Origin of the sequence: Streptomyces africanus (assembly GCF_030816955.1) — a bacterium.
In the GTDB taxonomy this organism is placed as follows: domain Bacteria; phylum Actinomycetota; class Actinomycetes; order Streptomycetales; family Streptomycetaceae; genus Streptomyces; species Streptomyces africanus.
The window spans coordinates 8651928-8762518 of record NZ_JAUSYP010000001.1 but is presented as its reverse complement, the minus strand read 5'-3'; the positions used below and the strand labels follow the sequence as shown (position 1 = coordinate 8762518).

Annotated in this window: 112 protein-coding genes and 3 pseudogenes (2 of these 115 cut by a window edge); 62 read left to right on the top strand and 53 right to left on the bottom strand. The window is 72.7% G+C overall.

All coding sequences use genetic code 11. The features are described 5' to 3' along the window. A protein-coding gene (locus QF034_RS39880; protein ID WP_307179522.1) for a glutamate--cysteine ligase 2 crosses the window boundary here: on the top strand, nt 1-21 show its 3' portion. It extends 1068 nt beyond the left edge of the window; 21 of the gene's 1089 nt are visible here — the last part of the coding sequence; its start codon lies off the left edge, out of view; it ends in the stop codon at nt 19-21. 30 nt (nt 22-51) lie between these two features. Here QF034_RS39880 and QF034_RS39875 read toward each other — a convergent pair whose 3' ends face one another. Continuing rightward, nucleotides 52-285 carry a DUF6480 family protein gene (locus QF034_RS39875; RefSeq protein WP_307179521.1) on the bottom strand — a complete coding sequence of 78 codons (234 nt, stop codon included), beginning with the start codon at nt 283-285 and terminating at the stop codon, nt 52-54. Nucleotides 286-434: 149 nt separating this feature from the next. Between QF034_RS39875 and QF034_RS39870 the strand changes: the two genes are divergently transcribed. Then, nucleotides 435-2333 (top strand): AMP-dependent synthetase/ligase, encoded by a 1899-nt coding sequence (locus QF034_RS39870; protein ID WP_307179520.1) that lies wholly within the window; start codon nt 435-437, stop codon nt 2331-2333. A 116-nt stretch (nt 2334-2449) separates the two neighbouring features. After that, nucleotides 2450-2884: an ATP-binding protein gene (locus QF034_RS39865; RefSeq protein WP_010033269.1), complete on the top strand. Its 435-nt coding sequence runs from the start codon at nt 2450-2452 to the stop codon at nt 2882-2884. Between the two features lie 47 nt (nt 2885-2931). Here QF034_RS39865 and QF034_RS39860 read toward each other — a convergent pair whose 3' ends face one another. Beyond that, nucleotides 2932-3303 carry a PRC-barrel domain containing protein gene (locus QF034_RS39860; RefSeq protein ID WP_307179519.1) on the bottom strand — a complete coding sequence of 124 codons (372 nt, stop codon included), beginning with the start codon at nt 3301-3303 and terminating at the stop codon, nt 2932-2934. A gap of 335 nt (nt 3304-3638) precedes the next feature. Between QF034_RS39860 and QF034_RS39855 the strand changes: the two genes are divergently transcribed. The 8 genes from QF034_RS39855 (at nt 3639) to QF034_RS39820 (ending at nt 13100) form a co-directional block, all read left to right on the top strand. Further along, complete coding sequence (locus QF034_RS39855) at nt 3639-4040, top strand: STAS domain-containing protein (protein ID WP_307179518.1); 402 nt, start codon at nt 3639-3641, stop codon at nt 4038-4040. A 266-nt stretch (nt 4041-4306) separates the two neighbouring features. Further along, entirely contained in the window at nt 4307-5194 is an 888-nt protein-coding gene (locus tag QF034_RS39850) for an STAS domain-containing protein (RefSeq protein WP_306959638.1), read from the top strand. Beyond that, on the top strand, nt 5191-5610 hold the full coding sequence (locus tag QF034_RS39845) for an STAS domain-containing protein (protein ID WP_086558899.1): 420 nt from the start codon (nt 5191-5193) through the stop codon (nt 5608-5610). Before QF034_RS39850 ends, QF034_RS39845 begins: the two co-directional genes overlap by 4 nt. Continuing rightward, on the top strand, nt 5610-6050 hold the full coding sequence (locus QF034_RS39840) for an anti-sigma regulatory factor (RefSeq protein WP_307180092.1): 441 nt from the start codon (nt 5610-5612) through the stop codon (nt 6048-6050). The genes QF034_RS39845 and QF034_RS39840 overlap by 1 nt, the downstream gene beginning before the upstream one ends. Beyond that, the gene (locus QF034_RS39835) at nt 6050-7453 is read left to right on the top strand and encodes an ATP-binding SpoIIE family protein phosphatase (protein WP_307179517.1); all 1404 of its coding nucleotides are present in this window, start codon (nt 6050-6052) and stop codon (nt 7451-7453) included. Before QF034_RS39840 ends, QF034_RS39835 begins: the two co-directional genes overlap by 1 nt. Beyond that, entirely contained in the window at nt 7450-9180 is a 1731-nt protein-coding gene (locus QF034_RS39830) for a PP2C family protein-serine/threonine phosphatase (protein ID WP_307179516.1), read from the top strand. The genes QF034_RS39835 and QF034_RS39830 overlap by 4 nt, the downstream gene beginning before the upstream one ends. Before the next feature lie 221 nt (nt 9181-9401). Further along, the gene (locus QF034_RS39825; RefSeq protein ID WP_307179515.1) at nt 9402-10772 is read left to right on the top strand and encodes an NAD(P)/FAD-dependent oxidoreductase; all 1371 of its coding nucleotides are present in this window, start codon (nt 9402-9404) and stop codon (nt 10770-10772) included. Between the two features lie 87 nt (nt 10773-10859). Continuing rightward, a complete protein-coding gene (locus QF034_RS39820; RefSeq protein WP_307179514.1) occupies nt 10860-13100 on the top strand; it encodes an FUSC family protein in 2241 nt (746 codons plus the stop codon). Between the two features lie 606 nt (nt 13101-13706). Here QF034_RS39820 and QF034_RS39815 read toward each other — a convergent pair. The 6 genes from QF034_RS39815 to QF034_RS39790 form a co-directional block, all read right to left on the bottom strand. Beyond that, entirely contained in the window at nt 13707-14141 is a 435-nt protein-coding gene (locus tag QF034_RS39815) for a hypothetical protein (protein WP_086565567.1), read from the bottom strand. A 28-nt stretch (nt 14142-14169) separates the two neighbouring features. Then, on the bottom strand, nt 14170-15009 hold the full coding sequence (locus QF034_RS39810; RefSeq protein WP_307179513.1) for a DUF1206 domain-containing protein: 840 nt from the start codon (nt 15007-15009) through the stop codon (nt 14170-14172). 103 nt (nt 15010-15112) lie between these two features. Continuing rightward, nucleotides 15113-15970, bottom strand: coding sequence for an ANTAR domain-containing protein (locus QF034_RS39805; RefSeq protein ID WP_307179512.1), 858 nt, complete (start codon nt 15968-15970; stop codon nt 15113-15115). 112 nt (nt 15971-16082) lie between these two features. Beyond that, nucleotides 16083-16343: a DUF5133 domain-containing protein gene (locus QF034_RS39800; RefSeq protein WP_307179511.1), complete on the bottom strand. Its 261-nt coding sequence runs from the start codon at nt 16341-16343 to the stop codon at nt 16083-16085. A gap of 29 nt (nt 16344-16372) precedes the next feature. After that, nucleotides 16373-17227 (bottom strand): SigB/SigF/SigG family RNA polymerase sigma factor, encoded by an 855-nt coding sequence (locus QF034_RS39795; RefSeq protein ID WP_307179510.1) that lies wholly within the window; start codon nt 17225-17227, stop codon nt 16373-16375. 207 nt (nt 17228-17434) lie between these two features. Continuing rightward, the gene (locus QF034_RS39790; RefSeq protein WP_307179509.1) at nt 17435-17869 is read right to left on the bottom strand and encodes an ATP-binding protein; all 435 of its coding nucleotides are present in this window, start codon (nt 17867-17869) and stop codon (nt 17435-17437) included. Nucleotides 17870-18174: 305 nt separating this feature from the next. Here QF034_RS39790 and QF034_RS39785 point away from each other — a divergent pair, with 305 nt between their 5' ends. The 3 genes from QF034_RS39785 (at nt 18175) to QF034_RS39775 (ending at nt 20661) form a co-directional block, all read left to right on the top strand. After that, complete coding sequence (locus QF034_RS39785) at nt 18175-18396, top strand: hypothetical protein (RefSeq protein ID WP_307179508.1); 222 nt, start codon at nt 18175-18177, stop codon at nt 18394-18396. Nucleotides 18397-18465: 69 nt separating this feature from the next. Next, the gene (locus QF034_RS39780) at nt 18466-19944 is read left to right on the top strand and encodes an aminotransferase class I/II-fold pyridoxal phosphate-dependent enzyme (protein WP_307179507.1); all 1479 of its coding nucleotides are present in this window, start codon (nt 18466-18468) and stop codon (nt 19942-19944) included. 261 nt (nt 19945-20205) lie between these two features. Then, on the top strand, nt 20206-20661 hold the full coding sequence (locus QF034_RS39775) for a cyclic nucleotide-binding domain-containing protein (protein ID WP_307179506.1): 456 nt from the start codon (nt 20206-20208) through the stop codon (nt 20659-20661). 4 nt (nt 20662-20665) lie between these two features. Here the strand turns inward: QF034_RS39775 and QF034_RS39770 are convergent, their stop codons facing one another. Then, nucleotides 20666-21958, bottom strand: coding sequence for an MFS transporter (locus QF034_RS39770; protein ID WP_307179505.1), 1293 nt, complete (start codon nt 21956-21958; stop codon nt 20666-20668). 83 nt (nt 21959-22041) lie between these two features. Then, nucleotides 22042-22659 carry a LysE/ArgO family amino acid transporter gene (locus QF034_RS39765; RefSeq protein WP_307179504.1) on the bottom strand — a complete coding sequence of 206 codons (618 nt, stop codon included), beginning with the start codon at nt 22657-22659 and terminating at the stop codon, nt 22042-22044. A 66-nt stretch (nt 22660-22725) separates the two neighbouring features. On the opposite strand from QF034_RS39765, the gene QF034_RS39760 reads away from it, so the two are divergent. The 3 genes from QF034_RS39760 (at nt 22726) to QF034_RS39750 (ending at nt 24104) form a co-directional block, all read left to right on the top strand. Continuing rightward, nucleotides 22726-23625: a LysR family transcriptional regulator ArgP gene (locus QF034_RS39760; protein WP_307179503.1), complete on the top strand. Its 900-nt coding sequence runs from the start codon at nt 22726-22728 to the stop codon at nt 23623-23625. Then, nucleotides 23622-23750, top strand: coding sequence for a hypothetical protein (locus tag QF034_RS39755; protein ID WP_307179502.1), 129 nt, complete (start codon nt 23622-23624; stop codon nt 23748-23750). Before QF034_RS39760 ends, QF034_RS39755 begins: the two co-directional genes overlap by 4 nt. Before the next feature lie 102 nt (nt 23751-23852). Further along, a complete protein-coding gene (locus QF034_RS39750) occupies nt 23853-24104 on the top strand; it encodes a WhiB family transcriptional regulator (protein ID WP_307179501.1) in 252 nt (83 codons plus the stop codon). A 26-nt stretch (nt 24105-24130) separates the two neighbouring features. Here QF034_RS39750 and QF034_RS39745 read toward each other — a convergent pair whose 3' ends face one another. After that, nucleotides 24131-24574, bottom strand: a complete 444-nt coding sequence (locus tag QF034_RS39745; RefSeq protein ID WP_307179500.1) for a DUF6098 family protein — start codon at nt 24572-24574, stop codon at nt 24131-24133. A gap of 164 nt (nt 24575-24738) precedes the next feature. Between QF034_RS39745 and QF034_RS39740 the strand changes: the two genes are divergently transcribed. Then, nucleotides 24739-25089: a DUF488 domain-containing protein gene (locus tag QF034_RS39740; protein ID WP_307179499.1), complete on the top strand. Its 351-nt coding sequence runs from the start codon at nt 24739-24741 to the stop codon at nt 25087-25089. Nucleotides 25090-25111: 22 nt separating this feature from the next. Here the strand turns inward: QF034_RS39740 and QF034_RS39735 are convergent, their stop codons facing one another. Then, nucleotides 25112-26785, bottom strand: coding sequence for an FAD-binding dehydrogenase (locus QF034_RS39735; RefSeq protein ID WP_307179498.1), 1674 nt, complete (start codon nt 26783-26785; stop codon nt 25112-25114). A 17-nt stretch (nt 26786-26802) separates the two neighbouring features. Next, nucleotides 26803-27441 (bottom strand): TetR/AcrR family transcriptional regulator, encoded by a 639-nt coding sequence (locus QF034_RS39730; RefSeq protein ID WP_307179497.1) that lies wholly within the window; start codon nt 27439-27441, stop codon nt 26803-26805. Nucleotides 27442-27552: 111 nt separating this feature from the next. Between QF034_RS39730 and QF034_RS39725 the strand changes: the two genes are divergently transcribed. From QF034_RS39725 to QF034_RS39715, 3 genes are all read left to right on the top strand, one after another. Beyond that, complete coding sequence (locus QF034_RS39725) at nt 27553-28176, top strand: alpha-ketoglutarate-dependent dioxygenase AlkB family protein (RefSeq protein ID WP_307179496.1); 624 nt, start codon at nt 27553-27555, stop codon at nt 28174-28176. Between the two features lie 116 nt (nt 28177-28292). After that, complete coding sequence (locus tag QF034_RS39720; protein WP_307179495.1) at nt 28293-29039, top strand: MBL fold metallo-hydrolase; 747 nt, start codon at nt 28293-28295, stop codon at nt 29037-29039. Between the two features lie 41 nt (nt 29040-29080). Further along, complete coding sequence (locus QF034_RS39715) at nt 29081-30313, top strand: DUF4032 domain-containing protein (RefSeq protein ID WP_307179494.1); 1233 nt, start codon at nt 29081-29083, stop codon at nt 30311-30313. 13 nt (nt 30314-30326) lie between these two features. Here QF034_RS39715 and QF034_RS39710 read toward each other — a convergent pair whose 3' ends face one another. Next, complete coding sequence (locus tag QF034_RS39710; protein ID WP_307179493.1) at nt 30327-31208, bottom strand: universal stress protein; 882 nt, start codon at nt 31206-31208, stop codon at nt 30327-30329. Between the two features lie 76 nt (nt 31209-31284). On the opposite strand from QF034_RS39710, the gene QF034_RS39705 reads away from it, so the two are divergent. The 5 genes from QF034_RS39705 to QF034_RS39685 all read left to right on the top strand — a co-directional run bounded on the left by QF034_RS39705 (nt 31285) and on the right by QF034_RS39685 (nt 38261). Then, entirely contained in the window at nt 31285-31638 is a 354-nt protein-coding gene (locus QF034_RS39705; RefSeq protein WP_307179492.1) for a VOC family protein, read from the top strand. Nucleotides 31639-31744: 106 nt separating this feature from the next. Next, nucleotides 31745-33421, top strand: a complete 1677-nt coding sequence (locus QF034_RS39700; RefSeq protein WP_307179491.1) for an NAD(P)/FAD-dependent oxidoreductase — start codon at nt 31745-31747, stop codon at nt 33419-33421. After that, on the top strand, nt 33418-34863 hold the full coding sequence (locus tag QF034_RS39695; RefSeq protein ID WP_307179490.1) for an ATP-binding protein: 1446 nt from the start codon (nt 33418-33420) through the stop codon (nt 34861-34863). The genes QF034_RS39700 and QF034_RS39695 overlap by 4 nt, the downstream gene beginning before the upstream one ends. After that, nucleotides 34860-35213, top strand: coding sequence for a UBP-type zinc finger domain-containing protein (locus QF034_RS39690; RefSeq protein ID WP_307179489.1), 354 nt, complete (start codon nt 34860-34862; stop codon nt 35211-35213). Before QF034_RS39695 ends, QF034_RS39690 begins: the two co-directional genes overlap by 4 nt. Before the next feature lie 111 nt (nt 35214-35324). Continuing rightward, complete coding sequence (locus QF034_RS39685; protein WP_307179488.1) at nt 35325-38261, top strand: helix-turn-helix transcriptional regulator; 2937 nt, start codon at nt 35325-35327, stop codon at nt 38259-38261. Nucleotides 38262-38304: 43 nt separating this feature from the next. On the opposite strand, the gene QF034_RS39680 is transcribed toward QF034_RS39685, so the two are convergent. Next, complete coding sequence (locus QF034_RS39680) at nt 38305-39549, bottom strand: SGNH/GDSL hydrolase family protein (protein ID WP_307179487.1); 1245 nt, start codon at nt 39547-39549, stop codon at nt 38305-38307. A gap of 327 nt (nt 39550-39876) precedes the next feature. On the opposite strand from QF034_RS39680, the gene QF034_RS39675 reads away from it, so the two are divergent. The 5 genes from QF034_RS39675 (at nt 39877) to QF034_RS39655 (ending at nt 46589) form a co-directional block, all read left to right on the top strand. Next, on the top strand, nt 39877-41301 hold the full coding sequence (locus tag QF034_RS39675) for a CAP domain-containing protein (RefSeq protein WP_307179486.1): 1425 nt from the start codon (nt 39877-39879) through the stop codon (nt 41299-41301). A 77-nt stretch (nt 41302-41378) separates the two neighbouring features. Further along, entirely contained in the window at nt 41379-42056 is a 678-nt protein-coding gene (locus tag QF034_RS39670; RefSeq protein WP_307179485.1) for an AIM24 family protein, read from the top strand. A 352-nt stretch (nt 42057-42408) separates the two neighbouring features. Continuing rightward, nucleotides 42409-43476: a tetratricopeptide repeat protein gene (locus QF034_RS39665; RefSeq protein ID WP_307179484.1), complete on the top strand. Its 1068-nt coding sequence runs from the start codon at nt 42409-42411 to the stop codon at nt 43474-43476. Beyond that, the gene (locus QF034_RS39660) at nt 43473-44564 is read left to right on the top strand and encodes a polyprenyl synthetase family protein (protein WP_307179483.1); all 1092 of its coding nucleotides are present in this window, start codon (nt 43473-43475) and stop codon (nt 44562-44564) included. Before QF034_RS39665 ends, QF034_RS39660 begins: the two co-directional genes overlap by 4 nt. Nucleotides 44565-44927: 363 nt before the next feature. Next, nucleotides 44928-46589: a serine/threonine protein kinase gene (locus QF034_RS39655; protein WP_307179482.1), complete on the top strand. Its 1662-nt coding sequence runs from the start codon at nt 44928-44930 to the stop codon at nt 46587-46589. Here the strand turns inward: QF034_RS39655 and QF034_RS39650 are convergent. Beyond that, complete coding sequence (locus QF034_RS39650; protein WP_307179481.1) at nt 46581-48014, bottom strand: serine hydrolase domain-containing protein; 1434 nt, start codon at nt 48012-48014, stop codon at nt 46581-46583. The two genes, QF034_RS39655 and QF034_RS39650, sit on opposite strands and share 9 nt — an antisense overlap. Nucleotides 48015-48086: 72 nt before the next feature. Here QF034_RS39650 and QF034_RS39645 point away from each other — a divergent pair, with 72 nt between their 5' ends. The 3 genes from QF034_RS39645 to QF034_RS39635 all read left to right on the top strand — a co-directional run bounded on the left by QF034_RS39645 (nt 48087) and on the right by QF034_RS39635 (nt 50683). Further along, nucleotides 48087-49058: an LLM class F420-dependent oxidoreductase gene (locus tag QF034_RS39645; RefSeq protein ID WP_307179480.1), complete on the top strand. Its 972-nt coding sequence runs from the start codon at nt 48087-48089 to the stop codon at nt 49056-49058. A gap of 95 nt (nt 49059-49153) precedes the next feature. After that, a complete protein-coding gene (locus QF034_RS39640; RefSeq protein WP_307179479.1) occupies nt 49154-50191 on the top strand; it encodes a hypothetical protein in 1038 nt (345 codons plus the stop codon). A gap of 66 nt (nt 50192-50257) precedes the next feature. Continuing rightward, nucleotides 50258-50683, top strand: a complete 426-nt coding sequence (locus tag QF034_RS39635) for an SsgA family sporulation/cell division regulator (protein WP_307179478.1) — start codon at nt 50258-50260, stop codon at nt 50681-50683. Between the two features lie 72 nt (nt 50684-50755). Here QF034_RS39635 and QF034_RS39630 read toward each other — a convergent pair whose 3' ends face one another. Then, nucleotides 50756-51181: a DUF6328 family protein gene (locus QF034_RS39630; protein WP_307180091.1), complete on the bottom strand. Its 426-nt coding sequence runs from the start codon at nt 51179-51181 to the stop codon at nt 50756-50758. Between the two features lie 219 nt (nt 51182-51400). On the opposite strand from QF034_RS39630, the gene QF034_RS39625 reads away from it, so the two are divergent. Next, on the top strand, nt 51401-51748 hold the full coding sequence (locus tag QF034_RS39625) for a hypothetical protein (RefSeq protein WP_307179477.1): 348 nt from the start codon (nt 51401-51403) through the stop codon (nt 51746-51748). A gap of 9 nt (nt 51749-51757) precedes the next feature. Here the strand turns inward: QF034_RS39625 and QF034_RS39620 are convergent, their stop codons facing one another. Then, entirely contained in the window at nt 51758-52741 is a 984-nt protein-coding gene (locus QF034_RS39620) for an aldo/keto reductase (RefSeq protein ID WP_307179476.1), read from the bottom strand. Between the two features lie 102 nt (nt 52742-52843). Here QF034_RS39620 and QF034_RS39615 point away from each other — a divergent pair, with 102 nt between their 5' ends. After that, the gene (locus QF034_RS39615; RefSeq protein ID WP_307179475.1) at nt 52844-54622 is read left to right on the top strand and encodes a cholesterol oxidase substrate-binding domain-containing protein; all 1779 of its coding nucleotides are present in this window, start codon (nt 52844-52846) and stop codon (nt 54620-54622) included. Here the strand turns inward: QF034_RS39615 and QF034_RS39610 are convergent. Both QF034_RS39610 and QF034_RS39605 read right to left on the bottom strand, forming a co-directional pair. Then, nucleotides 54612-55196, bottom strand: a complete 585-nt coding sequence (locus QF034_RS39610; RefSeq protein ID WP_307179474.1) for a TetR/AcrR family transcriptional regulator — start codon at nt 55194-55196, stop codon at nt 54612-54614. The genes QF034_RS39615 and QF034_RS39610 overlap by 11 nt on opposite strands. Next, the gene (locus tag QF034_RS39605) at nt 55193-56656 is read right to left on the bottom strand and encodes an MFS transporter (RefSeq protein WP_307179473.1); all 1464 of its coding nucleotides are present in this window, start codon (nt 56654-56656) and stop codon (nt 55193-55195) included. The genes QF034_RS39610 and QF034_RS39605 overlap by 4 nt, the downstream gene beginning before the upstream one ends. Before the next feature lie 397 nt (nt 56657-57053). Here QF034_RS39605 and melC1 point away from each other — a divergent pair, with 397 nt between their 5' ends. Together melC1 and melC2 are read left to right on the top strand one after the other, a co-directional pair. Continuing rightward, on the top strand, nt 57054-57422 hold the full coding sequence (gene melC1, locus QF034_RS39600) for an apotyrosinase chaperone MelC1 (protein WP_307179472.1): 369 nt from the start codon (nt 57054-57056) through the stop codon (nt 57420-57422). A 32-nt stretch (nt 57423-57454) separates the two neighbouring features. Next, complete coding sequence (gene melC2, locus QF034_RS39595; protein ID WP_307179471.1) at nt 57455-58276, top strand: tyrosinase MelC2; 822 nt, start codon at nt 57455-57457, stop codon at nt 58274-58276. On the opposite strand, the gene QF034_RS39590 is transcribed toward melC2, so the two are convergent. Further along, on the bottom strand, nt 58277-58990 hold the full coding sequence (locus QF034_RS39590) for a ribonuclease H family protein (RefSeq protein ID WP_307179470.1): 714 nt from the start codon (nt 58988-58990) through the stop codon (nt 58277-58279). 33 nt (nt 58991-59023) lie between these two features. Next, nucleotides 59024-59821, bottom strand: coding sequence for a VOC family protein (locus QF034_RS39585; protein ID WP_307179469.1), 798 nt, complete (start codon nt 59819-59821; stop codon nt 59024-59026). A 146-nt stretch (nt 59822-59967) separates the two neighbouring features. Between QF034_RS39585 and QF034_RS39580 the strand changes: the two genes are divergently transcribed. The 3 genes from QF034_RS39580 to QF034_RS39570 all read left to right on the top strand — a co-directional run bounded on the left by QF034_RS39580 (nt 59968) and on the right by QF034_RS39570 (nt 62858). Beyond that, nucleotides 59968-60975: a zinc-binding alcohol dehydrogenase family protein gene (locus tag QF034_RS39580; protein ID WP_307180090.1), complete on the top strand. Its 1008-nt coding sequence runs from the start codon at nt 59968-59970 to the stop codon at nt 60973-60975. Between the two features lie 73 nt (nt 60976-61048). Continuing rightward, nucleotides 61049-61951 (top strand): SGNH/GDSL hydrolase family protein, encoded by a 903-nt coding sequence (locus tag QF034_RS39575; protein ID WP_307179468.1) that lies wholly within the window; start codon nt 61049-61051, stop codon nt 61949-61951. Nucleotides 61952-61982: 31 nt separating this feature from the next. Beyond that, nucleotides 61983-62858, top strand: a complete 876-nt coding sequence (locus QF034_RS39570) for an aminoglycoside phosphotransferase family protein (protein WP_307179467.1) — start codon at nt 61983-61985, stop codon at nt 62856-62858. Nucleotides 62859-62890: 32 nt separating this feature from the next. Here the strand turns inward: QF034_RS39570 and QF034_RS39565 are convergent, their stop codons facing one another. Further along, nucleotides 62891-63373 carry a VOC family protein gene (locus tag QF034_RS39565; protein ID WP_307179466.1) on the bottom strand — a complete coding sequence of 161 codons (483 nt, stop codon included), beginning with the start codon at nt 63371-63373 and terminating at the stop codon, nt 62891-62893. Between the two features lie 319 nt (nt 63374-63692). Here QF034_RS39565 and QF034_RS39560 point away from each other — a divergent pair, with 319 nt between their 5' ends. Together QF034_RS39560 and QF034_RS39555 are read left to right on the top strand one after the other, a co-directional pair. After that, nucleotides 63693-64334 carry an ATP-dependent Clp protease proteolytic subunit gene (locus QF034_RS39560; RefSeq protein ID WP_307179465.1) on the top strand — a complete coding sequence of 214 codons (642 nt, stop codon included), beginning with the start codon at nt 63693-63695 and terminating at the stop codon, nt 64332-64334. Beyond that, nucleotides 64334-64936 (top strand): ClpP family protease, encoded by a 603-nt coding sequence (locus QF034_RS39555; RefSeq protein WP_307179464.1) that lies wholly within the window; start codon nt 64334-64336, stop codon nt 64934-64936. Before QF034_RS39560 ends, QF034_RS39555 begins: the two co-directional genes overlap by 1 nt. 22 nt (nt 64937-64958) lie before the next feature. Here QF034_RS39555 and QF034_RS39550 read toward each other — a convergent pair whose 3' ends face one another. After that, nucleotides 64959-65387: a helix-turn-helix domain-containing protein gene (locus QF034_RS39550; RefSeq protein ID WP_307179463.1), complete on the bottom strand. Its 429-nt coding sequence runs from the start codon at nt 65385-65387 to the stop codon at nt 64959-64961. Between the two features lie 261 nt (nt 65388-65648). Here QF034_RS39550 and QF034_RS39545 point away from each other — a divergent pair, with 261 nt between their 5' ends. Beyond that, entirely contained in the window at nt 65649-66536 is an 888-nt protein-coding gene (locus tag QF034_RS39545; RefSeq protein ID WP_307179462.1) for an RNA polymerase sigma factor SigF, read from the top strand. A gap of 111 nt (nt 66537-66647) precedes the next feature. Here the strand turns inward: QF034_RS39545 and QF034_RS39540 are convergent, their stop codons facing one another. After that, nucleotides 66648-67112, bottom strand: a complete 465-nt coding sequence (locus QF034_RS39540) for an ATP-binding protein (protein ID WP_307179461.1) — start codon at nt 67110-67112, stop codon at nt 66648-66650. Between the two features lie 217 nt (nt 67113-67329). On the opposite strand from QF034_RS39540, the gene QF034_RS39535 reads away from it, so the two are divergent. Together QF034_RS39535 and QF034_RS39530 are read left to right on the top strand one after the other, a co-directional pair. Next, nucleotides 67330-67923 (top strand): PRC-barrel domain-containing protein, encoded by a 594-nt coding sequence (locus tag QF034_RS39535; RefSeq protein ID WP_307179460.1) that lies wholly within the window; start codon nt 67330-67332, stop codon nt 67921-67923. Beyond that, entirely contained in the window at nt 67920-68336 is a 417-nt protein-coding gene (locus QF034_RS39530; RefSeq protein WP_307179459.1) for a PRC-barrel domain-containing protein, read from the top strand. The genes QF034_RS39535 and QF034_RS39530 overlap by 4 nt, the downstream gene beginning before the upstream one ends. Before the next feature lie 22 nt (nt 68337-68358). Here QF034_RS39530 and QF034_RS39525 read toward each other — a convergent pair whose 3' ends face one another. Further along, a complete protein-coding gene (locus tag QF034_RS39525; RefSeq protein ID WP_307179458.1) occupies nt 68359-69498 on the bottom strand; it encodes a DUF6777 domain-containing protein in 1140 nt (379 codons plus the stop codon). A gap of 176 nt (nt 69499-69674) precedes the next feature. Between QF034_RS39525 and QF034_RS39520 the strand changes: the two genes are divergently transcribed. Then, nucleotides 69675-70973: a streptophobe family protein gene (locus tag QF034_RS39520; protein WP_307179457.1), complete on the top strand. Its 1299-nt coding sequence runs from the start codon at nt 69675-69677 to the stop codon at nt 70971-70973. 34 nt (nt 70974-71007) lie between these two features. Here QF034_RS39520 and QF034_RS39515 read toward each other — a convergent pair whose 3' ends face one another. The 4 genes from QF034_RS39515 to QF034_RS39500 are packed head-to-tail and all read right to left on the bottom strand — an operon-like array spanning nt 71008 to nt 75840. Then, nucleotides 71008-71994: a serine/threonine-protein kinase gene (locus tag QF034_RS39515; protein ID WP_307179456.1), complete on the bottom strand. Its 987-nt coding sequence runs from the start codon at nt 71992-71994 to the stop codon at nt 71008-71010. Beyond that, nucleotides 71991-73043 (bottom strand): hypothetical protein, encoded by a 1053-nt coding sequence (locus QF034_RS41685; RefSeq protein WP_370880918.1) that lies wholly within the window; start codon nt 73041-73043, stop codon nt 71991-71993. The genes QF034_RS39515 and QF034_RS41685 overlap by 4 nt, the downstream gene beginning before the upstream one ends. A gap of 9 nt (nt 73044-73052) precedes the next feature. Then, nucleotides 73053-75383: an FHA domain-containing protein gene (locus tag QF034_RS39505; RefSeq protein ID WP_307179455.1), complete on the bottom strand. Its 2331-nt coding sequence runs from the start codon at nt 75381-75383 to the stop codon at nt 73053-73055. Between the two features lie 46 nt (nt 75384-75429). Beyond that, nucleotides 75430-75840: a hypothetical protein gene (locus QF034_RS39500; protein ID WP_307179454.1), complete on the bottom strand. Its 411-nt coding sequence runs from the start codon at nt 75838-75840 to the stop codon at nt 75430-75432. A 330-nt stretch (nt 75841-76170) separates the two neighbouring features. On the opposite strand from QF034_RS39500, the gene QF034_RS39495 reads away from it, so the two are divergent. Together QF034_RS39495 and QF034_RS39490 are read left to right on the top strand one after the other, a co-directional pair. After that, nucleotides 76171-76554 (top strand): nuclear transport factor 2 family protein, encoded by a 384-nt coding sequence (locus tag QF034_RS39495; protein WP_307179453.1) that lies wholly within the window; start codon nt 76171-76173, stop codon nt 76552-76554. Nucleotides 76555-76630: 76 nt separating this feature from the next. After that, a complete protein-coding gene (locus tag QF034_RS39490; RefSeq protein WP_307179452.1) occupies nt 76631-76918 on the top strand; it encodes a DUF1905 domain-containing protein in 288 nt (95 codons plus the stop codon). Nucleotides 76919-76970: 52 nt separating this feature from the next. Here QF034_RS39490 and mgrA read toward each other — a convergent pair whose 3' ends face one another. After that, the gene (mgrA, locus tag QF034_RS39485) at nt 76971-77963 is read right to left on the bottom strand and encodes an L-glyceraldehyde 3-phosphate reductase (protein ID WP_307179451.1); all 993 of its coding nucleotides are present in this window, start codon (nt 77961-77963) and stop codon (nt 76971-76973) included. 117 nt (nt 77964-78080) lie between these two features. Here mgrA and QF034_RS39480 point away from each other — a divergent pair. Together QF034_RS39480 and QF034_RS39475 are read left to right on the top strand one after the other, a co-directional pair. Continuing rightward, nucleotides 78081-78953: pseudogene (locus QF034_RS39480) on the top strand (LysR family transcriptional regulator); the annotation flags it as partial. Between the two features lie 286 nt (nt 78954-79239). After that, complete coding sequence (locus tag QF034_RS39475) at nt 79240-79755, top strand: mycothiol transferase (protein ID WP_307179450.1); 516 nt, start codon at nt 79240-79242, stop codon at nt 79753-79755. Here the strand turns inward: QF034_RS39475 and QF034_RS39470 are convergent. Further along, nucleotides 79737-80816, bottom strand: coding sequence for an adenosine deaminase (locus QF034_RS39470; protein WP_307179449.1), 1080 nt, complete (start codon nt 80814-80816; stop codon nt 79737-79739). The two genes, QF034_RS39475 and QF034_RS39470, sit on opposite strands and share 19 nt — an antisense overlap. 26 nt (nt 80817-80842) lie before the next feature. Continuing rightward, the gene (locus QF034_RS39465) at nt 80843-81250 is read right to left on the bottom strand and encodes a VOC family protein (protein ID WP_307179448.1); all 408 of its coding nucleotides are present in this window, start codon (nt 81248-81250) and stop codon (nt 80843-80845) included. Between the two features lie 136 nt (nt 81251-81386). Between QF034_RS39465 and QF034_RS39460 the strand changes: the two genes are divergently transcribed. Both QF034_RS39460 and QF034_RS39455 read left to right on the top strand, forming a co-directional pair. Continuing rightward, nucleotides 81387-81782: a tautomerase family protein gene (locus QF034_RS39460; protein WP_307180089.1), complete on the top strand. Its 396-nt coding sequence runs from the start codon at nt 81387-81389 to the stop codon at nt 81780-81782. A 117-nt stretch (nt 81783-81899) separates the two neighbouring features. Beyond that, nucleotides 81900-82358, top strand: a complete 459-nt coding sequence (locus QF034_RS39455) for a pyridoxamine 5'-phosphate oxidase family protein (protein ID WP_307179447.1) — start codon at nt 81900-81902, stop codon at nt 82356-82358. Nucleotides 82359-82362: 4 nt separating this feature from the next. Here the strand turns inward: QF034_RS39455 and QF034_RS39450 are convergent, their stop codons facing one another. The 3 genes from QF034_RS39450 to QF034_RS39440 all read right to left on the bottom strand — a co-directional run bounded on the left by QF034_RS39450 (nt 82363) and on the right by QF034_RS39440 (nt 84829). Beyond that, complete coding sequence (locus QF034_RS39450; protein ID WP_307179446.1) at nt 82363-83271, bottom strand: oxidoreductase; 909 nt, start codon at nt 83269-83271, stop codon at nt 82363-82365. A gap of 27 nt (nt 83272-83298) precedes the next feature. Beyond that, the gene (locus tag QF034_RS39445) at nt 83299-84189 is read right to left on the bottom strand and encodes a glycoside hydrolase family 19 protein (RefSeq protein WP_307179445.1); all 891 of its coding nucleotides are present in this window, start codon (nt 84187-84189) and stop codon (nt 83299-83301) included. Nucleotides 84190-84352: 163 nt separating this feature from the next. Beyond that, a complete protein-coding gene (locus QF034_RS39440; RefSeq protein ID WP_307179444.1) occupies nt 84353-84829 on the bottom strand; it encodes a MarR family winged helix-turn-helix transcriptional regulator in 477 nt (158 codons plus the stop codon). 81 nt (nt 84830-84910) lie between these two features. Between QF034_RS39440 and QF034_RS39435 the strand changes: the two genes are divergently transcribed. Together QF034_RS39435 and QF034_RS39430 are read left to right on the top strand one after the other, a co-directional pair. Then, complete coding sequence (locus tag QF034_RS39435; RefSeq protein ID WP_307179443.1) at nt 84911-86023, top strand: substrate-binding domain-containing protein; 1113 nt, start codon at nt 84911-84913, stop codon at nt 86021-86023. Nucleotides 86024-86091: 68 nt separating this feature from the next. Next, complete coding sequence (locus QF034_RS39430) at nt 86092-87156, top strand: acyl-CoA dehydrogenase family protein (protein WP_307179442.1); 1065 nt, start codon at nt 86092-86094, stop codon at nt 87154-87156. A 67-nt stretch (nt 87157-87223) separates the two neighbouring features. On the opposite strand, the gene QF034_RS39425 is transcribed toward QF034_RS39430, so the two are convergent. From QF034_RS39425 to QF034_RS39410, 5 genes and pseudogenes are all read right to left on the bottom strand, one after another. Further along, complete coding sequence (locus tag QF034_RS39425) at nt 87224-88426, bottom strand: serine hydrolase domain-containing protein (RefSeq protein ID WP_307179441.1); 1203 nt, start codon at nt 88424-88426, stop codon at nt 87224-87226. A gap of 268 nt (nt 88427-88694) precedes the next feature. Next, nucleotides 88695-89865: pseudogene (locus tag QF034_RS39420) on the bottom strand (LLM class flavin-dependent oxidoreductase). 51 nt (nt 89866-89916) lie between these two features. Then, entirely contained in the window at nt 89917-90471 is a 555-nt protein-coding gene (ssuE, locus tag QF034_RS39415; protein ID WP_307179440.1) for an NADPH-dependent FMN reductase, read from the bottom strand. A gap of 203 nt (nt 90472-90674) precedes the next feature. After that, the gene (locus QF034_RS41680) at nt 90675-90752 is read right to left on the bottom strand and encodes a putative leader peptide (protein ID WP_351405193.1); all 78 of its coding nucleotides are present in this window, start codon (nt 90750-90752) and stop codon (nt 90675-90677) included. A 107-nt stretch (nt 90753-90859) separates the two neighbouring features. Continuing rightward, nucleotides 90860-91024, bottom strand: coding sequence for a DUF8839 family protein (locus tag QF034_RS39410; protein ID WP_503167810.1), 165 nt, complete (start codon nt 91022-91024; stop codon nt 90860-90862). A 237-nt stretch (nt 91025-91261) separates the two neighbouring features. On the opposite strand from QF034_RS39410, the gene QF034_RS39405 reads away from it, so the two are divergent. Beyond that, nucleotides 91262-91702: an SPW repeat protein gene (locus tag QF034_RS39405; protein ID WP_307179439.1), complete on the top strand. Its 441-nt coding sequence runs from the start codon at nt 91262-91264 to the stop codon at nt 91700-91702. Nucleotides 91703-91807: 105 nt separating this feature from the next. Here QF034_RS39405 and QF034_RS39400 read toward each other — a convergent pair whose 3' ends face one another. Together QF034_RS39400 and QF034_RS39395 are read right to left on the bottom strand one after the other, a co-directional pair. Then, complete coding sequence (locus QF034_RS39400; protein WP_307179438.1) at nt 91808-92731, bottom strand: NAD-dependent epimerase/dehydratase family protein; 924 nt, start codon at nt 92729-92731, stop codon at nt 91808-91810. Nucleotides 92732-92805: 74 nt separating this feature from the next. Next, complete coding sequence (locus tag QF034_RS39395) at nt 92806-93591, bottom strand: GNAT family N-acetyltransferase (RefSeq protein ID WP_370880917.1); 786 nt, start codon at nt 93589-93591, stop codon at nt 92806-92808. A 117-nt stretch (nt 93592-93708) separates the two neighbouring features. Between QF034_RS39395 and QF034_RS39390 the strand changes: the two genes are divergently transcribed. Together QF034_RS39390 and QF034_RS39385 are read left to right on the top strand one after the other, a co-directional pair. Next, entirely contained in the window at nt 93709-94194 is a 486-nt protein-coding gene (locus QF034_RS39390) for a nucleoside deaminase (RefSeq protein ID WP_307179437.1), read from the top strand. A 541-nt stretch (nt 94195-94735) separates the two neighbouring features. After that, complete coding sequence (locus tag QF034_RS39385; RefSeq protein ID WP_307180087.1) at nt 94736-95470, top strand: class I SAM-dependent methyltransferase; 735 nt, start codon at nt 94736-94738, stop codon at nt 95468-95470. Here QF034_RS39385 and QF034_RS39380 read toward each other — a convergent pair. Beyond that, nucleotides 95419-96120, bottom strand: a complete 702-nt coding sequence (locus tag QF034_RS39380; RefSeq protein WP_307179436.1) for a chaplin — start codon at nt 96118-96120, stop codon at nt 95419-95421. The two genes, QF034_RS39385 and QF034_RS39380, sit on opposite strands and share 52 nt — an antisense overlap. Nucleotides 96121-96394: 274 nt before the next feature. Between QF034_RS39380 and QF034_RS39375 the strand changes: the two genes are divergently transcribed. Continuing rightward, entirely contained in the window at nt 96395-97966 is a 1572-nt protein-coding gene (locus QF034_RS39375; protein ID WP_307179435.1) for an alpha/beta hydrolase, read from the top strand. A gap of 25 nt (nt 97967-97991) precedes the next feature. On the opposite strand, the gene asnB is transcribed toward QF034_RS39375, so the two are convergent. Continuing rightward, nucleotides 97992-99833, bottom strand: coding sequence for an asparagine synthase (glutamine-hydrolyzing) (gene asnB, locus QF034_RS39370; protein ID WP_307179434.1), 1842 nt, complete (start codon nt 99831-99833; stop codon nt 97992-97994). Between the two features lie 284 nt (nt 99834-100117). On the opposite strand from asnB, the gene QF034_RS39365 reads away from it, so the two are divergent. After that, on the top strand, nt 100118-101212 hold the full coding sequence (locus tag QF034_RS39365) for a baeRF3 domain-containing protein (protein WP_307179433.1): 1095 nt from the start codon (nt 100118-100120) through the stop codon (nt 101210-101212). A gap of 272 nt (nt 101213-101484) precedes the next feature. Further along, nucleotides 101485-102891, top strand: coding sequence for a PP2C family protein-serine/threonine phosphatase (locus QF034_RS39360; RefSeq protein WP_307179432.1), 1407 nt, complete (start codon nt 101485-101487; stop codon nt 102889-102891). Between the two features lie 5 nt (nt 102892-102896). On the opposite strand, the gene QF034_RS39355 is transcribed toward QF034_RS39360, so the two are convergent. Beyond that, complete coding sequence (locus tag QF034_RS39355; RefSeq protein WP_307179431.1) at nt 102897-104390, bottom strand: DNA-binding protein NsdB; 1494 nt, start codon at nt 104388-104390, stop codon at nt 102897-102899. A gap of 234 nt (nt 104391-104624) precedes the next feature. On the opposite strand from QF034_RS39355, the gene QF034_RS39350 reads away from it, so the two are divergent. Continuing rightward, nucleotides 104625-105764: an aminoglycoside phosphotransferase family protein gene (locus QF034_RS39350; protein ID WP_307179430.1), complete on the top strand. Its 1140-nt coding sequence runs from the start codon at nt 104625-104627 to the stop codon at nt 105762-105764. A gap of 78 nt (nt 105765-105842) precedes the next feature. On the opposite strand, the gene QF034_RS39345 is transcribed toward QF034_RS39350, so the two are convergent. The 7 genes and pseudogenes from QF034_RS39345 to QF034_RS39315 form a co-directional block, all read right to left on the bottom strand. After that, a complete protein-coding gene (locus QF034_RS39345) occupies nt 105843-106340 on the bottom strand; it encodes a glycosyltransferase family protein (protein WP_086562455.1) in 498 nt (165 codons plus the stop codon). A 69-nt stretch (nt 106341-106409) separates the two neighbouring features. Beyond that, nucleotides 106410-106691, bottom strand: a pseudogene (locus QF034_RS39340) (CGNR zinc finger domain-containing protein); the annotation flags it as partial. 55 nt (nt 106692-106746) lie between these two features. Next, entirely contained in the window at nt 106747-107649 is a 903-nt protein-coding gene (locus tag QF034_RS39335; RefSeq protein ID WP_307179429.1) for a universal stress protein, read from the bottom strand. Nucleotides 107650-107836: 187 nt separating this feature from the next. Then, complete coding sequence (locus QF034_RS39330) at nt 107837-108079, bottom strand: DUF397 domain-containing protein (RefSeq protein WP_010033039.1); 243 nt, start codon at nt 108077-108079, stop codon at nt 107837-107839. Between the two features lie 82 nt (nt 108080-108161). Beyond that, entirely contained in the window at nt 108162-109328 is a 1167-nt protein-coding gene (locus QF034_RS39325) for a thiolase family protein (protein ID WP_307179428.1), read from the bottom strand. Beyond that, on the bottom strand, nt 109325-110389 hold the full coding sequence (locus QF034_RS39320; RefSeq protein WP_307179427.1) for a thiolase family protein: 1065 nt from the start codon (nt 110387-110389) through the stop codon (nt 109325-109327). The genes QF034_RS39325 and QF034_RS39320 overlap by 4 nt, the downstream gene beginning before the upstream one ends. Further along, on the bottom strand, nt 110386-110591 hold the 3' end of the coding sequence (locus QF034_RS39315; protein ID WP_307179426.1) for a Zn-ribbon domain-containing OB-fold protein. Its footprint extends 745 nt past the window's final position; only the last 206 of its 951 coding nucleotides appear in the window; its start codon lies off the right edge, out of view; it ends in the stop codon at nt 110386-110388. The genes QF034_RS39320 and QF034_RS39315 overlap by 4 nt, the downstream gene beginning before the upstream one ends.

Sequence of the window (110591 nt, the reverse complement as noted above, 5' to 3'; positions counted from 1 at the left end):
GTCCGGCACACCCAGGCCTGAGGCGTCCCGCCTCCTTCCGTCCCGCCGCACTCAGAGGATCAGAGCGAGGGCGTAGGCCAGGAAGAACGCCGCGATCAGCACCACGAGGACGATGATCACCGCCATCGGGGCCTTGGACCAGCCCTTGGGCGGGTTGTGTGTCTCCCGGGGCCCCGCCTCGGGCAGGCTGCTCTCCGCGGGCGGGGTCTCGCCCGGCGGTACGCCGCCGCCCGGTTCCAGGCCGGAGCTGCGTTCGGGTTCGGGATCGGGACTGATGTGACTCATGCCCTCCGGGTCCCCCGATCACGCCGAGATCATCAGCGGGACGACTTCCGTATTTCCCGACCCCTGAGGGCCCCGGCTCGACTACATTCGAGCCCCGCCGATGACGCTACCCGTCGGCAATGTCACACCCCGTACCCGTCAGGAGCCGCATGCGCGACCTCGCCCTCGCTCCACCGGCCGTCTCGCCCCTGACCGGCGGGCTCGCCGACAGCGTCTTCGAGACCGCGGACCGCGAACCCACCCGGCCGGTGCTCGCCCGCCGCGCCGACCCGGCCGCCACCTCCTGGGAGGAGGTGACGGCGATCGAACTGCGCGACCAGGTGGTGGACATCGCCAAGGGGCTGATCGCCTCCGGGACAGCGCCGGGACACCGCGTGGCGATCATGGCGCGCACGCGGTACGAGTGGACGGTCCTGTGCTACGCGCTGTGGGCCGTGGGTGCCGAGGTCGTCCCGGTCTACCCGACATCGTCGCGCGACCAGGTCGAGTGGATCCTGCGGGACGCCGGCTGTGTGGCCGTGGTGGTGGAGGACGAGCAGGGCGTCATGACCGTCGGCTCGGTGTGCGCGTCACTGCCGCTGCTGCGCCACGTCTGGCAGCTGGACGCGGGCGCGCTGGAGGACCTGGCCGCGCGTGGGGAGTCCGTCCCGCTCGCCACGGTCGACTCCATGCGCCGCATCGTGCTGCCGGACTCCACCGCCGTGATCGCCTACACCTCCGGCACCTCCGGCCACGCCATGGGCTGCGCCCTCAGCCACCGCAACCTGGCCGCCCCCTGCGACACGCTGCTCACGGGCTGGGGCCACACGGCGGCACCGCGCGGCGAGCAGGGCTCCGTGCTGGCGTTCCTGCCCTTCTCCCATGTGTACGGGCTGATGATCCAGGGCCTGTGCCTGCGCGGCGGTCTGCTCATGGGCCACCAGGCCGAGCTGGGCGGGGAGGCGCTGTCGTCGGCGCTGCGCTCCTTCAGGCCCACGTACTTCTACGCGGTCCCGTCGGTCTTCGAGAAGATCTACAAGAACTTCCTGCGCACGGCCCAGCAGGGCGGCCACGGTGGTCTGTTCGAGCGGGCCGCCGAGACGGCTCGGGAGTTCGCCGCGGCCCTGGAGCGCCAGCGGCTGGGCCGGGGCCGCGGGCCGGGCTTCGATCTGCGGCTCCAGCACGCCCTGTACGAGCGCACGGTGTACCGCAGGCTGCGGGCCGCGCTGGGCGGCCGGGTGCGGCGGGCGACCTCGGGCGGCTCTCCCCTCAGCCGCGATCTGTCGCTCTTCTACGAAGGCATCGGCATCTACGTGCACGACGGGTACGGCCTGACGGAGACCGGCGGCGGGGTGACGATGCAGCCGCTGGGCCGGGAGAAGTCCGGGACCGTCGGGCAGGCCCTGCCGGGCACGGAGATCCGGCTGGCGGAGGACGGGGAGATCCTGGTGCGCGGCCCGTCGGTGTTCCAGGGGTACGTGGGCGACCAGGCCCACACCCGGGCCGCGCTGCGCGGCGGCTGGCTGGCCACCGGGGACCTCGGGCAGCTGGACTCCGAGGGCTATCTGACGATCACCGGCCGCAAGAAGGACATCATCGTCACCAGCAGTGGCAAGAGCGTCGCCCCGGCCGCCCTGGAGCAGCGGCTGCGGATGCACCCGCTCGTCCACCAGGCGGTGGTCGTGGGCGACAACCAGCCCTGTGTCGGCGCCCTGATCACGCTGGACCCGGAGTTCCTGGCGCACTGGCGGGCGGCGCTGGCGCTGCAGGGCGAGATGCGGGAGGCGCGGGAGGAGAACGCGTTGCGGGAGGAGGTGGCGCGGGCCGTGGCCGCGGCCAACAGCTCCGTGTCGCGGTCGGAGTCGATCCGGGTGTTCCGGGTCCTGCCGGAGCCGTTCGACGTGACCAACGGGCTGCTGACGCCCTCGATGAAGCTGCGCCGGGACGAGATCGTGCGGCACTACGCGTCCGAGATCGACGCGATGTACCAGTCACGCAGGCGGCCCGGGCGGCCGAGCCCCCGGGACGAGCCGTCCCACTGGGACGACTCGGACAGCGTGTTCCGTTGAGCACGGAGCCGGACGCGTAGGCCTCGCCCCCTCGGGAACACGCAACAGTGGCGACGCAAGAGAAAGGACGACAGCCCTGACGACAGCCCTTGCTGACGCCGGGCCGGAAAGGCGATATGTCAACCGAGCCGCGTGGGGATGACGCACTGACCTCCGAGGAGATTCCGAGCCGCACGAACAGCTTCGTGGGCGAGCCGCACGACGTGACGGGAGCGCGGCTGGCCGCGGAGGAGTTCCTGCGGGATCTGTCACGCTCCTCGCCGCCCTCTGCCCCCGAGTACTGGGACGACATCCTGTTGGTGGTGACGGAACTGGCCGCCAACGCGGTGCAGTACGCCCCGGGTCCGTTCGCGCTGCGGATGCGCCGGACCTTCGACGGGGTGCATGTGGTGCTGCACGACACCAGTTCCACGGAACCGGCCCCGCGCCCCTTCGATCCGCGCAGCGGGGGCGGCGGCATCGGCTGGCATCTGATCCACACCTTGTGCGACCAGGTCAGCGTGGTGAGCGACGAGCGCGGCAAGGACGTGCACGTCTTCCTGCCCTGGTGAGCCGGGAGCGTCACGGGCGCGGCGCGCGCCCGTGACCGGCTCGGGGTTCAGGCCGAGGCCTTCGTGCGCGGCGGCAGCCTGTGGTAGTAGTCGCCCACGGCCGTGAGGTACTCCCGGTCCCGGGTCTCGCTGTCGGTCTGGAAGCGGGGCGCCGCCTTGGCGTCTCCCCTGGTGCAGGCCAGTGTGATCTTCCGGCCCTGCGTGTCTATGCCGGTGACGACTCCGGCCGGCACCAGGACGCTGCGGCCGAACACCCAGACGCCGGTGTCGACGACCAGGTGCCGCATGCCGTGCGGGGCGGCCTCGCGGTCCACGTGCCCGATCGTGCCGTCGGTCGCGGCGACGGTGAAACCGCTGAGGTCCAGCCCCTCGATGTGACCGCTGTCCGGCGCGTACGACCAGATTCTGTCGATGGCCACGCTGCTCCATCCTCCCTGACGGTGTGCGGGTCGCGGAGTCCGGCGGACGGTCCCCCGCCCACCCGCTCCACTGCAGCAATTACCCTCCTGCCGCAAGCGCATTCGGCGCACGCACCTTCGACCGTCGTCGGCGGCGGGCTTCGGCAGGGTTCGTCCCCTCAGGCATGGGGGACGGTTTCCGGGGTAATCGCGGGGCGCGGTGGAAACGGAGCCCGGTGGCGAAGGGAGGCAGATGAGAAACGGAAGCAGAGCCCGCACCAGAACCGGCATCGCCCCGCACCGCGGTCATCCGCAGAGGTGACCCGCCCAGGCCGTAGCACTTGTTGGAGGTACCTGTGCCCCTCGCCCAGAACCCGCTGTCCGTGGAGGTCGAACTGCCCCGGGAGGACGTGGCCCTGATCACGGTCGACGGCTACCTGGATGTCGACACCGCGACCGAGTTCCAGGCCCATCTGGCCAACCAACTGCACCACGGCCGACGCCACTTCCTGCTCGACCTGTCGTCCGTACCGTTCATGGACTCGTCCGGGATGAACATCATCCTGCGGGTGTACCAGGAGACCCGGAAGACCGCAGGCAGCGTGCACGTCATCAACCCGACGCCGGCCGTGCGACGCGTCCTCGACCTGACCGGCGTCAGCATCACGGTGCCGATATCGGAGAGCGTCGACGAGGCCCTGGCCCGCGCCGACGAGGTGCCGGCCACCCCCGAGGAGCCGGGAGCGCAGACCGCCTGACGGGCCGGGTGGCCCCGCGGGCACACCGTCGGCGGGACCGGCGGCCCGGTGCCCTCGCTCCGCCCTGCCCGGACGGCCGTCCATCCTGCGCGCGCCGGATGACGGCGATGGCCAATTACCGTTCCCCCGGACCGGATCGGTTGCACCGGATCCGGTGTCGTACGAGGTCGGCGCATGGTTAGAGTTGTCGCCCGGCAAGTGTCACAGCACCGTCCCGTTGCCTTTGGCGGGCTCGGTCGACGCAACGCGGATGAGGAGAGAACCAGGTGCCGGAGCACGAAGCGGACGGACAGCTCGCCACGCCGACACACGAGGTCAGGGACTTCCTGCACCGCAGGCGTGAGCAGATCGCCCAGCGGTGGGCGGACGAGCCCTTGTTCCGCACCGTGTTCACCGTCTCGCGTGACGAGGCGGTGGAGGCGAGCAAGGTCGTCGTGGACGCGCTGGCCCAGGTGGCCGACTCGGATCAGGTGGAGGACCCGGACGCCGCGGGATTCAGCGGGGTGCGCGAGCAGCTGGCCCGTATGGGAGCGGCCCGCTCGCGTGCCGGGCTGTCGAACACCCAGGTCGCCAGCGAGCTGGCCGCCCTGCGGCCGCCCGTGGAGAACCTGCTGGCCGCCGATCTGGAGGAGGCGCCGCCCGAGCATCTGCGGGCGTGTTCGACGGCGCTGACGGTGCTGATGGGCACCCTGCGGCTGGTCGCCATGCAGACGGCGCTGAGCGAGTGGCAGGCTCTCAGCGACCGGCAGCGGCTGCAGCTGATGGAGGTGGCGACGCCCGTCATCCGGCTGTGGGACGGCGTCGTGGCCGTGCCGCTGATCGGGACGCTGGACAGCGCCCGCAGCCAGGTGGTGATGGAGACGCTGCTGAACGCCGTCGTCGACCAGCACGCCCGGTTCGCGATCCTCGACATCACCGGGGTGCCGACGGTGGACTCGCTGGTGGCGCAGCACCTGATGAAGACGGTCGCGGCGGCGCGGCTGATGGGCGCCCAGTGCATCGTCTCGGGCATCCGCCCCGCCATCGCGCAGACCATCGTCCACCTCGGTCTGGACCTGGACGTGATCACCCGCGCGAGTCTCTCCGACGCGCTGCGGTACGCGCTGCACGAACTCGGCGCCGACATCGTGAACCCGGGTGCGGGTCAGCGGTGAGCGACGCCTACTCCCGTCCCGTCCCGGGCCACGTGCCGGTTCTCCGGCTCGGTGACGTCCTGCTGGTCACGCTCCAGGGGGACCTGCACGACAGCACGGCACAGCAGCTCCAGCAGGATCTCGCGGAGACCATCTCCCGTACCGGGGTGCGTGGTGTCCTCATCGACATCTCCGGTGTGGAGATCGTCGACTCCTTCCTCGGCCGGGTGCTGGCCGAGATCGCCGCGCAGGCCAAGCTGCTGGCCGCGCGGACCGTGGTGGCCGGCATGCGCCCGGCGGTCGCCATCACCCTGGCGGAACTGGGCCTGACGCTGCCCGGGCTGAGCACGGCGCTCAGCACCGAGGCGGGCATGGAGCTCCTCACGCAGCAGACCCCGGCGTATCGTCCGGGCGGCCCGCGTCAGGAGAGTCCGTGATGCACACTGCCGCGGGCGTGGAGGCCTGCTTGCCCATCCGGTCGGACATGGACCTGGTGTGGGTGCGACAGCATGTGCGGCAGGCCGCGGCCCAACTGGGTTTCGGCCTGGTGGACCAGACCAAGCTGGTCACGGCGGCCAGTGAGCTGGCCCGCAACACCCTCGTGCACGGTGGTGGCGGACAGATGGAGGCGACGCACCTCAGCAGCGGCGGTGTGCAGGGGCTCCGGCTGGCCTTCACCGACGAGGGGCCGGGCATCGCCGACCTGGACCAGGCGCTCAGCGACGGCTACACCTCCGGCGACGGGCTGGGGATGGGGCTGAGCGGCGCGCGGCGCCTCGTGCACGACTTCGAGATCGACAGCACGCCGGGCGACGGCACCACCGTGCGGGTGACCTGCTGGGCGGCCCGGCCGCCGCGTCCGCGCGAGGAGGCCTGATGCCGCGCGTGTGGGACGTCCCGGTGCGCGACTCGACGCGGGTGCGCGACGCGCGGGTCGCCGCGGAGAGCGCGGCCGCGCTGGCCGGTCTCGACGAGCGGCGCACGGCGGCCGCCGCGCTGGTCGCGACCGAGCTCGCCACGAATCTGCTCAAGCACGCCGAGGGCGGCCAGGTGCTCATCGAGGTCGTGGCCCCGCCCGCGCCGCGGGAAGGCGGAGCGGAGTCCCGGGTCATGCAGATCGCCGCGATCGACCACGGCCCGGGCATCGCGGACCTGCCCGCGGCCCTGCGCGACGGTTTCTCCACGACCGGTTCGCTCGGCGCGGGCCTCGGCACGTGTCAGCGGCTCGCCGACGACTTCGCCCTGCACAGCACGCCCGGCCGCGGCACGGTCGCGGTGGCCCGCGTGGGCACCACGTCCCGCGGCGGCGGTCCGGCCGTACCGGCGGGGGCCGACGTGGTGTCGGACGGCCGGGGTCCGGCGGACGGTGTTCCCGGCGCCCCGGCGTGGTCCGGGGGCGGGGCCTTCGCCGACGGCTGGTGGCCGGGCGGTGCCGCCGAGGCCGGCGACGCGCCGGCGGGAGCCGTGGCGTGCGGCACCCTGACGGGGCACGCGACGGTGCCGGGCAGCGCGTCGGGCTTCTCCGTGCGGGCCGGCAGCGCGCTCGGGGACAGCGGTGTGCCCGGGGACAGCGGCGGCCTCGGGGATGGCCCCGGCCCCCAGCAGGTCTCCGGCGCACCGGGCCGGGCAGCGCGGCCCGGCCCGTCGGGTGACCGGCCCGCGCCCGTCCTCGGCGTGCGCGCCGGAGGCGTGAACATCCCCTACGGCGGAGCCGAGTACTCCGGTGACGCCTGGGCGTGGGTGCGTTCCGGGGACCGGCTGACACTGATGCTGGCGGACGGTCTGGGGCACGGCCCGGAGGCGGCCCGGGCCTCGTCCGCCGCGGTCACGGCGCTGCACCGCTGGGCCCACCTCTCCCCCGCCGAGTCGCTGCGGCGGCTCCACGACGCACTGAAGGGCACCCGGGGCGCGGCCGTCGCCCTGGCCCAGCTCGACGTGCGGGCCGGGCGGCTGCGGTTCGCCGGCATCGGGAACGTGGGGGCGCGGCTGCGCACGGACGGCACCTGGCGTCCGCTGCTGTCGCGGCCCGGCATCGTCGGCGTGCACCGGCCCGCCACCCTCCGCGAGGAGGAGGCCGACTGGGCCGCCGACCGGCTGCTGGTCCTGCACACCGACGGTCTGCCCAGCCGCTGGACGCCGCCGTCCGACACCGGTCTGCCCGCGGCCGACCCGGCCGTGACGGCCGCCGTGGCGATACGTGACGCGAGCAGTCCCGCCCGACCGGTGCGGGACGACACCGCCGTGGCCGTGCTGACTCCGACCCCGCCGGAACACCCATGATGCGCACTTGGCAGATCACCACCGTCACCGATGCGGCCCGCGCCCGCATCGCCCTGGCGCGCCTGGCCGCCGCGTACGGTGTGCCCACCGTCGAACGGACCAGGCTGGCCGCCGCCCTCAGCGCCCATCTGCGGCAGTGCCTCACCAAGGGCGGCACCTGGCTGCTCACCCTGGACATGGCCGGGTCCCCCGCCGAGGAGGGGCTGCTGCACGCCGTGGTGACGCCGTCGCCGGACGCGTCGGCCGCCGCCGGGGAGCCGCCGTGGGAGGTCACGGTCCCCTGCCCCGAGGCGGCCGGGGCCACGGAGGCCGGCGCCGTCGAGGACGATCCCGCCGCCCTCGCGCAGGCGCTGCTCGGCGCCGACGAGGACACGGCCGTGGTGCTGGACAAGCTCAGCGAGCAGGAGGACCTGGTCGCCTTCCACCGCGAGGAGCTGCACCAGACGAACCAGGGCGTCCTAGCACTGCACGCCGAGCTGGACGCGGCCGGCCGGGCCCAGCGCGAGGCCTTCGCCGCCGAGCGCCGGGCACGCAACGAGGCGGAGAGCGCCCGCCGCAGACTGACGTTCCTCGCGGACGCGAGCGCCGTGCTGACGGCCTCGCTCAACCACGAGGAGATCGTGCGCCGGCTGCCGGACCTGCTGGTGCCGGAGTACGCCCGCAGTGTCGACGTCTGGCTGTTCGACCACGAGGACGACAAGCACCGGTCGGCGCCGCATCCGGCCGCCGCCGTGGTCGCGGCCCGGACCGGGCGGCCGCAGTACGCGGCCGACCATCCCGGCGGTCTGCCCGGCGTCGACGACCAGCCGCCGTCCGCGCTGGATCCCGCCCGGCCGCTGCTGTGCGTTCCGCTGCCGACGCGCCGGGCCCCGCTGGGCGTGCTGACCCTGTCGCCGCCCGGTGCGCGCTGGGACCCGGACGATGCGGTGATGCTGATCGAGCTCACCCGGCGGGCCAGCATCGCGATCGACAACGCCCGGCGCTTCGAGCACAACCGGGACATCGCCGAGACGCTGCAACGCGCCCTGCTCACGGATCTGCCGGCCACCCCGGGCCTCAGACTGGCCGCGCGCTATCTGCCCGCCACCCACGGGCTGAACATCGGCGGTGACTGGTACGACGCGTTCCCCCAGCGGGACGGCGGTCTCATCACCGTCGTCGGCGACGTGACCGGGCACGGTCTGCACGCGGCCGTCATGATGAGCCAGCTGCGCACGGCGCTGCGGGCGTACGCCGTCGACGGCGACAGCCCGGGCCGGCTGCTGACCCGGCTGCACCGGTTCCTGCACCATCTCCAGCCGGACCTGTACGCCACGGCCGTCATCGCCCGGTTCCACCCGGACGAGCCCACCCTGACCTGGGCCGCCGCGGGCCATCCGCCGCCGGTGCTGCGGCTGCCCGACGGAACCGTGCGCACCCTCGACGCCAAACCCGGCGCCATGCTGGGCATTCCCCTCACCCAGGAGATCGGCGACCACACGGTGCGCCTGTCGCCGGGCTCGACGCTCGCGCTGTACACGGACGGGCTGGTGGAACGGCGTGCGCAGGGCATAGACCCGGGCATCGAGCGGCTGGCCTCGGCGCTCGGCGGGTTCCGTTCGGCCGAGCTGGACGCCGATCTGGAGGGCTCGGCGGACCGGATCCTGCATCCGCTGCTGAGCGATTCCGAGCGCGACGACGACGTGTGTCTGCTGCTGTGCCATCTCCAAGGGGACATGGCGGGCTGACGTACGGTCCGGCCGTCCGGCCGGGTGTGCACGCCTTCTTCACGCCGGCCTGGTGCTTTTCGGCCACGGGGCGGGCATGGTGGTGATCGACGCGTTCGTCTGCCCGCCGCGTCCGACTGGCGTGCCGGTCGAAGACGCGGTGGGATCAATGGGGTGCGAACCAGCGATCCAGGGGCAGTCGATAGGCGTTCGAGGCAGACCGCCTGGAGCCGCAGAAAGGGATGAACACCGTGACACGACCCAGGATCCTGGTGGTTGGCGCAGGCTTCGCCGGCGTGGAGTGCGTCCGCCGTCTGGAACGGAAACTCTCCCCGGACGAGGCCGACGTCACTCTGGTGACGCCGTTCGCCTACCAGCTCTACCTGCCGCTGCTCCCCCAGGTCGCCTCCGGGGTGCTGACGCCGCAGTCGATCGCCGTCTCGCTGCGCCGCAGCAAGAAGTACCGCACGCGGATCATTCCGGGCGGGGCCATCGGAGTCGATCTGAAGTCCAAGGTCTGCGTCATCCGCACGATCACGGACCAGATCGTCAACGAGCGGTACGACTACATCGTGCTGGCGCCCGGCAGCATCACCCGCACCTTCGACATCCCGGGGCTGACGGACCACGCGTTCGGGATGAAGACGCTCGCCGAGGCCGCGTACGTCCGTGACCACGTCATCTCGCAGCTGGACCTGGCCGACGCGAGCCAGGACCCCGAGGAGCGGGCCTCGCGGCTGCAGTTCGTGGTGGTCGGCGGCGGCTACGCGGGCACCGAGACCGCGGCGTGCCTGCAGCGGCTGACGCACGCCGCCGTCAAGCGGTACCCGCGGCTGGACCCGGGCCTGATCAAGTGGCATCTGATCGACATCGCGCCGAAGCTGATGCCGGAACTCGGCGACAAGCTCGGCAGCAGCGCGCAGGAGATCCTGCGCCGGCGGGGCATCGAGATCTCCCTCGGCGTCTCCATCGCGAAGGCGGGCCCGGAGGAGGTCACCTTCACCGACGGGCGGGTGATCCCGACCCGCACGCTCATCTGGACGGCCGGGGTCGTCGCCAGTCCCCTCATCGCGACGCTGGACGCCGAGACGGTCAAGGGGCGGCTCGCGGTCGCCCCCGAGATGAACCTGCCGGGCGACGACGGGGTGTTCGCGCTGGGCGACTCGGCCGCCGTGCCCGACCTGGCCAAGGGGGACGGGGCCATGTGCCCGCCCACGGCGCAGCACGCCATGCGCCAGGGCAGGCATGTCGCCGACAACGTCATCGCGTCGCTGCGGGGCGGGGCGATGCGGCCGTACGTCCACAAGGACCTGGGGCTCGTCGTCGACCTCGGCGGCACCGACGCGGTCTCCAAGCCGCTCGGCATCGAGCTGCGCGGCCTGCCCGCCCAGGCCGTGGCACGCGGCTACCACTGGTCGGCGCTGCGCACCAACGTCGCCAAGACCCGGGTGATGACCAACTGGCTCCTCAACGCGGTCGCCGGCGACGACTTCGTCCGGACCGGGTTCCAGGCACGCAAGGCCGCGCGGCTGAAGGACTTCGAGTACACCGACGCCTATCTGACGCCGGAACAGGTACGGGCACACGCCGAGGGCACCGCCCGGCTGGAGTAGGGCCGGGCCGGAGAGGGCCTTCCGCTCGTGGCATGTCATGCTGAGGTGCGGATCTTGGTGTGGTGAGTCGGGAGAGAGTGCGGCGGCGTGAGGGCAGCGGGACGGTCGGTGCGGGCACGACTGCGGGACCGGGTCGCCGCGTCCGACCCGGGGCTGCTGCGCCTGACGGCGGGGCTGCGGACGGTCGGCGCCATCGCCCTCACGCTGGCCGTGCTCGCCCTGCTGCGGGCCGATGTGCATCTGCTGGTGGCGGCGGCCATGGCGGCGATGGTCGCCACCTTCGCCATCCGGGAGAAGCAGCTCGGCGCGCAGGCCGTGACACTGGCGCTGGGCCTGCCGGTGGCGCTGGCCTCCGTGTCGCTGGGCGCGGTGCTCAACGCGCGGCTCTACGCCGGTGACGTCTTCTTCGTCGTCCTGATCTTCTGCGCGGTCTACGGCCGCCGGTTCGGCGACCGGGGCACGGCGCTCGGGCTGATCGGCTTCCAGGTCTACTTCCTGTCCCTGTTCGTGGGCGCCGAGGTCTCCTCACTGCCCACGCTGTGCGGTGCCATCACCCTGGCGTTCTGCTCCAGTGCCCTGCTGCGCTTCGCGGTCGTGCCCGCGACCCCGGCGGGTGTCCTGCTGCGGCTGAGGCTGGCCTTCCGCGCCCGGCTCGCCCAGCTGGTGTCCGCGCAGCTCGACCTCCTCGACGCCGGCGCGGACGAGATGGACAAGGCCCTGGACGCCGTGCGCGAGGGCACCGCGGCGCTGCACGAGACGGCGATGATGATCCAGGCGCGGCTGGAGGAGGGCACCCCCGACGAGTCGGCGGCGCGGCTCGTGCAGCGCCGTATCGCGGACGCCGAGATCGCCGCTGAGCGGCTCGGACTGCTGCTGCTGACCGCCCGCAGCGCCGAACGGGCCGACACGCTCACCCTGCACCTGCCGGGCGCGCCCGCGCCGTCGGTGGGTCAGCTGGCCGTGCCGGACGAGGCCACCGCCACGCTCCGCCGCGACCTTCAGGCGCTGCGCACCCTTGTGCTGCGGGCCGGAAGCGGCGACACGGGGACCGCTCTGGCGCATGTGCGCAACCGGCTCCTCGGCTACCGGGACGAGGAGAACCTGCCGCCCGCGCCCGCCGCCGTCCAGGACGTGTTCCGGGGCATCGGCGAGGCGGCCCGCTCGGTGCTGGGGCTGCGGATCGCGCTGGACGGCCCGCAGGACGAGTCCGACGACACCCCCGCGACGGCCCGCTCCCGCGAGGAGCTGGACGCGGAGGACGCCGCGATCGACAGCGCCGAGGAGCCGTCGGAGGAGGAAGAGACGGGGCTGCGGCGGCCCACCACGCGCGCGGCCGTGCAGGTCGCCGTCGGCTCGGCGCTGGCCATCGTGGGCGGCGAGCTGCTGTCCACGCAGCGCTGGTACTGGGCGGTGCTGACGTGCTGGATCGTCTTCCTGAACACCGCCTCGACGGGCGAGATCCTGGTCAAGGGCTACCGTCGGCTGCTGGGCACGGTGTTCGGCGTGGTGGCGGGCATCCTCCTGGCGGGTCTGGTCGGAAAGCACACCGTGACGGCGTTCGCGCTGGTCCTGGTGCTGATCTTCGCGATGTTCTACGTGGCGCCGCTGTCGTACACGCTGATGTCGTTCTTCGTGACCGCGATGCTGGGGCTGCTGTACACGCTGCTGCACACCTACAGCCTCGACGTGCTCGTGCTGCGGGTGGAGGAGACGGCGCTGGGTGCGGCCTGCGGAGTGGTCGCGGCGGCGCTGGTGCTGCCGGTGCGGACCGACCGCCGGACGAACGAGCTGCTCGAAACCGTTCTGGAGCGGCTTGCCGAGGTCACCGAGGCCGCCGTCGGCCAGCTGAGCGGCGGATCGGCGGACGACCTGCTGGACAAGGCACGCGACCTCGACCAGGCGCTGGCCGACCTGCGGGCCGCCACGCAGCCGCTGACTCATCCGGTCACACCGCTGCGGGCCCGCCGCCACACGGCCCGCTACGTGGTGGCACTGCTGGAGACCTGCGCGTACCACGCGCGGACGCTGGCGGCCACCGCCGAGCTGCTGCCCACGCATCCCTCGATCGCGGCGGACCCCCGGCTGCGCGGGGCCGCGGGGCGCACCGTGCGCAACATCGAGACCATCGCGGCCCGGGTCGCCGACGAGCACGCCGCCGCGCGGATCGAGACCGGGCCGAGCATCGCCTCGCTGCTGGGCTCCGACGCCGGCACACCCCGCTACGGCCGGATCACCGACCGGGTGCTGCGGCATCTGGAGCGACTGGACGAGGCCGTGGTGGGACTCGCCCGGCCACTGGACGTGCCGGTGGCGGAACCGCGGGCCTGAGGGGCCGGGGGCCAGGGGCCAGGGGCCGGGGGCCAGGGGCCGGGGACCGGTGGCCGGGGTCCGGAGGCCGGAGAGCGAGAACCGGGGACGGAGGCCGGAAACCCAGGACCGGGGGCCGGAAGCCGGGGACCGGAGGCCGGAAGCCGGAAACCGAGGACCGGAGGCCGGAAACCGGGGAATGGGGACCGATGGCCGGGGATCGGAGGCCGGGGGCCGGAAACCCTGGACCGGAGACCGGAGACCGGAGACCGGGGGCCGGAAGCCGGAGACCCAGGACCGGGAACCGGAGGCCGGAAAACCCCGAACCGGAGATCGAGGACTGGAAGCCGGAGACCGAGGACCGGGAACGGAGGCCGGAAACCCAGGACCGGAGACCGAGGACCGGGGCCCGGAGGTCGGGGGCCCAGGGGCCCGGGGGCCCGGAGGGCGCCGGGGGCCCGGGGCCCGGGGGCCCGGAGGCCCGGGGGCCCGGGGGCCCGGAGGCCCGGGGGCCCGGAGGCCCGGAGGCCCGGGGGCCCGGAGGCCCGGGGGCCCGGAGGCCCGGGGGCCCGGAGGCCCGGAGGGCGGGCCCGGGGCCGAAGGCCGAAAGCCAGGCGCCGGGGCCGCTCAGAAGTCGGTGGGCAGGCCGCTCACCTCGGCGATGCCCCGCAGCTCCTCCGTCTGCCGGTGCCGTTCCTTGATGTAGTCGGCGATCTCGCCGAGGCGGACGGGGTCGGACGCGGTGGACGCGTCCGTGACGATCCTGACCGGGCCGGTCTCGTCGACGTCGAGTTCGATCACTTCGTTGTCCAGGCGGCCGGTGACGGCGGTGGCGATGACGAGGGCCACCTCGTCACGGACCTCCTGGGGCAGTTCGTCGTCGGCCCCGGAGTCGAGCGCGAAGTCGAGGCTGGACAGGCGCTCCTCGTCGATCGCCTGGAGGACCGGTTCCACCACGCGCATCAGGAGGCGGTAGTCGTCCGTGTCCATCCGGATGCGCAGGAGGTCCAGGTACACGTCCACGGGCCGGCCGTCGCCATGCGGAATCTCGGAATCGCTCATTGGCTTCGTGTTCCCCGGATGGCGCGGCTCAGACGCGGCGCCAGCGGGCCATGGCGAAGGAGAACACCCCGAACAGCACCAGCCCGGCCGCGACGAAGACCAGCAGCCAGGGGCCGAGGGGGGTGTCGGCGAAGCTGCGCAGGGTGTCGTCCAGGCCCTTGGCCCGGTCGGGTTCGTAGTCGATCGCCGCGCGGACGGCGAAGACCCCGGCCACGGCGAACACCAGCCCGCGGGCGGCGCCGCCCGCCACGCCGGTGACGTCCACCAGGCGCCGTGTCCGGGGGCTCAGCTGCCCGAGCCGGAGCTTGTCGTGGTACTTGCGGAGCACCGCCCGTACGCCGATCCAGCCGCCGGCCACGACGATCGCGAGGCCGGCCGCGCCGACCAGCCACTGGCCGGCGGGCATCTCCAGGGCCCTGGCGGTGGCGTCCTGGGACTGCCGGTCGCTGGATCCCCCACCGCTGCTGCCGCGGCCCGCCGCGAACGACAGCACGGAGTAGGCGACGAAGACGTAGAACGCGAAGCGGGCGGTCGCCAGCAGTCGCTTGCGTGCGCTGCGGCCGTCCGGTCCGACGGAGCCGAACAGCATCTCGGACAGCCGCCACAGGGCCATGCCGGCGAGGCCGACGCCCAGTGCCCAGAGCAGCACCGCGCCGAACGGCTGCTGCGCCAGTGCGGCCAGGGCTCCCCCGCGGTCGGCCTGCTCACCCGTGTCGCCGAAAGCGATCTGCAGTGCCAGAGCTCCGACGAGCAGATAGATCACACCCCGGGCGGCCAGGCCCGCCCGTGCCGCCCCCTCGATCGCCGAGCCCCGCGCCGCTCGCCGGGCCCGGATCCGACCGCCTTGTGCCATCGCACTCGTGTTCATGTAGACCTCCCGGCACTCCGGATGCCCCGGCTCGGTCGGCACACACCCGGCCCGTTCGCCGGACCAGGGGATTCCGGTCACGGCGGGGTCTGCCGCGTGGGGGTCAGGACCGCCGGAGCCTCGACCCCCGGCCGGCGCGGCCGAGGGCGTGCAGGTGCTCCAGGGCGTCCAGGACCACCGTGCGGTCGTGCCAGGCGAGCCACCGGCCCGCCTCACCGCCCACGGTGTCGAGAGCCTTGGTCTGGGCCGCCGTCAGTCCCTGGAGGGGCCGGTCCAGGTGCGCCGAGACCATGCCGACGCACAGGCCGGACGGCGTGGTCAGCGGAACGCTGTGACAGGCCCTGCTGCCCGCCGCGAGGATGGCCCGGCGGGCCGGTTCGCTGAACACCGGGTCGCTCTCCACGTCCCGCACGGTGACCTGGGCGAGGTCTCGGGCGGCCCGCGCACAGGCGGTTCCGTCGTCGCCGACGTGGGCGAAGAAGTCGACGAAGTCGGGCGGGTGTCCGGTGTGCTCCTCGAGGCGCAGGCCGCCCCGTGCCCGGTCGGTGAGCTGGACGTTGCCCATGTCGGTGTCGACCACTGCAAGGGTGCTGCTCAGCACGGCCTTCAGGACGGCGCCGCGGCTGCCGGACCCGGACCGGTGGGCCGAGGTGAAGGTCAGGTCCGGTTCCGGCCGGCGGACGCGGCGCGGGAACCACAGCCGTTCCCGGCTGTCGGGGGGCGGTGCGCTCACCAGGAACCCCGCCAGGGTCCGCAGCTTGACGTTGTACCGCTGGGACGCCCGCTGCATCAGCGCGAAGGCGCTCTCCCCGTCGGGCAGCGCGTACCGCTCCTGAAGCATGCCTTGTGCCTGTGAGATCAGCGGGTAGACGCGGGCCCGGGCCCGGAGGTCGCGCACCTCGGCGCGCAGGCGCTCCAGTTCGGCGTCGTCGTGTGCGGCCTTCCGTCCCGCTGTGGACATGGAACTCCCCGGTCTAGGTGGCGTGACGCGAGAGAGCCCGGCCTCGGCTGCCGCCGTCGGCCGGGCCCCTTCGGTGCCACGCCTTCCCCGTCACGTCATGCGCACACTCCGATCACGCGGGCTCCGGGGTCGGCGTGCGCTGCGCGGTGGCCGTGGCGGGTTCGCGGGCCGGTGCGGGCGCGGTCGCGAGCCACCGGTGAGCGACCTCCAGGGCACGCTCGACGTCCCGGGTGCCGGTGGACACGCACAACGTGTACGCCAGGTCACGTGCCCGCGCGCTCAGGTCGGCCGGTTCGCTCGCTCTCACGGCGGCCGACAGGGCCTCGTACTCGTCGACGAGGCGGCGGAGCACGGCTGGATGGGGCCTCAGCATGGTTCCTCGCTCCTCGGTTGCTCGGGTGGTCAGGCCGTCGTGGAGGTGCCGCGGTTGCCCGTCCGCTGCCCCAGCACCTCGTCGCGCACGCGGGCGCAGCTGCGGCTGATGAGGCGGGAGACGTGCATCTGGGAGATGCCCAGGTGATCGGCGATGCGGCTCTGTGTCATGTCCTCGAAGAACCGCATGTAGAGGATGGCCCGCTCGCGTTCCGGCAGGCGGCGCAGGCCTTCCTTGGCGGACTCGCGGTCGACGACGACGTCGTAGGACGAGTCGGCCGCGCCGAGGGTGTCCGCGAGGCTGTAGCCGTCGTCGTCGGCCGAGAGTTCGGCGTCCAGCGACAGGGTGCTGAAGCTTTCCAGCGCCTCGAGCCCGGCGCTGACCTCTTCCTCGGTCAGGCCGGTGTGGGCGGCGATGTCCGCCACGGAGGGCTCGGGGCTGCCCGGGTTCTGGGTGAGTTCACGGCGTGCCACCCGCACCTTGTTGCGCAGTTCCTGCACGCGGCGGGGGACCCGCAGAGCCCACATGCGGTCCCGGAAGTGCCGCTTGACCTCACCGGTGATGGTGGGCACGGCGTAGCTCTCGAAGGCTCCCCGGCTCGGGTCGAACCGGTCGATGGCCTTGACGAGCCCCAGGGCGGCCACCTGCCGGAGGTCCTCGATCGACTCTCCGCGGTCGCGGAAACGGCCGGCGATGCGGTGGGCCATGGGCAGCCACAGCGTGACGAGTTCGTCGCGGACGGCTTCCCGGTCGGGCCCTTCCTCCAGCTCTGCCAGCCGGGCGAAGAGGGCCGCGGTGTCCGGAGCGTCGTCGTGCCGCCGCCGGGTGGCGGTGGTCGTCGTTTCGGGCGTGCCGGGACGGTTGGTGGGCGTATCGATGAGCATGCGGATTCGCTCCTGAAGAACGGTGGTCTCAGGGACTTACCGCGGGGCGGTCGCTGCCCGGATCGCCTGGAGGGCCTCCGGGGCAGTCATACACACCGCTCCCGCTGGCGCGCCTCCGGTCCGAAGCACGAGATTGCGTCTGCCCTGGCCCCGGTGGAACAAACTCCACTTTGCTGAGCAATCTGGAGTGAACCAATCCGTGGGTGTTCAGGCCAGGGGGACGACGGCGGTGATGCACTTGCCGCCGGCGGGCAGGTCGGACACGCGGACGTCACGGGAGAGCCGGCAGACGATGGGCCAGCCGTGACCGCCGTGCCGCAGCCGTCCGTGGGGATCCGCGGGCGGCGCGGTCACCGGCAGTTCGTCGCTGCGGTCGCTCACCGAGAGCCGTACACCGGGCCCGTCGACGTCGACCTGGAAGTCGGTGACCCCGCCGCCGTGCAGGATCGCGTTGGTCGTCAGCTCCGAGGCGACGAGCAGCGCGTCGGACAGGGCGTCCGCGTCACACGCGGTATGGGTCGTGCGGCAGCGCTCGGCCACGGCGCGCTGCACGGCCCGGCGTGCCTCGGCGGGTTTGCACGGCCGGGCCCGGCGCGCACCGGGCGGCTCGAATACGGATTCGATCATGTGCTCCTCGCACATCCTTCAGCTCCCTGCTCGGTCAGAACATGACCCGGGTTCGGACCCCCGTACGTGGCCGCCCGCCCGGGCACACCTCGGGCTCACGGACCCGCTGTTCGGTGTTTCCTTCCACCGCCCGCGGTTTCGGGGCGCATCGCGTGAGCGCCGCGGGTCTCTTGGTTCGGCTGACCTCTCCCCGCACCTGCAAACCTCGGTCCGCACCACTGCCCGAAAAAGGACCCGAAAAGACCCCTGGGAGATGCGGAAGATCCGGGACGGCCGTGAATCGTTGCCATCACCACGCGTCGCCGGGGTACGCGGGGTGCATGACCGATGTGGTGGATTCCGACGAACTGCTGCGGCGCATCCAGCGCGCGAGGGCCTGCGCGGTGCACGAGGAGCGGACGTGGCAGACCAGGAGCGAGGAACTGGGCCCGACCGACCCGCAGGGGGCCCGGGACGCGACCGTGCGGCAGATGTCCTACGAGGCGGTGCTGACGGTGCTGGACGAGATCCTGACTCCGGGCAAACACACCGCGGAGGGCTGACCAGGAGGTCCGCTGCCCGCTGACGGGCAGGGGCGGATTGTGAGGGCACCCGCCGGGAACCCGGTGCGCATGACAGTCGACCACACCAGAGCACCGGTCCTGGAAGCCCTGGACGAGTACCGCCGCAAGGGGCACCTCTCCTTCACCCCGCCCGGGCACAAGCAGGCCCGCGGCGCCGACCCGGCGGTCCGGGAGGTCCTCGGTGACGCGGTCTTCCACGGCGATGTGCTGGCCTCGGGCGGTCTGGACGACCGGCTCACCCGGGGGCGGGTGCTGCAACGCGCCCAGGAGCTGATGGCCGACGCGGTGCACGCCGAGCACACGTTCTTCAGCACCTGCGGCAGTTCCCTGTCGGTGAAGGCCGCGATGCTGTCGGTCGCCGGGCCGCACGAGAAGCTGCTGATCGGGCGTGACGCCCACAAGTCGGTGGTGGCGGGGCTGATCATCTCCGGTATCGAGCCCGTCTGGGTCGAGCCGCGGTGGGACGCCGAGCGGCACCTGGCCCATCCCCCGTCCGCCGCGGACTTCGACCGGGCCTTCCACGCCCACCCGGACGCGCGGGGCGCGCTGGTCACGAGCCCCACGCCGTACGGCGGCTGCGCGGATCTGCGGGCGGTCGCCGAGGTGTGCCACCGGCGCTCGCTCCCGCTGATCGTGGACGAGGCCTGGGGCGCGCATCTGCCGTTCCACCCCGGTCTGCCGTCCTGGGCGATGGACGCGGGCGCGGACATCTGCGTGACCAGCATCCACAAGATGGGCAGCGGTCTGGAGCAGGGCTCGGTCTTCCATCTCCAGGGCGATCTGGTCCCGCCGGCGCTGCTGGGGATGCGCGCGGACCTGCTGGGCACCACCAGCCCGTCGGTGCTGATCTTCGCGGGTCTGGACGGCTGGCGGCGGCAGATGGCGCTGCACGGCGAGGAGCTGATGGGCGGCGCGCTGGAACTCGCGGCCGAGGTCCGGTCCGCCATCGAGGAGATCGACGGGCTGCACGTCAACGACCGCGACGACTTCTGCGGTCCGGGCCTGTCCGACGACCTCGACCCGCTGCCCGGCGTCATCGACCTCACCGGGCTGAGGATCACGGGCTTCCAGGCGGCGGACTGGCTGCGCGAGCACCGGCAGATCGACGCGCACCTGGTGGACCACCGCCGCATCGGCGCGCAGATCACCCACGGCGACGACCGGGAGACGACCGGGCAGTTGCTGGAGGCGCTGCGGGACCTCGCGCGGGCCGCGCGGGAACTGCCCCGGGCGCCACGGGTGGAGGTGCCGTCACCGGCGGGGCTGCGGATGGAACAGGCGGTGCTGCCCCGGGACGCGTTCTTCGGCCCGGCCGAGGACGTGCCGGTGGCGCGGGCGGCGGGCCGGGTCGCGGCGGAGATGATCACGCCGTATCCCCCCGGCATCCCGGCCGTCCTGCCCGGCGAGCGCCTCACCGAGCCGGTGCTGGCGTACCTGCGGACGGGTCTGGCCGCGGGGATGCACCTGCCCGACCCGACGGATCCCGAACTGGAGACGGTCCGGGTCCTCGCCCGGGAGGCGGAGTGACGTGAAACGGGTCACGCGACCCGGTACGGGGTGCCCGCACGCCCCCTGCATGGTTTACGGTTCATACATACGTGGTGACGGAGTCGACCCACGGTCCTCCGCATCACTGTTTACGGCCCTGGCTGGTTTCCCCCGTCCAGCCAGGGCTTTTTCATGCCCCGGAAAAGTCGGGCACGCCGAGGTGCCCAAGGCCCCGGCAGCGGCTGAAATGGGCGTAGGGAAAGCACCGGAAGTCCACCGCCCGGCGAGGAGCTCCGCGTCATGACCAAAGCGATCAAACTCCTGACCGCCCTGCCCCCGCCCCAGCGGCAGCGCCTGATGACGCTCGCCCGGGAGGTGTCCTTCCCCGAGGACGCCCGGATCTTCGAGGCGGGCGGGACGGCCGACCGCTTCTGGGTCATCCGCTCCGGCGCGGTCTCCCTGGACCAGCAGGTGAACTCCCTCCAGCGGGCGACCGTGGCCAGCCTCGGCGCCGGCGACCTGCTCGGGTGGTCCTGGCTGTTCCCGCCGTACACCTGGGACTTCGGCGCGCAGGCGTTCAGTCCCGTACGGGCCTACGAGTTCGACGCGGCGGCCGTGCTGCGGCTGTGCGAGGAGGATCCGCAGCTCGGGCTGGTGCTGGTGCGCATCGTCGCCGAGGTGCTCGCGCACCGGCTGGAGATGACCCGGGGCAAGCTGATGGAGCAGTACACGCTGCACCGGCGGGGCTCCCTGTGAGGCGTCAGACGCGGTAGCGCCGCAGCGCCGGTACGGCGGCGGCCAGGAGCAGCATCAGGGCGACGACCAGCAGCCCGCCGCCCGCGACGGCGGTCCGGGGGCCGAAGGCGGAGCCCGCGGTGCCGTGCAGCACGTCGGCCAGGCGCGGGCCGCCCGCCACGACGACGGTGAAGACGCCCTGCATGCGCCCGCGCATCTCGTCGGTCGCGGCGGAGAGCAGGATCGCCCCGCGGAAGACCATCGACACCATGTCGGCCACCCCGGCCAGGGCCAGGAAGGCCACGCCCACCCAGAGATTGCGGCTCAGCCCGAACCCTGTGATGGCCACGCCCCAGGCGACGACCGCCCCGATGACCATCCAGCCGTGCCGGCGGGCCCGGGAGAAGGTGCCGGAGAACAGTCCGCCGAGCACGGCGCCGATCGGGATCGCCGCGAACAGCAGCCCCAGCGCGAGTCCCTCGCCGTACGGCCCGTACGTCTGGGCGGCGAGCTGCGGGAACAGGGCGCGGGGCATGCCGAGGACCATGGCGATGATGTCGGCGAGGAAGGACAGCAGCAGCACGGTGTGTCCGGAGATGTAGCGGAAGCCGGCGGCGATCTCCTTCACGCCCGCGCGGCGCACGGCCGTGCCGGCCAGGGGCGGCAGCGACGGCAGCCGGTACACCGCCCACACCGTCACGCATAGCGCGAGGGCGTCGATGAGGTACAGCTCGGGCAGTCCGATGACGGGGATGAGGGCGCCCGCGAGCAGGGGGCCCGCCACCTGGCCGGTCTGCATCACGGTCGAGCCGAGGGCGTTCGCGGCGGGCAGTTCGTCCTCGGGGACGAGGCGGGCGATGGAGGCGTTGCGGGCCGGTGCGTTCAGGCCCCAGAAGGCCTGCTGCACGGCGAGCAGCACCATGAGCGCGGCCACCGACTCCAGGCCGGCGAAGGCCTGGAGCCAGAACAGCAGCGAGGTGACGGCGATGCCGCTGTTGGTGATCAGCAGCAGCTTGCGCCGGTCCATGCTGTCGGCGATCGCCCCGCCCCACAGCGCGAACACGATCAGCGGTACCAGACCGGCCAGGCTGGCGGCGCCGACCCACGCCGAGGAGCCGGTGATGTCGTAGATCTGCTTGGGCACGGCGACGGCGGTGAGCTGGCTGCCGACGGCCGTGACGATGGTCGAGCTCCACAGCCGCCGGTAGGCGGGGCGGCGCAGGGGGCGGGTGTCCATGGCCCAGCGCCGCCAGCCGCGCCGCGGCGGGGCCTGCGGCGCCGGATCCTGCTCTTCCGCCGTGCTCTCGCTCGTGTCCACTCGCCGCTTCCTGGATGCTCGCTACACCTACCGGGCCGGGGATCACTATCGCACCGGCCGCCGGGCGCCGGGGCGCCGAGGTCTCAGCTTCCGGCGATGAGCACGGCACCGAGCACGATCATGGTGGCGGCGACCAGGCCGTCCAGGACCCGCCAGGCGGCGGGCTTGGCGAGGAATCGGCCGAGCAGCCGGGCGCCGAAGCCGAGGGCGGCGAACCAGCACAGGCTGGCCAGTACGGCGCCGAGGCCGAACGTCCAGCGCAGCGGGCCGTGGTCGGCGGCGACGGAGCCGAGCAGGAACACGGTGTCGAGGTAGACGTGCGGGTTGAGCCAGGTCATGGCCAGGCAGGTGAGCACGGCCCGGCGGCGCGATCCGGCCGCCTCCCCGTCTGTGCGCAGCGCGCCGCCGTCCGGCCGGAACACCCGCCGGGCGGCCAGGGCGCCGTAGCACAGCAGGAACGCGCCGCCGATCCAGCCGATCGCCGTCAGCGCTCCCGGCCACGCCACCACCACGGCGCCGACCCCGCCGACCCCGAGCGTGATGAGGGCGGCGTCGGACAGGGCGCAGATGCCGACGACGGCGAGGACGGCGTCCCGCCGGATCCCCTGGCGCAGGACGAAGGCGTTCTGGGCGCCGATGGCGACGATGAGGGACAGGCCGGTGCCGAACCCCGCGGCTGCGGCGGTGAGGGTGCTGGTCATGGCCGTGACGCTACGGACCGGCCCGCCTCAGGTACAGCTAAGGATTCTTACGTATCGTTAGCGGACGTGATGACGGATCTGCCTCTGGACCAGGTACGGACCCTGCTCGCGGTCGTGGACGAGGGGACGTTCGACGCGGCGGCCGCCGCACTGCATGTGACGCCCTCGGCGATCAGTCAGCGCGTGAAGGCGCTGGAGCAGCGCACCGGGCGGGTGCTGCTGCTGCGGACCAAGCCGGTGCGGCCGACGGAGTCGGGCGAGGTGCTGGTGCGGCTGGCCCGGCAGGTGGCGCGGCTGGAGCGCGACGCGTACGAGGAACTCGGGCTGAGCGGTACCGGGGAGCCGACCCGGGTGTCGGTGGCGGTGAACGCGGACTCGCTGGCCACCTGGTTCCTCCGGGTACTCACGCGTGTACCGGAGGAACTGCGGCTCTACTTCGAACTGCGCCGCGAGGACGAGGACCACACGGCGGCGCTGCTGCGGGAGGGCGTGGTGATGGCCGCGGTGACCTCGTCGCCGGACCCCGTGCCGGGCTGTTCCGTCCGGTCGCTGGGGCGGATGCGCTACCTCCCCGTGGCCGCGCCCGGCTTCGCCGCGCGCCACCTCGACGGGCCGCTGGAGCAGGTGCTCCTCGACCTGCCCATGGTGGCCTTCGACCGCCGGGACGACTTCCAGGACGGCTTCGTGCGCCGGCTCACCCGCGGGCGGAGCAGCGCGAGCCCGCTGCGGCACTACGTGCCGACCTCGGAGGGTTTCGTCGAGACCGTGGCGGCCGGACTGGGCTGGGGCCTGGTGCCCGAGGCCCAGGCCGAGCCGCTGCTGCGCGAGGGGCGGCTGGTCGAGCTCGCCCCGGGCCGGACGGTGGACGTGCCGCTGTACTGGCAGCAGTGGAAGCTCGACTCTCCCGCACTGGCGCAGGTGGCGGAGGCGGTGACGGCCGCCGCGGCGCAGGCACTGCGGGTGTGACGCCCTACTCCCCCAGGACGCCCTCCAGTTGGGCCGCCGCGCTGTCACCGGAGGCCTTCCCGGCCCGCCCGTTCCTGGACCTGCTGACGGCCTACGGGCTCGTCCTGGGGGTGCGCGAGCAGTGAGCGGTTCCCGGGCGGCGCTGTTTCACCAGGCCTCGACAGGTGACCCGAAAAGGAGCAATCATCCGAACGGGCACGTTTCTACTGCGATCGCAGGTGACTTCGATGGACAACTGGCGAGACCACGCTGCCTGCCGGCACGAGGACCCCGAGCTCTTCTTCCCGATCGGCACCTCCGGGCCGGCCCTCCTTCAGACGGAGCAGGCCAAGGCGGTGTGCCGACGCTGCCCCGTCCAGGAGCAGTGCTTGCAGTGGGCTCTGGACACGGGGCAGTCCATCGGTGTGTGGGGCGGGACCAGCGAGACGGAACGGCGTGCGCTGAAGCGGCGGACGGCGGCCCGGCGCCGCTCCGGCTGACGCCCTCGCACCACCTCCCCTGGGGATCAGCTGCGGCGCAGCGGCCCCCAGGGGTTCTCCTGCCGGGACACCTCCGCCTTCGCCTCGTCGATCACCTGCTGGTCGATCCAGCACATCGGCCGGGCGTCGGTGACCAGCGGCTCGTTGTCAGGTCCGCGAGAGGTCTCCTTGCCCGCGAGCACCCACGCTCGCACACCGGGCCCCTTCTCGTGCGGCAGATGGGCGTAGTCGTGCAGACGACGCGCCACCCACACCCGGACGGGCCGGTCCTCCCACCAGTCCTCGACGTCGAGGGGGTTGGCGGACAGGCCCGGCATGGGCACGCCCGTCAGATCGTCGGTGCTGGACACGTCGCGGAGATCGGTCTCGGGGCCGCGCGACCAGCGGACGTACAGGCCCTGGTGCCGTTCGACCAGTTCGGTGAGCTCGGCGAGCGTGCGCACGACCGGCAGGTCGTCCGATCCACTCATGTCGTGACCTCCTCCCTCGACGCCGTCAGGCGGACGGAGTACCCGTTCGGCGCGAGCGGAATCGGCCCTTCGGCGCGGCCGGGCGCCGTCACCCGGTCAGGGTTACGCTCGCGGCACACCCGTCCGTCGCAGCAGCTGAGTCGCAGCAGCAGAAGGGGCCGAACATGAGCGTCCGCGTACGCCGCGTCTGCGATCCGCCCGAGCCGGAGGACGGAGTGCGGGTCCTGGTCGACCGGCTGTGGCCACGGGGCCTGGCGAAGGACGCGGCCCGGGTGGACGAGTGGCCGAAGGCGATCACCCCGTCGACGGAGCTGCGCCGCTGGTATCACGCCGGAGAGGGCTCGTACGAGGAGTTCGCCGGGCGGTACGAGGCGGAGCTCGCCGCCGGCGAGGCGGTCGAGCTCCTCGACCACGTCCGTGACCTGGTCCGCACGGGCGACGTGACGCTGCTGACCGCGTCGAAGACGCCGGAGCAGAGCCACGCCGCCGTCCTGGCCCGCCTCGTCCGGAGCTGAGAGGCGGGCCGTCCGGGCACGGTCAGGCGGTCTGCTTCGCCGCCGCCCGGCCCGCCGCCCGGCCCGAGAAGAGGCAGCCGCCGAGGAAGGTGCCCTCCAGCGCGTTGTAGCCGTGGACACCGCCGCCGCCGAATCCGGCGACCTCGCCGGCCGCGTACAGCCCCTCGATCGGCTTGCCGTCGGTCCCGAGGGCGCGCGAGTCGAGGTCGGTCTGGATGCCGCCGAGCGTCTTGCGGGTGAGGATGTGCAGTTTGACGCCGATGAGGGGGCCGGCCGCCGGATCGAGGATGCGGTGCGGGGTGGCGACCCGGCCGAGGCGGTCGCCGATGTAGCGGCGGGCGTTGCGGATGCCCTGCACCTGGGCGTCCTTGGCGTAGGGGTTGGCGATCTGCAGGTCGCGGGCCTCGATCTGGCGGCGGATCCCGGCCGCGTCGAGGAGCGGCTTGTCGGTGAGCTCGTTCATCTTCTCGACGAGCTGTTCGACACTGGGGGCGGTCACGAAGTCGGCGCCCTTGCGCAGGAACGCGTCGACCGGTCCGGGCGCGCCCTTGCCGAGGATGCGTTCCTTCAGGAACCCGGCGCGGTCCTTGGCGGTGATGTCGGGGTTCTGCTCCGAGCCCGACAGGGCGAACTCCTTCTCGATGATCTTCTGCGTGAGGATGAACCAGGAGTGGTCGTACCCGGCGATGTCCTCGGTGGTGCGCAGGTGCTTCAGGGTGCCGAGGGTGTCGTAGCCGGGCAGGTACGGCCCCGGCAGGCGGCGGCCCAGGGCGTCGAACCACATCGAGGACGGGCCGGGCAGGATGCGGATGCCGTGGCCGGGCCAGATCGGGTCCCAGTTCTGCAGGCCCTCGGTGTAGTGCCACATGCGGTCCCGGTTGACCAGCCTGACGCCCGCCTCGGCGCTGATGTCGAGCATCCGTCCGTCGACGTAGGCCGGTACGCCGGTGACCATCTCCTTCGGCGGGGTGCCGAGGCGCTCGGGCCAGTAGCGGCGGACGATGTCGTGGTCGGCGCCGATGCCGCCGCTGGTGACGACGACGGCCTGGGCGGTGAGTTCGAACTCGCCGATGGCGTCGCGGCTGGAGGCGACGCCGCGGGGTGAGGTGTCCTCGGCCAGGACCGTGCCGCGCACGCCACGGGCGCTGCCGTCCTCGACGACCAGTGCGTCGACGCGGTGACGGTGGTGGAAGGTGAGCAGTCCGTCGCGCGCGGCCTGCTTGGCGTAGCGGACGAAGGGTTCCACCACGCCGGTGCCGGTGCCCCAGGCGATGTGGAAGCGGGGCACGGTGTTGCCGTGCCCGTGCGCCGTGAGGTCACCGCGCTCGGCCCAGCCGACGGTGGGCAGGAACGTGATCCCGTGCCCGTTCAGCCAGGACCGCTTCTCCCCCGCGGCGAACTCGACGTAGGCGCGCGCCCAGCGCACGGCCCAGGAGTCCTCGTCCTCCAGCCGGTCGAAGCCGGCGCTGCCCCGCCAGTCGCTCCAGGCCAGCTCGAAGGAGTCCTTGATGCCCAGGCGCCGCTGCTCCGGCGAGTCGACGAGGAACAGCCCGCCGAAGGACCAGAACGCCTGTCCGCCGAGGTTGGCGGCGTTCTCCTGGTCGACGAGGGCGACCCTCCTGCCCCTGCTGGTCAGTTCGTGTGCCGCGACCAGGCCGGCGAGGCCCGCTCCGACGACGATGACGTCGGCATCCATGGCGACCGTTCCCTTCTTCAGTTCCGCGTGTGGCCGGGGGTGCCGCTGCCGTCGGTCAGCAGGGCCGTGAGCAGTTGCTTCAGCCAGACGCGGGCGTGCTCGGTGTCCCGGTCCAGCAGCAGCTGTGTCGTGACGCCGTCGTAGGCCGCGACCACGGCGTGGGCGGCGCCGTCCGTGTCGCCCAGCACGGCGGGCAGTGCGGTGTGCCCGCGGGCGCGGGCGAGCCGGTCGGCGATCGCCTGCCGCAGCCGCGCGCGGTGCTGCAGCAGGCTCCGCGCGACGTCCGGGTCGCGGGCGGCGTGCACCAGGAAGTCCGTCTTCACGAGGAGCCAGTCCCGGTCGAGGAGCAGCACGTCGGTGACGCGGTCCACGGCGGCCGGCACGTCGAGCCCGGGCCCGTCGAGGGCGAGCGCCCCGGACACCTGCTCCGCGATGAGGTCGGCCCGCTCCTGGTAGAGGGCGAAGAACAGCTCGTCGAGGCTGGAGAAGTTGGAGTAGAAGGCGCCCCTGCTGTAGCCGGCGGCCTCGCAGACCTCCTCGATGGAGACGTGCCCGAAGCCCTTGGCCGCGAACACGGAGAACGCCGCGTCCAGGAGGTTGGCGCGGGTGCGGACCCGGCGCCTGGTCACCCGCCCGGTCGTTCCTTCCACGGCCATGTCCCACCCCTCATTCGATACAGGACTGTATTCGATACACCGATGTATCGAAAGCCCGGCGGGCAAGGGAATCCATGGAACACACTTTCGATTACGAGGTACCCTGGGCACATGCACCTCCAGGGCTCCCTCTTCGACCAGACCGACGAGCTGCGGCTCGGGCCTCTGGACGGGATCAGCCGTACCCACCTCGGTTTCGGCGCCTGGCTCGACGTCCTGCCCGGGTGGCTCAGCGGTTCCGACGCGCTGTTCGAACAGCTGGCCGCCGAGGTGCCGTGGCGAGCGGAGCGGCGGACGATGTACGACCACGTCGTCGACGTCCCGCGCCTGCTCGCGTTCTACGGTGCCGAGGACCCGCTGCCGCACCCGGTCCTGACCGAGGCGCGCGACGCGCTGAGCGCCCACTACGGCGAGGAACTGGGCGAGCCGTTCACCACGGCCGGGCTGTGCTACTACCGCGACGGCCGGGACAGCGTGGCCTGGCACGGCGACCGGATCGGCCGCGGGGCGCGCGAGGACACGATGGTCGCCATTCTGTCGGTGGGAGCGCCTCGGGATCTGCTGCTGCGTCCGATGCGGGGCGGGCGCGACACGGTCCGACGGCCGCTGGGCCACGGCGACCTGATCGTGATGGGCGGCTCCTGCCAGCGCACCTGGGAGCACTCCATCCCCAAGAGCACACGGGCGACCGAGCCCCGCATCAGCATCCAGTTCCGCCCGCACGGCGTGCACTGAGCCCGGCCGAACGCCCCGGCCGTCCGGACCCGTTGAGGCGGACCCGGCGGTTCCGCCCGCCGTGGGCTCTGCTTTCCTTCTCTCGTCGGGCTGGGACCACACAACGCGGGGCGATCATGCGGGCAGACGTACACCACGTCGCGGACGGCACCTACCTGGTGCACGGCTCCCACACCAACTGGGTGATCCTCACGGAAGGGGACGCCGTCACGCTGGTCGACACCGGTTACCCCGGCGACCGGGAGCAGCTCCTCGCCTCCCTCGCCGAGGTGGGCAGCTCCCCGGAGGCGGTGGCGGCCGTGCTGATCACGCACGCGCACAACGACCACCTGGGCTCCGCCGAGTACCTGCGCGCCACGCACGGCACGCCCGTCTACCTCCACGAGGCCGAGGTGCCGCACGCGCGCCGCGAGTTCCTGCACCAGGTGTCCCTCGGGACGGTGCTGCGGAACGGCTGGCGCCCCGGGGTGCTGCCGTGGGCCGTGCACGCGCTGCGCTCCGGCGGCACGATGCACAACCCCGTCACGGCCCCCGAGCCCTTCCCGGCGGCGGGCGCCCTGGACCTGCCCGGGCGGCCCGTACCGGTGCACACGCCGGGCCACACCGACGGGCACAGCGCCTACCACGTGCCGGGCACCGGAGTGCTGATCTCCGGCGACGCCCTGGTCAGCGGGCACGCCACCTCGCGGGTCGAGGGGCCGCAGCTGCTGCCGGACATGTTCCACCACGAGCGCCCGCGCGCCGTGGCCTCCCTGGACGTCCTGGCGGAGCTGGAGGGCGAGCTGCTGCTGCCCGGGCACGGCCCGGTCCACCGCGGTCCGTTGCGGGACGCCGCCGACCGGGCCCGGGAGCGCGCCCTCTAATCTGAGGTGACGATCAGCGGCGAGACAAGGACACCCGGCGCATGGCACTTCAGATCAGCGCGACCAACCCGGAGCATCCCGCGCTTCTGCTGGAACTGCCGTGGGACCTGCCCCTGGAGGAGTGGCCGGAGGAGTACCTCGTGCCGCTGCCGCGCGGCATCTCCCGGCACGTGGTGCGCTACTCCCGGGCGGGCGACGAGGTGATCGCCGTCAAGGAGCTGGCCGAGCGGCCCGCGCAGCGCGAGTACGGGCTGCTGCGCGACCTGGACCGGATCGGCATCCCGGCGGTCGACCCGCTGGCCGTGGTCACCGGCCGCACCGACGCGGGCGGCGCCCCGCTGGAGAGCGTGCTGATCACCCGGCACCTGGGCGGTTCGATGCCGTACCGCTCGATGTTCGAGACGACCATGCGCCCGGCCACCATGCACCGGCTGATGGACGCGCTCGCCGTGCTCCTGGTGCGGCTGCATCTGGCCGGGTTCGCCTGGGGCGACTGCTCGTTGTCCAACACCCTCTTCCGGCGTGACGCGGGCGCCTACGCCGCGTATCTGGTGGACGCCGAGACCGGTGACCTGCATCCGCAGCTCAGCTCCGGGCAGCGCGAGTACGACCTGGACCTCGCCCGTGTGAACATCAGCGGGGAGCTGCTGGACCTGGAGGCGTCCGGGGCGCTGCACCCGTCGGTGGACCCGGTCGAGTTCGGCATGGAGATCTGCGCCCGCTACCGCGGCCTGTGGGACGAGCTGACCCGCACCTCCGTCTACCCGGCCGGCAAGCACCACTACATAGAACGCCGGATCCGCCGCCTGAACGACCTCGGCTTCGACGTCGCCGAGATGCAGATCGAGCACGCCTCGAACGGCGACACGGTCACCTTCGTGCCCAAGGTCGTCGACGCGGGGCACCACCAGCGGCAGCTGCTGCGCCTGACCGGGCTCGACGCCGAGGAGAACCAGGCCCGGCGGCTGCTGAACGACCTGGAGAGCTGGATGGCCACCCAGGACGACTACGCCCCGGGCGATCCCCTGGGTGCCCGCCCGGAGGTGCTGGCCCACCGCTGGGTGCGGGAGGTGTTCCGGCCGACCGTGCGGGCGGTGCCGCCCGAACTGCGCGGTTCCATGGACCCGGCGGAGATCTACCACCAGCTCCTCGAACACCGCTGGTACCTGTCCGAGCGGGCCCAGCACGACATCGGCATCGACACGGCGGTCGAGGACTACATCAGGAACATCCTCCCCAAGGCCCGCAAGACGCTCCAGCCGACGGCGGAATGAGCCGCACCCGCGCTCACGCGTGCGGGACCACGGCGACCGGGCAGTCCGCGTGGTGCAGCACCCCGTGCGCCACCGAGCCGATGCGGGCGCCGACGGCCGTACGGTGGGCCCGCCGGCCGACCACCATCAGCTGGGCCGTCCCGGCCACCGACAGCAGCACCTGGCCGGCGCTGCCCATCTCCACGTGCTCCTCCACCGGCACGTCGGGGAAACGCTCCCGCCACGGCCGCACCGCGGCGGCCAGGGCCCTCTTCTCGTACGGCTCCAGTCCCCCGGCCTCATCGAGGAGCTTCAGCGAGCCGGGGCTGTAGGCGAAGACGGGCGGCAGGGTCCAGGCCCGTACGACCCGGACGGTCGCCCCGCGCACGGCCGCCGTCTCGAACGCGAACCGCAGCAGGTCGGCGCTGTCCTCCTCGTCGCCCTGCTGACCCACGACGATCTCCCGCCCGGCGGCCTCGGCCGAGGGCTGGTCACCGGCCCGGACGAGCACGACGGGCCGGGTGGCCTCGGCGATGACCTGCTGGCCGACCGAGCCGAGCAGGAAGCCGACGATGGGCCCGTGCCCGCGCGAGCCGAGCACCAGCAGCTCGGCGCCGGCAGCGACGGCGACCAGGGTGTCGACGACCGGGCCCTCCACGACGTCGGTGGTCACCTCCAGGTCCGGGTGCCGTTCGGTGACGGTCCCGACGGCCTCGGTCACCGCGCTGTGCACCCACTCCGCCTGGCTGTCCGCGTCCCCGGCGATCCCCGCTCCGAGCGCCTCGTGCGGCTGGAACCGCCAGGCGTGCACCACCCGCAGCGGCCGGTCGCGCCGCACCGCCTCACGGGCCGCCCAGGCGAGGGCTGCGAGGCTCTCCTGCGTTCCGTCGACCCCTGCGGTGATCGGGCGTGTCATCCGGCTGCCTCCTTGTGTCATGCCACTGCATGGAAAAGTCACTGCGCCGATGATCAGTTTTCCCTATCCTTCCCGCATGTCTCTGGAGTGGGAGCAGGTAATGGTGGACTCGGCCGATCCCGAGGCCCTGGGCCGCTGGTGGGCCGAGGCGCTGGGCTGGACGGTGGTGAACGACGCACCCGACGAGTTCGAGATCCGGCCCGCCCCGGACCGGCTGCCGGGGTTGCTCTTCACGACGGTGCCGGAGAGCAAGACGGTCAAGAACCGCCTGCACCTCGACTTCCGGCCCGACGACCAGGAGGCCGAGGTGACCCGGCTGCTCGCGCTCGGCGCGCGGCACGCCGATGTCGGGCAGGGCGAGCAGAGCTGGGTGACGCTCGCCGACCCGGAGGGCAACGAGTTCTGCGTGCTGGCGGCCCGCCGGAGCTGATCTCCGTATCGGAGCGCGTCGGGGCGATCGAACATACGATGGGCGGAGGTCGGCGCGGTGCCCCGGGGCGCCGTGCCGTGAGTCGACCGCCCGGTGTGGGGGACGTATGGCACAGGCCGCCGATGCGGCGCGGACCGTCATCATGACCGTGGACGACGACCCGGGCGTCTCCCGGGCCGTGGCCCGGGACCTGAGGCGGCGGTACGGCGCGTCGTACCGGATCGTGCGGGCGGAGTCCGGCGAGTCCGCGCTCGACGCGCTGCGGGAGCTGAAGCTGCGCGGCGATCTCGTGGCCGTGATCCTGGCCGACTACCGGATGCCGCAGATGAACGGCATCGAGTTCCTGGAACAGGCCCTGGACGTCTACCCGGGCGCGCGGCGCGTGCTGCTGACGGCGTACGCGGACACGAACGCGGCGATCGACGCGATCAACGTCGTCGACCTCGACCACTACCTGCTCAAGCCGTGGGACCCGCCCGAGGAGAAGCTCTACCCCGTCCTCGACGACCTGCTCCGGGCGTGGCGGTCCAGCGACCACCGGCCCGTGCCGAGTACGAAGGTCGTCGGGCACCGCTGGTCGGCGCGCTCCTCGGACGTGCGGGAGTTCCTGGCTCGCAACCAGGTGCCGTACCGCTGGTACTCCTCCGACGAGCCGGAGGGCCGGCGGCTGCTGGCCGCGGCCGGTGAGGACGGGATGCGGCTGCCTGTGGTGATCACGCCGGACGGGACACCACTGATCGAGCCGGAGGCCGTCGACCTCGCGGCCCAGGTCGGGCTGGCGACGACCCCGACGGCCGACTTCTACGACCTGGTCGTGATCGGCGGCGGTCCGGCCGGGCTCGGCGCGGCGGTGTACGGCGCCTCCGAAGGGCTGCGGACCGTGCTGGTGGAGCGGTCGGCGACCGGCGGGCAGGCCGGGCAGAGCTCCCGAATCGAGAACTACCTCGGCTTCCCCGACGGCGTGTCGGGAGCCCAGCTCACCGACCGGGCCCGGCGGCAGGCGGCGAAGTTCGGCGCCGAGATCCTCACCGCGCGGGAGGTGACGGCGCTGGAGGTCAACGGCGCCGCCCGCATCGTACGGTTCTCGGACGGCTCGGCGGTCGCCGCGCACAGCGTGATCCTGGCGACCGGCGTCTTCTACCGGCAGTTGTCGGCGCCCGGCTGCGACGACCTGACCGGATGCGGGGTCTACTACGGGTCCGCCCTGACGGAGGCTCCCGCCTGCCAGGGGCAGGACGTGTACATCGTCGGCGGCGCCAACTCCGCGGGGCAGGCGGCGATGTACCTGTCGCGGGGCGCCAAGTCGGTGACGCTGCTGGTGCGCGGCGAGTCGCTGACGGCGTCGATGTCGCACTACCTGATCCAGCAGATCGAGGAGTCGCCCAACATCCAGGTGCGCGCCCGCACGGTCGTCGAGGAAGCGCACGGCGACGGCCACCTGGAGAGGCTGACGCTGCGGGACCTGGACACCGGCGAGACCGAGCAGGTCGATGCGCAGTGGGTGTTCGTGTTCATCGGCGCGGCCCCGCTGACCGACTGGCTCGACGGCACGGTGCTGCGCGACGAGCGCGGGTTCATCCTCGCCGGGCCCGACCTGACCCCCGACGGCCGCCCGCCGGAGGGCTGGGAGCTGGACCGGCCGCCGTACCACCTGGAGACCAACGTGCCCGGCGTGTTCGTGGCGGGCGACGCCCGCTCCGAGTCCGCCAAGCGGGTCGCGTCCGCCGTCGGAGAGGGAGCCATGGCCGTGATGCTCGTCCACCGTTATCTGGAGCAGTCGTGAGCGGGCAGCCCGCGCCGTGCAGCCCGCAGGAGATCGGCTCGCTGTTCCTGTTCGAGAAGCTCACGCCCGAGCAGCTGGGGCGGCTGTGCAGCGAGGGGCGGGTGGAGAAGTTCGAGCCCGGCCCCGTCTACACCGAGGGAGACCCCGCCACCTGCTTCTACGTGCTGCTGGAGGGCACGGTCGTGCTGTACCGCCGGGTCGGCGGCGACGACGTGGAGGTGACCCGGACCTCCCAGCGCGGGGTGTACGCGGGATCCATGCAGGCGTATCTGGGCGACCGGGTGCCGCAGGTCTACAACAACTCCATGCGCGTCACCGAGCCGACCCGGTTCTTCGTGCTGCCCGCCGACACGTTCGCGGGCATCATGCAGGACTGGTTCCCGATGGCGGTGCATCTGCTGGAGGGGCTCTTCTTCGGTACGAAGAACACCCAGCGGGCCATCGGGCAGCGCGAACGGCTGCTGGCGCTCGGTTCGTTGTCCGCCGGGCTCACCCACGAGCTCAACAACCCCGCGGCGGCGGCCGTGCGGGCGACCGCGACGCTGCGGGAGCGGGTGGGCAAGATGCGGCACAAGCTGGCGGTCATCGCGCAGGGTTCGTACTCCCCCGAGGTCATGGCGAACCTCATCGACATCCAGGAACGCACCGCCGAACGCGTCGCCAAGGCCCCCACGCTGAGTCCTCTGGAGGCCTCCGACCGGGAGGACGCGCTCACCGACTGGCTCGACGACCACGGCATCCCGGACGGCTGGCGGATCGCGCCCGCCTTCGTCCAGGCCGGTCTCGACGAGGACTGGCTGGACCAGGTCGCGGCGGCAGTGGACGAGGAGATCCTGCCGAGCGCCATCGGGTGGCTCAACTACACCGTCGAGACCGAGCTGCTGATGGACGAGATCAACGACTCGACCACGCGCATCTCGCATCTCGTCGACGCGGCCAAGCAGTACTCCCAGCTGGACCGGGCGCCCTTCCGACACGCCGATGTGCACGAACTTCTCGACAGCACGCTGCTGATGCTGTCGGGCAAGATCGGCCGGCGGATCAAGGTCGTCAAGGAGTACGACCGGACGCTGCCGAGGATCCCGGCGTACCCGGCGGAGCTCAACCAGGTGTGGACGAACCTGGTCGACAACGCGGTCTCGGCGATGAACAGCGCGGGCGGGGAAGGGACGCTGACCGTGCGGACGGCCCGGGACCACGACCGGCTGCTGGTGGAGTTCCGGGACACGGGCGTCGGTATCCCGGCGGCGGACCGGGGGCGGATCTTCGATCCGTTCTTCACGACGAAGCCGGTGGGTGAGGGGACCGGGCTCGGGCTCGACATCTCCTGGCGGATCGTGGTCAACAAGCATCACGGGACGATCCAGGTGGAGTCGGAGCCGGGGGACACGCGGTTCCAGGTACTGCTTCCGCTGACAGCGGTCGAGGAGGAGTCGGCATGAGTGGTGAGAACGCGATCGACCCGGGTGCTGCGCCGAGCGGCAGCGGGTGCGCGGAGTGCGAGGCGGCCGGCGGGTGGTGGTTCCACCTGCGGCGGTGTGCGCAGTGCGGGCACGTGGGGTGCTGTGACAGTTCGCCCGCGCAGCACGCGACGGCTCACTTCAGGGAGTCGGGGCATCCGTTGGTGCAGAGCTTCGAGCCGGGTGAGGGCTGGTACTGGGACTACTCGACGAACGAGTTGTACGAGTCGGGGCCGGAGCTGGCGGCGCCGGTGAGTCATCCTGCGGATCAGCCGGTGCCGGGGCCTGCGGGGCGGGTGCCGGATGATTGGGCGAGGGTTTTGCGGGCCTAGGGGCTCGGGGGTTGCTGTTCGGTGGCGGCTGCGGGTTGTGTGTGGTTGATCGCGCCCACGCGGCGGAGCCGCACAATGTCACAGCCCCGCGCCCCCAAGAGAGTAGGTCGAGTGCCGAACATTTCCTTCATCACGCCGGTTGTCGGGCGGGATTCCGAACTCGCCCGGCTCTCGGGGGTGCTGGAGCGTGCGCGTGGGGGTGAGGCGCGGGCGGTGCTGGTCGCCGGGGATGCCGGGGTGGGCAAGACACGGCTGCTGGACGAGGCCGGTGGGCTGGCCGCCGACGCCGGAATGACCGTGGTCACCGGGCACTGCGTGGATCTCGGCGACGTCGGACTGCCCTATTTGCCCTTCACCGAGATCCTTGGCGTGCTCGCCGCCGACGAGCGGTTCTCGGATGCCCTGGCCGCTCACCCCGTGGTCGAGCGGCTGCTGGGGGCCGGGACCGATTCCGCGCGGGACGTCGACGGGCGGTTGCGGCTGTTCGAGGGGATGGCCGGGCTGCTGGCCGAGGTGGCGGACACAGCGCCACTGCTGCTCGTGCTGGAGGATCTGCACTGGGCCGACCAGTCGTCGCGGGATCTGCTGCGGTTCCTGCTCGCCCGGGGTGTTCTGCGCCACCGGCTGGCGGTGTTCGCCTCGTACCGGGCGGACGACCTGCACCGGCGCCACCCACTGCGGCCGCTGCTGGCGGAGCTGATACGGCTGCCCGCCGTGGAGCGGCTGGAGCTGCGGCCGCTGGGCGATTCCGATGTGGCCCGGCTGGTGCGCCACCTCGAACGGCGTCCGCTGGCGGACGTCACGGTGCGGCGGATCGTGGAGCGGGCCGAGGGGAACGCCTTCTACGCGGAGGAGTTGCTCGCGGCGACGGACACGGAGTCCGGCGGGGTGCCCAGCGGACTGGCCGAGGTGCTGCTGATCCGTTTCGAGCAGCTGTCCGACACCGCGCAGCAGGTGCTGCGGACCGCGGCCGTCGCCGGGCGCCGGGTGGAGCACGAGCTGCTGCGGCAGGCGGTCGGGCTGCCCGAGGAGGAGCTGGAGTCGGCGCTGCGGGAGGCGGTGGGGCGGCAGTTGCTGGTCGCCGGGGACGACGACACGTACTCCTTCCGGCACGCCCTCGCCCGTGAGGCCGTCTACGCCGATCTGCTCCCCGGGGAGCGGGCGCGGCTGCACGGCGCGTTCGCCCGGCTGCTCGCCGCGCAGGGCCGGGCCGCGGAGAGCGCCGCCGAGCGGGCCCACCACTACCGGGAGAGCCACGACCTCGCCGAGGCGCTGGCCGCTTCCCTGGAGGCCGCCGATCACGCCCAGCGGGTCGGTGCGCCGGCCGAGGAGCACCGGCATCTGGAAGCGGCCCTCGATCTGTGGCCGGCGGTGGGTGCCGAGGCGCGGCCCAAAGGCGCAGGCGTCGACCGGGTGACGCTGACGTTGCGGGCCTCGGCGGCGGCCGCGCACGCCGGGGAGGTGCACCGGGCGGTCTCCCTCTCGCGGTCCGCGCTGGCGGAGCTCGGCCAGGACGCCGACTCCGAACTCGCCGCCCGGGTCCGCTACACCCTCGCCGGGAACCTGCTGAGCGTGGACAGCCTGCCGGCGGCGTTCGCCTACAGCAGCGAGGCCCTGGCGATGATCCCCGAGGACCCTCCGTCGCCCACGTGGGTGTGGGCGGCGTCCACGCATGCCATGGCCGCACGCCACGTCGGGGAGAATGAGACCGCGCTGCGGGTCGCCCGGCGGGCCCTGCGCGTGGCCGAGGAGCTGCGGGTGACCGACGCCCAGGCGGACCTGCTGATCTCCCTGGCCGTCTTCGACGGACGCGGGCGGCGCGGCGCCGAGGGCCGGGAACGGCTGACGAAGGCCCGGGACCTGGCCCGGAGTTCGGGCAACGCGGCCGTGGAACTGCGCGCCCTGTTCAACCTGGCGATGGGCTGCTACGAGTCCGGTGCCCTGGCGGAGTGCGTGCACTGGCTGACGGAGGGCCTGGACCGGGCCCGGCGCGCCGGGCTGTTGTCCTCGACGTACCCGCTGGAGATGCGGTATCTGCGGCTGCTGGTGCTGCACGTGCTGGGCCGCTGGGACGAGTGTGTGCGGGCGGCGGCGGCCGATGCCGAGGTGCTGCCGGCCGCCGGCGGGTACACGGTCGGTCCCGCGCTGTACGTCGCCCTGGCGCGGGGCGACATGACGGCCGCCGACCGGGCGCGTGCCCTGCTGGAGGGGCCCTTCGACTGGATGGCCACCCTGGTCGCGGGCATCGTGCTCACCGATGCCGCGGGGCTGCGCCGCGACCCCGAGGACGCGGTGCGGTGGATGCGGTCCACGGTCACGGCCCTCGCCGACGAAGCGGTCCCCCGCCCGGGTGTCACGGTCCGGCTCGCCGCCCTGGCGCTGTCCGCGGTGGCCGACGCGGCCGCCGGGCTGCGGCTGACCGGCGACGAGGCGGGGGCCCGCCGGTGGACGGACACCGCGACCGAACTGGTGGAACTGGCGCGGGCCACCGCCGCCCACACCCAGGACGGCACTCCCCAGGGTCCCGAGGGGCAGGCATGGCTGGCCCGGGCGGAGGCGGAGTGGATCCGGGCGGTGTCGGGGCCGGACGCGGCGGCCTGGTCGGAGGCGGTGACGGCGTTCGGCTACGGCGACGTCTACGAGCGGGCACGCTGCCGGCTGCGTTACGCCGAGGCCCTGGTGGCGGCCGGGCGTCGCGAAGAGGCGGTGGCGGAGGCCCGAGCGGTCCGGGAGACCGCCGACGAACTCGGCGCCGCGCCACTGCGGGAGCAGGTCGACGCCCTGGTCCGGCGCGGCCGGCTGTCCGGCGCACCGGCCACCGACGACCGGGTCGGCATGCTCACCGCACGCGAGCAGGAGGTGCTGCGGCTGCTCGCGCTCGGCCGCAGCAACCGGCAGATCGGCGAGGAGCTGTTCATCAGCGGCAAGACGGCGAGCGTCCACGTCTCCAACATCCTGGCCAAGTTGGGCGCGTCGAGCCGTGGCGAGGCGGTGGCGATCGCCTACCGGGAGGGTCTGATCGCGCCGGAGCCGTCGGCGTCCGGCTGACCGGCCGGGCTTCGGTACCGGCCGCTGCGTATCCCTGACCCGGCTACCGGCTCGCGCAGTCGAGGCTCTCCAGGTCGACGGCGTCGGCCATCGCCCGCATCCCCTTGTCGTTGGGGTGCAGATGGTCACCGCCGTCGAAGGCGGGGAGGATCCGCTCGGGGTCGTGGGCGCTGCGCAGGACGCGGTCGAAGTCGGTGACCGCGTCGAACTCGCCGCTGGTGCGGAGGAAGGTGTTGACCTTCCGGCGCACCGCTTCCCCGGCGGGGTCCCATTCCGGCCAGCCCTTGTAGGGAGCGATGGTGGCGGCGACGACACACTTCCCGGCCGCGTGCACCCGGTCGGCCAGCCTGCGGTATCCGGCGATGAGCTGGTCGGCCGTGGCGCCGGGCTCGGCCTTGATGTCGTTGACGCCCTGGAACAGGAACACCGTGCGCAGGCCCGGCAGTGGGAGCACGTCCCGCGACAGGCGGTTCAGCGCGCTCTGTCCGGGGCCGGCGGTGAGGACCTTGTTGCCGGCGATGCCCGCGTTGGCCACTCCCTCGACGCTCGACGCGGGGGACGCGCGCAGCCGGCGGGCGAGGTAGTCCGGCCAGCGGCGGTTGAGGCCGGTCGTGGAGTGCCAGCCGTCGGTGATCGAGTCGCCGAGGGCGGCCACGGCGCCCGCCGCGGGCCGGGGCCGCACGGTGACGGCGTCGAGGTAGAACCAGGAGCCGGTCCGCTGTGCCCAGTGGGCGCCGCTCTCCTCCGCGGTGTGGTCGCCGTCGGTGGTGTACGACGTCTGCATCGCCAGCCAGTGCCCGGTGAGCACTCCGCCCGCCCGGGGCACGTAGAGGCTGACGGCGAGATCGCTCGCGGCGGGGATGCGGACGGGCAGCGGGTCGCTGTAGACGATGCCGCCGGCCGGGACCGTGACGGAGCGGGCGCCGCCGAAGGTCAGGCGCCGGTTGCTGCCGGGGACGAGTGCGGCTCCGTGGCGCTGGAGACCGGCGTGGACGGTGCCGAACGTCACCGGCTGGTTCCCGAAGGCGTTGGACAGCCGTACCCGCAGGCCGGTGCCTCCGACGCTGGTGTGCACGACCAGCCGGTAGCCACGGCCGTCGACCGCCGCGCCGACGCGGCCGGCGGAGGACGCCCAGGTGACCACGTCGTCCCCGGTCCCCCTCGGGGCACCGGCCGGCGGGGACGGCTCGTCCCCCTGGGGTGTCCCGCCGGAACCGCAGCCCAGTGCCAGGCACAAGCAGAGAGCGGCCGGGGCGGTGCGGCCACGGGGGCGTGCGGTGCGGGGCATCGTGGGGCGCTCCTTCGTCCGGTGTGCACGGTCGGGCGGTGTCAGGCGGCGGGTTCCCGCGGCGTCGCGGAGCCACCGGGAGCGAGCCGGGCACTCCGTGCCGTCCCGGCGTACGACACGGTAGTGGTGTGGCCTGCGACTCTGTGCGGGGGTGCCGGGTCGTGTCGGTCCGGAAGATGCCGGCCGGGCTTCGAGGTGGCCGCGGGCGGACGCCGGCTTCGCGGCCGTGGGCCGGGGCTGACGTGGGAACCCGCGCGCCGCCACGGCCGTTGTCGGGGCATCGGCGTCCCCGCGGGGAGGCCGGTACGACGACAGCAGGGGGGCGTGATGAACGAGTTGGTCCCCGGTGGCAACCTGCCGCTTCCGGACGGGGCGGTGACGGTCCGGGTGCCCGGCCCGTTCGACGTGTCCGCGCTCGTCACGGACGACGGCGGAAAGGTGCGGGGCGACGGCGACTTCGTCTTCTACAACCAGCCGGCCGCGCCGGGAGCCGCGCTGCGGGGCGACGCGCTCACGGTGGACCCGGCGAGGCTGCGGACGGGCGCCACCCGGGTCACCGTCGCCGTCAGCCCCGCCGAGCCCGGAACCGCCCTCGGCCGCCTGCCCTGCCCCACGCTGCACGTCACCGACGCGGCGGGCCGCCCGCTCGCCCGGTTCACCCCGCCGCGCTCCCGCCAGGAGACGGTCCTGCTGCTCGCGGAGCTCTACCGGCGCGACCGCTGGAAGCTGCGCGCCCTGGGCCAGGGGTACGCCGACGGACTGGCGGGACTCGCCCGGGACTTCGGCGTCGACATCGTGGACGACACACCCGCGCCGGTGCCGGCCGGCGGGCCGGGCGCGCGGCCAGGACCGCTCGACGGCGGGGCTCACCGACCAGCCCGCGCAACGACCCCTGTGCCAGCGGCTGTTCCGGCCGCGTGGCGCCCGGCCGGGAGCGGACCCCCCGGCCCTCCCGCCTCCGTGCAGCCCGCCCTCGACCCGGACGGCTTCGCCGCGCTGGTCGACTCCGCCCGCGTATCCGCCGGTTCACCACCGGTCTCGCTCGACCCGCGGCTCGTGTCCGCGGCGCGGGCCCACGCCGTGGCCATGGCCGCGTCCGGACGCCTCGGCGTCGAGAGCCGGGACGGCGTGTCCGTCTACCAGCGGGTCGTCGGCGCCGGGTACGCGTATCTCACCGTGGGCGAGCACCTGGTGTCCGGGCCGCGCACCACCGCCGAGTTCGTCGCGTACTGCCTGCGCACGGACGGGCCCCGCCGTACGCTGCACGACCCGGCGTTCACCCATACCGGAGTGGCCCATGTCCACGACGGACCCACCGGCGACACCTACTGGACCGCGCTCTGGGCCAGGCCCCTCACACCGGACGGGCTGGCCGGCGCGGCGGCGGCCGTCACCGACCTCACCAACCGGGAGCGCGCCCGGGCGGGACTCCCGCCCCTGGCCGCTGATCCCCTGCTCACCGCCGCCGCCCAGGCGCACAGCGCGGACATGGTGGCCCGCGACTTCTACTCGCACACCGCGCCCGGCGGCAGCCGGCCCTGGGACCGGGCCGCCGCCGCGGGCTCCACGCGGCGGTCCATCGGCGAGAACATAGCCTGCGGCCAGCGCTCCCCCGCCGAGGTCGTGGAGGGCTGGATGAACAGCCCCGGCCACCGGGCCAACATCCTCAAGCCCGGCTTCACGCACCTCGGCGTCGGCTTCGCGGGCGGCGGCCGCGCGGGCACGTACTGGACGCAGCTCTTCGGCGGCTGACCCCGTGCCACTGTGCGCCCTGCCCGTCACCCGCCCCGATCTTGGCGGAGGGGAACGCTCCGGGTGAGGATGCGCCTATGAAGGGTGACCTCTTTTCCAGCAGGCACATGGCACAGCCGGCCGTCGCACCGGGCATGACGGTCGAGAACGCCAAGTGCCTCCGCTACACGGTGAACGGCGAGATGCTCGCCCGGCAGGGCGCGATGATCGCCTACCGCGGCAGTCTCCGGTTCGAGCGCAAGGGCCAGGGCGTGGGCGGCATGCTCAAGCGCGCGGTCACCGGGGAGGGACTGCCGCTGATGGTGGTGCGGGGAGAGGGTGAGGCCTGGTTCGCCCATGAAGCGCAGAACTGCTTCATCGTCGAGGTCGAACCCGGCGACGAGTTCACGGTCAACGGCCGCAACGTCCTGTGCTTCGACGCCACGTTGTCCTACCGCATCGCGACCGTGAAGGGCGCCGGCATCACCGGCGGCGGCCTGTTCAACAGCGTCTTCACCGGCCACGGCGGACTGGGGCTGGTCTGCGAGGGCAATCCGCTGGTCATCCCGGTCTCGCCGCAGTATCCGGTGTACGTCGACACCGACGCGATCGTCGGCTGGACGGCGGGTCTGCAGACCTCGCTGCACCGCTCACAGTCCATCGGCTCGATGCTGCGCGGCGGCTCCGGCGAGGCCGTGCAACTGGTGCTCCGGGGCGAGGGACACGTCGTCGTACGGCCGAGCGAGGCGACTCCGCAGAAGACCGGCCAGCACTGAGGTCCCCTAGGTCCTGTCGTCACATTCCCGTCGTCGCCCGGAGGGCGGCCTCGCGGCGTCAGGCGCGTGCTCTGGACGTACTTGGGCTTTCGCCCGGTGCGGCGAGTGGGGGCACGTCCCACGCCCTTAAGGCAGTGGGGGAGCGTGCATGGCGTCGCGAGGCAGACGGGAATGTGGCGACAGGGCCTAGGGTGATCTGCGCCTCACAGGCAACCCCGTCCGTGCGGCCGACGTCTTGATCCACAACAGGTGATGCCCTGGCCCTCGTGGCCAGGGCAGGCTTCCACCCTTCTATACATGCCATGTATACGCTCTGTGTATACATGGTGCGTATACGGATCGAAAGGCATCGATGTACGGCAAGGCATTCGCCCCGGAGTACCAGGGCGCGCTCACCACCCTGTCCGTCAACTCCTCACTGACCGACGTCCTGGCCGCCGGCACCGAGCAGTTGAGGGCGGCCGAGCGCGCCGGGAAGCCCGGGGAGGCGGCGCGTTCCGGACTCGCGGTGGCCGAGGCGCACCGCCGGCTGGGAAGGGTCGAGGACGCGGACCGGGCGTGGAAGGCGAGTTACCGGGCCGCCCGTCAGGCCTCGGACGTGGCGGCGATGGCCTGGGCGCTGTGGAGCGGCGGCACGCTGGCCCGGCAGCGCGGGGCGTTCCGGCTGGCCCGCCGGCTGCTCCAGCTCGCGGCGGACCTGGGCGAACGGGGCGGGGACATCGTCGTACGCGGCTACTCGCTGGCGGGCCTGGCGGAGACCGGCCGCATCCAGGGCGACTACGAGGCCGTCGGCCGGCTGCACGAGCAACTGCTCGCCGAGGCCCGGCGGCGCGGGGAGGCGCGGCACACGGTGTGGGCGCTGGAGGGCATCGCGCAGATGCACCGCAACACCGGGGACTACGACACCGCGTACGCCCTGTTCGAGGAGTCCGCCGAGATCGCCGCGCGCGCCGACGACCGGCGCGGTCACGCCTGGGCGTTGCGCGGTCTGGCCGACGTCGTGTCGGTGCGTGACGGGGACACCGAGCGGGCGCTGGAGCTGCTGAGCGAGGCGGAGGCGACGTGCCGCGCGATGCGGCTGTCCAGCGCGCTGGCCTACAACCACAAGATGCGCGGCAACGTCCTGTACCGGGCCGGGCGTTACGCCGAGGCGCGCGCCCTGTACGAGCAGGCCCTGGCGGAGTTCCGCGAGATGAGCGAGCCCCGTGGGGAGGCGCTGTCCCGGCTGGGCCTCGCCAAGTCCCTGGCCCGGCTCGGCCGCGACCACGCCGAGACGGCGGCCGAACTGGCGGAGCTCGCCGGCACGCTGGAGCGGATCGGCCTCCAGCACGCCCGCAAGATGGTGGCGCGCGCGTATGACGAACTCGGTATACCGGATGCCGGGGCCGTCGAGGCGCGGCCGGCGGAGGTGACCCGGTGACGGCGTCCTCCACAGCGGTAGAGGCGGCACGGCAGGACGCGGTCGCGTACGACGAACGGCAGCATGACGCGGTCGGCCCCCATCCCCCGGCCGACCCCCACCGGACCCTCCACCGCTGCCGCACCCTGGTACGCCCCGCCCTCGCCGAAGCCGTCGGCCGGCTGCACCCCTGGGTCGGCGAGATGGCCGCGTACTCCTTCGGCTGGTGCGAGGTGGGCGGTGCCCCGGCCGTCGCCCCGGGCGGCAAGGGCGTACGGCAGGCGCTCGCCGTGCTCGGCGCCGAGGCGGCCGGTGCGTCCGGGCGGGACGGGGTGGCCGCGGCCGTCGCGGTGGAGCTGGTGCACGCCTTCTCCCTGCTGCACGACGACATCATGGACGGCGACGCGGACCGGCGCCGTCGCCCGGCCGTGTGGAAGGCCTACGGCACGGGCCCCGCGGTCCTCGCGGGCGACGCCCTGTTCGCGCTGGCCGTCGAGACCCTGGCCGCGCAGCCGCGCGGAGCCGCGGCCGTGCGGACGCTGTCCGTCGCGCTGGGCGACCTGGTGCGCGGGCAGGCGGACGACCTGCTGTTCGCCGACCGCCCCTGGACGGGGCCACACCGGGTCCGGCCCGACGAGTACCGGGCCATGGCGGAGCAGAAGACGGGCTCGCTGCTGGGCTGCGCGGTCGCGCTGGGCGCCGTGCTGGGCGGCGCCGCCCCCGAGACGGCCGCCGCGCTCGACCGGGCCGGCCGGCACCTCGGGATCGCCTTCCAGATCGTCGACGACGTGCTGGGCATCTGGGGCGACCCCCAGGTCACCGGGAAACCCGTCCACGGTGATCTGCGAGAGGGGAAGAAGACCCTCCCGGTGCTTGTCGCGCTCGGCTCCCCGCACGGCGGCCGGCTCGCCGCGCTCCTGGAGACGGGCGACGATCCCGGTGCGGCGGCGGAGCTGATCGAGCGGGCGGGCGGCCGGGCGGCGGCCATGGCGGAGGCCCGGCACCACGTCACCGCCGTCGAGAGGGCGCTCGCCGGGGTGCCGCTGGAGGCGAGGGCCCGCGGTGAACTGCGGTCCCTGCTCGGCTTCCTGGTACGGCGCGACGTCTGAGCCGACCGCCCCCGGATAATCCGTCGCCGAATTCATCGGAGGGGTGTCGAGTTCAGCCGTTGGACACCTTGGTATTTACCGTCGGTTACCAGCAGGCCGGCCGGGGATTCGGGAATCCGCGGGGCGCGGGGGCCAATTCTCCGCACCCGCGGCGCCACCCCCGGCGACCCCCGGGCGACCCCCGAGCGGCCGAGGTGAGCCGCTCCCGAGCCCGCGAAAGACCGTTTCCTCTCGCACGCTTGATCCCCTCTTTTGAATAAAAGACAAGAATGGACGCGGAGTTGCGATCCAGTTGAACGCAGCACGGCCCATCCCCCGTACTTCTGGAAAAGGTGAGAGCCAGGTTTCCAGCGAGGGATGGCCATGGGCAGGGCGCACGTCTCCACACACCAGTTGGTCGGCGGCCGGTACCGGCTGCTCGAGATCATCCAGCGCGAGACCAACCGCATCTGCTGGTACGCCGAGGACCTCGGTGCCGGTGAGGTCTCCCGTCCGTGTCTCGTCACACAGATCGGGCTTCCGGACGACGCGTACGAGACCGAGCGACGGGCCGCCGGCCGCCTGCTGCGCACGTCCGAACGCATGGCGCTGCTGTGCCCCGGCCGGATCGCCGGCGTCGTCGACGCCGCCGAGGAGGCCGGCACCCTGTGGACCGTCAACGAGTGGATCGACGGCACCCCGCTCGGTGAACTCCTCTCGGAGCAGGGCACGTTCAACTACGTGCGGGCCGCCCGTATCGGTCTGGAGCTGCTCGACGTGCTGGACGCCGCGCACGCCGAGGGCATCACGCACGGCGAGCTCAGCCCCGGCCAGGTGTTCGTACGCGAGGACCATTCGGTCGTCGTCACCGGCTACGGCCTGGTCGGCGCCACCCTCGCGCCCCGGCTCACGGCACCCGCGTTCGCCTCCCCGGAACAGGCCCGCGACGAGCGCATCGGGCCGGCGGCCGATCTGTGGGCGCTCGGCGCGATCCTCTACACGATGGTCGAGGGCCGCCCGCCCTTCCGGGACCGGGGCCGGCCGGAGAACACCCTGAAGGGCGTGGACCGGCTGCCGCTGCGCACGCCGGTGCGCGCCGGGCCGCTCACCCAGGTCGTCCAGGGGCTGCTCCGCAAGGACGCCCGGGAGCGCCTGACCCGCCCGGTGGTCCGGGAGGCGCTGACCCGCGCGCTCAGCGAGGACCCGGAGGCGGCCATGGCGTCGGTGCCCGTGCCGCGGCTGCGCGGCGCGTACGCCGCGATGCGGCCGGGCGGCCCGGCGTGGAGCAGACGGACCATGGTCGCGGGGACCGCCCTGGCCGTGGTCACCGTCGCGGCGGCCGTGCTCGCCGCGACCCAGGGGCTGCCCGGCAGCGACACGGGCAGTGACGCGGCGGACTCCCCGGCCCGGCCACCGGTCTCCGCCGCCTCGCCGGGCGAGGGCACCGGCGGCAGCGGCCCCGACCCCTCAGGGCCGCCCAGCCGGACCGGCTCCCCCTCCCCCACACCCTCTCCGTCGTCCCCCGGCCGCACGCCCACCCCCACACCCACTCCGACGCCGTCCGCCCCGGCCACGGCCCTGCCGGCCGGTTTCCACACCTACCGCGCGCCGGAGGGCTTCTCCGTCGCGCTCCCGGAGGGCTGGGAGCGGCTGGACACCGACCGCCAGGGCGATCTGCGGTACCGCGTGACCTTCGGTGCCGACGGTGACGACCGCACGCTGGCCGTCACCTACAGCGAGGGCGTGGGCCCGGACCCCGTGGCCGTGTGGCGCGACGAAGTCGAACCCAACCTGGAGCGGTCCGGCGACTACCGGCGGATCGGCGAGATCCGCGCGACGACGTACCAGGGACGCGAGGCCGCCGACATGGAGTGGACGGTGGACGCCGACGGCACGCGGGTGCACACCTTCGGCCGGGGTCTCCTGCTGGGCGGGGGCCGGAGCTTCTCGCTGCGCTGGACGACCCCGGACGCCGACTGGGACGCCAAGGCGAACCAGGAGGCGCTGCGGACCTTCCTGAAGACGTTCCGGCCGGGCTCAGACTGAGCCGCGCGGGGCGCGCAGGGAGGTGAGCCGGCCGGGGCCGAGAGGCTGCGTGCGCCAGCTCGCGGCGAGCGTGCGGTCGGCGAGGGAGCACGTCAGCGCCAGACGGTGCGGGGTCTCCAGGAAGGCCACCTCCACGGCCAGCGTGCCGGAGTCCGTCCAGCCGCCGCTCACCGCTGTCGGGAGCGGCTTCTCCGCCACCGTCCAGCCCTCCGCTCCGATCCGCAGGTCCAGCCGGTGCTCGCCCTCGGTGAGCCGGAGCGTCCAGCCGTCCGCGTCCGATACGAGCCCGGCCGACAGAGCGGGACCGTCCCCCTTGGAGAACTCGAACTCGGCGGCTTCCCAATCCTCCGCCCGTTCCGGCGGTGCCGGCCTGCCCGGGGCGGGCGGGAGCGCGAGCCCGGCGAGGCGCTCCCGCAGGGCCTTGTCGGCGCTCTCCCGGCCGGTCAGCGGCTCGGGGCCGAAGGCGGGCAGCAGGTGCTGCCAGACCAGGTTCAGGACGTCCTGCATCCGTTCGGTCGCCGCGGTCATCGCGATCACCGCGTCCTGCTCGGGCAGCACCAGGCAGAACTGGCCGTAGGCGCCGTCGCCCCGATAGCCGTGGCGGGAGATCCAGAACTGGTATCCGTAACCCCGGTCCCAGTCCTGCCGGTCCTCGTCTCCCATGGCTCCGGCGGTGGGTATGTGCCGGCGCGTGGCCCGGGCCACCCATCCTTCGGGCAGCAGCCGCTCGCCCTCCCAGACTCCGTCGCGCAGGTACAGCTCGCCGAGCCGGGCGACGGCGTCGGTGGTGGCGTGCAGACCGCTGTAGCCGATCTCGCGGCCGGCGCGGTCCCGCTGCCAGAACACCTCGCCGATGCCCAGCGGATCCAGCAGCCGGGGCCGCAGATAGGAGGTGAGCGGCTGCCCGGTCACCCGCTGGACGATCGCGGCGAGGGTGTAGGTGGCGGGCTGGTTGTAGGCGAAGACGGTGCCGGGGTCGCGGTCCGGCGGCAGCAGCAGGAACCCGCGCACGGGCTCCTGCTTGTCCAGCGCGTAGACCTCATCGACGGTCTCCCGCTCGTGGCCGCTCGACATGGACGCCACGTGCCGGACGAGCATGGCCCGGCTGCGCGGGTCGGTGATCTCGGCATCCAGCTCCGGGAAGTAGGAGATCACCAGCGCGTCGAAGTCGAGCAGGCCCTCGGCCTCGGCCAGGGCGGCGGCGGTCCCGGTGAAGCTCTTGCTGAGCGAGTACAGCAGGTGGGGGCGGTCGGGGGTGTACGGCGCCCACCAGCCGGAGGCGACCAGCCTGCCGTGCCTCATGATCATCAGGCTGTGCGGCTCGATCTCCGGATGCGCTTCGAGGCCGTCGAGGAAGGCGTGGACACCGGACGCGTCGACGCCCTGGGCGGCGGGGCTGTCCGCAGGCAGAGAGAAGGCACTCATGAGGGCATCCTGCCCCGCCGGCGGACCTTGATCGAGCAGTTTTCACGCCTGCTGTCAGGGGACCCGGCGGTTATGGTGCAAATCGGATACACGATGATGACCGAGCAGGCCGGCCCCCGCGAGCTCGTCGACCATGTGGTGCGGGCCGAGGAGGCGGGCTTTGACTTCTCGGTGACCTCCGACCACTACTTCCCGTGGCTGCGCTCACAGGGTCACTCGCCCTACGCCTGGGCGGTGCTCGGCGCGGCCGCTCAGGCCACGTCACGTATCCCGCTGATGACGTACGTGACGTGCCCGACGTTCCGCTACCACCCGGCGGTGGTGGCGCAGAAGGCGGCGACGGTCCAGTTGCTGTCCGAGGGGCGGTTCCGGCTGGGGCTCGGCTCCGGCGAGAACCTCAACGAGCACGTGGTGGGCGGCGGCTGGCCGTCCGTCGACGTACGGCACGAGATGTTCGAGGAGGCCGTGGAGATCATCCGCGCCCTCTTCAAGGGCGGTCACGTCAACCACCGCGGCACGCACTTCGACGTGGAGTCGGCCCGGCTGTGGGACCTGCCGGAGACGGCACCGCCCATCGGCATCGCCGTCTCCGGGGAGCAGTCGTGCGAGCTCGCGGGCCGGCTGGCTGATCTGGTGATCGCCACGGAGCCCAAGGCGGGGCTGTTGGAGGCGTTCGACCGGCACGGCGGCGAGGGCAAGCCCCGTGTGGGCCAGCTGCCGGTCTGCTACGACCCCGACCGGGACACGGCGATCAAGCGGGCGCACTCCCAGTTCCGCTGGTTCGGCAGCGGCTGGAAGGTCAACTCGGAGCTGCCGCACCCGGATTCCTTCGAGGCGGCGACCCAGTTCGTCACGCCCGACGACGTCGCCGACTCGATCCCGTGCGGTGACGACCCGGACGCGTTCGTAGAGGCCGTGCGTCCGTACGCCGAGGCCGGTTTCACGGAGGTCGCCCTGGTCCAGATCGGCGGCGAGTCGCAGCCGGCGTACCTGGACTGGTCGGAGAAGACCCTGCTGCCCGCCCTGCGCGACGCGTTCGGCTGAGGTCCTCCCCCTCTCGGGCCGGCCCGGGCCATGGACACGTATAGGCTGCCGACCTGCACATACTCAACCGGCCAGCCTATTCAGGAGAGTCGTCCGTGACCCTAGCGATCACCCCGCCCGAAGCATCCCCGGCACCCGTCAGCGAGCCGATCGCGCGGGACGCGCGGGAGTTCGGGGCGTACGCCCGGACCGGAGGGTGGGCCTTCGGGCTGAAGGTGGCGCGCAGCGTGCGGCCCGGCGGGCAGGGCCCGGACGAGACGCCGAAGGTGTCGGCGAAGGAGTTCGCGGAGCTCGCCGGGTGCTCCCCGGAGCGGGTCATGCGCTACTACAAGGCGTGGGACCGGGCGGCCGACGACGGGCTGGTCCCGCACTTCGAGGCGCTGACGCCGGGTCAGGAGGTGGAACTGCCGGACGCCGACGTGTGGCTGAGCTACTACGTCTCCCGCTCCGGCGCCACGTCCGAGCGCGGCACCGCCATCGCCGAGGCCGCCCAGGCGGAGGGCATCCGGCCCACGAAGGCGCTGGAGGTCGCGGAGAACCCCACCGCTCTGCGCGCCGCGATCCTCGCCGACCCCGCTACCGCCCGCGCGGCCCGCCAGGCCCTGCTGGACCGGGTCCGGGAGGACCCGGAACTCCAGTCGGAGCTGGCCCGTGACGTCGTGCGCACCGACGAGCTGAAGAAGGCCGTCGCCGGCGAGAGCAGGGCGGCCGACCGGATCGGATACGTGCGCCAGATCGCCGAGTCGGGCCAGATCAAGACACCCGCGGGGCAGACCCTGGACGCGCCGGTCGAGCTCCGCCAGGAGGCCGAACGGCACCTGTCCCTCATCGACGAGCTGGACGAGGGCGAGGACGCCGGCGAGTGGGCCGCCGAGGCGTACGGCACCATGAAGTCCCTGGTCGTCGAGGTCGTCGAGACCGACCCGGGGCTGCGGGTGCAGGAGCGGCGCACGAAGTTCTACAGCAGCCTCCAGAAGGCCACCAAGGTGTTCGAGGAACTGACCTTCGACGACGCCGACGCCGGGGAGTTCTACGAGGACGACATGGTCCAGCGTCTGGAGGAACTCCAGCGGGCCGTGGCCGTGTGCATCGAGTCCCTGCGCGGGGCCCGGGGGAATCACCCGGAGGGCTGAGCATCTTGTGCGTATGGGGGGTACTAGAGGGCTCTACGTCGGTTGGTTCCTCCCGGAGGCCCTCTCGTGAACTCCTTCGTGCACAAGACCCTGGTGGTGCAGCTCCAGGCGGGTGACACGGACCGTTTCTCCGTGCTCGCCCACCTGAGCTACGACGCCGCGGACCCCTTCGCCGTCACCGTCGTCTTCAGCCACGACGGCCGTGTCCTCGCCCGCTGGCAGCTGGACCGGGAGATGCTCGGCGAGGGGCTGCGGCGTCCGGTCGGGGTGGGGGACGTGCGGATGCGCCCCGAGTCGCACGGCATGTGGCAGGAACTGCGCCTGGAGTTCCTCGGTGACGCCCGTCCCGACGGCGGCCGGCACCACGCGGTGGTATTCGCGTGGGCCCCGGCGTTCGCGGCGTTCCTGCGGGAGACCCACGAGATGGTCCCGCCGGGCCGCGAGGAGGTCCGCGTCGACGACTTCCTGGCGGACGTCATCGCCGGGGGCTGATCCGGGGTTCCCCGCTGACGAACTGAACCTGCGGTGCTGTCCGCGGTCGGGCGCGGGCACCACCGCAGGCCCTCACTTCGACGTGTGGCGGCGCCGGGTCCACAGAGGCAGGGCGAACCAGCACAGCAGGTACCAGCCGACCACGCCGGCGACGAGGTAGGGCACGAAGCCGTCGTGCGTCGCCACGCGCAGGATCAGCAGCAGTGAGGCGGTCGTCGTGGCGAGCAGCAGCACGAGGCCGAGCAGGGTCAGCCGGGAGGCCAGCCGCACCGCCTGGGGCTTGACGCGCCGCCCGGAGACGAGGCGGTGGAGGGAGACCGGCCCGATGAGCGCCCCGGTCGCGCACGCGCCGAGGACGACCGTCACGAGGTAGATCAGCTGGTCCGTGTCGGTCAGGTCGTCGTACTTGTCGGTGAACACCACGGTGAGCAGAAAGCCGAACAGAATCTGCACGCCCATCTGGGCCACGCGGACCTCCTGGATGAGCTCCTGCCACATCCGGTCCGCTCTCTCCTCCTCCGTCTCGTTGCGCCCCCGGCGCCTGGGCGCGCCGTCTGCCGTGTCCGCCACTGTGCCTCCCCGGTGTGAGACGTGGGTGCTTGTCTCACGCGGGTTCCCCGTAAGCGGCCGTCGTCCCGGCCCGCACGGCGGTTTGAGCGATCAGCGGACGGTTACACGGACGGCGACTGACGCACAGCCCGAGGAGGTCGTGGACGCATGTCCGGTACGCAGCTCACCGTCACGCTCAGCGGCGGGGGTGCCGACGACGCACGAGCGGTCGTCCGGGCCCTGGAAGGCACGTTCGGGGCGCCGGACGAGCTGCCCGCCGACGAGAACGCGACGGTGCACATGGCGACCTTCGACGGCGGCGGGGACGCGTCTCCGGCCGGGAGCGCCAGGGCCGGCGCCGAGCGTCTGTCCGCCCCGGTGACCGTCACGGTGCAGGGCACCCCGGAGGCGGTGCGGCGGGCGAGCGACACGCTCACCCGGGCCTTCACGTCCCGCGACGACGGTGCCGCCTCCGGTGACCAGGAGCAGGAGAGGCAGCTGCTCCTGGTGCCCTGAGGGCGCGCCTCACCAGCGGGCTTCGACCTGGCCCTTGATCCGCCGGTCGTAGAGGTCGCGGATGGCCGCCCGCGTCTCGCCGGACAGCTCCGGCAGGCGGGCGGCGTCCGCGTTGGCGCGGGCCTGCTCGGGTGAGCGGGCGCCGGGGATCACGGTCGTGACACCGGGCTGGTCGATGATCCACCGCAGGGCCAGCTGGGCCGGGGTGTACCCCTCCGGAGCGAGCGCGGCGAACTCCGCGGCGGCCTCGACACCGGTGACGTAGTCGACGCCGGAGAAGGTCTCGCCCACGTCGAAGGAATCGCCGTGCCGGTTGTAGGTGCGGTGGTCGTTCTCCGGGAAGACCGTGTCCCGGGTGTACTTGCCCGACAGCAGGCCGGAGGCCAGGGGCACGCGGGCGATGATGCCGACGCCCGCCTCGCGCGCGGCCGGGAGCACCTCGCGCAGGGGCTTCATGCGGAACGGGTTGAGGATGATCTGCACGCTGGCCACGTTCGGCCGGGCGATCGCGGTCAGCGCCTCCGCACAGGTCTCGACGCTGACGCCGTACGCGGCGATCCTCTCCTCCTCGACGAGGGTGTCGAGGGCGTCGAACACCTCGTCCGTGGAGTAGACGGGCGTGGGCGGGCAGTGCAGCTGCACCAGGTCGATACGGTCGACGCCGAGGTTGCGCCGGGAGCGGTCGTTCCAGGCGCGGAAGTTGTCGAGCACGTAGTTCCCGGGGATCTGGTCGACCCGGCGGCCCATCTTGGTGGCGACCAGGACGTGCAGGTCCGGCCTGCCGCTGAGGAACGCGGCGATGGTCTGCTCGCTGCGCCCGTCGCCGTACACGTCGGCGGTGTCGAAGAAGGTCACCCCGGCCTCGGCCGCCGCCTCCAGCACCGCGAGGGCTTCCTTGTCGTCGACGTCTCCCCAGTCGGCGCCCAGCTGCCACGTACCGAGACCGATGACGGAGGCGTGCTGGCCCGACCTGTCGAATGTGCGCTCGTCCATGGGCGTCAGTCTGTCATCCGTCACGGCCGCGCGCGGAACATCTCGCTCCGGCCGCCGTCCCGGCCCGATTCACTCACACGAGTGAATAGAGTCGACAGGGATATGTCACGTGTCAACGGGCCCCTAGCGTGGCTCGATGTGACAACTGGTGCAGTGAACAACCTTCCGTCGGGTGAGGCGCGTTGGTCGCGCCGGGGTTTCCTCCTCACCGCTGCCGCGCTGGCCGCCGTGCCGGGCCTGCCGGCGGACCCGGCCGTCGCCGCGACGGAGGTGCCGGACTTCCCGGCGGACGTCGCTCTGTACCGCTCGGCGTACCGGAACTGGGTGGGCGAGATCACCGCCGACGGCCTGTGGGCCTGTGCGCCGGGAAGCCCCGGCCAGGTGGTCGACGTCGTCAACTGGGCCTGGCGGCACGGGTGGCGGGTGCGCGCCCGGGGCGCCTCGCACGGCTGGTCGCCCCTGACGGTGACGGAGGGGACGCCGTCCGGCGCACCCGTCCTCCTCGTCGACACCGCGCCCCACCTGACCGGCCTCGCCCTGGACTCGCCGACCGCCGTACGCGCCGGGACCGGCGTGACCATGGAGGATCTGCTCACCTTCCTGGAGGAGCACGGCCTCGGTGTCACGGCGACGCCCGCTCCCGGAGTCCTCACCCTGGGTGGCGCCCTGGCGATCGACGCGCACGGCACCGCAGTTCCCGCACGGGACGAGCGGCGCCCGCCGGGGCACACCTACGGCTCGCTGAGCAACCTGATCCTGTCCCTGACGGCCGTGGTGTGGGACTCCCGGGCCGGCGCGTACGCGCTGCGCACGTTCCACCGTGACGAGGCGGACTGCGCCGCCCTGCTGACCCATCTCGGGCGGTCCCTGGTGACCGAGGTGGTGCTGCGGGTGGGCGCGAACACCGCTCTGCGGTGCGTGAGCCGGACGGACATCCCGGCCGGCGAACTGTTCGCCGCGCCCGGCTCCGGGAACGGGCACCGCACGTTCGCGAGCTTCCTGGAGGAGGCCGGGCGGGTCGAGGCGATCTGGTTCGCCTTCACCGAGCACCCCTGGCTGAAGGTGTGGAGCGTCTCCCCCACCCGGCCGCTGACCTCACGGCACGTGAGGCGGCCGTACAACTACCCGTTCTCCGACACCGTCCCGGCCCCGGTGGCGGAGCTGGTCGGCCGGATGACGTCGGAGGCGGCCTGGTATCTGGCGCCGCTGCTCGGCACCGCGCAGTACGACGCGGCCGCCCTCGGGCTGGTGGCGACGCGCTCCGGCGACATCTGGGGACCGTCCAAGAACACCCTGCTGTATCTGAAGCCGACCACGCTGCGGGTACACGCGAACGGCTACGCCGTGCTCACGTCCAGGGCCCAGGTGCAGAAGGTCGTCTCCGAGTTCGCCGGGTGCTACCGGGAGCGGCTGACGGCGTACGCGGCCCGGGGCAGCTTCCCCGTCAACGGATCGGTGGAGATCCGGGTGACCGGACTGGACGACCCCGGCGACTGCGGGGTGGCCGGGGCCCGCGCGCCGCTGCTGTCGGCGCTGCGGCCACGCACGGACCACCCCGAGTGGGACACGGCCGTGTGGCTGGACATCCTGACGCTGCCGGGCACGCCGGACGCGGAGGCGTTCCTTCGCGAGATCGAGCGGTTCCTGCTGCGCGCGTACGACGGCGGGTCCGCGCTGACCCGGGTGGAGTGGTCCAAGGGGTGGGCGTACACGGACGACGGGGTGTGGGACGACGAGGAGGTGCTGGGCACGGTGGTGCCGGCCGCGGTCGGCACGGCCGAGTGGGCCGAGGCGGACGCGGTGCTGGACCGGCTGGACCCGCACCACGTGTACGGCAACGCCTTCCTGGACCGGCTGTTCGGCCAGGGCGCTAAGGCGTGAGGTGCGCCTGCACGGCGGGTGCGTAGCGTTCCACCAGGGCGTCCACGGTGCTCGCCCGTACCTCGGTGCCGCGGGCGATGCCGTACATCACGCCCAGGCCGAGCAGGGCCGCGACGGCCAGTTCGGCGCGCAGGCCGGCGTCGGGGCCGGAGAGGCGGGCGGTGAGCAGGTCGGTCACCTGGGTGCGGAAGTTGGCGCGCAGGATGTCGCCCTGCTCGCCGTGCAGGGGCGCGAACACGATCCGCAGCAGCGGGTCGGCGCCCTGCCGGGTCTGGCTGAGCAGGACGTGCCGGACCATGTGCGGGCCGAGTTCCTCGACGGGCGCGGCCAGCAGGGCGGCGGCGTCGGTCTCGAAGGACATGACCCGGGCGAACAGCGTGTCCTTGTTGCCGAAGTACTTCAGGATCAGCGGCGGGCTCACCCCTGCGCGGTCGGCGACCGCCTTGAGCGTGATGTCGGCGTGCGCGTGCCGGGCCAGCAGATAGCGGGCCGCCTTCAGGATGGCCGCCTTGGTCGCCTCGGCGTCCCTGCGCGCCGGCGTGGGTGTGACGGGTGGAGTGCTCACGGCACTCATGCTCCCTCCATCGCCTGGTCGCGCGCGCCCCGGGTGCGGTCCGCGGCCGGTCCCGGCCCGTCCGGGACGTCCTGCGCGGCGTCGCCGGGGATGCACAGCGCCACCGCCGTGGCCACGAGGGCGACCGCGCCGGCCATCGCGAACGCCAGCAGATAGCCGTGCAGGGTGGGCACCGGCACGCCGCCGACCAGGCCGGTGTGGTGCACCAGGACGGCGGCCACGGCAGCGCTGGAGCCGGCCTGGCCGATCGTCCGCATCAGGACGTTGACGCCGTTGGCGGAGGCGGTCTGCCCGGCCGGCACGGCACGCAGGATGAGTGTGGGCAGCGCCGAGTAGGCCAGGGTGGTCCCGGTGGCGACGACCGTGGCCCCGGCGATGATCATCCAGAGGTCGCGGCTGTCGGCGATGCGGACCGCGTACCCGGCGGCGATGACCGCCGCTCCGAGGGCGAGCGTGACGCGCGGCCCGCGCGCGGCGGAGATCCGGGCGGAGACGGGCGACAGCAGCAGCATGACGACACCGCTGGGCAGCAGGCACAGGCCGGTGGCGACGATGGACAGCCCGAGCCCGTACCCGGTGGCCTTCGGCGTCTGCACCAGCTGGGCGGTGACCAGGGTGTTGGCGTAGAACGCGAACCCGGCGAGCAGGGCCGCCACATGGGACAGCCCGACCCGGGGCCGGGCGACCAGCCGCAGGTCCACGAGCGGCTGTCCGGCCCGCAGTTGCTGCCACCACCACAGGGCGAGCACGACGGCGGCACCCGCGAACAGGACCACGACGCGCACGCTGCCCCAGCCCCACTGCCCGCCCTGGGACACCCCGAGCAGCAGGCACACCAGCCCGGCGGCCAGTCCCAGCGCGCCCGGTACGTCGAACCGGCCGGGCTCCCGCACGGGCGACTCGCGCACCGCCCACCACACCAGGGTCACGCCCGTGGCGCCGAGGGCGCTGGTCACCCAGAACATGGTGTGCCAGTCGGCGTACTGCACGATCACCGCGGCCAGTGGCAGGCCGAGCGCGGCGCCGATGCCGACGGTGGAGCTCATCAGCGCCACGGCCGACCCCCGGCGCTCCGCGGGCAGTTCGTCCCGCAGGATGCTGATGGACAGCGGGACGACCGCGGCGGCGGCTCCGGACAGGGTGCGGGCGGCGATGAGCACCCCGATGTCGGAGGACAGGGCGCAGAGGACGGAACCGGCGGTCATCAGTGCGAGCGCGGACATGAGCACCCGCCGCTTGCCGTACATGTCGCCGGCCCGGCCCAGGACCGGGGTGAGGACGGCGCCGGACAGCAGGGTGGCCGTGACCATCCAGGAGACCGTGCCCGCCGAGGCGCCGGTCAGCCGGGGCAGGTCGGGCAGCAGCGGGACGACGACGGTCTGCATGACGGCCATCAGGATGCCGCCGAACGCGAGCACCGGGACGGTGAGCCGGTTGCGTATCGCAGCGGTCCGGTCCATCGGCACTCCAGCGGGCAGCGCCTGGCGAGGCGGCGGGTGAATGGCAATTCACCTTAGCCGGTGAATTGCCATTCACCTAAGGCGGGAGGTCAGGTCCACCCCGGGGCTCCCGCCGGGGCACCGGACCACCGAATCGCGCCATCTTCGCGGCGTGACGCGCACCACGAGCAGCGGAGCGCACAGGGAGAAACAGCCGTCACAGCACGCCTCACGGACGGAATCTCCCCTTCCGAGCCCGCGCATCCCTCCCTCGCGACAAGATCATCTTCGTTCAACCTTGCACGACATAAGGGGAATTGCCCGGATCGCAGCCAACCGGCTCGCGCGGATTTCTCCCGGTACCGGACGGGCCGGTAGGCATGCGGGGCCAACAGCCGAACCATCCCAGGAGGTCCGCATGCCGGAACTCAGCCGTCGCCGCGCTCTCACCGCCGCGGCCGTCCTCGCCGGCACGGCCGGTGCCCTGCCGGCCCTCGCACCGGCCGCTGCCGCCGCCGGGCACCACGACTCCCCCGAGACCTTCGACGAGGTCTACAAGGGCCGCCGGATACAGGGCCGGCCGGCCGCCGCGACCGGTCACCACCATCACGGCGCGGGGTACGCGGTGTTCGTCGACGGTGTGGAACTGCACGTGATGCGCAACGCCGACGGCACCTGGATCAGCGTCGTCAGCCACTACGACCCGGTACCCACCCCGCGCGCCGCCGCCCGCGCCGCGGTGGACGAGCTCCAGGGCGCGCCACTGCTGCCCTTCCCCGCCAACTGACCCGCCCCGAAAGGCCTCTGGAGCACCCGCACATGACCGTCCGCAAGAACCAGTCCGCCCTGACCGCCGACGAGAAGCGGCGTTTCGTCGCCGCGCTCCTGGAGCTGAAGCGCAGCGGCCGCTACGACGAGTTCGTCACGACGCACAACGCGTTCATCGTCTCCGACACCGACGACGGCGAGCGGACGGGGCACCGCTCACCGTCCTTCCTGCCCTGGCACCGGAGATTCCTCCTGGAGTTCGAGCGGGCGCTGCAGTCGATGGATCCGTCGGTGGCCCTGCCGTACTGGGACTGGAGCGTCGACCGTTCGCCGCGGGCCTCGCTCTGGGCGCCCGACTTCCTCGGCGGCACGGGGCGCGAGCGGGACGGCCGGGTCACGGACGGGCCGTTCTCCGCGTCCTCGGGGAACTGGCCGATCACCGTGCGGGTCGACGGCCGGACGTTCCTGCGGCGCTCCCTCGGCTCCGGGGGACGCCAGTTGCCGACGCCGGCCGAGGTCGAGTCGGTGCTGTCGATACCCACGTACGACATGGCGCCCTGGAACAGCGCCTCGGACGGTTTCCGCAATCACCTCGAAGGGTGGCGGGGCGTCAATCTGCACAACCGGGTCCACGTCTGGGTCGGCGGCCAGATGGCCACCGGGGTCTCCCCCAACGACCCGGTGTTCTGGCTGCACCACGCGTTCATCGACAAGCTGTGGGCCGAGTGGCAGCGGCGGCACGCCGGCTCCGGCTATCTGCCGGCCGCTGGGACGCCGAACGTCATCGACCTGCGCGAGACGATGCGGCCATGGCACGACACGAGCCCGGCGGATCTGCTGGACCACACGGCGCACTACACGTTCGACGCCTGATCAGACGGTCGCTCCCGCGCGGCACTCCGGGTGGCCCCAGCCGCTGTCGTTCTTGGCGATGGACTCACCGGCCGCGTAGGAACGGCCGCACTGGCAGCGGCCGGGGAACTTCGCCTTGATCGTGCGCGAGGAGCCCTTCGCGGCGGACGCCTTCCCGGTGCGGGTCGCGCCGCCGCGCGGACGGGACCGCGGGGCCTTGGCCGGGGCGTCAGGGGCGGGCGGCGGCTCGGGGGAGCCGAGGCCGCTGCCCGCGGGCTCCTGGACGGTGGCGGCCTGGCTGGCGGCACGGTCGGCGAAGTCGTTGAGCCGGTCGCCGTCGACCTGGTGGGCGGGCACGTAGCGGAACTCCACCGAGCGGCCGTCCAGCAGCTCGTCGATGCGCACGACGAGGTCCTGGTTGGCGACCGGCTTCCCGCCGGACGTCTTCCAGCCGTTGCGCTTCCACCCGGGCAGCCAGGTGGTGACGGCCTTCATCGCGTACTGCGAGTCCATCCGGATCTCGAGCGGCACGTCCGGGTCGGTCGCCGCCAGCAGGCGCTCCAGCGCGGTGAGTTCCGCGACGTTGTTGGTGGCCCTGCCGAGCGGCCCGGCCTCCCAGCGCACCGGGCTCTCGGAAGCGTCGGCGACGACCCAGGCCCAGCCCGCGGGCCCGGGATTTCCCTTCGAAGCCCCGTCGCACGCGGCCACAACACGTTCACGCATGGGCTCGATCATGCCATGGCCGCCTGGGCGGTCCGGCCGGAGGTCTCAGCTCACGTCGGTCGTCTTCGGCATGTCGCCCTCGGTCCTGGTGATGTCGATGACCGAGAAGTTGGCGCCCTGCGGGTCGCTGAGGGCCGCGAACCTGCCGAACGGGGTGTCCATGGGACCGAACCGCAGGACGCCGCCGAGCTTGGTGGCCTTGGCGACGGTGTCGTCGCAGTCCTCGACGGCGAAGTAGACGTTGATGTACGGCGGCATCTCGGGCGGGAAGTCGTCCGTCATCTTCATCCGGCCCAGCACGCTGCGGTCGCCGAGGTCGTAGATCCGGAAGTCCATCGCCTCGTCCGCCATCTCCTTCTGCCGGTAGGAGAAGACGGCGGGGAAGAACGCGTCGGACTTCTCGGGCTCGCGGGTGAAGACCTCCGCCCAGGTGTAGGCGCCCGGTTCGGCCGTCGTGTCGAATCCCTCGTGGGTGCCCGCCTGCCAGACGCCGAAGACGACACCGCCGGGGTCACGGGCCAGGCACATCGTGCCGAAGTCGCCGACCTGCATCGGCTCCATCAGCACCTCGCCGCCGTTGTCACGGATCCGGGCGGCCGTCGCTGCGGCGTCCTGGGCCGCGAAGTACAGGCACCACTGCGACTGGCCCTCCTGGCCGGGCACGGGCGGGACGACGGCGGCGACCGCCTTGCCGTTCGCATAGGCCTGGGTGTAGTTGCCGAACTCCGCCATCGCCTCGGCGAAGGTCCAGCCGAGGACGTCGCCGTAGAAGCTCTTGGCCCCTTCGAGGTCGCTGAACATCGCGTCGGCCCAGCACGGGGTTCCTTCAGGTTGCACGGCCATGACTGCGGCCCTTCCGAATGGGTGGTTAGTCCGTTTCCTCACGCTAGTCACCCGTGCACCGACCCGCGCGCCGAACCGGCGTGTCCGGCGCAGACTGGCCAGGGGCCTTCGTGAGGACGGGGAGCGGCGGCATGGTGGACGGGACGATGCGCGCGTGGTCGGTGGTGCGGCCGGGCCCGGTCGAGGAGGGGGCACTGCGGCTGGTCGAAAAGCCGGTGCCGGTGCCCGCGGACGACGAGCTGCTGGTGCGGGTGCGCGCCTGCGGTGTGTGCCGCACCGACCTGCACGTCGTGGAGGGCGACCTGCCCGTGCGCCGGGTGGGCGTCACGCCCGGTCACGAGGTCGTCGGGGTGGTGACCGGGGCGGGCGCGGCGGTGCGCGGCTTCGCGCCGGGCGACCGCGTCGGTGTGGCCTGGCTGCGCCGCACCGACGGCAGCTGCGCGTACTGCGCGCGCGGCGCGGAGAACCTGTGCCCCCGCTCCGCGTACACGGGCTGGCACGCCGACGGCGGCTACGCGGAGTACACGACGGTGCCGGCGGCGTTCGCCTACCGGCTGCCGGACGGCGTGCCGGACGTGGCCCTGGCTCCCCTCCTGTGCGCGGGCATCATCGGCCACCGGGCGCTGCGGCGGGCCGGGCTGCCGCCCGGCGGACGGCTCGGGCTGTACGGCTTCGGTGGCAGCGCCCATCTGTGCGCGCAGGTGGCGCTCGCCGAGGGCGCCACCGTGCACGTCATGACGCGCGGTGCGGCCGCCCGGCGGCTGGCGCTGGAGCTGGGCGCGGCCTCCGCGCAGGACGCGTACGCCAGGCCGCCGGAGCCGCTGGACAGCGCGATCCTGTTCGCTCCCGCCGGCGATCTGGTCCCGGTCGCCCTGCGCGCCCTGGACCGCGGCGGCGTCCTGGCCGTCGCCGGCATCCACCTCACCGACACGCCTCCCCTGCACTACGAGAGCGAGCTCTTCTACGAGAAGGAGTTGCGCAGCGTCGCCTCCAACACGCGCGCGGACGGCCGCGAGTTCCTGACCCTCGCGGCGAGGTACGGCGTGCGCGCGACCACGCATCCGTATCCGCTGTCGCGGGCCGTGGCGGCGCTCGCGGATCTCAAGGCCGGGCGGTTCGACGGGGCGGCGGTGCTGGTGAACGACGTGACGTGAAGTGTCTTCCCCTCGGGGTCCGGCTGTGCTTGCCTGGTGAGCCGTTTCACCGGCCCGGGGCGGGAGTTGCCGTATGCGCAGACCGTGGATCGTGGGGGTGCTGGTGGCGGGATTACTGCTCGGCGCGTGCGGCGATCCGTCGTCCGGGCCCGGGACTCCCCCGCCGTCCGCTCCGGACGTGTCCGCGACCACGCATCAACGGGCCCCCGCCTCCCCCAGTTCCCGGGCCCCCCAGAAGGCGCCCACCGTGCTGTACCTCGGCGACTCGCTCGCCATGGAGAACCAGAAGGTCCTCGGCCAGGAGCTGCGCCGGGACCTGCGCGCGAAGTACACGAGCGCCCCCTACTCGGGCACCACCCTGTGCGACTACCTGGAGGGCACGGCCGAGCGGTCCCTCGTCCCGGCCCGGGACAAGGCGGCGGCGCTGGTGCGGTCGCTGCGTCCGGACTTCGTGGTGCTGCAGTTCTGGGGCAACGCCTGGGACTTCACCTGGTGCATGGACGGGATCACGTACGACGGCGCGCGGGAGCGGTACTTCAAGCGGTACGAGGCCGACGCGCGCAGGCTCGTCGAGCAGATCGCGGCGGCCGGCGGCTCCCACCGGCCGCGGATCGTGTGGGTGCTCCAGGGCCCGGACCCGATCACGCCCGACCGGGTGCGCCGGGTGAACGGACTGTACGAGCGGCTGGCCGCCACGACGGGCGGCGTGGTCGCCGACGCCGGAAGAGCGGTCAGTCCGGGCTCGGACCGCTACGCCTGGACGCAGTACCTTCCGTGTACCGCCTACGAGCGGGCCCATCCCGACTACTGCACCCAGCCGTCCCGCGACCGGACGGCCCTGCACCGGGACGACGACTACCTGCACTTCTGCCTGGCGCCCACGACGTCCACGCCGAAACCCTGCCCGGTCCGCTCCCCCGGCATCCTGCGCATCGCCCGGGAGATCGTGAAAACCATTCGACAGTCGGCGAGTTGACCGCTCGAATGACGCCATGTGCGCGGTGCGAATGCATGAGGACGAAGTGGACATCGACGTCTCGCTCGTCGGCCGGCTGATCGCGGGACGGTTCCCGCGGTGGGCAGGGCTGCCCCTGCGGCGCCTGGAGTCCTCCGGGACGGAGAACGCCATGTTCCGCCTCGGTGCGGACAAGGTCGTACGGCTCCCCCGGCACCCCCGCGCCGTCGAGGCCATCACACACGAACTGCGCTGGCTGCCCCGGCTGGCACCGGAGCTGCCCGCCGCCGCGCCCCGGCCTCTCGGGCGCGGTGAGCCCGACGACGGCTTCCCGTGGCCCTGGGCCGTGTACGGCTGGCTGGACGGCCGCAACCCGGTGCCCGGCACGCTGGAGAAACCCGGACTGCTCGCCGAGGACCTGGGGGCGTACGTCACCGCCCTGCGCCGGATCGACGCGGCCAAGGGCCCGGTCGGGTCGCGGGGTGTGCCCCTGGCGACGCAGGACCGGTTCGTGCGTGAGGCGCTCGCCCAGCTGGCGGGGCGGATCGACACCGCGGCCGTGACGGACCTCTGGGAACAGGCCCTGCGCACCCCGGAGCACGCCGGGCCGCCGGTCTGGGCGCACGGCGATCTGATGGCCGGGAACCTGCTGGTCAGCGGCGGACGGCTGACCGCCGTGATCGACTACGGCACGGTGGGGGTGGGCGATCCCGCCGTCGACCTCATCAGCGCCTGGTGTCTGCTGCCCGCCGAGGCGCGCGGCGTCTTCCGCGAGGCCGTGGGCGCGGGCGAGGCCGAGTGGGCGCGAGGCCGGGGCTGGGCCCTGCGGATCGCGGTCATCGCACTGCCGTACTACTGGGAGACCAACCCGCCTGTCGCGGAGAACTCGCGGCATGTGATCGGCGAGATCCTGGCCGAGTCCCGGTAGGGGCAGGGGTTCCCGCCCCCGTCCGGGGCGCGTCACTCGCCGGCGTACGCCTTGTCCAGGGCCGCGATGTCGAACTTGCTCATCGCCATGAACGCCTGGGTCACCCGGGCCGCCTTCGCCGGGTCCGGGTCGGTGATCATGGCGTCGAGCCGGTCGGGGACGACCTGCCAGGACACGCCGTACCGGTCCTTGAGCCAGCCGCAGGGGCCGGGCTCGCCGCCGTTCTCGGTGAGCTTGGCCCAGTAGTAGTCGATCTCCTCCTGGTTCTCGCAGAAGATCATGAAGGAGACCGCCTCGGTGAACTTGAACTCGGGGCCGCCGTTGAGTCCGAGGAACCTGTGGCCGTTGGCCGTGAACTCTACGGTCATCACGCTGCCGGCGGGCTGGGGCGCACCCTCGGGGTAGCGGGCGGTCTTTCCGATGCTGGAGTTCTTGAAGACCGAGACGTAGAAGTGGGCGGCCTCCTCGGCCTGGCCGTCGAACCAGAGACACGTGGTGAAACCGTCGGATGCCATGAGTACCTCCTGGAGCGTGGATCACTGTCATCTGTGTCGACCGGTCCACACCGGGAAACTCATCGGCCGGGCGGGTGATATTTTCTCCGGCCGGACGAGCTGCCCGGCACGGGACGGGCGTACGGCGTGGTGATGTGCGGGCGTTCTTCCGGGAGTTGCGCGAGACGGGCTGAGCCCGGCGGTACGGGCGCGGGCTCTGCCGGGAGCGGATCTGCCGAGGGCAGAGAAACGGTCGGCGGGCATCGTCCGAGGTCAAGAGTGGAGTCGACGGCACGTCCGCGGCACGTCCGCGGCCCTTCTGCCACGACGAGGAGAACCCATGACTCCACTCACGACACTCGCCCCGCGGGCGGAGGAGGGCGACACCCCTCCGACCCGGTTCGACGACCATCTGGCCGCCCAGCTGCTCGCGCAGCGCATCGTGCTGCTGGGCACGCAGGTGGACGAGGTCTCCGCGAACCGGGTCTGCGCCCAGCTGCTGATCCTGTCCGCGGAGGACCCGCGCACCGACATCAGCCTGTACATCAACAGCCCCGGTGGGGCCGTGCACGCGGGGCTCGCCATCTACGACACGATGCGGCTCATCCCGAACGACGTCTCCACGCTGGCGATGGGCTTCGCCGCCAGCATGGGCCAGTTCCTGCTCAGCGTCGGCGCGCCGGGCAAGCGCTACGCCCTGCCGAACGCGCGGATCATGATGCACCAGCCGTCGGCGGGCATCGGCGGCACCACCGCCGACATCGAGATCCAGGCGGAGAACCTGGAGTTCACCAAACGGACCATAGAGCGGATCACCGCCGAGCACACCGGCCAGAGCCCGGAGACGATCTCCCGGGACGGTGACCGGGACCGCTGGTTCACGGCCGAGGAGGCCAGGGAGTACGGCATGGTGGACCGGGTCGTGGAATCCCTCGATGACGTCCGCCCCGCAACGACGCGACGCAGGATGGGGCTGCAGTGATGGGGAGCTACACGATTCCGAACGTCATCGAGCGCACCCCGCAGGGCGAGCGGTCCTTCGACGTCTTCAGCCGGCTGCTCAACGAGCGGATCATCTTCCTCGGCACCGAGATCGACGACGGCGTCGCCAACGTCGTCATCGCGCAGCTCCTCCATCTGGAGTCGTCGGCGCCGGAGAGCGAGATCTCGGTCTACATCAACTCCCCCGGCGGCTCGTTCACCTCCCTGATGGCCATCTACGACACGATGTCGTACGTACGGACGCCGATCTCGACGTGCTGCGTCGGACAGGCGGCCTCCACCGCGGCGGTGCTGCTGGCCGGCGGGGACCCCGGGCGGCGGTTCGTGCTGGAGCACGCGCGCGTGCTGCTCGGCCAGCCGGCGACCGGCGGGCAGCGCGGCATGGTCTCCGACCTGGCACTGCAGGCCAAGGAGATGGTGCGGATCCGCTCCCAGGTGGAGGAGGTGCTGTCCCGGCACACCCACCACGACGTGGCGACCCTGCGGGCCGACATGGACCGCGACAAGGTGTTCACCGCGCAGGAGGCCGTGAGTTACGGCCTGGCCGACGAGGTGCTCAGCCGGCGTCTCGTGCGGGTCTGAGACGCCGGCCGGCCCACCGGGCTCAGGCGGCCATGCACAGTCCGTCGAGCGACGAGGTGGACGCTCCGCGGCGGCTGCCGCCCGTGTACCGCGAAGTGACGCGGGTCAGTTCGCCCTGCGCCCTGGACAGCAGATCGCCGAGGCCCAGTCCGAGGGCGTGGGCGGCGGCCGCGAGGACCTCCGAGGAGGCCTCCTTGCGGCCGCGCTCCACCTCCGACAGATAGGGCATGGAGATCCGGGCCGCGTCGGCGACGTCCTTCAACGTGCGCTCCTGCGCCAGGCGTTCGCGCCGCAGCACGTCACCGACCAGGTCGCGCCACAGGGGCTCCTTCGCGGCGGGAGGCGGCGGCCCGTGGCGTGGCGGAGCGGTGGCCGGACGGGCGGCCTGGGGACGCGCGCCGGACGGGCGCAGGGGGATGACGCGGGCTTCGTTCGGCACGTGGTTGCTCACTTCTCCAGCCTAGGAGGCGTGGTCGCCAGGGGAAGGGGACGGCGTTCCGCTCTGGGTGGAATCGCCGAACGAGCCGTTCTCCGGGCGGCGTTGGGAGACCTGGCTCCGCCGTGCGGTCTGTCCGCCACTGCCCCGCCGGCCCGTCATCGGCCATGCCCGGTCCCGGATCCGCAGCGGCCGCGCATGTGTGGCACGGAACCGGGTACCCGCAACCCGGAGGGACCTAGGCAGATGTCCGCCGTGACATTCAGGGGAGAGGTAATGGAGGCCGCCGTGATCCGGTCGCAGGCACAGGTCGTCGAAGGGAACGCGGAGGCCGGCACGGGTGACGGAGCGCTGCCGGGAGTCGTGGACCCGCGGTCCGTGGCTCCACGGGACGCCCGGGAGCTGTCCCGTCAGTTCTTCCAGCGCCTGACGGAACTCGAAGAGGGCACGCACGAGTACCAGTACGCGCGCAACACCCTGATCGAGATGAACATGTCGCTCGTGCGGTTCGCGGCCGGCCGGTTCCGGGGCCGCGGCGACGACATGGAGGACATCGTCCAGACCGGGATGATCGGTCTGATCAAGGCCATCGACCGGTTCGAGCTGTCGCGCGAGGTCGAGTTCACCTCGTTCGCGCTGCCGTACATCGTCGGTGAGATCAAGCGGTTCTTCCGGGACACGACGTGGGCGGTGCACGTGCCGCGGCGGCTCCAGGAACTGCGGGTGGAGCTGGCCAAGGCCCGCGAGGAACTCGCCAGCCGGCTGGACCGCGAACCGACGGTCACCGAGCTCGCCACCCTGATGAACATCTCCGAGAAGGAGGTCGTCGAGGGGCAGATCGCCGCCAACGGGTACAACTCGTCGTCGCTGGACGCCGCGCTCACCGGCGACGGCCCGGAGGGCGGCGAGGCGGTCCTGGCCGACTTCATCGGCGTGGAGGAGGACGGGCTGCGGCTCGTCGAGGACTTCCACTCGCTCGCCCCGCTGATGGCGGAGCTCAGCGAGCGGGACCGGCAGATCCTCCACATGCGGTTCGTGGAGGAGGCCACACAGGCGGAGATCGGGGAGCGGCTGGGCTGCTCGCAGATGCACGTCTCCCGTCTGATCAAGCGGATCATCACGCGGCTGCGCGAGGGCATGCTGGGCGAGCTGGGCTGCGCCTGACGCGGCCGGCGACCAGCGGGTGCCGTCCCCCACGCGCGGGAGTGGGACGGCACCCGCCTCTATGTCGGCACCCGCCGCTGAGTCGGCTCCGGGGGGGCGTCGGCGGACGGTTCAGTGATCGGTTTCGCCGGCGAGCGGCAGCACGGCGCGCACCCGCTTGCCCACCGGTACCCGTTCCACGCTGACCTGCTCCGCGAGCGCGTGGACGATCTCCAGGCCGTGCCGCCCGACCCGCTCGGGGTTGCGGGGGAAGATACGCGGCAGAGCGGAGCTGCTGTCGTAGACCGACACCGTCACGGCGGTGTCCGTGCCGACGAGCTCAAGGATGTACGGCCCGTTGCTGTGCCGGTCGGCGTTGGTGACCAGCTCGCTCACGACGAGCTGCACCGCCCCACCGGCCCGGTCGTCGATGCGCGCGCACCACTCGGTCCTGAGCTGGTCGAGGAAGAGCGCGGCGAAGGACCGCGCCTCGGCGATGCAGCCCTGCTCGCCGGTGTAGTGTGCCGCCCGCCTCAGCGGTTCCACGGGCACGTCGAAACCAGTCGGTATCACTGCCCCGTCCAGGTGGTCGATCATTGTTTCTCTCTGGGAAGCCGGACTGGCCGGACGCTCTGCACAGTGCTCGTACCCCGAGCCGGGCTTCGCAGTCCTGACAGGTCTTCGGCCCGTCCGGTGCCCCCGGCATTGTCCCCTGTCCGCGGGGCACCCGGTAGAAACGGGGTCCGGCGCCGTGCGTACGGACGGCCGGGGACGGTCATCGCGGTACGGGCCCGCCCGGTGGGGAGGTCGTGCGATGAACGAGCTGAGGGCGGCACGGAGCCTGACGACCCTGCCGGTGGTCACCCTGGGCGGTGACGCCGTCGCCCAGGTCAAGGACACCGTCTTCGACACCGCCGCCGCACGGGTCACCGGCTTCACGCTCAGCGGCCGGGGACTGCTGTCGGGCCCGCCGAAGCAGAGCCTGCCCTGGACGGCCGTGCACTCTCTGGGCCATGACGCGGTCATGATCGTCGACGTCAGTGACCTGGCGGACACGCCCGTCGCGGTGGCACGCCGGGCCGCCCAGCAGGGCCGGGTGCTGCACGCGAGGGTGCTGACCGACGAGGGCGCCGAGGTGGGCACGGTGCTCGACGTCGTCGTCGAGGGCGGCACCAGCGGCCGGGTCGTGGGCTTCCGGATCTCCGCGGGCAAGGCGCTGGCACAGGGCTCCGGGCGGCGCCGGCACCGGGTGTACGTGCCACGCGGCGAGGCGCTCGCGGCCTCCGGCCGGACGCTGGTGATCCCGGCGGACGCCCTCCACTACGCGGCCGACGACCTGCCGGCCTTCGCCGCCCGGGTCGGTGCCTTCCACGACGGGCACGAGGGACAAGAGGGGACACCGCCATGATGTTGTTCTCGCAGGCCCGGGGGCTGCCGGTCCGGACGCTGACCGAGGCGGAGGAGATCGGCGTCCTCAAAGCCCTGACGGTCGACGCCCCGGCCGGTGTGGTCACCCACGTCCGGGTGCGCCGCAGGCACTCCCGCAAGGAGTCCGTGCTGGCCTGGGGTGCCCTGCACGCCATCGGCCCGGACACCGTGCTCGTCCGCTCGGCCACCGCCCCGTCCGAGGTGCCGCCGCACCACGAGCTGCCGGGCGTCAGGATCCTCACCGAGACGGGCGACGGGCTCGGCACGGTCCAGGACGTCGTGTTCGAACCGGAGACCGGCCGTATCGAGGCGATCCGCACGGCCCACGGCGACCTCCCGGCCGATCGCCTGCTCGGTCTCGGCGACTACGCCCTGGTGGTCCGTGCCGGGTGAGCCCCGGGCGATTCGGGCCGGGTCAGGAGGCCGGGGGCTGGTCCGTCGTGTCGCCCTCGGTGGTGTCCCCGGGCGGTGGCGGTGGCGGCTGCGACGACGTCCCCGTGTCCGAGGAGGGCGGCTGCTGCGACGTCCCCGTGTCCGAGGAGGGCGGTTCGCTCGTGGGAGGCTCCGTCGAGGCCGTGTCGGTCGGCGGCGACGTCGGCGTGGTGACGCTCACCGACGGCGAGGGCTTGTCGGGCTTGTCGGTCTTGCGGTCCTTCTTGCCCGTGTCGCCCTTGTGCCGCTTGAACCACTCGCCGTCGGGCTCGCACATGATGAAGACGTCGACCGGCTTGGGAGCGGGCGTGACCGCGACGACGTTCGACGGCTGGTACCCCGGCCACGCGTCCCCGGTCGTCTTCGGCGCGCTCTGCTGGGCGACCGGCGCGGACAGCGGATTGCCGCACGCGCAGCGCACCCGGGGCACGCCGCGGTCGTCGACGAGGACGGCCGTGCCGGCCTGGAGAACGGCCTGGTAGCCGGTCGCGCGGCCGTCGCTGTAGCCGTGGTTGGTGACGCGCGTGTCGATGCGCAGCACGACGGGCGTGAGCGAGCGCAGGTAGGCGGGGACGTCGGGCGGGTCGACGCGGGCGACGGAGGCGAACGCCCGCTGCTTGTCCGGAGCCCCCTGGAAGTACGTGATCTGCTTCTCCACGTCACAGCTGGCGACGTTGCGGGTGCCGCCGTACAGGCCGGGCGCTCCGCCCTGGACGCCCTGGACGGCGTTCTGCGTGGCCGGCTCGGCGGGCGAGGGCGAGACCGGTGAGGCCGTGCTCTCCTTCGCCGTGGACTCGGTGAACGGGTCCGGGCCGGTGTCGGCCGCGGGCTGGAGGAAGACCTCGCCCTCGGAGGTGCTGGTACCGCCGTCGGACGCGCCGGTGCCGCCGCCGTCGGGCCGGCTGAGCACCACGGCCAGGATCACGGCGGCCACGACGGCGGTGGCGATCAGCGCCAGGCGGGGTACCGACCCCCACCAGGGGCGGCGGGGCTCCGGCTCCTGCCCTCCCCCGCTCGGCGGCTCGGAGGGCGGCCCGCCTCCCGAGGGCGGCTGGGAGGGGCCCGACAGCGGGCCCGACGGGGGTCCTGTGGGACGGCCGGACGACGGCGGTTCGACGCTCACGAGCTCTTCTTCCCACGCGAGTTCTCGGTGACCTGCACAGCCGGACGACACATCCCGGCATATCCTCCTTTTTTTCACTACGAGTTCTTTTGTGCCCCAGTCCCGTACGGCTCGCAAGCCGACGCGGACAGACCTCCCGACGGGCGTCCGGCGTGGGTGCTGCTTAGCGTGGCAGCGTGAGTTCGCGCACCTCCTCCGGTCCGGCACGCACCTCCGGCGCGCGGGCCGTCGCCCGCCACGGCTGGGCGCATGCCCTCGTCACGGTGGTGGGCGGGCTGCTCGCCATGGCGGTGGTGTCCGCGCTGGGCCTGTGGGCGGCCGGGGCGGCGGACCTCCCGGACGGCGCGTTCGCACCGGTCGTCGCGGCGACCGTGGTCACCGCCGTCGGGGGCACCGTGAAGCTCTCCGGAAGCGCGGGCGACCTCGCCGACACGCAGGCGGGACTGACCGTCATCCCCCTGTCCGTCACGCTCACCGGGGCGTTGGTGATCGCCTGGGGCTTCCTGCGGCCCCTGCGGCACCGCGCGGTCGCCGGCACGGCGGAGCTGGCCGGCTGGGCCGCCAGGATCGCGGCCCTGTGGCTGCTCGCGCTGATCGGTCTGACCCTCGCCGCCCGCCACACGTTCGACATCTCCCTCGGGAACGACGACCTGGGCGAACTGGGCGATCTGTTCGGCGCCTCACCGAAGGTCGGTTTCACCACCGACGTACCGCTGTCCGTGTTCGTCGGCGTGGTGTGGCTGGCCGGTGTGCTGGTGCTGGCCCTGCTGGTGTCGCGCGGCGCCCCGTTGCCGGCCGGGCTGCTGCGCTTCCAGGCCTCGGTGCGGCCGGCCGCCTACGCGATGGTCGCGCTGCTGCTCGCCTGCGTCGTCATCGGCGTGGTCGTCGCCCTGGTCGTCGCGGCGACACGGGGGCACACGGCGGAGACGTTCGCCGTGATCCTGCTCGGCATGCCCAACCTGGTGTGGCTGGCGCTGACCATCGGACTCGGCGCAACCTGGAACGGCCGGGTGGAGGGGCCGTTCGGGCTGCCGATGCCGCATGTGCTCGACGAGGTGCTGCGCACCCCGGACATCTCCGAGCTGAACCTGCGGACGCTCTCCGAGCACGACGGCAGGGTGTGGTGGCTGCTGGTCGTCGACGTGGTGCTGCTGGTCGCCGCCGCGTTCGTGATGGCGGCCCGGTCACCGGCCCGGGTTCGGGCCTGGCAGCACGCCGTGCACATGGCGGTGGCGCTCGGACTGACGGTGTTCATGATCTGCCTGGTCGGACGCATCTCCGCGCACTTCGGCCTGTCCGTGCTCGGCATCGGCGACCTGGGCGGCGGCCTCGCGGGCGAGTTGTTCCTCAGGCCCCGGATGTGGGGAGCCGTGGGCCTGGCCGTCCCGTGGGGGCTGGTGACCGGGTTCGCCGGGGCGCTGTCGGCGCGACACGTGCGGCGCCGGGGTGAGGTGCGCGCCGAGCAGTCCGGCTGACGCCCGGGCCACGGGCTGCCCCGCGCCCGCTGCTCTACGTCCGCTCCACGAAGACCGGTTCGGCCCAGCGCGGGGGCGGCTTCGGCCTCTCCTCCCCCGGCGGCCGGCCCATCCGGGCGGGGGCGGGCTCGGCGCCGGATCCGACACCGGCCGTCGCGACACGCAGGGCGGCGACGAACGTGAGACAGGAGGGGTAGCGGTCGTCGGGACGCTTGGCGAGGGCCTTGGCGAACACCGGGTCCAGCTGCGGCGGGAGGTCGGGCCGGGACTCGGTCAGCGGCGGCGGGTCGTCGTACTGGTGGGCCCAGAGCAGGGCCATGTCGTCGTCCCGGAGGAAGGGCGGGTGGCCGGTGAGGATCTCGAAGACGACACAGGCGAAGCCGTACACGTCGCAGCGGGCGTCGACCGGCTTGCCGGAGATCTGCTCGGGGGCGACGTAGTCGAGCGTGCCGACGAACTGGCCGACCGTGGTGAAGCCGGTCAGCGACAGCGACTTCTTGGTCAGGCCGAAGTCGGTGAGGTAGACGTGCTCGGGGTGGTCGCTGTCGGTGCCCCCGGAGACCAGGATGTTGCCGGGCTTGACGTCCCGGTGCACCAGTCCGTGCTCGTGGGCGGCGTCGAGCGCGGAGGCGACCTGGGCTGCGACGCGTACGGCGGTGGCGGGCGGCAACGGGCCCTCCCGGTCCAGGAGATGACGCAGGTCGCTGCCGGCGACGAACCGCATCGCGATGTACAGCACGCCGTCCGTCTCGCCCGCCTCGAAGACCGGCACGATGTGCGGGTGGTCGATCGCGGCGGCGGCCCGGGACTCGTGGGTGAAGCGGCGCCGGAAGGTGTCGTTGCGGGCGAGCTCCGGGGCGAGCAGCTTGAGCGCGACGGTGCGCTCCAGACGCAGGTCCCGGGCCCGGTAGACCACGGCCATGCCGCCGCGCCCGATCTCCTGCTCGATCCGGTACCCGGCGATCTGCTGCCCGACCAGCTCGGAGGGCCGCCCCGAGAACAGACTCGCCTCGCGGCTCAACGGACGTCACCCTCGGGCGACACGATCCGTGTGGGCTCGGCCCCCACGACCCGAGTGGGCGGCGCCTCGGGCGCCCCGCCGGCCTCTTCGTCCGGAGCCGCCTCGCCGTCCCCCTCGGGGGACACGACCCGCGTGGGCGGCGCCTCAGACACGCCCCGCGTCGGTTCCGGCGCTTCAGGAGACACGGCCCGTGTGTGCTGGGGGGTCTCGGGAGACGCGACCTGTGGCGGCTCTTGGGCCTGAGGAGACCCGGCCCTTAGGGGCTCAGGAGCCTCGGGTGACACCACCCGCGTGGGGTCGGGAGCCGCGGGAGGCACGAACCGCGTGGCCTCGGGAGCCTCACTGGGCACGGCCCGAGGGGACTCCGACGACTCCGGCGACACCACCCGCGTCGGCTCCGGCGCCTCTCGAGACGCGGCCCGACGGGGATCCGGTGGTGCGGCCCGGGTGGGCGGTGTCTCGGCCGGAGGGGTCGGTCGGTCGGCCCGGGGCGGCTTCTCGACGGCCTCCGCGGGGACGACCCGGGTCGGCGTGCGTGCCGGGGCCGGGTGGGGCACGGGGTCGGAGCGGGGTGTCTCGTCCGTCGCGTACGTGGTCGCCCGGGTGCCGTCGGCGTACACCCAGTGCCCGTGCGCGGCGTCGTAGAGCCACACGGACTCGCCCTCGACGACGACGCCGATCCGCAGTCCGTGGGTGCGGGCCTGGAAGGACTCGAGGTCCGAACCGCCCGCGAGGTCCTCGACCGCGGACCGGTAGCGCGCCAGGGCCTCCTGCGTCCGGCTCAGCAGCGGACGCGGATCGGCGCTGCGGGTGAGCGGCCCGTCCGCGGCGGGCGGATCCTGCGGTACGGCGACCAGGCGGCGGCCGTCGACCCAGGCCGACCAGCCGTTGAAGCACAGCACATGCCCCCAGTCGCCCTGCCGCTCCAGCAGCTGCACCGGCAGCAGGGGGTCCAGGTCCACCGTGGGCCGGGACGGGTCGGGGGCCTCCCAGGCGGGCATCCCGTTCTGCGGGACCACGTGCGTGGGACGGAATCCGGGAGTCGTCACAGGCGCTGCCTACTTCCGCATCACGGCCGGTTCGTGGCGGCGCAGCAGCCGGGACACCAGGAAGCCGAAGAGCGCCGACAGCACGAGCAGCATCCCGACGTCGAGCAGCCACGTGCCCGCCGAGTGCTCGAAGAGCGGATCCCTGGTCAGCTCGTCGGGCACGATCCGGTCCAGCCCGACGGTGCCGGCCATCGCGGCCAGCGCCCAGCGCGCGGGCACCAGCCAGCCCAGTTGCTCCAGCCCGGGCACACCGTCCAGCTTCAGCAGGGCACCGCAGAAGACGACCTGGACGATGGCGATGAGCACGAGCAGCGGCATCGTCACCTCCTCCTTGCGCACCAGCGCGGAGATGAACAGGCCGAGCATCATCGCCGTGAACGCCAGCAGGGCGACGGCGACCGCGATCTCCACCAGGGGCGGCATCAGCACACCTTCGCCGCCGGGTGCGTCGAGGTCCACGCCGAGCAGGGCGACCAGCGTCAGCACCACCGCCTGGAGCACGGTGATGACGCCCAGGACGACGACCTTGGACATCAGGTACGCCGATCTGGACAGGCCCACCGCCCGCTCCCGCTGGTAGATCACCCGTTCCTTGACCAGTTCCCGCACGGCGTTGGCGGCCCCGGTGAGCACCGCGCCGACGCACAGGATGAGCAGGGCGTTCATCGCCGTCTCCCGCGTCAGCTCCCCGCCCGCCAGGGCCCGCGCCATGATGCCCATCACGAACGGCAGGGCGATCATGATGATCAGGAAGGTACGGTCGGCGCTGAGCGCGGACGCGTACCGCCGCACCAGCGTGCCGAGCTGGGCGGCCCGGCTGCGCGGCCGGGGCGGCGGGGTGATGACGACGGGTCCGGACCGGGGCAGCTGGGGCTGGGCGGTGGCGTCGGCGACGTACCGTCCGTGGAAGGGCGAGGCGCTGTAGTCCCCGGCCCAGTCGCGGTCGGCGTCCCGGTCGAAGGCCTCGAAGGCCTCCGGCCAGTGCTCGAAACCGAAGTACGCCAGGGCGTCCTCGGGAGGCCCGTAGTAGGCGATCTTCCCGCCGGGCGCGAGCACGAGGAGCCGGTCGCACACGTCGAGGCTGAGCACGCTGTGGGTGACCACGATGACGGTCCGGCCGTCGTCGGCGAGGCCGCGCAGCATGTGCATCACCGAGCGGTCCATGCCGGGGTCGAGTCCGGAGGTCGGCTCGTCGAGGAACAGCAGCGACGGCTTGGTCAGCAGCTCCAGGGCCACGCTGACGCGCTTGCGCTGGCCGCCGGACAGGCTGTGCACGGGCTGGTCGGCGCGCTGTGCCAGGCCCAGTTCACGGATCACCTCGTCGACCCGGGCGCGCCGCTCGGCCTTGGCGGTGTCCTGCGGGAAGCGCAGCTCGGCGGCGTAGGAGAGGGCTTTGCGAACGGTGAGCTGGGCGTGCAGGATGTCGTCCTGCGGGACGAGGCCGATGCGCTGGCGCAGCTCGGCGTAGTCGCGGTAGAGGTCGCGGCCGTCGTAGAGGACGGTGCCGTGGTCGGCGGGCCGCTGGCCGGTGAGGGCGTTGAGGAGCGTGGACTTTCCGGAGCCGCTCGGGCCGACGACGGCGAGCAGGCACTTCTCCCCCACCGGGAAAGACACGTGGTCGAGCAGCGTCTTGCGGCCCCGGTCGACGGTGACCGCGAGGTCCTGCACGTCGAGGGAGACCTCACCGGTGTCGACGTATTCCTGGAGCTGGTCGCCGACGAGGCAGAACGCCGAGTGGCCGATGCCGACGATGTCGCCCTGGCCGACGGGGGCGCTGGTGACGCGGCTGCCGTTGAGGTACGTGCCGTTGTGGCTGCCGACGTCGGTGATCTCGTACGTCCCGTCGGGCAGGGCGCGCAGTTCGGCGTGCCGGCGGGAGACCACCAGGTCGTCTATGACCAGGTCGTTGTCGGTGGCGCGGCCGATGCGGACGGTGCGGGCGGGCAGCGGCCGTACGGTCGTGGGCTGCCGGTAGGTGCCCGTCATGGCCGGCATGGAGACGGCGGAGGGGCGTTCCGGGGCCGGCGCGGGGCGGCCCGTCAGGACCACGCGTGGTCCGTCGGCCGGGTTGCCGAGGCGGATGACGCTGCCGGGGCCGACGTCCCACTCGTGGATGCGGTGGCCGTCGGCGTAGGTGCCGTTGGTGCTGTTCTCGTCCTCGATGGTCCAGTGCCCGTCGTCGGGTCTCAGTACCGCGTGGTGCCAGGAGACCCGGTCGTCGTCGATGACGATGTCGCTCATGGGGTCGCGTCCGACGTGGTAATCGCGGCCCGGGATCATCACGGTGGAGCCCGTCTCGGTCTCCAGGACGAGTTCCGGTGTTACCGACGACTGCGCCATGACCAAGATTCTACCGATTTGCCTGATGTATGACTCGGCGAGCGGCTCAGGCCACGGGTACGCCCAGGGTGGGAGCCGTCCGCTGCATCCGCAGGGCGTCCACGGACTCGGCGAGCAGTTCGTACTCGGTGGTGTCGTCGCTGGTGGCGATGCGCACCAGGCGTCCGGCCGCCAACTCCTCGGCGACCCGCTCCTGTTGGCCGGGGTCGGCGCACCAGGCGCGCAGCAGGGTGGGCACGTCGGGCACGGTCTCGGCGACCGGCACGAGCGCGCCCGGCGGTAAGTGCTCGGCGTCGGGCCGGGGGTCGAGGCGCTGGGCGATCCAGGAGGCGCGGTCGCGCAGCCACCACAGGGCGAGGGCGAGGGTCGGCGCCCGGTAGGTGCCCAGCGGGACCCCGATACGGCGGCCGTCGCAGACTCCGTACGCCGTGACATGGCACAGAAACTCGTCGTGCATGTGACCCTCCCCCGTTGCCCTGCCCGCCTGCCCGGCCTTGCTGTCCTGCGGCTCGCGTGCTGTGCGTGAGGGCGCCGTCGCTCGATGTGAAGCGCTCTCGCTGGTCAGTATGTTCACTACTGAAACACTGTCACCATGTCTTTCCGGCCAGTCTCCTGGCATATTCACACCCCGAGTTGGCCGAAATCCTGCGGGCGGTCGCCAGGGGGCATGACCCCGGAGGTAATCGACGGTCCCGCCGGGCGCGGGCAGGGTGGTCCGTGCCGGTTCGCCGCGAGCGGTGATCCGGGGTCTGACCAGCACACACGACCATTCGGAGGCTGATCGCCCATGTCCGCGCCCGCCACCCGTTACGAGAACGCCGTCGCCCGCTACTTGGAGGCCTGGAACGCCGAGGACCCGGCGGCCCGGGCGAAGGCGGTCGCCGCCGCCTGGACCGAGGACGGCGGCTACACCGACCCCCTGGCCGATGTCACCGGCCACGAGCAGATCGCCACGCTGATCGGGGCGGCCCGCGAGCAGTTCCCGGGGCTGGTGTTCCGCCTCGCCGGCGCCGTCGACGGGCACCACCACACCGCGCGTTTCTCGTGGGAGCTGGTGAGCGAGACCGACGGCTCGGCGCCGGTGGCCGGGTCGGATGTGATCACGCTGGACGAGCAGGGCCGGATCAGGGCCGTGCTCGGCTTTCTGGACCGGGTGCCCGCCGGGGCGTGAGACCGGCTCGGGCGATGAGTTCTCCGGTGCTCGGCGGTCTGTGTGAGTGAAAGGCCGCCGAGCACCGGAGGACACCATGGCCACGACCGGAAAACTGGACGCGGAATTCACCGCGGTCCTGCGCAAGAGCCCCGCCGAGGGCGGCTGGACCTACCTGGTCTGGCCCCCGTCGGCCGAGTACTTCGTCACCCGCGGCCTGGTCAAGGTCCGCGGCACGATCGACGGGCACCCGTTCCGCAGCTCGTTCATGGCCCTGGGCGACGGCACGCACAAGCTCCCCGTGAAGGCCGGCGTCCGCAAGGCCATCGGCAAGGAGGAGGGCGACACGGTGACGGTGCGCCTGGAGGAGCGGATCGGCTCGTAGCACTCGTGGAACCTGTCCCCCGGGGGCGGCCGCCCCCGGGACGGCGGGGCGGCTACTGCTTGACGACCGCGTCGATCCGGGCCAGCTCCTCCGCGCCGAAGTCCAGGTTGGCGATGGCTCCGACGCTGTCCTCCAGCTGCTGCGGGCTGCTCGCGCCGACCAGCGCGGAGGTCACCCGGCCGCCGCGCAGCACCCAGGCCAGCGCCATCTGGGCCAGGGTCTGGCCGCGCGACTTGGCGATGTCGTTCAGGTCGCGCAGCCGGCCCACCAGCTCCTCGGTCACCGCGTCGGAGTTCAGGAACGGGCTGTCGCTCGCGGCCCGGGAGCCCTCCGGGATGCCGTCGAGGTAGCGGGCGGAGAGCAGGCCCTGCTCCAGCGGGGAGAAGACGATGGACCCGACCTGGAGCTCGTCGAGGGCGTCCAGCAGGCCCTCGTCCTCGGGGCGGCGGTCCAGCATCGAGTAGCGCGGCTGGTGGATCAGGAGCGGGGTGCCCAGCTCGCCCAGGATGCGCGCGGCCTCGCGGGTCTGCTCCGCGGAGTAGTTGGAGATGCCGACGTACAGCGCCTTGCCCTGCTGCACGGCCGAGTGCAGGGCGCCCATCGTCTCCTCCAGCGGAGTCTCCGGGTCGGGGCGGTGCGAGTAGAAGATGTCGACGTAGTCCAGGCCCATCCGCGCAAGGCTCTGGTCCAGGGAGGACAGCACGTACTTGCGCGAGCCCCACTCGCCGTACGGGCCCGGCCACATCAGATAGCCGGCCTTGGTGGAGATGACCAGCTCGTCGCGGTAGGCCGCGAAGTCCGACTTGAGGAACTCGCCCAGCGCGGACTCGGCGGCACCGGGCGGCGGGCCGTAGTTGTTGGCGAGGTCGAAGTGGGTGACGCCGAGGTCGAAGGCGCGGCGCAGGATGGCTCGCTGGGTCTCGACCGGCCGGTCCGGGCCGAAGTTGTGCCACAGGCCGAGCGACAGCGCGGGGAGCTTGAGGCCGCTGCGTCCGGTGCGCCGGTAGGGCATGTCCGCGTAGCGGTCGGGGTGTGCGGTGTACAACGCGACTCCAGAGGGGTTGGCTCGGTCGGGAGGAAACCGGTGTCCACTCTGTCGTGACCTGCTCCCATGCGTCCAACAGAAGAATCCGATGGAATTCAGCGGCTACGCTTCTCAGTCATGGAACTGCGCCACTTGCAGCACTTCGTCGCGGTCGCCGAGGACCAGCACTTCACCCGGGCTGCGGAACGGCTCCTGGTGTCCCAGTCCGGCCTGTCGGCCTCGATCCGGGCGCTGGAGCGGGAGCTGCAGACGCCGCTGTTCGTGCGGACGACCCGCCGGGTGACGCTCACCCCGGCCGGGCGGGCGCTGCTCGGCGAGGCGGAGCGGATCCTGGCACAGGTGCGCGCCGCCCACGAGGCGGTGGCGGCGGTGCAGGGCGTACTGCGCGGCATGCTCGCGCTCGGCAGTGAGCAGTGCATCGCCGGGGTGCATGTCGCGGGGCTGCTCGCCGCCTTCCGGCACCAGCATCCGGACGTGGAGATCTGTCTGCGGCAGGCCGGGTCGGGCGCGCTCGCGGAGGAGGTCGCGGCCGGACGGCTCGACCTGGCGTTCGCCGTGCGGACACAGGCGGACAGCGACCAGTTGCGGTCGGTGCCGCTGAGCAGCGAGCCGATGACGCTGCTGTGCCACTCCAGCCACCCGCTCGCCACCGCCGGTGCGGCCGTCACGCCGGAGGAACTGGGCGGCGAGGTGTTCGTCGACTTCCATCCGGACTGGGGGCCGCGCCGCACCACCGACACGGTGTTCGCCGCCGCGGGCGTACGGCGGACCGTGGCCCTGGAGGTGAACGACGTGCACACCCTGCTCGACCTGGTCGACGAGAACCTCGGCGTCGCCGTCGTACCGCGGCACTTCGCGCACAAACGCGCCTCCCTGACCGCGCTGCCGGTGAAGGGAACGGGCGAGGCGGTCTACGAGACGGTGGCCCTGCTGCCGCCCCGGCAGGCCACGAGCCCGGCGGCCCGGGCGCTGATGGCGCTGCTGGAGGCCACGGGCGCGTCGACGGGGCGCACGAGCACGGCACTGGGGGCCGCGGGCGGGCCGCCGTGGACCGCGAGCGACTCGCCGGAGGCCCCAGGCGTGACACCGGGGACCGCGAGCGACTCGCCGGAGGCCACAGCCGTGACTCCGGAGACCATGGGCGCATAAGGCGCAGACCACAGGCCGCCACACCGGAGACTCCGAGCGCGCAAACGTAGACTACAGGCGCGCACGCGGAGACCACCGGCGTGTGAACCGGGGCGCACGGCGCGCGGCGATGCGCGATGGTGGAGGCATGCATGCGAAGGACATCCTCATCGACGGCTACAACCGCATCCGGGAAGAAGTCCACGCCACCGTCGGGGGCCTCGGGCCCGACGAACTGAGCGCCCGCCCCTCCCCCGACACCAATTCCATCGCCTGGCTGGTCTGGCACCTCACCCGGGTCCAGGACGACCACGTCGCCGACGCCTTCGGCCTCGACCAGGTGTGGCTGTCCCAGGACTGGGAGAAGCGCTTCGGCCTCGGCCTGCCCCGGCACGACACGGGCTACGGCCACAGCCCGGCCAAGGTCGCCAAGGTCCGGGTCGACTCCGGCGAGATGCTGACCGGCTACTACGACGCCGTGCACGACCAGACCCTCGAAGCCCTGCGCGGCCTGGCGGCCAAGGATCTGGAGCGCGTCGTCGACGAACGCTGGGACCCGCCGGTCACCCTGGGCGTCCGGCTGGTCAGCGTCCTGTCAGACGATCTCCAGCACATCGGCCAGGCCGCCTACCTCCGGGGGCTCCTTCAGAGCGCGGCCTCGTAGCCGGGCAGGACCACGTCCCGGATGAGCGCGTTCCGCTCGTCGAACGGGAGGAACGCGCTCTTCAGGGCGTTCACCGTGACCGTGCGCAGGTCCTCGACGGTCCAGCCCGCCTGCTCCACCAGCAGGGACATCTCGCGGGTCATCGTGGTGCCCGACACCAGCCGGTTGTCGGTGTTCAGGGTGACGCGGAAGCCGAGGTCCTTCAGCGCAGTGATCGGGTGCTCGGCGATCGAGGTCGCGGCGCCGGTCTGGAGGTTGGAGGTCGGGCACATCTCCAGGGCGACACGCCGGTCGCGCACCCAGCCCGCGAGACGGCCGAGCTTGCCCGACGCGAGGTCGGGGATGTCGTCGGTGATGCGCACGCCGTGCCCGATGCGCTGCGCGCCGCACACCTGAAGGGCCTGGTGGATGCTGGGCAGGCCGTGCGCCTCCCCGGCGTGGATGGTGAACGGCACGTTCTCGCGGCGCAGGTGCTCGAAGGCCGCGAGGTGGTCGGCGGGCGGGAAGCCGTCCTCGGCACCGGCGATGTCAAAGCCGACGACACCGGCGTCCCGGAACGCCACGACCAGGTCGGCGATCTCCCGGCTCCGGTCGAACATCCGCATCCCGCACAGCAGCGTTCCGACCCGCACGGGCGTCCCGGCGGCCGCCGCCTTGGCCATGCCGGCCGCGAGCCCCTCCTGCACGGTCTCGACGACCTCGGGCAGGGTCAGCCCGCCCCTGACCATCAGCTCCGGGGCGTAGCGCACCTCGCCGTAGACGACACCGTCCGCGGCGAGGTCGAGCACGTACTCCTCGGCCGTGCGCAGCAGGCCCTCGCGGGTCTGCATGACGGCGAGGGTGTGCTCGAAAGTGGCTATGTAGCGCACCAGGTCGCCGGAGTTGGCGGCCTCGTAGTACCAGGCGGCGAGTTCGGCGGGGTCGGTGGTGGGCAGGGTGTGGCCGACCGCGTCCGCGAGCTCCACCACGGTCGCGGGGCGCAGGCCGCCGTCGAGGTGGTCGTGCAGCACGGCCTTGGGCAGCCGGCGGAGAGTGTCGGTGTCGATGCGGGGCGCGGTCATGTGCGTGTTCCTCGGGAGGTGCGTTCTCAGTCGGGTGTTCGGTCGGTGGCGGGCTGGAGCAGGTCCCAGCGGTTGCCGTACAGGTCCTGGAAGACGGCGACGGTTCCGTACGGCTCGTGCCGCGGCTCCTCCAGGAACGTGACGCCCGCGGCGGTCATCCGGGCGTGATCGCGGGCGAAGTCGTCGGTGTGCAGGAAGAAGCCGACCCGCCCGCCGGTCTGGTCCCCGACCCGGCCGGCCTGAGCCTCCCCCTTGGCACGGGCGAGCAGCAGACCTGTGCCCGTTCCCGGACTCCCGGGTTCGACGACGACCCAGCGCGACCCGTCGGGCCGGGGAGCGTCCTCGGCGAGCCGGAACCCGAGGGCCTCGGTGTAGAAGCGGATCGCCTCGTCGTAGTCGTCGACGACGAGGGTGACCAGGGCGATGCGTCGCATCAGGACCTTTCGGAGCGTGTGGTTGACGGGAGAGGTTATACGTAACACCCACGGGACGCAAAACAGCCCGGCAACCTCTGTACCTACTGGTATGTACACTCGCAGTCATCGCCCCTACGGCTCCGAGGAGACCCCCGTGCCCTTCGTCCGGATCGACACGCTGCGGGCCGGCCCCGAGCGCCTCGCCGCACTCGGCCGCGCCGTCCACGACGCCCTCGTCGAAACGATCGGCATTCCACCCGACGACCGGTTCCAGGTCCTGGTCGACCACGACGGCGCGAGCAGCACCCTCCGGTACGACGACTACCTCGGCGTACACCGCGACGACGGCATCGCCTACGTCGCGATCACGCTGCGCTCGGGGCGCTCGCCCGCGCGGAAGCAGGCCCTGTACCGGAGGATCGCCGAGCTCGCGCACGCGTACGCGGGGACGGAGCCGAGGAACGTGTTCGTCGTCCTGACGGAGAACGGACCGGCCGACTGGTCGCTCGGAGAGGGGCGGGCACAGTACCTCGGTCCTGCGGAGCCTTAGGGCGTGTCCGCAAAGTCGCGTCGCGGGGCAAGCGGGACTTTGCGGACACGCCCTAGGTCTCCGGCCTACGCCCTGAGCCCGAGGCGGTCCGCCCGGCCAAGCACTAGCGTCCCGGCCATGAAGATCACCGAGCCACCCCGCACGCCCGAGCAGCGCAAGGCGGACCTCCTGGACCGTATGGAGCGGGAGATCGACATCTGGGTCGCCACGGCGGACACCGGGGGCGTGCCGTGCCTGGTCCCGCTCTGGTTCGTGTGGCACGAGGAGGCCGTGTGGCTGTGCACACGGCTGACCAATCCCACGGGCCGCAATCTGCGGGACGGCCGGCGGGCCCGGCTGGCCTTCGCAGACACCCGGGACGTCGTGCTCGTCGACGGCGACGTGGAGACCTTCACGATCCCCGAGGTGCCGCCGGCGGCCGCCGAGGCGTTCCGCGCGAAGACCGGCTGGGATCCGCGCGAGGACCACGCGTCGTACGCGTTCTTCCGGGTGCGGCCGCGCGCGGTGCAAGCCTGGTGCGAGGTGCACGAGTTGCCGCGCCGGCATCTCATGCGGGACGGGGCCTGGGTGGTCTGACCGGTCAACCGGCCGCCGCGCGCAGCGTGTTCAGCCGTTCCAGTTCCCCATCCGTGAGGCGGATCGCGCCCGCCGCCACGTTCTCCGTGAGGTGGTCGGGGTTGCCCGTGCCGGGGATGGCGAGCACGTGGGGGCCTTGGTGCAGCGTCCAGGCGATGCGGATCTGCGCGGGGCTCACGCCGTGGGCACGGGCCACTGCGCGGACCTCCTCGTCGTGGGCGGTGGCGGCGCCGCGCTCCCCGTTCTCGCCGGCGACGGCGTAGAACGGCACGAAGGCGATGCCCTGTTCGCCGCAGGTCCGCAGCAGTGCGTCGGTCGTGGGGTCGGGCCGGTCGATGGCGTACCGGTTCTGTACACAGACCACCGGCGCGATGGCCTGCGCCTCGGCGAGATGGCGGGGCTCGACGTTGGAGATGCCCAGGTGGCGTATCAGCCCGGCCTCGCGCAGTTCCGCCAGGGCACCGAAGTGCTCGGCGATCGAGTCGTACTTGGGCATCCGGCGCAGGTTGACCACGTCCAGGTGGTCGCGGCCGAGCTGGCGCAGGTTCTCCTCGACGTGCCCGCGCAGGTCCTCGGGGCGGGCCGAGGTGCCCCACTCCCCGTCGTAGGTCCGGTGGGGACCCACCTTGGTGACGATGACCAGGTCGTCGGGGTACGGCGCCAGCGCACTGTTGATGAGTTCGTTGGCGGAGCGCAGCGACGAGAAGTAGAAGGCGGCCGTGTCGATGTGGTTCACGCCGAGGTCGATCGCCTGGCGCAGGACGGCGATCGACCGGTCGCGGTCACTCGGAGTGCCGAGATGGAAGGCGGCGCTGCCCGTCAGCCGCATCGCGCCGAAGCCGAGGCGGTGGACGGGCAGGTCGCCGAGTTTCCAGGTGCCCGCGGCGTCCGCGGTGATCGTCTGTGAGCTCATCGACGGAGTCTCACACACGGCTCGCGGTCAGCAGTAGAGATTGCCGCCGGGTGACACCCCGAGGATCTGCGTGAACCGCTGGTAGTTGCTCACGCGGCTCTGCACCTGCGCGGGGTTCTTGCCGTCGCACTCCAGGGAGCCGTTGATGCTGCGGATGGTCTGGCCGAATCCGGCGCCGTTCACCATGGCGTTGTGCGGGGTCATGGTTCCGGGGCCGGTCTGGGTGTTCCAGTACCACAGGGCGGTCTTCCAGGCGACGGCCGCGTCGTTCTGGACCAGCCAGGGGTTGTTGAGCAGGTCGATGCCGAGCGCGTCGCCCGCTGCCTTGTAGTTGAAGTTCCAGCTCAGCTGGATCGGGCCGCGCCCGTAGTAGGCGGCCTGGCCGGCCGGGCAGCCGTAGGGCCGGCTCCAGTCGCAGTAGTGCGGGTAGTTGGCGGTGTTCTGCTCCACCACGTGCACCAGTCCGCCGGTCTCGTGGCCGACGTTGGCGAGGAAGGCGGCGGCCTCCTGCTTCTTCACCGTGTCGCTGCCGGTGTTGGCGAAGCCGGGGTAGGCGCTCAGGGCCGCCTTCAGCCCGCTGTAGGTGTAGAAGGGGTTCCGGTTCGGGAACATCTGGTTGAACTGCGCCTCGGTCACGACGAAGCGCGCGTCGGGCGTGCCCGGACCGCTGTCGCAGGCGTACGGCTCCCAGTACCAGGTGCTGATGGTCGGGTCGTAGCCCGGATTGGCGTGCTCGGCGATGTACGCCTTGCCGTCGGTGTAGCGGACGATGTCGCCGGCGGCGTAGGACTTGCCCGCCACCCAGTTGGGATAGCTGGAGCACGCGGCGGCGGAGGCGCTGGTGGCCGGCAGGAGCACCGGCGCGGTGCCCGCGAGGGCGAGAGCGGCCAGGACGGCGGAGACACGGCGTCTCGACACGGATCAACTCCTTTGCGGGACACGGCCGCACCCGGCAAGGCAGGGTGAAGCACAGCCGTGGGGCGGCCGTGGTGGGGGGTTGTCGGAGGCACACTCAACCGCGTTGGTCTGTACCAGTCAAGGGTGTAGACCAGTCATCGTGCGCAGGGTGCCGCCCGGCGGCTCAAAGGTGTCCGCGGGGCCTGCCTACGCCCCGGACGCTCACACGTGTGCCGACTCCGCCAGCGTCGCGGCCAGCCGGTCCAGCAGGGACCGCAGCAGTTCGTCGTCGCCGTCGTCGAGCTGGGGCCAGCCGGGCGCGCACGGCGCGGTCGAGCCGCTGCCAGTACTCCTGGCCGCGAGGAGTGAGGCGGGCGAGAATGCGACGGCGGTCGAACGGGTCGACCCGGCGGTGGACGAGGTTCTGGTCGACGAGCTGGTCGACCAGCTTGGTCAGCGTCGGAGGCGGCAGAAAGGCGGCCTCCGCGATCGCCGTCATGTGGTGCCCCTCGCCGTCGGACAGCAGCGTCAGCACCCGCCACGCGTCGAGCGAGCAGCCGTGCTCCTCCAGGACGGCCTGCAACCGCCGCGCCGCCAGCCGCTCGGCCCGCGTCAGCAGGTGCACCAGCTCGTCGGGCCGGCGCGGCGTTGGGGTAGGCATCCTGCTCCTAGTGCGACAAGAGGTGCGTCCATCCTAGGAGACGCACTGGAGTTCGTACGGCGGAGCCGGAATCATGACGCCATGGTCCCGCACGATCTCCCCGCGCCCGAGTGGTTCACGGCCGACGACTCCGTCCTCGGCGTGGCGCTCGTCTTCCCCTTGCAGGGGCCGGCCGGGATCTTCGGGCCCACCTGTGAGCTGTGCGCGCGGCTGGCCGCCGAGGAGGTCAACCGGGACGGCGGCGTGCTCGGCAGGGAGCTCCGGCTGGTGCCGGTCGACGGCTCGGGCGCACCCCGTGAGGTCGCCGGCCATGTCGAGGCGCTGGTGGACCTGGGCGTCGTGCAGGGCGTCACGGGCTGGCACATCTCCTCGGTGCGCCAGGCGCTGGCGCCGCGGATCGCGCACCGCGTCCCGTATGTGTACACCGCGCTGTACGAGGGCGGTGAGGACACGGCGGGCGTCTTCCTGACGAGCGAGACGCCGCGGGACCAACTGCGGCCCGCGATGGACCTGCTGGCGCGCGAGCGCGGGGTGCGGCGGTGGTTCGTCGTCGGCAACGACTACGTGTGGCCGCGGCGGACGGCACGGGCGGCCCGGGGGTACGCGCACACCTTTGGCGGATCCGTCGCCGGCGAGGTCTATCTCCCGCTCGGCACCCACGACTTCGAGCCGGTGCTGCGCGGCATCGAGCGCTCGGACGCCGACGGGGTGCTGATGCTGCTCGTCGGCAGCGACGCGGTGCGCTTCAACCGGGCGTTCGCGGCACACGGACTGCACGCGCGCTGTCTGCGGCTGAGCACGCTGATGGACGAGAACATGCTGATGGCGAGCGGCCCGGCGGCCACCGAGGACCTCTACAGCACGGCCGGGTTCTTCGCCTCGCTGGCCAACCGCGACACCCTCGACTTCCACGGGCAGTACGCGGCCCGCTACGGCGTCGAGGCGCCCGCCCTGGGCAGCCTCGGCGAGTCCTGCTACGAGGGTGTGCTGTTGCTGGCCGCGCTGCTGAAGCGGGCCGGAACACTGGACGTGTGCGCGATCGGTGCGGCGGCCGGCGCGGTGTCGTACGAGGGCCCGCGCGGACTGCTGCACCTGCGGGACAGCCACGTGCGCCAGCGCATCTACCTGGCCCGCGCCGACGGGCTCGACTTCGACGTGCTGACGGAACTGGATCTGCGCGGCGCGCATCCCTGACGGGCTGGGGCGAACGACACACCCCGTCGGCGGCACCCTCGCGCCGCGCGACCGCGAGAATCAGTTCCATGAGCGCCACGCCCCTCGCCTCGCCGCCCCACCCCCTCGTCGCCCGCGCACAGCGACTCGCGCGCGATCTCCTCGTCCCGCACGCCGAGCGCGTCGACCAGGAGGGGGTGCCGGCGAGCCACATCGAGGCGGTGAGACGGTCGGGGCTGCTCGGGCTGGGCGCGCCGAAGGAGTACGGCGGGGCGGACGCGCCCGTCGCCGTGGCGCGGGAGGTCGCGGAGATCCTGGCCGGGGCGTGCTGCTCCACATGGTTCGTGCAGACACAGCACCACACGCCGGTGAAGCTGCTCGCCACATACGACTCGCCGGTCCGGGAGAGGCTGCTGCGCCCGCTGGCGACCGGCGAGTCGCTGGCCGGCATCGCGTACGCGCACGTCCGTGCCTTCCCCCGGGTGCCCGTGCGGGCGGTGCCCGAGCGGGGTGGCTGGCGCTTCGAGGGCACGGTGCCCTGGTACACGGGCTGGGGTCTGAACGACGTGATGCTGCTGGCCGGTGTGACGGACACGGCCGAGGTGGTGTTCGTCGTCGCCGAGGCCCGCGAACAGCCGGGGATGCGTCCGTCGGCGCCGATGCGGCTCGCGGCCCTCACCGCCGCCCGTACGGTCTCCCTGGAGCTGGACGGCCTGTGGGTGCCGCGGGACGCCGTGGTGCTGCGCACCCCGCGGGAGCAGTTCGCCCTGATCGACCTGCCCCGGGCCGCCAACACCAGTCCGGCCGTGTTCGGCGTGGCGAGCGCGGCGCTGGACCTGGTGGCGGACACCCCGGACGGCCGGGAGCCGGCCCGGGCGCTGCGGGCCCGGCTCGACGAGGTGCGGCGGGAGGCCTACGCCCTGGCCGACCACCCCGTTCCGCACGAGTGCGTCCCGGAACGGCTTGCGCTGAAGACCCGGGCGTACGACCTGCTGCGGGCGGCCACGACCGCGGCGATCGTGGCCGGGGGCGGCCGGTCCATGGCCCTGGACAGCCGGGCGCAGCGGCTGGCACGCGAGGCGATGTTCCTGCTGGTGCAGGCCCAGACGGCCGAGGCACGCCGGACGCACCTCGGCGCGCTGGCGTCCGGCTAGGGCCTGTCCGACACATTCCCGTCGTCCGCCCGAAGGGCGGAGCAGGCGGGAATTCGTCAGACAGGCCCTAGTCCAGCCGGGGCAGCGCCGACGGCTTGTCCGTGCGGGAGGGGGCCTTGCCGCAGAACTCCGCTTCGATCACGTCGATGTAGAGCGACGGGTCCGGGAGCCAGTCACCGTTGATGTTGAACGTCAGCTGATGCTTCCCGTCCTTCGTGCCGACCATCGCGGACAGGGAGCCGTTCGTTCGGCCGCTCTTGCCCACGACCTTCACACCGCAGGACAGCTGCGCGAACTCGACGCCGAGCCCGTAACCGAGCCCGCCTCCCGCGGGCACCTCGACGAGCATCTCCTCCATCTGCTTCGGGGGCAGCAACTCGCCCTTGACCAGGGCCCGTTGGAAGCGGTTGAGGTCACCGCTGGTGGAGATGACGTCGCCGGCCGCGCCCAGCCAGGTCATGTTCTGTTCGGTGGCGACGTGGACCGGGGCGTCCGGGGCCTCCTGGTGCAGCCGGGAGTAGCCGACGGGGTGGGGTTTCGGCATGTGGGGTGACGTGCCGGGGAAGGATGTGCCGCGCAGCTTCAGGGGCCGGACGATGCGGCGGGTGATCTCCTGCGCGTACGAGCGGCCCGTCGCCTTCTCGACGACCATCCCGGCGATGACGAAGTTGGTGTTCGAGTACACCGGCTTCGTCTCCGGGTCGGGCAGCGGCGGGTACTTCAGCGCGATCGCCACGAGTTCCTCGGGCGTGTGCGTGTCGTACCGGTGCTCCGGAAAGCCGGGACCGGCGGCGTCATGGACGAACGCGGGGTCGTCGGTGTAGTTGGCGATGCCGCTGGTGTGGTTGAGGAGCTGCCGGAGAGTGATCTGGTCGCCGTCGTAGCCGTTGCCCCGCACCAGGCCCGGCAGCCATCGCTCGACGGTGTCGTCGAGGCTCAGTCTGCCTTCCGCCTCCAGCTGGAGCAGGACGGTCGCGACGAACGTCTTGGTGATGCTGGCCCCGCGGAAGTGGTCGCCGGGGGATCGCTCACGACCCGTGGCGGTGTCGGCGTGGCCGGCCGCCGCGAACCAGCTCCCCTTGCCGTCCTGGACCTTGGCGGCCACTCCGGGCAGTCCGCCCTTCTCGACGAGATCACGCAGCGCGGTCCGGGTCACCTCGTGGCCGCGCGGCGACTGTGCCGCGTATGCGGACGGGGTCAGTGCCGCCGCTCCGGCGCATAACGCCACGGTCAGGCCGAATGAGACGGTGCGTGAAACCCGCTGCTTCATGATGTGTGCCTCCCCTTCACCGAGGGGCAGGGCTGCCCCTCGGTGCTGATGACGCCCGACGCGGGTCCCGGGGTTGATCGTCGGGGCGGGAGGCCGACGGGCCCTAGGGGGTGTTTCGAAAGTCCTGTGCGGTGCCCGCGGTGTCCGGTGCGTGCTCTCGGCGTGCCGGACGAAAGCCCTCGTACTGGACGTACTTGGGGTTTCGGCCGGTGCGGCGAGAGGGCGTGCCGGGCGCCGTGGGTGCTGTGCGGGACTTTCGAAACACCCCCTAGCTCGCGAACGGCGCGAGCACGGCGGGTGCGGCGGGGGTCGTGGATGCGGTGGGTGCGGTGTCCTTGTCCGCGGGATGCCGCCACAGCCCTTGCGCGGCGAGGCGCGGCAGCACGCCCTCGCCGAACCAGTACGCCTCCTCCAGGTGGGGGTAGCCGGAGAGGATGAACTCGTCGATACCGAGGGCGTGGTACTCCTTGATCCGCTCGGCGACCTCGTCGTGGCTGCCGACCAGGGCGGTGCCCGCGCCGCCGCGCACCAGACCGATGCCGGCCCACAGGTTGGGGTGGATCTGCAGACGGTCACGCCTGCCGCCGTGCAGGGCGAGCATCCGCCGCTGGCCCTCGGACTCGCTGCGGCCGAGCCCGGCCTGCACCGACGCCACGGTCTCCGGGTCGAAGCCGTCCAGCAGCCGGTCCGCCTCGGCCCAGGCCTGCCCGGCGGTGTCGCGGGTGATGACGTGCAGCCGGATGCCGAAGCGGAGGGTGCGTCCCTCGGCGGCGGCCAGCGCCCGGATCCACGCGATCTTCTCGGCGACCTGGGCGGGCGGCTCGCCCCAGGTGAGATAGACATCGGCGTGCCGGGCGGCGATCTCTCCGGCGATGGGCGAGGAGCCCCCGAAGTACACCTGGGGAACGGGATCGGGCACGCGGGCGAGCTTCGCGTCCCGCACCCGGAGGTGCTCACCGTTCAGGTCGACGTTTCCGCCCTGCCACAACTCCCTGACGACGTGCAGGAATTCACCGGTCCGGTGGTATCGGCTGTCCTTGTCGAGGAAGTCGCCGAAGGCCCGCTGTTCCTGGTTGTCGCCGCCGGTGACGACGTTGAGCAGCAGCCGTCCGCCGGTCTGGCGCTGGAAGGTGGACGCCATCTGTGCGGCGAGGGTGGGCGAGATCAGCCCGGGCCGGAAGGCGACGAGGAACTTCAGGCGTTCGGTGTTCTGGCTGACCATGGCGGTGGTGAGCCAGGCGTCCTCGCACCAGGCGCCGGTGGGGGTGAGAGCCCCGGCGAAGCCCACCTCCTCGGCGGCGCGGGCGATCTGGCTCAGGTAGGCGACCGTCGGCGTCCGGTCGCGCCCGGACGCCGTGGGCGGGGGTGCCTTGGCCGCCACCGACGACATGGCGGCTGTCGCCGGTGGTGGGCAGGAACCAGTGGAAGGTGAGGGACACGGGGGGTCTCCGATCGAGTGGAACGTCCGGCGGCGTGACGGTGAGCGGGTGTCAGCACGCCACGGCCAGCAGCGGGGTGCGGCCGAGCGCCGTGGAGAACTGGTCGACCACCTGGGTGAGTGCCTCGGCGGCGGCCGGTGCGACGGTCAGGGACCCGTCGTCGTGCACGGTGATGTCCTTGTCGAGGGTGAACCAGCCCTGCACGGTGTGGGCCGCCCCCATGGAGGTCAGCACCGGGCGCAGGGCGTAGTCGATGGCCAGGACATGGGCGACGCTGCCGCCGGTGGCGAGCGGCAACACGGTCTTGCCGGTGAGTGCGTACTGCGGGAGCAGGTCCAGCAGCGCCTTGAGGACACCGGAGTAGGACGCCTTGTACACAGGGGTGCCGACGACGACGCCGTCGGCCCGTGCGAACAGGTCGGTGGCCTCGACGATCGCGGGGTGCCGGAAGTCCGCGCCGAGCAGGGCCTCGGCGGGGATGGTGCGGACGTCGAGCGGGATCACGTCGTGGCCCTGTGCGGTCAGCCGCTCGTCCAGGTGGCGCAGCAGTCGGCTGGTGCGGGAGGAGGCGGAGGGGCTGCCGGAGACGGACAGGACGGTGGCCATGGGGCCTCTTTCCGGGAGAGGGCGCGAGCGCGCGTGGCACCACCGAATTCGGGGGCGCCGCGTTCAACAGGCGTGAGCCGGCGCCGAATTCAGGCGTGAGGGAAAGGTGTGAGGGAAAACGCACCGCGTGTGACGTCCCGTCGGCGCGACGGTGTGCGGCCGACGGCGAATACGGCGGTGGGGAGAAGCGGCGAGCCGGGAGATCAGGCTGCGGCGCGACAGGAAGCGCTGGAGACGCGTGCGAGGTCGACGTGGCGTCGCCGCGTGAGGTCCAGTCGCATGGTCATGCCATGGATCGTGGCAGCGGGAGACGACGGCCGTCAAGGAAAGCGCGGCTCATCTCGCATCCCGGACCATGGATTTCGGTGGCGGTTCCGTTCGGTTCCGTTCAGTCCTCGTCCGACGGAACCACCACGAGGAAGGCGTCCGACTCCAGGTCCATCACGACGGTGGCCGGCTCGCCCTCGGCGCGGCGGCGTGCCGCGTATTCCTCCGCCGGCCATGATCCGCGCGGAGATCCCGCGGGGAACCGCTCCAACACCTTCGCGCCGATGGCCGTAGACACGTCCGCTGCCCTCCCCTGTCCCGCGCCGCCTGCCGGCGACCTCGATCCGTCTCTGTCGTACAGATCCGCCTGCCCCCGATCCCCCCGGACATGTACCGCGCGGTAGAAGTTCACGTCTCCACCAACCTCTACACATAAAGGAAAAATAAGAGCAGAATGTGCTTACGCGGCGCTTACCGCATACCCACCAGACGCGGTCGCCCTGCAAGACGAAGGAGACGAGTCATGGCCAACGTCTCGCCCACCAGGGGTGACATCACCAGCCACCCCGACGCCTCCGAGATGCGGGATCGGTACGCCCGTGTGCTCGGCGGTCGTGATGTGGCGCTCGTGGACGGACCGGTGTTCCTGCTGGGTCTGTACTGCGCGGCCTCCCCGTGGATAGTCCACTACACGACCAGCCAGCCGCCGCTCGTGACCCACAACCTGATCATGGGCATCGCCATCGGTCTGCTGGCGCTCGGGTTCACTCGCGCTCCGGAGCGCATGTACGGCCTGAGCTGGGCCATGTGCGCACTCGGGGTGTGGATGATCATCTCGCCGTGGGTCGTCGGCGACAGCCCGGACGCCGGCGTCGTGTGGAACAACATCATCATCGGTGCGCTGGCTGTGATTCTGGGTCTGGCGTGCACCGCCACAGCGGCGAAGGCCTCTGCGAGGCCGTAGCCCCACCGGAAGCGAAACCGAGGGCCGGTCCGCACCGCGGACCGGCCTCTCCATGTCCGCGCCGGAGTGTCCCGGCGTTCCGGGCACACCGGGTGTCACCCTGCATCAGCGGCCCGCCGACCGCATCGCGGCGAGGCCCTCACGGCTGGACGGGTACCGCGGCGTCCACCCCAGCTCGCGTTCGGCCTTGGCGGAGGAGACCACCAGCCGCGACGACATCATCGTGTGGGCGTACGACATGGGTCTCATCAGCCACAGCGGTACGGTCATCGGCTTCGGCAGTGCGAACACCCCGGCCACGGTCTCGACGTGGGCGCGGAAGCCGAGCGGGGTGCGGTCGGCGATGTTGTACGCCTGCCCGGGCCGGCCGCGTTCCACGGCGGCGACCACCGCGCGGGCCGCGTCGGTGAGTTCCACCCACGGCAGCACACGGCCCCGGTCTGCGGGCACGGGCAGTTGCCGCCTGCGCAGCAGGGGCAGCAGGACGTCGGTGCCGCCGGGGCCGTAGAACAGGCCGAAGCGGAGCGCGACACCCTCCAGCGCCTCCGTCTCGAAGGCGAGCCGCTCCTTGGTCCGCATGGCCGCGATGTGCCGCTCCAGCTGCGGGGTCCTGCCGCGCGGGCCGAAGGGGTCGTCCTCGGTGACCGGGCGGTCGCCGTGGTCACCGTAGCCGTAGCCGAAGACCATCGACTCCACGACGAAGCGGCGGGCACCGGTGACCCGGGCGGCTTCGACGAGGTGGGCCGTGCCCTCGGTGCGCAGCGCGTCGGTGGCGAACATGTCGCGGTCGCGCATGGGGGGCTTGCGCAGGGCTGTCGCGGCGTGGATCACGGTGTCGAAGTGGTGTCCGTCGACGGCGCGCAGCAGCGCGTCGCGGTCCATGAGGTCGGCGCGCACGCCGTTGTCCGGGCTCCGGCCGAGTCCGGTGACCTTGTGGCCCGCCTCGGTCAGGGCGCGGGTGACGTGCCCGCCGAGGACGCCGCTCGCGCCGGCGAGGAGGATGCTCTGGTTCTTCTGGATCGTCGTCATGACGATGCGACGGATCGGACGGCGCGGATGTGACATCCGGGCGGATGTCACACGCAGCGGGGGCGGCCGGCCGGCTACGGTGTGTACACGTACGGGGTCGTCGTGGTCAGCGGTGTGAAGCCCAGGCGTTCCAGGATGGGGCGGCTCTGGCCGGAGGCGTCGACCTGGAGGTAGCGGTAGCCGCGTGCCGCGGCGGCGTGGGCGCGGTGGGCCACCAGGGCGCGGTAGATGCCGCGGCCGCGCCAGCCCTCGACGGTGCCGCCGCCCCACAGGCCGGCGAACCGCGCGCCGGGCACGAGCTCCATGCGGGCCGCGCTCACCGGCTCGTCACCCGCCATCGCCACGACGGCGACGACGGTGTCCGGGTCGGCCGAGAGCCGGGCGAGGAGCTCCTCGCGCAGCCAGGTGCTGTCCGCGCCGAACGCCTTCTCGTGGACCTCGGCCACGAGATCCACACCCCTCGGACCGGTGACCGGCACGACGCGGACGCCCTCGGGAGGTTCGGCGTCGAGGGACAGGGCCGCGATCTCGCCGATCATCAGCGTCTCCTCTGGTTCGGGCCTGAACCCGGCCGCGCGCAGCCGCTGCCCGAGGTCCGCCGGCCGGTCGTGCCCGTACAGCTTCCACTCGAATGCGAGGCCGAGCCCGGTGTAGTGGGCGATCTGCCCGGCGATGGCCGCGTCCGCCGCCGCCTCGTCGAGGGCGGACCACAGGACGCCGTTCCAGCCCTGCGCGGTGGCGACCTGGCGCACCACGTCGCCGGTCCGCTCGACGCGGACGCCGGGGCCGTCCGGCCGCGCACCCTCGCGCAGTTCACGGTCGAACAGGGCGAGCAGCGCGGTGTGATTCACCTGAGTCATGGGCACACCCCAGCACGCGCCCGGGCAGCCGGGCAACGCGATTAATGGATGCGGCCGTACGTCCCCGGCGGCCGTACAGTCCTGCTGATCACGTCGTCACCAGGAAGGGCCGGGACCATGGTCGTGAAGGACACGGAACTGCCGTACCTGCGCCGCTGCGTGGAGCTCGCGGCCGAGGCGCTCGAAGCCGGGGACGAGCCGTTCGGTTCGGTCCTGGTCGGCGGGGACGGCACGGTCCTCGGCGAGGACCACAACCGGGTGGCCTCGGGCGATCGCACGCGGCATCCCGAGTTCGAACTGGCGCGCTGGTCGGCGGCCCGGCTCACCCCCGAGGAGCGGGCGGCGGCGACGGTCTACACCTCCGGCGAGCACTGCCCGATGTGTGCGGCCGCGCACGCCTGGGTCGGTCTGGGACGCATCGTCTACGTCGCCTCGTCCGAACAGCTCGCATCCTGGCTGAGCGACTTGGGGGTCGCCGCGCCGCCGGTGCGGACACTCCCCGTTCACGAGGTCGCACCGGGTGTGGTCGTGGACGGTCCGGTGCCCGAACTGACGGCACGGGTGAGGGAGCTGCACGTGCGGTTCCATCGGGGACGCGACTGAGGGACCCGGGCGGTTCCGGTCCGTCGGGCAGGCCCCCTCCGCCGGGGCCTCGCGAGGCCGGCCGCCCGAGATGCAGGGCCACGCTGGCGAACGTACGATCGAATTCAACAGGCCAAGCGTACGCCTCGGTCTCCCCGACGGGGGGAGGCGCGTGTCCGTGCTGTCGGCACGTCGGCTGATGGCCGCCCAGATCGCCCTCGTCACGGCTGCCACCCTCGTTGACCGTCCCGGCGGCGGCTCCGACGCGGCCCCCTGTCTCCACTCGGGGCCGTGCCCGACGGCGTCGCTGGCCACCGCGCTGGCCGGGCTGGACGTCAACGAGCGGCGGGGCGACCCCGCGGACCTGGACGCGGTCGCCGCGTATCGGTGGGAGGAGGGCGTCTACGTGACGCTCGCCGCCTATCCGCTCGTGCCCCGCGACCGGGTCGGCTTCCGCATCCAGCTCACGGCGTTCGACTCGGACCACGACGTCGACCGCCTCAACTCGACCCCGACCCGGCTGTCCGGGCGTTTCCCCCTGCGGCTGAAGGGCTGGCGTGCCATGACGACGCACAACGACGACGTGGACTGGGACCGCTGGCCGGTCGCCGACTACCTCCGCGAGAACTACCGCGAGGTGCATCCCTCGGACGCGGCGGTCATCGCGCACCACAGCGCCTTCTACCGTCGCTTCCGTCCCGGCGCCATCGCCCGCTCGGTGGAGTTCGGGGCGGGGCCCAACCTCTACCCGCTGATCCTCGCGTCCGCCGTGAGCCGCGGGATCGACGCCGTGGAGGCGGGCGCGGGCAACGTCGCCTACCTCCAGGACCAGATCTGCCACCGCCTCGACGCGAGCTGGCTCCCCTTCCACGCGCTGTGCCGACGGCTCAACCCGGACGTGCCGGCGACCCTGGCCGGGGCGCTGGCGCATGTGAACGTCGTGCACGCCGACGTCCGGACCCTGCCGGCCGGCTCGTACCAACTCGCCTCCATGCACTTCGTCGCCGAGGGCGCGACGGAGGACTTCGCCGAGTTCGCCGACTTCTGCCGCACGTTCGTCCGCACCGTCGAGCCGGGCGGCCACCTGGTCGCCGCGTTCATGGAGAACATGCCGACGTACCGCATCGGCCCGGCGTCACGCTGGCCCGGCTGCCCCGTCAGCCCGGCCACGGTGACCGATGTCTTCACCCCGGTGACCCGGGACCTGGACGTCACCCGCATCGACGCGGACCCGACCCTGCCGGACTACGGCGATTCCGGGATGGTGCTGCTGACGGGGGTGGCGGAGGCGGTCTGAGGGCGCCGCCTCCGGCGCAGTACGACTCCACCGAACACCAGTGCCGCGCCCGCCGCGACGGTCTGGAGCGTGTGGTCCGTGCCCGTGTGGGCGAGGGCGCCGTGGACCTGGGGGGCGGCGGTGTGCGGGGCCGGTTCGGGAGCGGGGTGCGGCCGGGGTGGGGTGGGCGGCTTTGCGACCGGCTCGGACGGGTGGTGGGGGCGGACCGGGTGGTCGCCGGAGGTGTTCGAGGACTCGTTGCCGGTCGACGGGTTGCCGATACCGACCACGTCCACGGTGTTGCCGGTGAGGTTGACCGGCACGTCGACGGGCAGCTGGACGCCGTTGCCGGAGACCACGCCGGGTGCATCCTTTCCACCGCCTTCCGCGGCCGCGCCGCCCGGCTTGCCCGGCCGGCCGGCCCGGCGGTCGTCCTTGTTCGCGCAGCTGTTGCCCGCGGCGGCATTGAGGAGCCCCACCACGTTCACGGTGTTCCCGCACACGTTCACCGGGACGTGCACCGGCAGCTGGACGGTGTTGCCGGAGACCACCCCGGGCGAGCCGGCCGCCGAGCCGTCCGCTCCGGAACCGGCGTACGCGGGGGCGGTCAGGGCCATCGCGCCCGAGGCGGCCGCGACGGCGATCACACCGTTTCGGGTAACCCGATTCATAGGTTCCCTGCCTTCCAGACATCGTCGCGGGCACTCACCCGCACGAGATAAAACGCGGACGGCCGATCCGAGTTATGGCTTATCGGCCTTTCACTCCATCGAGCGGCCCGGTTGTCGAACTAGCGGTAAAGCCCTTCGTATGCGCGAGGCAGCCGCGCACGATAGGGCACTCCGCCCCCGCCCGCCCGTCCGGAGGCGCGGCTTCCGGTGCCCGCTTATGGTGAGCGAGGGCGCCGCTCCCCGGTCCGCTGCGGGGCGCCCCCTGGAGGCATCGATGCTGGCCAAGCTGTCCCCGCGCTCCTCGCTGAGGCGCTGCGCGGTCCCCTGCGTGGCCGGGCTGGCCCTGCTGGGGGCGGGGCTGCCGGCCGCGGACGACCCCGCGCCGGGTCTGGCGCGCTTCTACGACCAGAAGGTCAGGTGGTCGGCGTGCGAGGGCGAGGACATGCCGAAGGACCTCCAGTGCGGCAAGGTCACCGTCCCCCTCGACTACGCCCGGCCCGGGAAAGGCACCCTCGATCTCGCCCTGGCCCGCTACCGGGCCACGGGAAAGTCCCGGGGCTCGCTGCTGCTGAACTTCGGCGGTCCGGGCGGTCAGGGCGTGGGCCAACTCGCCATGGCCGGCAAGGACTTCATGGGCCTGACGAACGGCTACGACGTGGTCGGCTTCGACCCCCGGGGCGTCGGCCGCTCCTCGCCGGTCAGCTGCGGCAACGCCCCCGACGACCCACTGGACGCGACGGACGGCGACGCGGCCGTGGCCGCCCCGCAGGCCGTTCTCGAAAAGCTGCGCGACGCGGCGGCCGAGTGCACCGAGCACTCGGGCCCCGTCCTGCGCCACATCGGCACGGTGAACGCCGCCCGCGACCTGGACGTCGTGCGCGACGCGCTCGGCGACGCCAGGCTCAACTACCTCGGCTTCTCCTACGGCAGCCGGCTCGGCGCGGTGTACGCGGCCCAGTTCCCCGGCAAGGTCGGCAGGATGGTGCTGGACGGCGTCGACACCCTCACCGAGCCGCTGTCCGAGCAGGGTGTGGTGAGCGCACAGGGACAGCAGACAGCGCTGGAGAACTTCCTCGGCTGGTGCACGCAGGACATCGCCTGCCCGTTCGGACAGAACCCGCGGGAGGCCAGGGAGCACGTCGTCGAGGTGGTCGAGTCGCTCGACCGGGACCCGGTGCCGACCGACTTCGGAGAGGCGTTCTCCGGCCAGGACTTCGCGGGCGCCCTCGCGCAGGGGCTGTTCAGCAGGGAGCTGTGGCCCTCGCTCCAGCGGGCCGTCGCACAGCTGCTCGAGGACGGCGACACCAGCCGCCTGGAGGCCTTCGCGTCCGGGGGTGTCGCCCACCCGCCGTGGCGGGCGGCGCACCGCGGGCTCACCGACCCGCAGGACGTGCCCCTGGACAACCTGCCGGCGGCGCTGATGGCGGTGAACTGCGCGGACGATCCCGACCGCCCCGCCGCCGAGCAGGTCGGCAGGGACCTCGGCCGGCTGCGCGCCCGGTACGAGCGTGCGTCGCCGGTCTTCGGCCGGTACCGGCTCACCCAGGTGCTGATGTGCTACGGCCGCCCCAAGGGCACCGACTTCATCCGTGAGGAGGTCAAGGACCTCGACACCCCGCGGATGCTCCTCGTCGGCACCCGGGGCGACCCGGCCACGCCGTACCGCTGGACGGTGGAGACGGCCGAGCGGCTCGGGTCGTCGGCCGTGGTGCTCGACAACCGGGGCGAGGGCCACACCGGCTACGGCTCCTCCAAGTGCGTGCACCGCAAGGTCGACGCGTTCCTGCTGTACGGCACGCTCCCGCCGGACGGCAGCTCCTGCGGCTCCGACCACGACACCGAGTGAGCCGGTGCGGCCACGGATCCCCCGGTCAGCCGAGTGAGACCTCGGGTGCGTAGAGGTCCAGCCACATCGCCAGGTCGAGGGCCCGCTCCAGGCCCCGGCGTGCGGCCTGGCCGCTCACGGGCGTGTCGCGGTGTGCGGCCTGCCGGAGCCGCTCGGGGTCGACGAGGTCGAAGACCGGGTGGTCCGGCCGCGCCAGGAGGTCCTTCGCCTGGTTCCGCAGGGCCGCCGCGTACTTCGGGTCCTGCGTGGACGGGTAGGGGCTCTTGACCCGGTCGTACACGGACCGGGGGATCAGGTCCGCGGTCGCCTCCCTGAGCAGGCTCTTCTCCCGGCCGTCGAAGGACTTCAGCGCCCAGGGCGCGTTGTAGACGTACTCGACGAGCCGGTGGTCGCAGAACGGCACCCGGACCTCCAGGCCGACGGCCATGCTGGCGCGGTCCTTTCGGTCGAGCAGGATCCGTACGAACCGGGTCAGGTGCAGGTGGCTGATCCGCCGCATCCGGAACTCGAAGTCGCTCTCGCCGTCGAGGCGCTGGACGCCGGCGACGGCGGAGCGGTAGCTGTCGGCGACGTACGACTCCAGGTCCAGGGCCTTGACCAGCTCCGGGCGCAGGACGTCGGCGTCGTCGCCGAAGTGCCGGCCGAGGCTCACCAGCCAGGGGAAGGTGTCGGCCTGGCGGGCCTCCTCGTCGAAGAACTGCCGGTAGCCGCCGAAGACCTCGTCGGCGGACTCGCCGGACAGGGCCACCGTGGACCGTTCGCGGATGGCCCGGAAGAGCAGGTAGAGCGAGGCGTCCATGTCGCCGAGACCGGCCGGCAGGTCACGGGCCCTGATCACCTTCTCCCGTACGCCGGAGTCGGCCAGGGCGTCCGCGTCCAGCACGATGTCCTGGTGATCGGTGCCGGCGTCCCGGGCCACGTCGTGCACGAACGGGGTGTCGGGGGTGGCGCGCAGGTCGTCGGCGACGAAGTTGTCGGCCTGGCCCGCGAAGTCGACGGCGAAGCTGCGGACCCGCTCGCCGTGCACGGCGAGCTGCCGGGCGGCGAGCGCCGTCATGGCGGAGGAGTCGAGGCCGCCGGAGAGCAGGGTGCAGCGGGGTACGTCTGCGACGAGCTGGCGGCGCACGATGTCGTCGAGGAGCGAGCGGACGGTGGCGGCGGTGGTGTCGCGGTCGTCGCTGTGGGGCAGGGTCCGCAGCTCCCAGTAGGCGCGGTGGCGCACGCCCGTGCGGTCGACGGTGACGACGGTGCCGGGCTCGACCTCGCGCATGCCCTCCCACACGGCGTGTCCAGGGGTCTTGACCATGGTGAACAGCTCGCGCAGGCCGTCGAGGCCGACGCGCCGGCGGGCCAGCGGGTTGGCGAGGATCGCCTTGGGCTCGGAGCCGAACAGGACGCCGTCGGGCGTGGGGTGGTAGTAGAGGGGCTTGATGCCCATGCGGTCGCGGATCAGCAGGAGCCGGTCGGTGCGGCCGTCCCAGACGGCGAAGGCGTACATGCCGTTCAGGCGCTCGGCTACGGCGTCGCCCCATTCGAGGTAGCCGCGCAGGACGACCTCGGTGTCGGAGTCGGTGGTGAAGCGGTGGCCGCGGGCGGTGAGCTCGCCGCGCAGTTCGGTGAAGTTGTAGGCCTCGCCCGAGTAGACCAGGGCGACGGTGCCGTGCGGGGTGGCGGCGGTCATGGGCTGGCGGCCGCCGGGCAGGTCGATGATCGCGAGCCTGCGGTGTCCGAGGCCGACGGGTCCCTCGGTCCAGACGCCGCGGTCGTCCGGGCCGCGGCAGGCCATCGTCTCGGTCATAGCGTCCAGGGTCGCCGCTTCGGCACTCAGGTCGCGGTCGAAGGAGACCCAGCCGGTGATGCCGCACATACACGTACCTCCCGCAAATCAGTTGTATGAGCCATCTATATTTCGAGCGTGTTACGCCCGCGGTCGCAGGTCAACTCGCCGGCGCCGCGAGCGGGCCCGGTCACCCCTCAGATCCAGCCGCACTTTGCACGCGCAATATCCGCGGATCCGCTGCGCGACCGGGAACTCCCGTCGGAAATCGGCCAGCGGCAAAAACTTCCCCAACTCCGGGACGAGGACACCCCGCCAGGCGGGTACCGATTGCCCCGAATGCCCTAAGGGTGAATCCGCTCTATCGTTCTGTCATGGAGCACGTTCTGAGTCCCGCGACCCTTGCCGAGCTGCGGCGCCCGCGCCCGTATCCCGCGGTCTCCGTGCTGACGCCGACCCACCGGCGCGATCCCCACAAGACCCAGGACCAGGTCCGGCTGCGCAATGCGGTGGCCGAGGCCAAGCGGCAGCTGGAGACCGATGCGGCGGTCAGCCGCGAGCGGCGGGCCGAGGTCGCCCGCCATCTCGACCAGGCCCTGTCCGAGGTCGATCTGACGCACGCCGAGGACGGCCTGGTGATCTTCGCCGCCTCCGGTGAGCACCAGGTGTGGTCGCTCGCCCGGTCCGTACCCGAACGCGTGGTGCTCTCGGACACCTTCCTCACCCGCAACCTGGTCTCCGCCCAGACGGCGGACCGGCCGTTCTGGGTGCTGTCGCTCTCCGCGGACCGCGCGACCCTGTGGAACGGCGGCGTCGACCGCGTCGCCGAGCAACGCGCCGACGGCTTCCCGCTGACCCGCCGCGTGGAGAACTTCGACCCGGAACGGCAGGAGCGGATCGGCGACCTGCCGAGTGCCTTCCGGGAGGAGCGCACCCGCCAGTTCCTGCGCGAGACCGACACCGCGATGAGCACCGTCCTGCGCGAGCACCCGCGACCGCTGTACGTCACCGGCCCGCCGCCCGCCCTCGCCCTGCTGGACGAGGTCGGCACCGCCACCAAGGGAGCGGTGCACGTCCCGCACGGCGGCCTCGCGCACGGGACGCCCGAGTCCGTGTGGCAGGCCATCCGGCCGGTGATCGAGACGGAGGCCCGCAGGGACACGGATGCCGTGACCCGCGCCCTCGAAACGGCCCGTGGACGACGGGAGTTCGCCGCCGGCGTCGACGAGCTCTGGCAGAGCGCCCGCGACGGGCGCGTCCGGCTGCTGGCCGTCGAGGAGAACTACCGCGTGACGGTCAGCGAGGCCGGGGACCATCTGATCCTCGCCGAGGACGCCGGCAGCGAGTCCCGCGAGGACATCGTGGACGAGATAGTCGAGCAGTGCCTGGAGACCGGAGCCGATGTCCGCTTCGTCCCGGACGGCGCACTCGGCGAGGCGGAGGGCATCGCCGGCGTCCTGCGGTACTGAAGTCTTCGAACACAGGGCCGTCGAACGCACGCGGCAACCGGGCGGCGCCTTCCCGACGGACCGTCAAACCCCGTGTGTAATCTACGACTTGATCCTCCGGAGGGCCCGCTCCGCACCTACCTCGGAGTAACCCCGTGAGACTGTGGCATATGCCAGAAGCACCACCGTATCGTGTGTTGCCAAATCCCTTACAGGGCGTCGCGGGCTGTGCGACAGTCGTAACCGGTCCCTCCGTCCGCCTTGGTCGTACCGTCCCCGCATCGGAGTGCGTCATGCCGTCCCACCTCTCCGCGGACCGCCCAGCCGCCGAGCCGCCCGGACGCGGCTCGGTCGACGCGCTGATATCGCAGACGCGCCGGCTCAAGGGCGACGTGGACGCCGTGCGGCGCGACGCCGAGGGAGCAGAACCGGACCACCCCCGGGGACGCTGGCAGCGCGCCCTGTACGACCTGGCCCTGCACCAGCTCAACGACCTCGACGAGCACCTGGCCCAGCTGCGGGACGGCCCCCTGCCCACGGCCGCCCCGGAACCCGCCGCACCCGCACCCGGCTCACTGCTCAGCCGGGTCGGCAGCGCGGAGTGGAACCTGCTGACGGACGAGGCCAGTTGGTCCGGGGAGCTGTACGAGATCCTGGGCCGTGACCCCGCCACTCCCCCACTCACCCTCGACGAGCTGCCGTCCCTGGTGCTCGACGAGGACCGGCCGAAGCTGACGGCGTTGGTCACGAACTGCCTCGTCGACGCCCGGCCCATCGACGGCGAGTTCCGCATCGCACGCCGGGGCGGCGACGTCCGGACCGTGCACATGATGGGCGAACCGGTGCTCGACGCCGACGGCAGCACCGCCTCGATGTGGGCCGTGCTGCGGGACGTCAGCGAACTGCGCCGCAGCCAGCGGGTGGTGAGCGAGACCCGTGACTCGCTCACCGACCGGCGGCAGGACGCGCGGACCGAGCACCGGCTCGCGGCCGAGCTGCAGGAGGCCGTGCTGCCGCCGTGGCTCGGCTCCCTGCGGCTCCCGCACCGGGGCGCCGAGGCCCTCGACCTCGCGGCCCGACGCCTGCCGGCGTCCACGCACACGCTGATCGGCGGTGACTGGTACGACGCGCTCGAACTGACCGACGGCGAGACCCTGCTCAGCATCGGCGACCTCACCGGACACGGCGTCGGCGTCACGTCGAACATGACGATGCTGCTCGGCGCCGTACGCGGCATGGCGATGGCCGGCGCCCCGCCCGGCCGGCTGATGGCCTGGCTGAACCAGTTACTCGACGCCACCGTGCAACCCGCCCTCGGCAGCGCCGTCTGCTGCCGCTACCGCCCCGCGACCCGCACCCTGGTGTGGGCACAGGCCGGACACCCCGCCCCGCTGCTGTTCCGCGACGGGACGGGGTGTGTGCTGAACGCACCGGACGGCGTCCTGCTCGGCGCCACCTCCGGCGCCGTCTACGGGCAGGCCGAAGAGACCCTCCAGGTGGGCGATCTGCTGCTTCTGCACACCGACGGGCTGGTACCCGGGCACACCGGAGCGGCGGCCGCGCACCTCCTCCTCGACCTGGCGCCGCGGCTGACCGGGGCCTCCAGCGCAGAGGACTGTCTGCGGACGGTGGTCCAGGAGTTCGGCGAGGGCGAGCGCGCGGACAACGCCTGCGTGCTCGTCGCCAGGGTCACGTCATAGGAAACTCAGGCCTGTGCGTGGTTGCCGCCCCTGCCCTTCGTCTTCGGCAGGGCGAACTCGATCTCCTCCCGCAGCTCCTGGATCTTCGGGTAACCGGAGTACTGGGCGGTGAGCCGGTACATCTGGCGCAGCCGGTCCCAGGTGCGGTGCGAGGAGTTGGAGCCCATCGACACCAGCGCCAGTCGCGCGTACCGGTCGGCCTGTTCGGGGTCGTCCGCGATGAAGCACGCCGAGGCCATCGACAGATAGTCGAAGATCTTCGACCGCTGCCGGCCGTCGACCCGCAGGGCGAGCGCCTTCTCCGCGTAGTGCTGGGCATGCGCGGCCGCGCCCGGCTCGAACTCGGCGAGCGTGCGGTAGGCCAGGGCCTGCATGCCGTAGAGGTCCTCCTCCTTGAAGGTCTGCATCCAGTCCGGCGGTGGTACGTCGGCCTTGTCGGAGACGAACAGGTCCTCGGCCTGCCCGAGCGTGCGGCGCATGGCCTGGCCCTTGCCCATGGAGGCCTGTGCCCAGGCCTCGATGGTGCAGAGCATCGCCCGGGTGCGGGGCAGCACCTCGTCGCCGGAGCCGGACGTGGCGAGCTTCATCAGGTCCAGGGCCTCGTCCGGCTTGCCCAGGTGGACCTTCTGGCGGGCCGCACGGGAGAGTGCCTCGCCCGCGCGGGGCCGGTCCCCGCCCTCTCTGGCCGCGTGCGCGGCGATGACGAAGTACTTCTGGGCCGTGGGCTCCAGGCCTACGTCGTGCGACATCCAGCCCGCGAGGACGGCCAGGTTGGCGGCGACGCCCCACAGGCGCCGCTGGAGATGGGGTGGGTGACGGTAGGCGAGCATGCCGCCCACCTCGTTGAGCTGGCCCACCACGGCCTTGCGCTGGAGCCCGCCGCCGCGGGCCGCGTCCCAGGCGCGGAACACCTCGACCGAGCGCTCCAGTTCCTCGATCTCCTGCGACCCGATGGGGGCGGCCTCGTAGCGGTCGAACCCAGCGGGGTCGGCGTACAGGGGATGGTCGAGGTCGGGAGCGTCGGCAGCCAGGGCAGGGTCGGTGTGCAGCCAGTCGTACATGGCGCTGCTGAGTGCGGATCCCGCGGCGAGCGCGGCGCCCGCGCCCACCAAGCCGCGTCGGTTGAGCATGAGGTCCATTCCCGTGAATTCGGTGAGGACCGCGGCGGTCCGCTCGGGCGCCCACGGCACTCCGTCGGGAGACTCCGCACTCCCGCCGCCCTGCCGCTTCCCCGCACGCCCGTGCCGGACCAGACCGAGGTCCTCGATGGTCACGACACGGCCGAGACGCTCGGTGAACAGAGCCGCCAGCACCCGCGGCACGGGATCGCGCGGGATCTCTCCCCTGTCGATCCACCGCCGCACCCGGGAGGTGTCGGTCGCCAGCTGGGGGTGGCCCATGGCCGCCGCCTTCCGGTTGACCAGCCTCGCGAGTTCGCCCTTGGACCAGCCGGCCAGGCCGAACAGGTCCGCGAGCCGGGTGTTGGGTTGTCCGCTCACGTCAAGCCCCCAGGTTCTCGGCTGAGTTGACAGTAGCCCGGGGAGACTTGCCGGGCGACTATTCGCCAGGGTTCGCCAGGGTGCGCCAGATGGTGTGCCACTGGTCATCGGGTGTCAGGTAGGAACGCGCCACCCCGACCCGGTCGCCGCAGGGACATTCCCCAGGGTGCTCCCGGGAGTCCGGGCCGGGTGGTGCGCTGTCGTCGCAGGCACACGAAGGGATCTGTTTCGCCCATGTACGCAGCATCGTCCTCCGTGTCCGCACCGCCCCGGTCGCTGCACCCCCGTCCCACGGACAGCGGCCCCTACCTCGCCCCCGCGCGGCCGGCGGCCCCCGTGCTCGGTGCGGGCAGGGCACGGCGCGGCGCGGTACTCGGCACCCAACCGCTCAGCGGGAGACTCGACTTGTCCGGCCCCCAGGGCGCGCAGTTGCGCACGGCGATCGCGTCGGTGCACCGCATCTGCCCGGAGTTCGCCCCGGTGCAGGTCCTGCGCCGCAGCGGGCGGTCCGTGCTCCTGGTCGGCACGACCGGTCGCAGCTCGGCCGTCGCCAAGTGTTTACTGGACCACTCCCCCGCCTGGGCCGAGCGGATCCGCCACGAGATAGCGGCGTACCGCTCGTTCGTCCGGCACCGCCCTCCGGTGCGGGTGCCGAGACTGATCGCGGCGGACCCGGACAACTGCACGCTGGTGATCGAGCGGATGCCGGGGCGGGTGGCCGCGCTCCAGCGGCACCCGGCCGAGGCGCCGCCGCGGGCGGACATCAGGGCGGCACTCGGCGCGATCTGCCGGCTGAACGCCTGGCGGCCGCCGGCGGGCACGTTCGACGCCCCGCTGGACTACGCGGCCCGGATCTCGCGGTACCACGAGCTGGGCCTGCTCACCGACCGGGACCTGGGTGATCTTCAGAAACTGCTGCACGGCATCGCGCAGGCGGCCGGGCGGCAGAGCATGGGCCAGTTCTGCCACGGCGACGCACTGCTGTCGAACATCCTCCTGTCACCGGCCGGTCCAGTGCTGGTGGACTGGGAGCACGCGGGCTGGTATCTGCCGGGGTACGACCTGGCGACGCTGTGGTCGGTGCTCGGGGACGCACCGGTGGCCCGTCGCCAGATCAGCCAGATCGCCCAGTCGGCGGGCCCGGCGTCCAGGGATGCCTTCCTGGTGAACCTGATGCTGGTGCTGACCCGGGAGATCCGTACGTACGAGACGGCCGTGCAGCGTTCGATGCACGACGCGACCCCGGCGGCACCGGGTCCGGCCCACCCTGGTGCTGCGCCGTCCGGCGAGGAGCAGCGGCTGCTGCTGCGGCGGCTGCACGACGACTGCCAGATGGCCCGGCGGGCCGTGCGCGCGGCGGTCGGCACTCGCTGACGGGGACGAAGGGGCCGCTGTGTGCCTGGCCAGGCACACAGCGGCCCCTTCGTGTGTGCGGCGGTGCCGCCCGTCGGCTCAGTCCTGCTGGAACAGCTCCGCGGGCAGCGGTTTGAGGAGGGCGTACAGGTCGTCCGTGATGGGGCGGTCCCAGGCGGCGATGGTCACCAGGACGTTGTCGCTGCGGTCGAACTGCACGCAGGAGATGCGGCCCTCGGAGAGCTTGACGCGGCGCACGATCAGGAGGTTGTCGCCCTGCATCACCGGCACGTCCTCGGTGCCGACGACGGTGACCTCCTCGTCGTTCTCCAGTGCCAGCAGCAGCTGCCCCACCTCGAAGGGGACCTGTCCCTCGGGAACCTCGCGGGCCGGGGAGCCCTCCGGCAGGTTGCCGATGATCATCGCGGGGCCGCGGCCGCCGAACAGGTCGTAACGCAGGAAGACGCCCTGGCAGGTGCCGTCGGGCGCGGGCAGCAGTCCCGCACCGAGGTTGCCGGGCCAGTCGCCCGGGTCCATGGCCAGTACGTCGAAGTCGGGCCCGGCGGGCGTGGCGCTGCGGCGGCGGAGGAACGACATGCCGCCATGGTACGTGGCCCGGCCTGCGAAGCGCCGCCCGGGCGACGACCCGATCGGGCTCAGGTGGTCTCAGGCCGTCGTCCGGTGCCGTTGCTGGTGGCGGGCCACGCGGGCGCGGTTGCCGCAGGACGGTGCGCACCACTCCTGGCGCGGGTGGTCCTTGAGGAAGTACCGCACGCAGCGGGGTGCGTGGCAGGCCCGCAGCCGGTCGCGGTCGGGGCCCGTGAGGAACGCGATCACGGCGTGCGCGAGGGCGGCCGTCAGGTCGTCACCGCCGTGTACGGGCCGGTGACGGACGTCGGGTGCGGTCCTCCCCTCGGGCCAGGTCCAGGGCGAGCCGGGCGTCCCTGCTGGTCGGTTCCCGCCTGGACCTCATGACAGGTCTGCCCGTGTCCATTACCGCGGGTCAGTCCTCCGGCGGTGCCGGCGGGACCACCGCGACGGGGCTCGCGGCGTGCAGCAGGACGGCGTGGGTGACCGAGCCCATCATGCGGGCGGGTGCCAGCAGGTGCCGCCGGTGACGGCCCACGACGACGAGGTCGGCGCCCGGGGACGCCGCCACGAGGTGTCCGGCGGCGTCCCCGGCCGACGGGACCGTCTCGGCCCGGACGTCGGGATGCCGTTCGCGGTACGGGGCGAGGAAGCCCTCGGCGAGGACCCGGGTCTCGTCCTCGATGACGTCCTGGTCGACGATCGGCGGGGGCATTTCGCCGGGCGTCATCCAGGGCTGCGCGGGCCACGGGTAGGCGGCGAGGGCCTGGAGCCGGGCGCCGCGCCGGGCGGCCTCGGCGAAGGCGAACTCGAGCGTGGCCTCGTCGGGGCCGTCCACCTTCAGGCCCACGACCACGCGCGGTCCGGGACCGGACGGCGCCTCGCCGGGGACGTCGCGTCCGGGCCGGGGCACCACCACGACGGGGCACTCGGCGTCACGGGCGGCGGCCATGCCGTTGGAACCGAGCAGCAGGCTGGCGAAGCCGCCGCGGCCCCGCGAGCCGAGGACCAGCAGCTGGGCGGAAGAGCCCAGTTCGGGCAGGACGGCGCCGGGCGCGCCCTCCAGGCCGAGGTACTCCGTGTCCGGCCGGGCGGAGAGGCTCTCCACGTGGGCGCGGACCCGGTCGAGCACCGGGTCGTCCTGCGGGTCCGGCGGCCCGGCGGCGAGCACCTCGGGCTGCGCCCAGTGGGCGTACTGGCGTACATGCACCACACGCAGGGATGCCGAACGCCGGAGGGCCGCGTCGAGGGCCCACTCCAGGGCGCGCAGGCTGCCGTCCGAACCGTCGACCGCCGCGATGACCGGCAGGGTGCTCATGGGTTCCTCGCCTTCCCGGATACGACCGTGCCTCAAGGGGCCAGCCTGGCTCAGGCGCGGGCCCCGGAAGGACGTCTCGGGTCGCGTGTCCGCACAATGCGGGCGGAACACCCCCGGATCGGCCGTGGGGCCACGGCCGGTCCGGGACGGTTCACGGGTGCCGCGGTCGAGGTCGCGCGGCGTCGCGTCAGGTGAGGTCGAACTCCCCTTCCCGCGCTCCCGACACGAACGCGCCCCACTCGGCGGGTGTGAAGATCAGGGAGGGACTCTCCGGGCGGGCACTGTTCCGCATGGCGATGAAGCCCTCGACGAAGGCGATCTGGACATCCCCCCGCCCCCGGCTGCTGGACTGCCACTGTGCGTTGGTGAGGTCCAGCTCCGGCTTGTCCCAGCCCGTGAGCGGGCGCTGCTGGGTGGTGGTCTCGGCCACGTCCGTGCTCCTCCCGGTTCGTCGTCCGCGGCCAGCCTAGCGATCGTGTCCCACGGCCGACAGAGCACGTGAGGGGGACCTTTCAGGAGTCCGGGGGCTCGGCTCCCACGAGCCACATGGAGAAGAACTGTGAGCCGCCGCCGTAGGCGTGCCCGAGGACCCTGCGGGCACCGTCCACCTGGTGCTCCCCGGCCTGTCCGCGCACCTGGAGCGCGGCCTCCGCGAAGCGGATCATGCCGGAGGCGCCGATGGGGTTGGTGGACAGCACACCGCCCGACATGTTCACGGGCAGGTCCCCGTCGAGTTCGGTCACGCCCGCCTCGGTGAGCTTCCACCCTTCGCCCTCACCGGCGAAGCCGAGGTTCTCCAGCCACATCGGCTCGTACCAGGAGAACGGGACGTAGATCTCGGCGCCGTCGATCTCGCGGCGCGGGTCGGTGATCCCGGCCTGCCGGTAGACGTCGGCCGCGCAGTCCTGGCCGGCCTGCGGGGAGACGAAGTCCTTGCCGGCGAAGAGGGTCGGTTCGCTGCGCATCGCGCCGCCGAGCATCCAGGCGGGCGGTCGCGGTGCCCGGGCGGCTCCGGCACGGTCGGTGAGGATCATGGCGCAGGCGCCGTCGGAGGAGGGGCAGGTCTCCGAGTAGCGGACCGGGTCCCACAGCATGGGCGAGGCCATGACCTTGTCGAGGGTGATGTCGTGCTCGTGCAGGTGGGCGTAGGGGTTCTTCAGGGCGTTGCGGCGGTCCTTGTAGGCGACGAGGGCGCCGATCGTCTCGGGGGCGCCGCTGCGCCGCATGTAGGCGCGGATGTGCGGGGCGAAGAACCCGCCGGCTCCGGCGAGCAGGGGCTGCTGGAAGGGGATGGGCAGGGACAGGCCCCACATGGCGTTCGACTCGGACTGCTTTTCGAAGGCGAGGGTGAGGACGGTGCCGTGGACGCGGGCCGCGACGAGGTTCGCGGCGACGAGGGCGGTGGATCCGCCGACCGAGCCCGCGGTGTGCACCCGGAGCATGGGTTTGCCGACGGCGCCGAGCGCGTCGGCGAGGTAGAGCTCCGGCATCATGACGCCCTCGAAGAAGTCGGGCGCCTTGCCGATCACGACGGCGTCGATGTCGGCCCACGTCAGCTCGGCGTCGTCCAGGGCCCGGCGGGCCGCCTCCCTGACGAGTCCCGCGAGGGACACGTCCCGGCGTGCCGCGACGTGCTGGGTCTGGCCGATGCCGACGACGGCCACGGGCTCCTTGCTCATCGGGGCTCCCCTTCGAGGACGGCGACCAGGTTCTGCTGGAGGCAGGGGCCGGAGGTGGCGTGGGCGAGGGCGCGGCGGGACGCGCCGCGGTGGATGCGGGCGGCGGCCTCGCCGATGCGGATGAGACCGGCGGCCATGATCGGGTTGGCGGCGAGGGCACCGCCGGAGGGATTGACGACGACGCCGTCGTCGAGGCGGAGGGCCTTGCGCAGGACGATCTCCTGGGCGGTGAAGGGCGCGTGGAGTTCGGCGGTGTCGACGGGCCGTTCGAAGGCGCCGGCCCGCTGGGCGGCCAGGCGCGTGGAGGGCGAGTCGGTCAGGTCGCGCACGCCGAGGCCGTGGGCCTCGATGCGGTGGTCGATGCCGCGGATCCAGGCGGGCCGTGCGCACAGGTCGCGGGCCCGGTCGCCCGCCGCGAGGATCACGGCGGCGGCCCCGTCGCCGATGGGCGGGCAGTCGCCGGTGCGCAGCGGCCGTACGAGGTGGTCGCCCTGCGGGAGCGGCCCCTTGAGCTGCGCGTGCGGGTTGGCGGTCGCCGCCTCCCGGTTGCCGGCGGCGACGGCCGCGAGCGCCGGTTCGTCCGTGTCGCCGGCGTCGATGAGGGCCTGCGCCTGGAGGGCGGCGAGCGCGACGGAGTCGGGCCACAGGGGTGCGACGTAGTACGGGTCGAGCTGGCGGGTGAGGACGTCGCGGACCGAGCCGGGCGAGGACTTGCCGTACGCGTAGACCAGGGCGGTGTCGGCGTCGCCGGTGAGGAGTTTGGTCCAGGCCTCGTACAGGGCCCAGGCCCCGTCCATCTCGACGTGCGACTCGGAGATGGGCGGCCAGGCGCCGACCCCGTCGAGGGCGAGGGTGAAGGAGAAGGCGCGGCCGGCGAGGTAGTCGCTGGAGCCGGAGCAGGTGAAGTCGATGTCGGCGGTCTTCATGCCGGTCCGGTCGAGGACCTCGTGCAGCACCGGCATGAGCATCTCCACCTCGGAGAACTCGTCGCTGGTGCGCCGGTGGACGGTCTGGGCGAAGGCGACGACGGCGATCTCGCGGTCCCCCGGTGCGCTCGTCACAGCAGCTCCTTGTAGGTGTCGTAGTCCGCGTCGGGTTCGCCCGTGGGCCGGTAGTGGTCGGGATAGCGGCCGCCCTCGGTCCACACCGGCTCGACGCGCAGCCCCATACGGACCTCGTCGTAGGGGATGCCGCCGATCCGGCCGTGCAGGGCGAGGTCGGCGCCGTCGAGGGCGATGTGGGCGTAGACGTAGGGCACCTCGA

Bases quoted from the DNA above. Each gene is read 5' to 3' on its own strand.
- QF034_RS39875 (WP_307179521.1), bottom strand. From the start codon at position 285: ATGAGTCACATCAGTCCCGATCCCGAACCCGAACGCAGCTCCGGCCTG.
- QF034_RS39870 (WP_307179520.1), top strand. From the start codon at position 435: ATGCGCGACCTCGCCCTCGCTCCACCGGCCGTCTCGCCCCTGACCGGC.
- QF034_RS39865 (WP_010033269.1), top strand. From the start codon at position 2,450: ATGTCAACCGAGCCGCGTGGGGATGACGCACTGACCTCCGAGGAGATT.
- QF034_RS39840 (WP_307180092.1), top strand. From the start codon at position 5,610: ATGCACACTGCCGCGGGCGTGGAGGCCTGCTTGCCCATCCGGTCGGAC.
- QF034_RS39835 (WP_307179517.1), top strand. From the start codon at position 6,050: ATGCCGCGCGTGTGGGACGTCCCGGTGCGCGACTCGACGCGGGTGCGC.
- QF034_RS39830 (WP_307179516.1), top strand. From the start codon at position 7,450: ATGATGCGCACTTGGCAGATCACCACCGTCACCGATGCGGCCCGCGCC.
- QF034_RS39825 (WP_307179515.1), top strand. From the start codon at position 9,402: ATGAACACCGTGACACGACCCAGGATCCTGGTGGTTGGCGCAGGCTTC.
- QF034_RS39815 (WP_086565567.1), bottom strand. From the start codon at position 14,141: ATGAGCGATTCCGAGATTCCGCATGGCGACGGCCGGCCCGTGGACGTG.
- QF034_RS39810 (WP_307179513.1), bottom strand. From the start codon at position 15,009: ATGAACACGAGTGCGATGGCACAAGGCGGTCGGATCCGGGCCCGGCGA.
- QF034_RS39805 (WP_307179512.1), bottom strand. From the start codon at position 15,970: ATGTCCACAGCGGGACGGAAGGCCGCACACGACGACGCCGAACTGGAG.
- QF034_RS39800 (WP_307179511.1), bottom strand. From the start codon at position 16,343: ATGCTGAGGCCCCATCCAGCCGTGCTCCGCCGCCTCGTCGACGAGTAC.
- QF034_RS39795 (WP_307179510.1), bottom strand. From the start codon at position 17,227: ATGCTCATCGATACGCCCACCAACCGTCCCGGCACGCCCGAAACGACG.
- QF034_RS39790 (WP_307179509.1), bottom strand. From the start codon at position 17,869: ATGTGCGAGGAGCACATGATCGAATCCGTATTCGAGCCGCCCGGTGCG.
- QF034_RS39785 (WP_307179508.1), top strand. From the start codon at position 18,175: ATGACCGATGTGGTGGATTCCGACGAACTGCTGCGGCGCATCCAGCGC.
- QF034_RS39780 (WP_307179507.1), top strand. From the start codon at position 18,466: ATGACAGTCGACCACACCAGAGCACCGGTCCTGGAAGCCCTGGACGAG.
- QF034_RS39775 (WP_307179506.1), top strand. From the start codon at position 20,206: ATGACCAAAGCGATCAAACTCCTGACCGCCCTGCCCCCGCCCCAGCGG.
- QF034_RS39765 (WP_307179504.1), bottom strand. From the start codon at position 22,659: ATGACCAGCACCCTCACCGCCGCAGCCGCGGGGTTCGGCACCGGCCTG.
- QF034_RS39750 (WP_307179501.1), top strand. From the start codon at position 23,853: ATGGACAACTGGCGAGACCACGCTGCCTGCCGGCACGAGGACCCCGAG.
- QF034_RS39745 (WP_307179500.1), bottom strand. From the start codon at position 24,574: ATGAGTGGATCGGACGACCTGCCGGTCGTGCGCACGCTCGCCGAGCTC.
- QF034_RS39740 (WP_307179499.1), top strand. From the start codon at position 24,739: ATGAGCGTCCGCGTACGCCGCGTCTGCGATCCGCCCGAGCCGGAGGAC.
- QF034_RS39735 (WP_307179498.1), bottom strand. From the start codon at position 26,785: ATGGATGCCGACGTCATCGTCGTCGGAGCGGGCCTCGCCGGCCTGGTC.
- QF034_RS39730 (WP_307179497.1), bottom strand. From the start codon at position 27,441: ATGGCCGTGGAAGGAACGACCGGGCGGGTGACCAGGCGCCGGGTCCGC.
- QF034_RS39725 (WP_307179496.1), top strand. From the start codon at position 27,553: ATGCACCTCCAGGGCTCCCTCTTCGACCAGACCGACGAGCTGCGGCTC.
- QF034_RS39720 (WP_307179495.1), top strand. From the start codon at position 28,293: ATGCGGGCAGACGTACACCACGTCGCGGACGGCACCTACCTGGTGCAC.
- QF034_RS39715 (WP_307179494.1), top strand. From the start codon at position 29,081: ATGGCACTTCAGATCAGCGCGACCAACCCGGAGCATCCCGCGCTTCTG.
- QF034_RS39710 (WP_307179493.1), bottom strand. From the start codon at position 31,208: ATGACACGCCCGATCACCGCAGGGGTCGACGGAACGCAGGAGAGCCTC.
- QF034_RS39705 (WP_307179492.1), top strand. From the start codon at position 31,285: ATGTCTCTGGAGTGGGAGCAGGTAATGGTGGACTCGGCCGATCCCGAG.
- QF034_RS39700 (WP_307179491.1), top strand. From the start codon at position 31,745: ATGGCACAGGCCGCCGATGCGGCGCGGACCGTCATCATGACCGTGGAC.
- QF034_RS39690 (WP_307179489.1), top strand. From the start codon at position 34,860: ATGAGTGGTGAGAACGCGATCGACCCGGGTGCTGCGCCGAGCGGCAGC.
- QF034_RS39680 (WP_307179487.1), bottom strand. From the start codon at position 39,549: ATGCCCCGCACCGCACGCCCCCGTGGCCGCACCGCCCCGGCCGCTCTC.
- QF034_RS39675 (WP_307179486.1), top strand. From the start codon at position 39,877: ATGAACGAGTTGGTCCCCGGTGGCAACCTGCCGCTTCCGGACGGGGCG.
- QF034_RS39670 (WP_307179485.1), top strand. From the start codon at position 41,379: ATGAAGGGTGACCTCTTTTCCAGCAGGCACATGGCACAGCCGGCCGTC.
- QF034_RS39665 (WP_307179484.1), top strand. From the start codon at position 42,409: ATGTACGGCAAGGCATTCGCCCCGGAGTACCAGGGCGCGCTCACCACC.
- QF034_RS39655 (WP_307179482.1), top strand. From the start codon at position 44,928: ATGGGCAGGGCGCACGTCTCCACACACCAGTTGGTCGGCGGCCGGTAC.
- QF034_RS39650 (WP_307179481.1), bottom strand. From the start codon at position 48,014: ATGAGTGCCTTCTCTCTGCCTGCGGACAGCCCCGCCGCCCAGGGCGTC.
- QF034_RS39645 (WP_307179480.1), top strand. From the start codon at position 48,087: ATGGTGCAAATCGGATACACGATGATGACCGAGCAGGCCGGCCCCCGC.
- QF034_RS39630 (WP_307180091.1), bottom strand. From the start codon at position 51,181: ATGTGGCAGGAGCTCATCCAGGAGGTCCGCGTGGCCCAGATGGGCGTG.
- QF034_RS39625 (WP_307179477.1), top strand. From the start codon at position 51,401: ATGTCCGGTACGCAGCTCACCGTCACGCTCAGCGGCGGGGGTGCCGAC.
- QF034_RS39620 (WP_307179476.1), bottom strand. From the start codon at position 52,741: ATGGACGAGCGCACATTCGACAGGTCGGGCCAGCACGCCTCCGTCATC.
- QF034_RS39615 (WP_307179475.1), top strand. From the start codon at position 52,844: ATGTCACGTGTCAACGGGCCCCTAGCGTGGCTCGATGTGACAACTGGT.
- QF034_RS39610 (WP_307179474.1), bottom strand. From the start codon at position 55,196: ATGAGTGCCGTGAGCACTCCACCCGTCACACCCACGCCGGCGCGCAGG.
- QF034_RS39605 (WP_307179473.1), bottom strand. From the start codon at position 56,656: ATGGACCGGACCGCTGCGATACGCAACCGGCTCACCGTCCCGGTGCTC.
- melC1 (WP_307179472.1), top strand. From the start codon at position 57,054: ATGCCGGAACTCAGCCGTCGCCGCGCTCTCACCGCCGCGGCCGTCCTC.
- melC2 (WP_307179471.1), top strand. From the start codon at position 57,455: ATGACCGTCCGCAAGAACCAGTCCGCCCTGACCGCCGACGAGAAGCGG.
- QF034_RS39590 (WP_307179470.1), bottom strand. From the start codon at position 58,990: ATGATCGAGCCCATGCGTGAACGTGTTGTGGCCGCGTGCGACGGGGCT.
- QF034_RS39585 (WP_307179469.1), bottom strand. From the start codon at position 59,821: ATGGCCGTGCAACCTGAAGGAACCCCGTGCTGGGCCGACGCGATGTTC.
- QF034_RS39580 (WP_307180090.1), top strand. From the start codon at position 59,968: ATGCGCGCGTGGTCGGTGGTGCGGCCGGGCCCGGTCGAGGAGGGGGCA.
- QF034_RS39575 (WP_307179468.1), top strand. From the start codon at position 61,049: ATGCGCAGACCGTGGATCGTGGGGGTGCTGGTGGCGGGATTACTGCTC.
- QF034_RS39570 (WP_307179467.1), top strand. From the start codon at position 61,983: ATGCATGAGGACGAAGTGGACATCGACGTCTCGCTCGTCGGCCGGCTG.
- QF034_RS39565 (WP_307179466.1), bottom strand. From the start codon at position 63,373: ATGGCATCCGACGGTTTCACCACGTGTCTCTGGTTCGACGGCCAGGCC.
- QF034_RS39560 (WP_307179465.1), top strand. From the start codon at position 63,693: ATGACTCCACTCACGACACTCGCCCCGCGGGCGGAGGAGGGCGACACC.
- QF034_RS39555 (WP_307179464.1), top strand. From the start codon at position 64,334: ATGGGGAGCTACACGATTCCGAACGTCATCGAGCGCACCCCGCAGGGC.
- QF034_RS39545 (WP_307179462.1), top strand. From the start codon at position 65,649: ATGGAGGCCGCCGTGATCCGGTCGCAGGCACAGGTCGTCGAAGGGAAC.
- QF034_RS39540 (WP_307179461.1), bottom strand. From the start codon at position 67,112: ATGATCGACCACCTGGACGGGGCAGTGATACCGACTGGTTTCGACGTG.
- QF034_RS39535 (WP_307179460.1), top strand. From the start codon at position 67,330: ATGAACGAGCTGAGGGCGGCACGGAGCCTGACGACCCTGCCGGTGGTC.
- QF034_RS39530 (WP_307179459.1), top strand. From the start codon at position 67,920: ATGATGTTGTTCTCGCAGGCCCGGGGGCTGCCGGTCCGGACGCTGACC.
- QF034_RS39505 (WP_307179455.1), bottom strand. From the start codon at position 75,383: ATGGCGCAGTCGTCGGTAACACCGGAACTCGTCCTGGAGACCGAGACG.
- QF034_RS39500 (WP_307179454.1), bottom strand. From the start codon at position 75,840: ATGCACGACGAGTTTCTGTGCCATGTCACGGCGTACGGAGTCTGCGAC.
- QF034_RS39495 (WP_307179453.1), top strand. From the start codon at position 76,171: ATGTCCGCGCCCGCCACCCGTTACGAGAACGCCGTCGCCCGCTACTTG.
- QF034_RS39490 (WP_307179452.1), top strand. From the start codon at position 76,631: ATGGCCACGACCGGAAAACTGGACGCGGAATTCACCGCGGTCCTGCGC.
- QF034_RS39475 (WP_307179450.1), top strand. From the start codon at position 79,240: ATGCATGCGAAGGACATCCTCATCGACGGCTACAACCGCATCCGGGAA.
- QF034_RS39470 (WP_307179449.1), bottom strand. From the start codon at position 80,816: ATGACCGCGCCCCGCATCGACACCGACACTCTCCGCCGGCTGCCCAAG.
- QF034_RS39465 (WP_307179448.1), bottom strand. From the start codon at position 81,250: ATGCGACGCATCGCCCTGGTCACCCTCGTCGTCGACGACTACGACGAG.
- QF034_RS39455 (WP_307179447.1), top strand. From the start codon at position 81,900: ATGAAGATCACCGAGCCACCCCGCACGCCCGAGCAGCGCAAGGCGGAC.
- QF034_RS39450 (WP_307179446.1), bottom strand. From the start codon at position 83,271: ATGAGCTCACAGACGATCACCGCGGACGCCGCGGGCACCTGGAAACTC.
- QF034_RS39440 (WP_307179444.1), bottom strand. From the start codon at position 84,829: ATGCCTACCCCAACGCCGCGCCGGCCCGACGAGCTGGTGCACCTGCTG.
- QF034_RS39435 (WP_307179443.1), top strand. From the start codon at position 84,911: ATGGTCCCGCACGATCTCCCCGCGCCCGAGTGGTTCACGGCCGACGAC.
- QF034_RS39430 (WP_307179442.1), top strand. From the start codon at position 86,092: ATGAGCGCCACGCCCCTCGCCTCGCCGCCCCACCCCCTCGTCGCCCGC.
- QF034_RS39425 (WP_307179441.1), bottom strand. From the start codon at position 88,426: ATGAAGCAGCGGGTTTCACGCACCGTCTCATTCGGCCTGACCGTGGCG.
- ssuE (WP_307179440.1), bottom strand. From the start codon at position 90,471: ATGGCCACCGTCCTGTCCGTCTCCGGCAGCCCCTCCGCCTCCTCCCGC.
- QF034_RS41680 (WP_351405193.1), bottom strand. From the start codon at position 90,752: ATGCGACTGGACCTCACGCGGCGACGCCACGTCGACCTCGCACGCGTC.
- QF034_RS39405 (WP_307179439.1), top strand. From the start codon at position 91,262: ATGGCCAACGTCTCGCCCACCAGGGGTGACATCACCAGCCACCCCGAC.
- QF034_RS39400 (WP_307179438.1), bottom strand. From the start codon at position 92,731: ATGACGACGATCCAGAAGAACCAGAGCATCCTCCTCGCCGGCGCGAGC.
- QF034_RS39395 (WP_370880917.1), bottom strand. From the start codon at position 93,591: ATGACTCAGGTGAATCACACCGCGCTGCTCGCCCTGTTCGACCGTGAA.
- QF034_RS39390 (WP_307179437.1), top strand. From the start codon at position 93,709: ATGGTCGTGAAGGACACGGAACTGCCGTACCTGCGCCGCTGCGTGGAG.
- QF034_RS39385 (WP_307180087.1), top strand. From the start codon at position 94,736: ATGACGACGCACAACGACGACGTGGACTGGGACCGCTGGCCGGTCGCC.
- QF034_RS39380 (WP_307179436.1), bottom strand. From the start codon at position 96,120: ATGAATCGGGTTACCCGAAACGGTGTGATCGCCGTCGCGGCCGCCTCG.
- QF034_RS39375 (WP_307179435.1), top strand. From the start codon at position 96,395: ATGCTGGCCAAGCTGTCCCCGCGCTCCTCGCTGAGGCGCTGCGCGGTC.
- asnB (WP_307179434.1), bottom strand. From the start codon at position 99,833: ATGTGCGGCATCACCGGCTGGGTCTCCTTCGACCGCGACCTGAGTGCC.
- QF034_RS39365 (WP_307179433.1), top strand. From the start codon at position 100,118: ATGGAGCACGTTCTGAGTCCCGCGACCCTTGCCGAGCTGCGGCGCCCG.
- QF034_RS39360 (WP_307179432.1), top strand. From the start codon at position 101,485: ATGCCGTCCCACCTCTCCGCGGACCGCCCAGCCGCCGAGCCGCCCGGA.
- QF034_RS39350 (WP_307179430.1), top strand. From the start codon at position 104,625: ATGTACGCAGCATCGTCCTCCGTGTCCGCACCGCCCCGGTCGCTGCAC.
- QF034_RS39345 (WP_086562455.1), bottom strand. From the start codon at position 106,340: ATGTCGTTCCTCCGCCGCCGCAGCGCCACGCCCGCCGGGCCCGACTTC.
- QF034_RS39335 (WP_307179429.1), bottom strand. From the start codon at position 107,649: ATGAGCACCCTGCCGGTCATCGCGGCGGTCGACGGTTCGGACGGCAGC.
- QF034_RS39325 (WP_307179428.1), bottom strand. From the start codon at position 109,328: ATGAGCAAGGAGCCCGTGGCCGTCGTCGGCATCGGCCAGACCCAGCAC.